Raw genomic sequence first — 102,582 nt, forward strand, 5'->3', positions numbered from 1 at the left:
TTTTTGGTTGCGGGGGCAGGACTTGAACCTACGACCTTCGGGTTATGAGCCCGACGAGCTGCCAACTGCTCCACCCCGCGATATTATAAGCTAAATTCAACTTGGTGCTGAAGACCGGAATCGAACCGGTACGGTATCGCTACCGCAGGATTTTAAGTCCTGTGCGTCTGCCTGTTCCGCCACTTCAGCGTATATGGTAGCGGAAATAGGACTTGAACCTACGACACCTCGGGTATGAACCGAGTGCTCTAGCCAGCTGAGCTATTCCGCCATTTTTGGTTGCGGGGGCAGGACTTGAACCTACGACCTTCGGGTTATGAGCCCGACGAGCTGCCAACTGCTCCACCCCGCGATAATTAAGTTGAATTTAGCTTGGTGCTGAAGACCGGAATCGAACCGGTACGGTATCGCTACCGCAGGATTTTAAGTCCTGTGCGTCTGCCTGTTCCGCCACTTCAGCATATTTTCTGTCGCCCCTCAGCGACAAAATTAATTATATATTATGTTTTATTTAGTGTCAACATATTTTTTATATTTTTTTATTTAACAATATTCAATTATGAAAATAAATCTTTTAAAGTTAAATTATAAAAGGCTAACTTCATAGGTGAAATTAGCCTTTTATATAGATTTATATATTAAATTTATATGATGTCGATTATTACTTATTAATAGTTTCTTCTGGAGCCCTTAGATTTAAAATCTTGTTTCTTTTTAACATCTTGCATTCTTTCTTCACTATCTTTTAAGAACCTTGACATTATATCTTCGAAATTTCCTGTATTCATACCAGTTTTCTTACTTTCTGAAGTCCAATCTATTTCTACTGGTTTAACTGATTTTTTTTGTACATTTGCTTGCTTTATTGACAAGCTTATTTTTCCATTATCGTCAATTGATATTACCTTCACCTTAACCTTATCTTGCTCATTAAGATGTTGTCTAATATCCTTAACAAATGAATCTGCCACTTCTGAAATGTGAACCAGTCCTGTCTTTCCTTCTATTTCTACGAAAGCTCCAAAACTAGTTATATTAACTACTGTACCTTCTAATATGTTTCCTGCCATCAAGGTCATGTTACAAAGATTCCTCCTTAAAAATTAAATAATATATGTTATTATAATAATAACCTCTTTTAAATAGTTTTAAAACATATTCTTTAATTTTGCTCTTGGGAATTTACAACTTTCTCTCCGTCTTTTATCATACCTAGTCTTTCTCTTGCAAGTTTCTCAAGATATTCATTAGATTCTGTTGCCTTTTTAAGGTCAGATTCTAATTCACCATTTTTATCCTTAAGCTCTTGTAATTCTTCTTGACTATTAACAATATCTTCTTGAATTCTTCTAATTGTAATTTCCTGTTTAATATAATTAACAACAAAAACCGCAAAAATAAAAACTATAATCAATCTTTTAAGAGTTAATTGCTTTTTAATTGCTCTCACCCTCTTTAAATATACTATATAATATATTTTAAACACTATATATATTTTATTCAAGATATTTTTTTATGTTCCTAATTTTTACATCATTTTTTACCAGAAATACCGTAATATATTATTCTTATAGGATAAATTAAATTCTTTATTAATATCCTAATAAACTTTCCTAATTTGCTAATTATATATGTCTCTATTTTCAAAACCGTAGGGCTTATAAGCTTTAAATAAAGAATTAGAGTTAATATCATAAAAATATATACATAGGGGCCCAAAAAAGCGTAGTTCATATATAGTAAAAAAGTAAATACTATAATGGCAGTAAGAATCCAAAATAATATATCCTCTAGAATAATTATTATTTTAGGTATTTTTACTCCCCTCATTATGTTATATAGGTCAAATAATATACCCGCTAATATCCCTGAAAGAATAGAATATATTACTATGTCAAATTGAACATCTAAAGATAATGGCATATAAACCTACTTAAATAACTTAGAAATTATACTTTCTTTTTCTTTTTTCACTTCTTTACTACTATATATTATTGAAGATATGTTTCCGACTATTATAACGTCACCATTTTGAACGTCTAGCTTATTCATTTTTAATTCTGAACCCTTAATAGTCAAAAATCCTAACTTTGTATTTAATAAAATTTTCTCATCATCAAAACTTATAACTTCTTCTACCCCAGTAAGAATTAGTTTTTTTCTATTTTCTAAAATTATATTACCCCTCGGCTCTTCGAGCCTATTCTCAATTTTCTTTTCCATCTTATCTCCTCCACATATTCTTTATAAAAATATATGAAAGAGAAATTATATTTATTCTTTATCTTCTTCTCCTTCTAGTATCTCATACATTTCTTTTGCATTTTCTTTTTTAACATGTTCAGCTATATTTATAATTCTAGCTTTTAAAGATCTGTTTGCAAATTGAATTTCAATTATGTCTCCTTCTTTTATAACAGTTGAAGGCTTAGCTACTTTTCCATTTATAGAAACCCTTTGTCCCTCACAAACCTCTTTAGCTACTGTCCTTCTCTTAATAATTCTAGAAACCTTAAGATATTTGTCTAACCTCATCTTTACTCTCCTTAAAACTAATTTTTATTAAAAGAACCCGAGTAAACTCGGGTTCTTAATATGCTACTTATTAACTTTTTCTTTAAATTCTTTTCCTGCCTTGAATACTGGAACAGTTGAAGCTGGAATGTTTATTGTTTCTTTAGTTCTTGGATTTCTTCCTTCTCTTGCAGCTCTTTCTCTAGTCTCGAAAGTACCGAATCCAACTAATTGAACTTTTTCACCTTTTTCTAAAGCTTCTTCAACGCTTTCAATGAATGCTTTTAATGCTAATTCAGCATCCTTCTTAGTTAATTTACTTTTTTCTGACATGCTAGTGATTAATTCTGCTTTATTCACAATTACATCCTCCTTAAATAACCCGTATATATTTTAGTAGTTAACTATTTCTGTTAATATGTACTATAACTACATTCTCTTATTATATATCGTCTTTTTCTACTAGTCTACAACATTATGAATTTTTTGTTATAAACGCTATTTATTACAATAAGTATTTATAGTATAGTATAAACCAATATATATTATTCTTCAAAAAATTTATAAATCCTTCTTGTTTTTATCAAATTCTTTATTTTTTGCTTTATCCCATATTTCATCCATCTCTTCTAATGTCATTTCAGTTAAATTCTTATTATTTTTTATAGCCTCTTCTTCGATAAAAGAGAACCTATTTATAAATTTTTTGATAGTAGAATTTAACGCCTCTTCTTCATCTATACCTAACAGCCTTGCTACATTGACACAAGCAAAGATTAAGTCACCTACTTCATCTTTTATTTTTTCCTTATTATTGGATTTATATACATCTAATACCTCTTTTAATTCTTCTTCCACCTTTAAAGCAGCTTCTTCTACCTTATCCCAATCAAATCCAACTTTAGCCGCCTTCTTTTGAACCTTATGAGCCCTAATTAATGCTGGTAAAGCCTTTGCTACAGCATTCATTTCATCTGTTATAGTTTCAAAGTGTTTTTCTTTCTTTTTAAGTTCTTCCCAGTTATCAATAACTTCATCACTATTTGAAACATCTATATTTCCAAACACATGTGGATGTCTATAAATCATTTTATTGCATATAGAACCTATTACATCATAGATATTAAAGTATCCATCATCTTTACCTATTGATGCATGAAATATTATATGTAATAATACATCTCCAAGTTCTTCAATCATTCCGTCTATATCATCATTATTTATGCTATCAACTACCTCATAAGCCTCTTCTAAAAGTTGATTTTTTATACTTTCATGACTTTGCTCCATATCCCAAGGACATCCATCTTCCCCTCTTAGCCTATCTATTATCTCAACTAAATCATTAAAGTCTTTTTTATTATTCATGTCTTTAGGAATATAAATAGAGGTTAGATAATCTATATCTTCTTGCATGTCAAGTTCATATATAGGTATTTTTCTAATCGATTCTTCCCCTGCTATACCAGCAGCTCTTACAAAATATATTTCAGTATCATCATTATAATAATCAAGTAATCTAAGCTTAACTTCCGAAGCTATTAATGGATTATATACTTGAGTTATTATAGTTCCTATTCTCTTATCTAAAACTTGATTATTTATATCAAATGCATCTATAACCTTCAATCCTTCAATAGGATCTATCTTTAGTACATCCATCATAGCATCTATAAAGCTTACAGCTGGAACTATTTCATATTTAATTCCCTCATTATCGCATAAATTAATAAGATTAAATACTGATTTTTCCGCCACCAAAGGATGTCCTGGAACTGCATATACTATTTCATTACAAGTTTTATAACTACTTACTACATCTCTAGCTATGCTATCATAAACTTCATCAAAATTTTCAGAAACCTCGTAATAATGATCATATGTTTTAAACTCTTTTATTTTTTCTCTTAAATAATCTACAGTAGGGTGCTTTTCAGTTCTAAAATATATATTTTTACCTTCTTCTAAAGCCCTAACAGCTCCAATAGTTAAAGATTCTGGAGCCCCTGGTCCTAAACCTATTATTTTTATCATTAGGTTCTCTCCTCACTTATTAATTTTTCACTATTTTATTTTTAATTTCATCTATACTGAATATTCTAAGTATTAATATTAACATTACATATATAATAATACCCAAAAATATAGCTATTAAGCAAGAAGAAGTGTTGCTACCTGTATTATTAAATACGAAAATATAAGAAATTAATACACCAATAATCATAATTATTGCTGCAATACTAGGTTTGATAAAAGATTTATATACATTTAATTTTAAATTAAGCTTACTTTTTAAGGAAATTAAGTTTAATATAGTTGCAACTAAATAAGCTGAAATACTAGCTATAACTGCACCATAAATATTGATATCAGGCATTGGTACCAGAATAAAAGTTAATATAATCTTTACTATGCAACCTATAAATAAATTAATAATTGGCCTTATGTAGTGACCAATTCCTTGCATAATTGATGTTGTTGTTTGAGTTATTATAATAAAAGGAATAGATATTGATAAATATTTTAAAATTAATATTCCTTCATATTTCCCGGGAAATATTACTTTCATTATAGGCCCTGCAAGAAAATATAGTCCTAATGTGCAAGGCATAGCTATAAGCATGGACATTTTCATAGATAACTGAACTTTTGACTCAAGTTCTCCTCTTTTTCTCATAATATAATTTTCTGCTATTATTGGTATTAAAGAGGTGCAAAGAGCCATAGACAAAGTTAATGGTATATTTGTAATTACATTTGCCTTTCCTGTTAATTGAGCATACAAAATAGTTGCACCTTCTGAGGATAAACCAGCTTGCAATAACTTTTGTGGCACTAATATAGAATCTATTAAACTCATTATAGTTCCTACTGTCGTTCCTAAGGAAATTGGTAAGGCAATTTTTAATATGGCCGATAATACTTCTGGATTACTTTTTACTTTCTTATTCCACATTTCCTTTTTAACTTTTTTATATTTTTCATGTAAGTAACTTGCTCCTATTACACCTCCCGCTGCTGCTCCAAAGGCCGCTCCTCCTGCTGCATACTCTATACCCTTTGGCAATAGCAATATAGCAAGTCCAACTCCTATTATCACTCTTCCTATTTGTTCTAAAATCTGCGAAATTCCTGAAGGAGTCATATTCTGAAGTCCTTGGAAGAATCCTCTATATATAGTCATAATAGATATTATAAAAGGCGCAAAGGATATACCCAATAAGGCATAATAAGATTTCATATCCCATTGAACAAACTGTATTATAGGCTTTGCAAATATAAATAATATAATGCTTGTACCGACTCCTAAAAACATCATTAATATTGTAGATTCCTTTAGTATAACAAATATGCCTTCTATATCACCCTTTGCCTTCTTCTCTGAAATCATCTTTGAAATAGCTACAGGAACTCCTGAAGCCATGGCAACGAAAAACATATATAAAGGATATGACATTTGATAATATCCTACTCCTTCATCTCCTATAAGCATAATCAATGGCCATCTAAAGAATAACCCTAAAAATCTTGCTACTATTCCCGCTATTCCAAGTATCAAGCTTGCTTTTATTAGTGACTGTTTCTTCATAAAATACCTCCAAACTTTAAATTGCTTTTAATAATTTTTATTTTTAGTTTAGAGGTATTATTACTTTTTATTGATAACTTTATATTTATTTAATTATTTCTTTTTATTGTTCCATTTGTTTACCTAAGAAAGCTGAAGCTGTTTCAGATAACTTTAATTCTAGTTCTCCTAATTTTTCTCCTGATTCTTTAGATAAGATTATAACTGCTCCTATGGCATCTCCTTCAGCAATAATTGGAGATATTACTTGACTAGCATATTTTCCTGCTTCCTCGTCATTATGTAATGGAATAGTTTTACTTTGATCAGTTATTAATACTGCTTTTCTTTCTTCCATTATTCTCTCCAACTCTTGGCTAACCTTTCTTTCGATATAATCCTTTTTAGGTCCACCACTTACTGATATAAAAGCATCTTTATCTGCTATCAAAATAATATGTCCAATTGCTTGTTGTAAACTTTCAGCATATTCCTTTGAAAAATCAGTTAATTCTCCAATTGGGGAGTATTTCTTTAAAATAACTCCTCCTTCTCTATCAGTGAAAATCTCTAATGGATCCCCTTCTCTAATCCTTAAAGTTCTTCTTATTTCTTTTGGTATTACAACTCTTCCTAAGTCATCAATGCGTCTAACAATTCCTGTTGCTTTCATTATTATGAGCTACCTCCTTTATTAATAATTAGTTGCAATATTATTATTTGACTTCTTAGAAATTTTATACCCATATAACCAAATTTTATAACAAATTACACTAATAACTTTTTTAATTCAAAATCTAATAACTCATTTACTAAGATAAAATTGTAAAAAAAAGAAATCCAGAACTATCTGAATTTCTTTAATAATATTTTATCTTAACTTTTGACTAAAGTCTATTTTCGTATGTTTTAACATTATAATCAGTCTTCCATTGTTCTATAGAAGATGTATAAATTTCATTTTTCTTTTCATTTTCTAATGTAGTCTTTATTGTATCTTTTACTTCATCTAAAGTCTGTTCTTTATAATCAGTAACTTTTATTATGTGATATCCATAATCACTCTTTACAGGCTCTGATATTTCTCCATCCTTTAATTGCTTAAATGCATCTGTAAATTCTTGAACGTATTGAGTAGTATTATAAGTAACTGTTCCTAAACTACCACCATTTTCCTTAGTTCCAGTATCTTCTGAATATTCCTTTGCTAATTCAGCAAAATCTTCTCCATTTGCAGCTCTTTCTCTTATTTCTTTAGCAGTATCCTCATCACTAATTAAAATATGAGAAACTGTTGCTGACTTATAATTATCTATATTTTCATCATAATATGCTTGTATTTCATCATCAGAAACACTTACATCCTTAAATATTTCATTAGTAACATTAGTACTAATTAAATTACTTCTCATACTCTCAGTTAATTGTGTAGTATAATCTTCTAAAGTTAAATTTGCATTTTCTAAAGCTGTGTTGAAGGCATCTTCTCCACCTAAACTTTCTTTCAAGTTATCTATATACTCTTGTGTTGCAGACTGTACTTCTTCATCTGTTGGAAGTACTCCAAGCTCCTCTGCTTTCTTATACATAACCTTTTCTTCTACTAATACGTCGATAGCCTGAGTTCTTAATTCTTTTACTTGATCTGCTACATCTTCATTTGTATCATAATCCTCACCATAATATGATTGCAAATACGGATCTGCTATTTCATCTACATCTCCTCTTGTAATCTTAACATCCCCTACCTTTGCTAGAACTGTGTTCTTTATAGCTTCTGGTGTCTTTTGTATCATTTCACATCCAACTGCTGAAAGAGCAAAAATACTTAAGGCACTTGCAGCTATTAATCTTTTAATTTTAACCAATGATGTTCCCTCATTTCTATTTAATTTGTTAAACCCATTTAATTATACACAAATAGTATATCAATATTGTGTCAGTTATTCAATTTTTTAAATTAACTTTTAATATTTTTTGCTAATTTATCCATAATTTCCTTAAACAACTCTAAAATTCCTTCTTTTTTAATTTCAGAAAGCCTAACAGCAAAATATGGCTTCTCTCCAAACATTAAGAATACCTTATCTTTATAGTTTTCTAATAGATACTTGTAAATATGATTTAAATTTTTAACTCCATCCGCAAATATGAACTTAATTTCCTTTGGAGTTTCCTTAATTTCTTCAATTGAAATCATCTTAGCTCTACTTTTAATATAAGCTATGTCCATCAAATTGTATACAGGTTCTGGAATTTCTGAATATCTATCTTCAAGTTCAGCCTTAATATCCATATAGTCATCTAAGTTTTCTATTGCAGCAATTTTTTTATAAACTTCAATCTTTTGAATTTCATCTTCTATATACGTACCTGAGATATATGCATCTACCTTGATGTCTACTGTAGTTTCTATAGGTTCATTCTCTATTTCACCTTTAATTATCTTAATTGTATCTTCAAGCATTCTACAGTACAGATCATATCCTATTGCAGCCATATGTCCATGTTGAGCTGACCCCATCATATTCCCTGCTCCCCTAATTTCTAAATCCCTCATAGCTATCTTGAATCCTGATCCAAGTTCTGTGAAGTCTTTTAAAGCCTTTAATCTCTTTTCTGCTACCTCGGTTAAAACTTTATCTTTAGTATACATAAAATATGCATAAGCAATTCTATTAGATCTACCAACTCTACCTCTTAATTGATAAAGCTGAGATAATCCCATTTTATCTGAATCATGAATAATCATTGTATTAACATTAGGAATATCTATTCCAGTTTCTATTATGGTAGTACATACTAGAATATCAAATTCCTTATTCATGAAACTTACCATTTCTTTTTCTAATTGTCTTTCAGTCATTTGTCCATGAATAATTCCAACCTTACATTCCGGAACTAAATCAGCTAAGTATTTTGCCATAGCCTCTATACTTTCTACTCTGTTATATACGTAGTAAACCTGACCACCTCTATTTACTTCCCTTAATATAGAGTCTCTGACCAATTGATCATTTTGCTCAACTACATAAGTTTGAATAGGATACCTTTCTTCCGGTGGAGTTTCTATTACAGAAATGTCTCTAGCTCCTGTTAAGGACATATGAAGAGTTCTAGGTATCGGAGTAGCACTTAACGTTAATACATCAACATTCTTCTTTAAATTTTTAATTTTTTCCTTTTGGGCAACTCCAAATCTTTGCTCTTCATCTATAATTAATAAGCCTAAATCTTTAAACACTATATCTTTAGAAACTAATCTATGAGTCCCTATTAATATATCTACATTTCCTTCTTTAACTGCTTGTAATGTTGCTTTTTGCTCTTTAGCACTTCTAAATCTACTAATCATGTCTATTTTCACTGGAAAATCTGAAAATCTTTTAAGCATATTTTTATAATGCTGCTCTGCAAGTATAGTAGTTGGTACTAAGAAAGCTACTTGCTTTCCATCCATAACTGCTTTAAAAGCTGCTCTAATTGCTACTTCTGTTTTTCCATAACCGACATCTCCACACAGAAGTCTGTCCATAGGTTTATCCGACTCCATATCACTTTTTATTTCTTCAAGAGATGTTAATTGGTCAGGTGTTTCCTCAAATGGAAATTCATCTTCAAATTGCATTTGCCACTCAGTATCTTTATTAAATCTATATCCCTTTAAAGTAGCTCTAGTTGCATAAAGTTTAACTAGATCTTCTGCAATTTCATTTATTGATTTCTTAACTTTAGCCTTAGCCTTATTCCATTCATTGCTTCCTAATTTATTTACTTTAGGAGTTTTCCCTTCAGAGCCGATATATTTTTGTACTAAATCCAATTGATCAACAGGAACATATAACTTATCACCTTTATCATAAACTATATCTAGGTAATCCCTTTTATGTCCACCTACTTCAATTTGCTTTATTCCTTTATATACACCAACTCCATGATTAGCATGAACTACATAATCTCCAAGTTTAAGCTCTGCAAAGCTCTTTATTTTTCCTATACCCTTTTTATTTGTTTTTCTCTTAGATATTTTTCTCTTAGCCTCACCAAAAACATCTTTATCTGAAATTACACAAATCTTCAAATCTGGATATTCAAATCCCTTTAGTAAGTTACCAAAAGTAATTACAACTTCTCCAAATTCTATAGAACTTATATCATCTCTATAAGTACTTTCAATTCCTCTATCTCTTAAAGTATTAACTAATCTTTCACCTCTAGGTCTTGTACCTGATAAAATTATAGTCTTATATCCTTTGGACTTCTTTTCTTGAATATCTTCTATCAAAAGATCCAACTGCCCTTGATAACTATTTAAAGTAATTGCGTTTAATGAAAACTTATTTAGTGGATTTAATATTTTACTATTTGTAGCAAATACATCTAAAGTAATAACCTTCTGAATTTCCAACTTTTCTATTAAGTCTTCTTTTTCTAATAAAAGTTTACTTTGTGATGGTAGAATTCCACCTCTTTGTAGAAAAGATTCATAATTCTCACCAAATTCAAAATAGCAACTTTCAAGCTTACCTTCGCACTTCTTAACATCATCAACTATATAAATATAATTTTTTACATAGTCAAAAAAGCTATCTGGCTTTTCATAAAAGTAAGACAAATAACTATCTACTGTTTCAAATGTTGAAGTTTCTGTTAGAGATTCAATATTAGATTTTACTATCGCCTCTAATTTTTCTATTCTTTCTTCATCAGATTTTCCCTTAGCTTTAACTTCTTCAAGTTCCTTTAAAATATTCTCTTTTCCTCTATTTAATGCCTCTTCATCTAAGATAACTTCCTTAGCAGGGAATATCTCCACGCTGTCAACCTTTTCAATACTTCTTTGTGACTCAGTATTAAAGGTTCTTATAGAATCTATACTATCTCCAAAAAGTTCTATTCTATATGGATACGTTGATATAGGTGGAAATACATCTAATATTCCTCCTCTTAATGAGAATTCACCTTTTCCTTCAACTGACTCAACCCTCTCATATCCACACTCTAATAACATTTTAGATAAGTCTTTAAAATCTACTTCATCATCAACGCTTAATGTTATGTTATATTTCATAAATAGCTCTTTAGGAGTATAAATTGAAGTTAAAGAATCCATTGAAGTAACTATAATTTTATTATTATTACTTAAAATCTCCCTTATTACCTTTAACCTTGCCCATCTCAAATCTCCTGAAATAGCATCTATGTTATAAAAAACTACTTCCTTTGCTGGAAAGTAGTGAATATCATTAGTATAAAAGCTTAAGTCTTCATATATATTCTTAGCTTCCATATCGCTATAAGTAACTATAATCATAGGAGAATTTAAATTCTCATAAATTCCAAATATACCGTAACTTTTACCAGAGTCTGATAATCCATTTATATTAATTGGATATTTATCACTATTGATGCTAGCTATTATTTCATTAAAAGTAGAGTTATCCCTTAAGGGCTGCAATACCCCCTTTAATCTCATTAAAATACACCGTCCTTATTATTATTCAATTCTGGATAGCTTAAATCCATTTAATTCATTCATAGCCTCTTTTGTTCCATCTTTTATTATTATTTCTACAGCTTTAGCAGAAGCATCTATAACTTCATTTAAATCTTGTACCTCTTCTTTGCTAAATTTACCCAAAACATGAGATACTAAATCTCCTTTAGGTTGTCCTACCCCAATTTTAATCCTTGGAAAAACATCCGTGCTCATATTAGCTATTATGCTTTTAATACCATTATGTCCACCAGCACTTCCTTTTTCTCTAATTCTAAGCTTTCCAACTTCTAGACTTATATCATCATATATTACTATAACTTCTTCTTTTTCTAATTTATAAAAATTAATGGCTTCTCTAATACTTTCCCCACTTAAATTCATATAAGTAGTAGGCTTTAACAATACAACTTTACATCCATTTATAAAACCTTCCCCAAATACACCTTTAAATTTTGCCCTATTTACATCTATATTATACTTTTTCGAAATACAGTCTATAGCTTCAAATCCTATATTATGTCTAGTTCCATCATATTCTTTTCCCGGATTACCTAGACCTACAACTAAAAACATAGTTTCTCGCCCTCCTAATGAATGTTTGCATATTTATTATTATACTAGTTTTTTACAATAAGAAAAGGGTTTTAAAAAAAATAGCCCCTTCATATAAGGTTGCTATTTTTTAGTACTATCTAATTTTATTTGAATTTCTTTTACTTCACCATCCCTCATAACCTTACAAGTAATAGTATCTCCATTTTTCTTATTTTTAAGCATTTCAAGAATTTCACTAATGTCATTTATTTTTTGCCCATCAATTTCAAATATTATATCTGTTGGCCTTAATCCAGATCTATAAGCACTTCCATTTTGATTTATTCTAGAAACATATAATCCAACTACATTTGCTGTATTTTCACCTCTTATAAATCCACCCTCTAGCACTCCTAGAATATCTTTTATTTCATTTGTAGAATTCACCACTTTTTCTAAAGAGCTAAAATTCACTGCATAATAAACCCCGTTATTTCCTATATCATCAGTTACTTTTTTACTAGCAACCCCAATAAGTTCACCATTTAAGTTACTTATTATGCCTCCTGTATTAATTGTATTAATAGGAGTATTAACCTCTATTAAATCATAATTTTTCCCTTCAACATTGAGCTGTCTATTTGTAGATGTTATAATTCCTGGTATTATATTATCTATATAATCATCTCCTGTTGAATTACTAATAAGTACTATACTCTCTCCTTCTTTTTTTTCAGAGTCTTGAGCAAACTTTATCGGTATCAACTCTTCTTCATACATTATTTGAATTATGGCCATATCTATATCATCATTAAAAGCTACAATCTCTCCCTTTATTGTCTCTGAATCTATAATTGGTAATTTAACATAAATATCCTTCATATTTTTAATTTTTGAATAGCTAGTTAATATCTTACCATCACTTTCAATAATTATACCTGTAACATTTCCATCTATATATTTCTCTTGATTCAATGCCTCTTCACTATCACCTATAGTTACAATAGACTCTCTAACCTTATCAATTAAATTAGAATACTGTATGCTTAAATCTCCACTATTTGTCTTATTATTAATCTTATCTGCTAATTTCTTATATTTAATATTCATAATTATGCTAGACACTAATGTTCCAATTATAATAGCAATAGAGAGAAGAATCATGTATCTTATAAAACTCTTAAGAATAGACCTTATCTTCTTTTGCTTAAACTGTATTGAAGGAAGATTAATGTCTTGAAACTCATCTTTTTTATTCAACTTCTCTTTTCTTCCATTCATATTTTACACTCCTTCAATACGAAATTTACTTACTCTGTCTTTTTAATGTAAATGTAAATTTTACTCCTTTTTCAGGAATATTATTAACCCAAATATCTTGGTCATGTTGTGTTAATATTAATCTAACTATTGATAATCCCAATCCTGTACTAACTTTATTTGTTCTAGACTTATCTACTTTGTAGAATCTTTCCCAAATCTTATTTATATCTTCCTTAGATATAGTTGGTCCACTATTAAATATACTTACATAAACAAGTTCTCCCTTAGCATAGGTCTCTATCTGTATTCTTCCATCTTCTTCTCCATATTTAATAGCATTTTCCATAAGATTAGTAACAACTTGTATTATTCTATCTCTATCTCCAAGACAATACTCATGGTTATTACTAAAAATAACTTCTACATTTATATTTTTTTCTTTTATTTTGCCCTGTAAATTTAATATACACAGAGTTATTATTTCATTAATATCAATCCTCAAAATGCTTAGTTTAAACTTTCCTGATTCCATAGATGATATATCAAGAAGATCTGCTACCAATCTTGAAAGTCTTCCTACTTCATCATTAACTATATTTAAATAGTAATTTTCTTTATCCCTTGGAATTACTCCATCTATAATACCTGTTATAAATCCCTTTATTGACGTTATAGGTGATCTCAATTCATGAGAAACATTTGAAATAAACTCTCTTCTTACAGTATCAACTTTTTCTAAAGATTCTGCCATTATATTAAAAGAGTCTGCAAGTTCACCAATTTCATCTTCAGAATCTATATGTACTCTTTTTTCTACTTCACCCTTTGCTAATTTCTTAGCTGCATTATTAATTTCAGATAAAGGTTTCAATAATATTTTTTCAGCAAAATAATAAGCAATTATACTAGATAATACTACAGCACTTAATACAGCCAACCAAATTATAGTGAATAACTTTGATGCCCCAGATTCCTTTGAATTTTCTATTAAAATAGTAATTCCATTAAAATTATTGTTATCTATTAAAGGCCTATAATAAGATTTAAGCTTTTTATTTGACTTAGTAACAAAATCCTTTTCTATCACATTACCTGATTTTAATAAATCCATCTCAGAGCTAGAGATATCTATTTTTGTGTATTTTAAATAAGATAAGCTATCGTCAGAAACTACATATACATAACCTTGAGTATCTAATATTATTGAATCCATATCTACTGAAACCTTAATTATCTTCATAGCATTTTTTAATTCTTCATAACCCAATTCATTATTTTCATTTAAAAATTCAGTTGTAGCTTCTTCTATTATTTCTATATATTTGCTTGCACGTTCATACTCTTGATTTGAATACTCTCTATATATCATGGTTGTTAAAAACATTCCCACTAATATTAAGACTGCTGAGGTAATAGACGAAAAGGTAATTAAAAGTTTATATATTACACTTTTCTTTCTCATTTATTTCACCTCAAATTTATATCCAACTCCCCAAACAGTTTCTATTTGCCAATTTTCTCCACCATTTATTTTTTCTCTTAACCTCTTAATATGAACATCTACGGTTCTTGAATCTCCAGGATAATCATATCCCCATACCTCACAAAGCAATTGTTCTCTTGTGAACACTTTATTTTTATTACTAGCTAAATAATAAAGTAATTCAAATTCCTTAGGTGGCATCTTTATCTCTATACCCCTATATAAAACATTATATGAATTTGCATCTACAACTAAATCAGAATAATTTATAATTTCTGTGCTTGTTTCATCATAATTGTATCTTCTCATAACAGCCTTAACTCTTGCTAATAATTCCTTTGGCTCAAAAGGCTTAACAACATAATCATCAGCACCTAACTCTAATGCTAGCACCTTATCAAATGTATCTCCCTTTGCAGTTAACATTATAACTGGAATTTCATTATTTTTTCTAATCCACTTTAGCACTTCTATTCCATCTATCCCTGGAAGCATAATATCTAAAAGGACTATATCCGGTTTAAAATCTGTAAATAAGTTGCATGCTTCTTTTCCATTATGACATCGTCTAGTCTCATATCCAGCACTTAGTAAGTACATATTTATAACTTCACATATATTTTCATCATCATCAACAATTAATACTCTTCCTAATCTATTATCCATAAAAATAACACCATCCTTAATATTATTATAATTGATTTAAATACCCTTTGATTACTTTTATAGCAATTATAAAACATAATTAATAATTGTAACAAATTATTAATTAAATTTTATTGTGATAAAAATAAAAAGCCTCTAAAAAGTTTTTGCTTCTTAGAGGCTTTTTATCCTACTATGTATTAAGATTCGAATAATTTGCTTATTGGCTCATCATCATAAATTCTCTTTATTGCTTCTGCAAATAAAGGTGCTACTGATAAAGCTTTAAATTTAATTAAATCATCTTTTTCTGGTAGCTTTATAGTATTTAACATAACTAATTCTTCTATTGCAGAATTATTTATTCTTTCAAAAGCTGGTCCTGATAAAACTCCATGAGTACAGCAAGCATATACATTCTTAGCTCCTAAATCCTTTAATGCATTAGCAGCATTTGCTATAGTTCCTGCTGTATCAATCATATCGTCTATAAGGATACATCTCTTACCTTTTATATCACCTATAATATTCATAATTTCTGATACGTTTGCCTTTGGTCTTCTTTTATCAATTATTGCTATTGGTGCATGCAATTTATCAGCAAACTTTCTAGCTCTTGTAACACTTCCTAAGTCTGGTGATACAACTACTACATCCTCTTGATCATCAAATCCCTTTTCAATAAAATATTTAGCTAATATTGGTGATCCTAATAAATGATCAACTGGTATATTGAAATATCCTTGGATTTGAGCTGCATGTAAATCCATAGTTAATACTCTGTGTGCTCCAGCAGCAGTTAAAAGATCTGCAACTAATTTTGCTGTAATTGGATCTCTTGATTTTGCTTTTCTATCTTGTCTAGCATATCCATAATAAGGCATAACAACTGTTATTCTACCAGCTGAAGCTCTTTTAAATGCATCTATCATAATTAAAAGTTCCATTAGGTTATTATTAACTGGTGAACTAGTTGATTGAACTAAGAAAACATCAGCTCCTCTTACAGTTTCTCCTATATCAACTGATATTTCTCCATCACTAAATGTTGATACCTTTGATTTACCAAGTGGTAATCCTAAAATGTCTGCAATTTCTTTTGCTAGTTCTGGATGTGAATTTCCAGTAAATATTTTTATATTTTTTCCATGGGTTATCATTATATGAAGACCTCCTTAAATTTTTTGGCACTTTTGTTTATCTAAATAACTATTTGTTAGTAAGCCCACTTCTAGCTACCCAACCTTCAATATTCCTTTGTTTAGCTCTAGCAACTGCAAGTTCACCTTCTTTAACATCATTAACTATAGTTGAACCTGCTGCTATATAAGTGTTGTCTTCCACTGTAACTGGTGATACTAAATTTGTATTACATCCTATAAAGCTATTATTTCCTATTATAGTTGTATTCTTTTTCTTACCATCGTAGTTTACTACTACTGTTCCACATCCAAAATTACAGTTTTCCCCTACTTTAGCATCTCCTATATATGTTAAATGAGATACCTTTGTATTATTTCCTATATTTGATTTTTTAATTTCAACAAAATCCCCTATTCTAGCATGACTTCCAATTACTGATTCTGGTCTTATATATGCAAATGGACCAACAGTAGTTCCTTCACCAACTTGGCTATCAATAATAACAGAAGATTGAATTTCTACATTATTAAAAATTATACTATTTGAAATTCTTGAATTTGGATAAAGTAATACTCCTTCACCAATTTTAGTATTTCCTTCTATCACATTTCCTGGATATATTACAGTATCTCTACCAATTTCTACATCATCACCTATATAAGTAGAATTAGGATCAATTAATGTAACTCCATTTTCCATATGCTTTCTATTTATTCTTCTTCTTAATATCTCTTCAGCTTCAGCAAGTTGAACTCTTGAATTTACTCCAATAGTTTCTTCATAATCTATTGATAATGCTCCAACTTTCTTTCCTTCAGCCTTTAGTATTCCTATAACATCTGTTAAGTAATACTCTCCTTGTTTGTTATCATTAGATAACTTTTCTAGTGAGTTTAATAAACTTTCAATATCAAAGCAATATATTGCGGCATTCATTTCATTTATTTTTAATTCTTCTTCATTACAATCCTTATGTTCAACTATCTTTAATACTTCATCTCCATCCCTAACTATTCTTCCATATCCAGTTGGATCTTCGACAATTGAAGATAATAAAGTAGCAGAGTTTTTGTTTTTTATATGAGTTTCAAATAAATTTTCTATAGTTTCAGGCTTAATTAAAGGCGCATCTCCCGCAAATACCCCTACTACACCTGTTTTATTTTTCAAGAAATCAATAGCACATTTTACTGCATGACCAGTACCTAATTGTTCTTCTTGCAATGAATAAATAATATTTCTTGAAGCAGTTTTTTCTTTAACTAAATCTGCTCCCTTTCCTATTATCACATCTATATCATCTATTTTAGCTTTTCTCATAGTGTCTATAACATGATTAACCATTTCTTTACCACAAACTTTATGTAAAACTTTTGGTAAATCAGATTTAATTCTAGTTCCTTGACCAGCTGCTAAAATTAATGCACATTTATACATATAATCCACCTCACTATAAAAATTTAAGGACAAATTTATCATTTTCTCAAAAAACGTTCGTAAACATCTCATTCTATTATATTGTATTGATGGTACTATTTCAACCTTATATAAGGCTATATTAATCACTTTTTAAGTCTATAACATATATATTCTAAAGTAGGGCAAAAAAATAAAAGGGATATCCCTTTTATTTTTGATTAGTTCATATTAGCCAACCACTACTTCTGATTCATCCTCTAATTTAGCTTTTTCATAAGCTTCTAAGATTGATGCCTGAATTTTTTCTCTAGTGTCAGTGTTTATTGGATGTGCTATATCCTTAAACTCTCCATCTGGAGTCTTTCTACTTGGCATGGCTATAAATAATCCATTTTGTCCTTCTATTACCTTAATGTCATGAACTACAAATTCATTGTCAAATGTAACTGAAACTATAGCCTTCATTTTTCCATCAGAAGCTATTTTTCTAATTCTTACATCAGTTATTGTCATTGCACTACACCTCCGTCGCTATGATATAGATATAAAATTCTATAAAAATTGTAAAAATCCTCTTTTTATTTTGAATTTTTTTAAATTTTTTAAAAATTTAAAATTTTAGCAACTTCTTGTAGCTTTATTTTAATCTGATATTAAGCTCGAAGGTCTAACTTCTAACCCTTGTTCATCTTCTAAATTTTTAAGTTCAACTATAGAAATATATTCATCTACTCTTTTTTGAGTAACTCCTATATTATCAATTAATACTCCAATTCCTATTAATTCACTTTCAAATTCATTTAAAAGATCCTTTATTCCCTGAGCTGTTCCGCCACCTCTTAAGAAATCATCTATAAATATACATTTGCTTTTTGGTTTCATAGATCTCTTTGATAATGACATTTGTTGAATTCTGCCACTAGTTCCTGATACATAATTAATTGTAACTGTTGAACCTTCTGTAACCTTATTATCTCTTCTAATAATAACCAAAGGGATACCAAGATTCCTAGCAACTTCATATGCCAGAGGAATACCCTTAGTTTCAACTGTCACTACATAATCTACATTATTATCATAAAATACTGATGATAATATAACCCCAGCTTTACTAACAATTTGTGGATTGTACATTAAATCTGTCACATAAATAAAATTTCCCGGAACTATTCTACTTTTATCTTTTAACATTTCACAAAGATTTTCCGCAAATTTCTTCATACTTTCATTTTCTATTCCTGGAATATACTTTATTCCCCCAGCTGCCCCAGAAATAGTTTCAACTTTTCCCATTTCAAGTTTTTCTAATATTTCTCTCACTATAACTATATCTTCACTAATAGTTGATTTAGCTGCATTTAATAAATCCGAAAATTTATTAAGTCCTATAACCTTATTAGGATTTTCAGTTAAAATTTTCGTAATAGCAACTACTCTACTATTTCTGCTTAATTTTTCCAAAATATATCACCTACATTTTTATTATTTTCCGAATTATTTGTTAGTTTCAAGCATCTAATATTCATATTTTATTCTATATTTTTCTCAATATCAATAGATTTTAATCACTAATACTGTAAAATACTTATAATTATAAAATTTTTAATAAAAATTCACCAATTTATATAATATATAACTTTTTTATGTGTTCATTTTCTTAAATTTGTATATAATTATAAGGTGAAAACTATTTAAGATTAAATTTGTAAATTTTTCTTAATATAAAAGGAGTTGGTATTTTGTCATTCGATCTAAATAAAGATATAAATAAAAAAATACATTTTATAGGCATTGGCGGAATTAGTATGAGCGGTCTTGCTGCCCTTTTATTAACTAAAGGCTATAAAGTATCTGGATCTGACTCAAAAGAGTCCGAAATTACAAATAAATTAAAAGATGAAGGTGCAGAAATTTACATAGGTCATAATAAAGATAATATAAAAAATGTTGACTTAGTAGTTTACACAGCTGCGATACCATCAGACAACCCTGAAATAATAGAAGCTAAAAATCAAAATATAGAACTTTTAGATAGAGCTGAATTCTTAGGATTCATTATGAAAGGTCATAAATATAATGTTGCCGTAGCTGGTACTCACGGAAAAACTACTTCTACATCAATGCTATCTCACGTAACTCTAAAAGCTAATTTAGATCCTACAATATTAGTTGGGGGAGAATTAGATGTTATAGATGGTAATTTTAAGATTGGTGATAGTGAATACTTTGTAACAGAAGCTTGTGAATATAAAGAATCATTCTTAAAGTTCTACCCTTATATAGGAATTATTTTAAATATAGATGCTGACCACTTAGATTATTATAGAGATCTAAATCATATAAAGGAAACCTTTGAGAAATTCTCTAATATAATTCCTGAAGATGGTTACTTAATTGGATATTGTGAAGATGAAAATGTAAATGAAATATTAAAGAAAGCTAAATGTAATACAATTAGCTACGGAATAAATGCTGGTGATGTAAGAGCTACTAACATCTCCTTTAATAATAAGGGATGTGCAACTTTCACTGTTTGTAAGGATGAAAAAGAATTATTTGATGTAACTTTAAGTACTACTGGAAAGCATAATATTTTAAATGCTTTATCAACTATTTGTGTAAGCTTAATATTTGATATTCCTTATAATGTAATTGTAGAAGGTTTAAAGGAATGTAAGGGTGCTCATAAGAGATTTGAATATAAAGGCGAGTTTAATGGAGCAACTATAATAGACGATTATGCTCATCATCCAGTTGAAATAAAAGCTACATTAGATACTGCTGAGATAATTCCTCATAAAAATATATATGCAGTATTCCAACCACATACTTATACTAGAACTAAAACTTTGTTCAATGAATTCACTACTTGTTTTGATGATGTAGATGAACTTTTACTGATGGATATCTATGCAGCAAGAGAAAAAGATACCGGGCTTGTATCATCAAATCAACTTGGTGATGCATTAAGAGCTAAAGGTATAAACTGTACTAATGTTCACAGTCATGAAGAAGCTGCTAAATACTTAAAAACTAAAGCTTCAGACAATGACCTAATTTTAACTATAGGTGCAGGGGATGTTGTTAAGGTAGCAGATATTATACTAAAAAAATAATATTATTTTTTACTAACAGCTAGTTAATCTTAATAATTAGCTGTTAATTTTTTTATAGAGTTCTGGATATCTTTTTACTACTCTACTAATAATATTGATATTGTTTGCTTTATGTGTTTCTTTTTATCTAATTTTAATTTATAATTTACAATACAATACTAATTTGATAAAAATAAATTTATTTATAGAGGTGATTTTATGAACTTATCAATGAAGATTAAAAATGCTGCAGATTTTATTATAAAAAAATCTAAGTATAAGCCTGAAATTGGGTTGATACTTGGCTCTGGTCTTGGTTCATTAGCTGACTCAATCGAAAATCCAGAATTTTATCCTTATGAAGAACTTCCTCATTTCCCTATATCAACAGTTGAAGGCCATGCAGGAAGATTAGTTATAGGTATGTTAAACGGAAAATGTGTTGTAGCTATGCAAGGAAGATTCCACTACTATGAAGGATATGAGTTAAGTGAAGTCACTTTTCCTGTTAGAGTTATGAAACTTCTAGGTGTTGAAAAACTTATCGTTACTAATGCAGCTGGTTCAGTAAACACAAACTATAGACCTGGAGACTTAATGATTATAACAGACCAAATTAATTTCTCTGGAGCTAATCCATTAATAGGTGCTAATCTTAAGGAATTTGGACCAAGATTCCCTGATATGTCTAGTGCATATACTCCAGAATTAATAAAAAAGGCAGAAGAAATTGCTAGTGGATTAAAAATAGATACTAAGAAAGGTGTTTACATGATGTTTAGTGGTCCTACTTATGAAACTCCTGCTGAAATAAGAATGGCTAGAGTTATAGGGGCAGATGCAGTTGGTATGTCAACTGTTCCAGAAGTAATTGTTGCCGCACATTCTGGTATGAAAGTTCTTGGAATATCATGCTTAACTAACATGGCTGCAGGTATCTTAGATCAACCTCTAAACCATGAAGAAGTTATGGAAACTTCAGCTAAAGTAAAAGAAACATTTACTAAGCTTATGAATAAAATAATAGAAGAAATATAGAAATGTGCTTTCACACAATGTAGAATGAATAATGTAAAATTAAAGAAGAAACTTCCTTACGACGTTTCTAAAGTAGATATATTTCTAGTAATTCATCATTTTACATTTTTAAAAAGGAGCTTTTTACAGCTCCTTTTTATCATTTAATTATTGTTATATCTTTAGTTACTGAATTTAAAACTTCACATCCATCTTTAGTAACTAAAACTAAATCCTCTATTCTAACTCCAATATCATCTTTTAAATATATACCAGGTTCAATAGAAAATATCATTCCCTCTTTAACTTCTTCATGATTAGTTGAACTTACATCTCCAAAATCATGATCTTCTATTCCTATGCTATGTCCTGTTCTATGAGTAAAATACTCTCCATATCCTGCATTTTCAATATAATCTCTTGCAGCTTTATCTATTTCTGAGAACTTAACTCCTTCTTTAACCTTTCTTATAGCGCTTAAATTAGCTTCTTTAACTATATTATATATTTCTGCATGTCTTTCACTTGGCTCTTCACCAAGGAAGATAGTTCTAGTCATATCAGAACAATAAGAATTATAAACTCCTCCAATATCTATAACTATGCTATGCCCTTTCTTTATAGTGGTATTATCTGAATGATGATGAGGATCTGCCCCATTAGGACTAACTGCAACTATAGGTGAAAAGGAAAATTCGTTAACTTCATGTTTTTCATATATATCAGCTAAAAGACTAGCATAGTACTTTTCAGTTTTTCCTTCCTTTAAGTTATCCCAAAGTTCAAGCATAACCTTATCATTTATTTCTGAGGATTTTTTCATTAGATCTATTTCTTCAGCATCCTTTATCATTCTTAATCTATCTATAATCGAAGACCCATTAACAAAAGCCTTTGCTCCATTATTGTTCATTAATTTAATTAAAAAATGTGCTGGCCAATTTTTATCCACAGCTAATACGCTTTCCTTATCCACAACTGTGCATAATATTTGTATTGGATCTTCAATATCTGTATACCAAATTAAATCAACACCCAAATCCTCATAAACCGGGAATAACTTATTAACAATAAGTTTATGATTTCCGTTAGTATTTAAATATAAAGCCACCATTCTTTCTCCTGGGGAAAACCACTTTCCTGTTAAATAAAATATAGCAGGTGGTGATGATACTAGCATTTGATTTAAGCCTTGATTTGACATCTCTCTTAATACATTATTTACTCTATTTGTCTTCATAATTAATTCACCTCTATTTATATCTATACCTATAATATAACTCATGAACAAAATAATATCTATTTATATCAATAATTTATAGTGATATAATTAAATATATTTATTTAGGAGGATTGATTATGAAAATAGCTGCAATTTCAGATATACACGGAAATATATATTCACTAATGAAGGTTTTAGAGGATATAGATGAACAAAAAGTAGATTTGGTAGTTTGCCTTGGTGACTTAGTAGGATATGGTCCTCATCCAAACGAAGTTGTATCTTTAATAAAAAGAAGAGAAATGCCTTGCATAAAAGGAAATTACGATGCCTCTGTAGTAGATGGAGCTTTTACATTTATAAGAGATACTTCAATTAACTCCTTTGCACTCCCTTGGGCCGCTGAAGAAGTTAGAGCCTCAAATAAATTCTATTTATCTCAACTTCCTACTGAATTAAATTATGATATTAATGGAGTAAAAATTAAGTTTACCCACGGTAGCCCAAATAAAATAAATGAATATTTATTTGAAGCTGGGGAAAATACTAATAAAATTATGGAATCATTAGAGGAAGATGTTTTAGTTTGCGCTCACACTCATATTCCTTCTTATAAGAAATTTGGTGATAAAGTATTTATAAATACAGGAAGTGTCGGCAAACCTAAGATTGGTCGTCCAAATGCTACTTATGTTTTAATAGAAATAAAAGAAGATAAAACTGTTGCTGTTAAGTTTAGAGAATTAGAATATGAATATAAAAGAATAGTTAAAGATGCTCAAATGCTTAGCTTTCCTGCACAATTAATAGCATCTTATGAAAGCGGAAAAGAGTAAAAAAGTAGATAGATATTATATTCCTTGCTCCGTCGCATTCGCTCCAAGTCGCCAGAATATAATATCTATCTACTACTATACTAAAGGATAAAATTCAGCTTAGCTGAATTTTTTATTTTTTCATCATACTTTTCTATACAAAAAATACTTTCAATAAAGTTATCATTATAATATAAATCATATGAAGCTTTATCTACTTCATCTCTTTAAACTAACCTAGTGCCTCCACATAAAATATTTATCTCTTTTTTGCTTTCCATTATCTCTAAGATATGCATCTATTTGATTACATACTCTCTCCATAACTTCCATTAAACTATTTTTATACTCTTCTGGATATGTTATTAACATGCTTTTTAGCTTATTTAATTCGATAAATTTTTCCTCTAAATAATCTTTATCACTCATTTAACTCCCCCTAATTTATTTCCTAAAATTATCTTATGATTTAAAGTTGCAAATGTTAGTAAATTGATGTAAAATCTTAATAAACTGTATATACTATTATTACTATGACGAGAAGAGTAGCTATATGGAAGTAGTCTTAGCGAGTAAGGAATGGTGAAAGCCTTATACGAAGCCTTTAGTGAAGAACATCTCTGAGTTTCTAACCGAACAAGTAAAAAATTATTATATTTATAAAATAATTTTTATTTAAGTAGACTTAGACGGATTCAAACCGTTATATCTTGAATGACATTATTTAGTGTCAGATGAGTGGCTATTTATAGCAACCTGGGTGGTACCGCGAAATTATCCTTTCGTCCCTTGTTTTGGGATGAAAGGTTTTTTTATTATACAAATTTAACTAGGAGGAAATGAAATGAGTAAAGTTGTTTATGTAAAATCACTTTATAGAAATCAAGAAGAATATTTATCTAAAGAAATTACAATTTCTGGTTGGATAAGAACATTAAGAGCATCTAATGCTTTTGGATTTATTGAAGTAAATGATGGTACTTTCTTTAAGAATGTGCAAGTTGTTTTTGATAACAAAATTGAAAACTTTAAAGAAGTTTCAAAATTACCTATTAGCTCATCAATTACTGTTATAGGTACTTTAGTAGCTACTCCAGAAGCTAAGCAACCTTTTGAAATTCAAGCTAAGGAAGTTATAATAGAAGGAATGTCTAGTTCCGATTATCCACTTCAAAAGAAGAGACACACTTTTGAATATTTAAGAACTATAGCTCACTTAAGACCAAGGAGTAATGCATTTTCAGCAGTATTTAGAGTTCGTTCAGTAGCTGCATATGCTATACACAAATTCTTCCAAGAAAGAGGATTTGTTTACACTCATACTCCATTAATAACTGGAAGTGATGCTGAGGGTGCTGGAGAAATGTTTAGAGTAACTACTTTAGATCTACACAATGTTCCAAAGACTGAAGGTGGAGAAATTGACTTCAAAGAAGATTTCTTTGGAAAAGAAAGTAACCTTACAGTATCTGGACAATTAAACGCTGAATGTTATGCTTTAGCATTTAGAAATGTTTATACTTTTGGACCTACTTTTAGAGCTGAAAACTCAAACACGGCAAGACATGCAGCTGAATTCTGGATGATAGAACCTGAAATTGCTTTTGCTGATCTACAAGATGATATGGAATTAGCTGAAGATATGCTTAAATATGTTTTAGAATATGTTTTAGCTGAATGTCCAGAGGAAATGGCATTCTTTAATCAATTTGTTGATAAAGGAATCTTAGATAGATTAAACCATGTAGTATCATCTGACTTTGGAAAGGTAACTTATACTGAAGCAGTTGAAATATTAAAGAAAGCTGATAAGAAGTTTGAGTATCCAGTTGAATGGGGTATCGATCTTCAAACAGAACATGAAAGATATCTTACTGAAGAACACTTTAAGAAACCAGTGTTTGTAACTGATTATCCAAAAGATATAAAAGCTTTCTATATGAGATTAAATGATGATGGAAAGACAGTTGCTGCAACTGATCTACTAGTTCCAGGAATCGGAGAGCTTATAGGTGGAAGCCAAAGAGAAGAAAGAATCGATATCTTAACTAAGAGAATGGCTGAACTTGGTCTTAAAGAAGAGGATTACTGGTGGTATTTAGAGCTTAGAAAATACGGCGAAACTAAGCATGCTGGATTTGGATTAGGTTTTGAAAGACTTATCATGTACATTACAGGTATGTCAAATATCAGAGACGTAATCCCATTCCCAAGAACTACAGGACAATCTGAATTCTAATACAAAAGGAAGTGATTATTTCACTTCCTTTTCTGCATTTTCTAAAGATATCCCTTTATGTTTTTCAAATCTTTTTAGCTTAGGTGTCTTAATAACTTGCGCTCCATAAATTCCATTATGACCTATTATATGGTAACTAATAAATGCCCCAATTATATAATACGGAACAGCTTCTGATCCAAATAAATTAATTCCCAACATAATAGTAGTAATTGGAGTATTAGTGGCACTTCCAAAAACACAAATCATTCCAATAGCTGCTAGTAATGAAGGTTCTAGATTAGTTAAGTTACCTATAGCACCACCTAATGAAGCACCTATATCAAATAATGGAGTAACTTCTCCCCCTTGGAATCCAGCTCCTAAAGTTAGTATAGTTAATATTAGTTTCTTTATTGGATCTAAAATAGTTACATCTCCTGAAAAACCGCTATCAATAAGCCAAGTACTTAATCCCTCAAACTTATATAACCTAAATATTATAATTACTAATAAAACTACTGTTGATGATATTATTGCTCTAGATATATTATTTTTTATATTTTTACTATAAAAGCCTTTAACTAAATGAATTCCTTTGGCAAATAGTCTTCCAAAAACTCCAAATAAAATTGAAGATACTATTACTATTAATAATGTATATAAAGAAATATTAGGAACTGCTTTTATTATATGTCCTGAATGATTTATACCTAATGATTCTGTAACAAAATTAGCTGTATAAGACCCAATAAAACAATATATCATTGCTTCATAACTTAGCTTTCCTATAAAGCATACCTCCATACCAAAAAATGTTCCTGCAAGTGGAGTCCCAAATACTGAACCAAAGGCAGCGCTTATTCCAGACATAATTAAAACTCTTTTTGCCTTATGCTCCATTTTAAAAGTATTAGCTATCTTATTAGTTAAAGTTCCTCCTATTTGAACTGCTGTACCTTCTCTTCCTGCTGATCCACCAGCTAAGTGAGTTAACACAGTAAATATAAATGTTAAAATTGCCATTCTGAAAGGAACTTTTACATCCTTTTGAACACTTTCAATAATTAAATTATTCCCTCTATTAGAGCCTTTTCCATACTTTGAATATGTATATGCTGTTAGTACTCCTATTACTGGAATTAAAAAAATTAAATAAGGAAAACTTCCTCTTAGTGTTGTAACTAATTCTAATGATTTTAAAAATATTGCTGATATAACCCCCATTATAATTGAAACTATAATAGTACAAATAGCTAGTTTAAAACTTCTCATCTTATGTCACCTTTCTAATAATTAATTCTAAAAAATAAAAAAAGACTATGGCTCTACGATTAAAATCATAGAAGTCATTAGTCTTACTTGACGGTTTAGATTTCTCATGGGAGAACTTCATTCCCAATAATTATTCGTATTTTACTTAAATATTATAATACTAAAATTTATAAAAATCAATCTATCTATATAATTATCATACATCCAAATACTTATTTAAAATTTCTATACTAAACTATTTTTTTTACTCATATAAATTATAAATGCTATTATTGATAATAATATTTGGACAATGCTAAGAATAATAAATTCACCTGTTGCTAAATATATATCTCCTAATACTCTTATTGATATTAGTAAGCTTACAAGAAATATTAATCCCATAATAAATGAAATTATTATCCCCATATTCTCTTTAGATAAATTAAAAATTCCTGCTATTAAATTACCTAATCCATAAAAAGCTATTGCAATAATTCCTGGAATAATCCAATTTGTAAAAGGAACCCTAGATAACCATTCTTGTGGGTATTCACCAAACCTTCCTGATATCATTATAATACCACAATAAATTGCTCCTAATGCTAAAAACAAATCATAAATTGCTAAAATTAATTTCATTTTATTATTTTTCATAATTATCACCCCTTAATGAAATAATATCATCTGTTTTTATATTTATCAATATATTTTTATTGATAAACAATATTATTTTATTTCAAAAAAAGCTGAGTTTCCTCAGCTTTTTATATATTTTTTATATTTTCATATACTCTTTTATAATGAGTATAAACTTCTTTATATGCTTGTACTGACTCTTTATTTGGATAATAACATTCCTTTTCCTTTACTATTACCTTTACAGCTTTCTCAAATGAATCAAACCACTTTAAAGAAACAGCTGCAATAATTGATGCTCCAAGGGATGGACCCTCTTCTATTTTTAAAGATATTATCTTTTTATTAAATATATTTGCTTGTATTTGAAGCCAATCCTTAGACTTAGCCCCTCCCCCTACTGAAATTATATCTCTATCACTATCATCTTCATAAATACTAAAGCAATCTTTTAATGAGAATGTTATTCCTTCAATAACTGCTCTTGCAAAATGATTTAAATCATGACTTTTATCTATTCCTATAAATGTTCCTCTAATTTTACTATCTGTATATGGAGTTCTTTCACCTACTATATATGGAGCAAATAATAATCCATTAGATCCTTCTTTAACATTAGAAATACCACTTAATAATTCCTCGAAGCTTTTATCCTTTGCAAATGTATCCCTAAACCAAGTTAGTGAATCTCCAGCAGAAAGAGTTACCCCCATAGAATAATAGCTATTTGGTATCACATTATTAAACATATGAAGTTTTCCACCATAATTCTTATATCCTTCTTCATATTTTAAATATACTCCTGATGTACCTATACTCAATAAATCTCTATTTTTATTTATTATTCCTGACCCTAAAGCTGAACATGGGTTATCAGAACCAGCTGGGAATATTTTTACACTTCCTTTAACATTTAATTTTTTCTTTAACTCATCATTCAATTCTCCTACACATTCAATTGAATTATATATCTTAGGATACTTCTCTAAATCTAAATTCAAAAAATTTGCTATTTCTTCTGACCACTTTCCCTCTTTTACATCTAACATTTGAGTTCCTGCTGCATCAGAGATATCTGTACATATATTCCCTGTGTATTTAAATACTAAGTAATCTTTAGGTAAACAGAATTTTTTAGTTTTGTCCCAATTTTCAGGTTCATTTTCCTTTACCCATAATACCTTTGGAAGTGTGAATCCTTCTAGACTTTTATTCCCTGTAATTTCAATTATTTTGTCTGAAAAATTATCCATGATATATTGGCATTGCTTAGTAGTTCTTGTATCATTCCATAGAATACTTCTTCTTATAGGTTTATTTTCATTATCTAATAATACTAAGCTATGCATTTGCCCAGATATACTTATAGCTCTTAAATCATGTCCCTCTAAATTTCTAGTTATTTTCTCTAAAACTTTAACTGAAGCATTATACCAATCCTCTGGCTCCTGCTCTGAGTACCCTTCCCTACTGTTATATAAAGAATAGCTTTCTGAATACTTTAATATAACTTCTCCTTCTCTACTTAAAGCTATTCCCTTAATAGATCCTGTTCCTAAATCTAAACCTATAACATATTCCATAAAACATCCCCCTTATTTTAATAAATGAGGGAGACTCTTGCCTCCCCCATTTACTTCTATATTAATATATTAGATCATTTAATTTAGATTTTACATATTCTATATGTGACGATTTATTCTTAACTTCTTTTACTGATAGTGCATATTCAGTTAAATCTTCTAAATTAGTTTCACCATTCAATAATTTCTTGCCTACTTCATTTTCATAAGATGAATATCTATCCTTTTTAAGATTATCTAAATATCCACTTTCTATTATTCTTGCTGCTGCCTTTAAGCCTCTTGCATAAGTGTCCATTCCAGCTATATGTGCTAAGAACAAATCTTCTTGTTCAAAGGAACTTCTTCTAACCTTAGCATCAAAGTTTATACCACCATCATGTAATCCACCATTTTTTAAGATCTCTATCATTACTAAAGTAGTATCATATATATTTGTTGGGAATTCATCTGTATCCCATCCTAATAATGAATCGCCTTGGTTAGCATCAATTGAACCTAAAGCATTATAATTTCTAGCTATATTTAATTCATGCTCAAAAGTATGACCTGCAAGCATTGCATGGTTTGCTTCAATATTTAGTTTAAAGTCTTCCATTAAATCATATCTTTGAAGGAAGGCTAATGTAGTTGCAGCATCAAAATCATATTGATGTGCCATTGGTTCCTTTGGTTTTGGCTCAATTAAGAAAGTTAATTTATGATTAATTTTCTTTGTATACGCTACTGCCATTTTATATAATCTTGCTATATTTTCTTCTTCAAACTTAATATCTGTATTTAAGAAACATTCATATCCTTCTCTTCCACCCCAGAATACAAAGTTTTTACCACCTAATTTTTTACTTATATCAATTCCCTTTTTAACTTGAGCTGCTGAAATCGCATAAACATCTACATTAGGACTTGAAGCAGCCCCATTAACGTATATTGGATTAGAGTGTCTATCTGCTGTATTCCACAAAAGTTTAATTCCAGTCTTGTCCATCTTTTCTTTCATATAGTCTGTGATAGCATCTAAGTTATTGAAGAATTCCTCTAAGTTATTTCCAAAAGGAGCTACGTCCATATCATGGAAGCAAAAATATTCGACTCCCAACTTTTCAAAGAATTCAAAAGCAGCATCAACCTTATTCTTTGCTGTTTCCATTAGATCTTTTGTATTCCAATTTCTTATATTAGTAGCCTTTCCAAATGGATCTGATCCATCTTGATTAAATGTATGCCAGTAAGCAACTGCAAATTTTAAATGCTCTTTCATTGGCTTTCCTAAAACTACCTCTTCTGGATTGTAGTGATGAAATGCAAATATGTTATCTGTTTTTGGTCCTTCATATTTAATTTTTTCAATATTATTAAAGAATTCCATATAATCACCCCATAAATTTTAATTAGTTAGTTTTCCTATCTAACCTAATGGTACACCCTTTCTTTTTCAATGTCAATGTTTACATAGAGGTTTTTTCAATTTTTATCCAACTATTGATTTTGAACTTTTTAATTTGCTATGCTATATTATTTATAAACACTCAATAAGGATGGTATACTATGGAAAACAAATTTAACATTCGGAAGTCCAATATAGTTGAAATATTAAATTTACTTTATAATAAACCAAATATATCTAGAATTGAGATTTCAAAGCTTATAAATCTAAATAAAGCTAGCGTTTCGGAAATTATTAGCTTATTAATAGAAAAAGAAATAGTTTCAGAAATTGGAACAGGTAATGGTAGTTCTAGCGGTGGAAGAAAACCTATTCTTCTCAAATTAAATGATAAGGCTGGTTTAAGCTTAGGAATAGACTTAGGAATAGATTACGTAAGTTTTTTACTAACTGACCTAAATAAAAATATATTGGCTTATAATAGATTTGAAAAAACAGTTAATAAAAATAATGTTGTTAATATTATTATTGATATTATTAGGTCTTTAGATAATTATATAGATGGATATATTTATGGCTTAATTGGTGTTAGCCTTGCAATTCATGGTAGAGTGTTCAATGATAATATCAAATTTACTCCATATTATGACCTAGATAAGATAAATCTAAAAGAAGAGTTGTCTAATATTATTCCAAGCATTAGCTTCCACTTAGAAAATGAATCTAATTTAGCAGCTATTGGAGAATTTGAAAACTCTATAGATCAACTAAAAAACTCAATTATTATAAATGTTCATTCTGGTATTGGTGCTGGAATTATAATTAATGAAAAGCTTTATACAGGATTTGAAGGACGTGCAGGTGAAGTAGGACATATGATTCTTATTCCAAATGGGAAAAAATGTCCATGCGGAAATAATGGATGTTTTGAGCAATACTGCTCTATTCCAGCTTTATTAGAAGATTTTAATGAGAAATCAAACTTAAAAATTCAAACAGTGAAAGCTCTTTGTGATTTATATAATTCTAATAATAAAGAGGCTGTTGAGACTATTTCAAATAACATAGAGCTTATGGCCATAGGAATTACAAATATATTCAACTATTTTGCCCCAGATAATATATTTATACATAGTGAATTAATAGACTATATACCTGAATACTTGAATTTAATTAATCATAAAATTAAATCCACTTTTTCTAAGGATGTTACCCTACTACAAAATAAATTAGATGGTAAATCAAATTTATTTGGAGGCGTAACTCGTTGTGTTTATGATTTTTTAAATGAATTTCCAGATATAATATAGTATATTCTTTAAATTAATAATCTCCTCTTATCCATTAACTTCTTATATATTATAATTTAAAAGAAGCTCAGCGTATACTGAGCTTCTTCATTAGTTTTATTTACTTCTTCTCTTAGCTAATTCATATAATGTATGAACTGGAGCTCCAGTACCACCTTTAACCCCTAAGTCGCTATTACTTGAAGTCCAAGCTGTTCCAGCTATATCTAAGTGTAACCATGGTTTATCTTGAACAAATGCTTCTATGAATAATCCTGCAGTTATTGTTCCTGCAAATCTTCCTCCACTATTCTTTAAGTCTGCTATATCAGATTTAATTAATTCTTTATAATCATCAAAAGCAGGTAGTTGCCACATTTTATCTCCAGTATATTCTGAAGCTAATTTTAATTCATTATAGAATTCATCATTATTTGTAACTACTGCTGTAGTAGTTTCTCCTAATGCAACTAAAGCTGCTCCTGTTAATGTTGCTAAATCTATAACTTCATTAACCTTTTCTTCAGTAATAATATAATGAACAGCATCTACTAAAGTTAATCTACCTTCAGCATCTGTATTAACAACTTCTATAGTCTTTCCAGCCATAGATCCGATTACTTCACCCGGCTTATAAGCTTCACCAGAAATTAAGTTTTCACAAGATGCTACAACTGCAATTACATTAAGCTTTAATTTTCTCTTAGCAATTATAGACATTGCACCTATAACTGAAGCTGCTCCACCCATATCTGATTTCATATCTACCATGCCACTAGTTGGCTTTATTGAATATCCACCTGAATCGTAAGTTAAACCCTTACCTACTAATCCAAGAACATTTTCTTTATTATCCTTATCTCCAAAATATCTCATAACTATAAGTTTAGGTTCCTTTGCAGATCCCTTTGCTACATTATAGAAAGCTTCCATCTTTAAAGCTTTTATTTTATCCACTCCATTAACTTCTACTTCAAATCCACTCTCTTTACCAACCTTAACTGCTTCTTCTGCTAAAGTTTCAGGATAAATAACATTTGATGGTTCATTAACTAAATTTCTCGCAATTATTATTCCATTAGCTACTTCAACACCTTCGTTAATTGCATCTTCTATTTCCTTAGTAGCTTCTTTTATTCCACATCTAGAAATTGAAACATTTAATTCACTTTCTTCTTTAACATCAGTTTTATATTTATTAAATGTATAACTTGATAATTTTGCTGAAGTTGCCATAGCTTTTATCAATTCTTCAAGTTTTATAGTTTCAGTATGAGGCACTCTTAAGAATATGTTTGTAAGTCCTAAAGACTTAAGTTTCTTAATTCCCTTTCCTGTTGCTTCTCTAACCTTATCTAGATTTAAATTTTCTTCCTTTCCTAAACCAACTAAAATTACTGTTTGAATAGTATCATTAAGTTGTCTTGTGAAAGTATAAACTTCTCCATTCTTTCCATTGAATAATTCTTTTGCTTCTGCAAATTTTATATTTTTATTTAACTCTTCATTTGATACTTGTAAATTACCTTCTAATAAATATATAACTAAAGCATCCGCTGTTGAACAAGTTAAATTTCTATAATTTATACTCATTTAATCACCTCGTTTTAACTTTCTTTTACTCATAATACCACTATTAGGAAATCTATTCAATGGATAATCATTATTATTTAAATTTTTTTAATTTTTATTGTATAAAAATTTATATATGGTCAATACTACTAATGTAGATACAAAACCTGTTTATACAGGTCCCATCCCCCATTTATTTATAAAGCGCTTCGGCGCTTTTTTATTTTACAAAAATTCAAGATAACCTTTCCTTTTTTATTATGTAGAGCTATCACTTTAATGGTATAATTTAGAATATAAATTATATTTTAAGGAGATAGATAAATTCATGAAATTAAAAACATATTTAAAATTAACTGTATTATCTACGTTTCTCATAGCATACATGCTAATATCTACCAGTTGTACAGGATTAAGTAAAGCTGAACAGGCTTATAACAACTTTACTGAAAAATGGGCTACAGCTGATTATTCATCTATGTATGAAATGTTAACTAATGAATCTAAAGAATATATATCAGAAGATGATTTTATTTCAAGATACACTAATATTTTTTCTGCCATAAATGCTAATAATTTAACTTTTGAAATTGATGGTGAAAAAATAAAAGAAGATGGAATAATTACTATTCCATTTAAATTAACTATGAATACTTTAACTGGTGATCTTAGTCTTACTGACTATAAATTAACTTTAGTTAAAGAAGATAAAGATTACAAGATAAAATGGAATGAAAGTTTAATATTCCCTAATATGGTTAAAGACGATAAAGTAAGAGTTTCTACTACACAAGCTAAAAGAGGCAGTATACTTGATAGAAATGGTACTGTCCTTGCAGAAGATGGAACCTTAGTTACAGTAGGTATTTACCCATCAAACTTTAATAAATCAAATGTAGAAGCTAAAATTACTGAAATTGCAAATGCATTGGATATAAGTGAAGATAATATTACTTCTAAGCTAAATGCAAATACTAATCCTGAACATTTTATTCCTTTAGTAGATGTATTACCAAATGACTCAAAACTATCTACTCTTAAAAATAGGGATGAAGAGGGAATTCTTTTAAATGAAAAAGTTGGTAGAGTTTATTATGGTGGAGAATCCTTTGGAAGATTAATTGGATATATTGGAAGTATTACTGCAGAAGAACTAGAGTCAAATATTGAAAAAGGATATAGTGATACAAGCCTTATTGGGAAAGCAGGATTAGAACAAGTTTATGAAGATACCTTAAGAGGCAATGATGCTGCTGAAATTTATATAGAACGTGGCATGGATAGGATAACTATTGCTAGCACAGAAGTAAAGGATGGAAATGATATTAAATTATCTATAGATACTGATTTACAAAATAAAATTTATAGTGAAATGACTGGAGAAAAGGGGGCTGCTACTGCTGTTGACCCTAAAACTGGCGAAGTCCTTGCAATGGTAAGTGCTCCTTCCTATGACTCAAACACATTTACTACCTATATAAGTAAAACACAAGAAGCTAAATGGGAAGAAAATGACCATACAGATGAAATAAACAGATTTAATAAAACTTATTCACCTGGCTCTACTATGAAATTTTTAACATCAGTTATTGGTTTAGAAAATGGTGTTATAGATCCTAATGAAGAAAAAGATATAGAAGGTTTAACTTGGCAAGAAGATAGTTCTTGGGGTGATTACAAAATAACAAGGGTAATAGACCCAGGAAAATCAGTAAACTTAAAAGATGCTGCCAATTACTCAGATAATATTTATTATGCCCAAGTAGCCTTAGAACTTGGAAGTGAAAAATTTATTAATGGACTTAAGAACTTTGGCGTAGGTGAAGAATTAACATTTGAGTATCCAATGGAAACAACTCAAATATCAAATGATGGAGAATTAAGTAGAGATATACTTCTTGCAGATACAGGATATGGACAAGGTGAAATCATGGTTACTCCACTTCATATGGCTTTATTTTATAGCACTTTAGCAAATGAAGGTAATATTATGCAGCCTAGATTAGTTATAAGTCAAAATTCTGAATCAAAAGTTTGGAAAGAAGGATTAATTTCAAAAGATAACTTAAAAACTTTAGTAGATACATTTACAGCATTAATTAATGATTCAGGAGCAACCCTTGCAGATGGAGCTGTTCCAGGACACAGAGTTGCTGGTAAATCCGGTTCTGCTGAGATAAAAGAATCTCAAGATGACACTAATGGAACTGAGAATGGATGGTTTGTTTCTGTAGATCCTGATTCATCTAAAATATCAATTGCTATGATAATTGAAGATGTGAAAGGAAGAGGAGGTAGCCACGTTACTATCCCTAAAGTAAGAAACGTTATGGACTATTATCTAAATAAATAATAAAAAGGAATTCAGCTATATGCTGAATTCCAAACTAAATTTTTAATTCTTAATTTTTTATAAAAAAACTTACTTTATTACAACTTTTCCGTCTTCAAACTTTTCTATAATTGCTAAAGACTCAACTCTAACACCCATTTCTTCAAGCACACTTCTACCTTCTTGGAAACCTTTTTCTATTACTATTCCAATTCCAACTAAGTTTGATTTCGCTTGAGTTACTAAATCAATTAGCCCTTTAGTTGCACATCCTTTAGCTAAAAAATCATCTATTATTAATATGTTTTCGCCTTCATTTAAAAATTGTTTTCCAACTCTAACTTTATATGTCTTATTTTTAGTAAAAGAATGAACTTCTGATTCATATACTTCTTTATCTAAATTTAAACTTTCTGTCTTTTTAGCAAATAGAACTGGTACATAATCAAAATATTGAGAAACAATAGCAGCTATTCCAATACCTGAAGCCTCTATTGTTAGTATCTTATCTATTTTTTCTCCTTCAAACCTCTTTTTGAATTCTTTACCAACTTCATTTAAAAACTTTATATCCATTTGGTGGTTTAAGAAAGAATCAACTTTTAATATATTTCCCTCTCTTACTTTTCCTTTGTTCATTATCATTTCTTTTAATAATTCCATGTATTTTTCCCCTTTACTACTTAATAATATAGTATTCTAGAAGCCTGTCCTCTTTATATCTTCAGTAATAAAGCCAAGAAATTTTTATGGCAATATTTTTTTTCGTAGTTAGGATATTTACGGTTTCCTAGTAGAAACACTTGAACCATATTTTCAAGCATATACGAATACTATAATGTTCTTTTTTTTGATAATTATAATATTTTAAATTAAATAAAGCAAGTTTAATAATTTAAAGTAACTATATTACCAGTTCTAAGACTCTCTTTCACGTCTATAATTCTTTGATTAGTTGAACCTCTAAACCTTAACCCTTCAACAGCTTTATCTTGTTCAAATTTTCCATCAACTAATACATCTAAATTATTAATTAAAGCTTTCCATCCTTTTCTATTATCTAAATTATTAAGTATATACTCAAATTTATATCCTGTATAACTCCAGATGTTTAAATTTTTTTCTTTAAAAGCTCTTGCCATATATGAAAACTCTTCTGCCCTTTCAAATGGATCTCCACCACTAAATGTAATACCCTTAATCATTGGATTTTTATATACATCGTCTATAAGTTCTTTAATATCTTTCTCTTCTCCCCCTGAAAAGTCATGTGTTTCTGGATTAAAACACCCTTTACAATTGTGATTGCATCCTTGAGAAAAGAATACTCGTCTAATACCCGGACCATTTACTAAGCTTTCATAAGCAATTCCTGATAGTCTAATAGTATTCTTCAATGATTACATCCCCTTTGATATAATTTAATCTTTTATTTTTATTTTATCACTATATGCTTCAATTATACCTTTACTCCTATTAAAAGACTCTACCACCCTGCTTTTTCTTGAATCAATTAAATATGAAGCATCATTTATAGTTGCTGGTACAACCTCATAAAATAACTTATTGTCCTTACCATACCAATTTACCCAAGTTGGTATATATGTTGGATATTCTACTTTTATTTCTCCAGTATCTTCATTTTTATTTATTTTAACAAAAACTATAACTCCATCTTCTGTATAAGGATTTTCTATCCTCTCAGTTCTTTGACTAGATAAAAAGTTTCCCATAGAATAAATAACTGAGGTTTCATGAAGTCCATCATCCGACTTAATAACATCTATTGGTTGTAATGAATGAGGATGAGTTGCAAAAATAACATCCACTCCGTTATTTGCTAAAAATTGAGCTATTTCTATTTGAGTTTCATTTGGCTCTAATTCATATTCATCTCCCCAATGCATATAAAATATTATAACCTCAGCTCCATTAGACTTCATTTTATTTATTTCTTCCTTCATATTCTGAAAATCCTCTTCTAAAGAATCTTCTCTAAATGTATTCATTAATGGATAAATTTCACTTGATATAGGGATCCCATTTAATCCCCTGACTCCTCCTTCAGCTGTCATAGTATAACTATAAGATATTATTCCAACTTTTATCCCTTTAACATCTTTTATTATATATCTATCATTATCTTCACTTGACCTAGTTCCTATTATGTCAAATCCACTATTTTGTAAAACTTCTCTAGTTCTGTGAAACCCTCTAATATCCCTATCTAATGAATGATTATTCATATTATTAACTACATCTATTCCTGCCCACTTCATTGCATCTGCCAATTCATCTGGAGCATTAAAGCTTGGATATCCTGAAAATCCGTAATTTTCTATGCCAGATAAAGTCCCTTCTAAGTTTGATATAGTTAAGTCAGCATTGCTTAGATATTCTTTTACATATTGAAGGGTATTTTTAAAGTCATAGCTATCGCTTTCTGAGTCATATTGAGTTTCTAGTATTTCCTTATGTATTAGTATATCTCCAGTAGCAGCTATTTCTATTGTATTTATACTATCTTTTTCTTCTTCTGCTTCACTAATTATTTCCCCAACACTTTCTATGGAATTTTCTTCACTCATCTTATTTGATAATGTTTTCATTTTTGGAATATAAAATAATCCTACCAAAAACAAAGCAAAAACAAATAATAAAATAAATACTCTTTTCTTCATAATTCCTCCTTATAATATTGTTCAGTTTCAATTATATACCAATTAATAAAATAAAAACAGCATACAGAACAATATTGCTTTGTATGCTGTTTATATAAAATTTACCCTTTTATCTTAACATAATTAAGCCTTCCGCCAGTCTTAATAACTTCAATTTCTTTTTCTGTCAAATTAATATATACGTTAAATAAGCTTCCTTTAGTAACATTCTTAATTATAGTCTTACCATTAACTAAAGCAGACTTAATATCAGTTATTACAAGCTCATCTAAAAGCCCCACATTATCATAATCTACCTCTGCTTCAAATTCCATTGGTATTATACCATTATTAATAAGATTCGCTTTATGAATTCTTGCAAAAGACTTGGCTATTACAGCTTTAACACCTAAATATAAGGGAACAAGAGCTGCATGCTCTCTACTAGAACCTTGTCCATAATTATTCCCTGCTACTATTATACCACCATTATTTTCTTTTGCACGTTTAGGGAAGTCTTCATCAACTGTGTTAAAGCAATATTCAGCTAAATACGGTATATTAGATCTAAATGGCAATAATTTAGAATTTGAAGGCATAATATGGTCAGTAGTAATATTATCCTCAACTTTTATTAACACTTTTCCAGATAAATCTTCCCCCAATGGTTTATTCACTGGGAATGGTTTTATATTAGGTCCTCTAAGAACTTCTACATCTTTTCCATTTTCAGCTGGAGTTATTATCATAGAATCATCTATTAAGAATCTTTCTGGCATTTCTATATTTATATCTACATCACATTCTCTTGGATCTGTTAATACTCCATTTATAGCTGAAACAGCTGCTGTCTCTGGACTTACTAAATAGACCTTAGCTGTTAATGTACCACTTCTTCCATAAAAATTTCTATTAAATGTTCTTAAAGATATACCATCTGTTCCAGGAGCCTGACCCATCCCAATGCATGGTCCACAAGAATTTTCTAATATTCTTGCTCCTGCACTAATAATATCGCCTAAGGCTCCATTTCTTGCAATCATCTCCATAACTTGTCTAGATCCAGGTGCTATTACTAAACTAACATCCTTATGAACCTTATTTCCTTTTAATATTTTTGCAACCTTCATTAAATCTTCATAAGAAGAGTTTGTACAACTTCCTATAGCAACTTGATCAACTTTTATTTTACCTATACTTACTACTTCTTCAACATTATCTGGACTATGCGGTTTAGCTGCTAAAGGTCTAAGGTCATTTAAATCAATAGTTATTTCTTCATCATAAACTGCATCTTCATCAGGTTTAAATTCTATCCAATCTTTCTCTCTTCCTTGAGCCTTAAAATATTCTAATGTTTTTTCATCACTTGGAAATATTGATGTAGTTGCGCCAAGCTCTGCTCCCATATTAGTAATTGTGGCTCTTTGTGGAACTGAAAGAGTCTTAACACCTTCTCCTGAATACTCAAATACCCTTGAAACACCACCCTTAACTGTTAATCTTCTTAAAACTTCAAGAATAATATCTTTTGCTGCTACCATGGGTTGTAATTTACCAATTAAATTAATTTTACAAACCTTTGGAGTAGTTATATAATAGGCTCCTCCCCCCATTGCTAATGCAACATCAAGTCCACCTGCCCCCATAGCAAGCATACCAACACCTCCTGAAGTTGGAGTGTGACTATCTGATCCTATAAGAGTATCTCCAGGAACTGAAAATCTTTCTAAGAATACCTGGTGACAAATTCCATTACCAGGCTTAGAGAAATAGACTCCATATTTTGATGCTACAGTTTGTATAAACTTATGATCATCAGCATTTTCAAAGCCTTGCTGTAACATATTATGATCAATAAATGCTACTGATTTTTTAGTCTTAACCTTATCTATTCCCATAGCCTCTAATTGTAAATATGCCATAGTACCCGTTGAATCTTGAGTTAAAGTTCTATCTATTTTGATTCCTATTTCCTTACCTATTTTAATTTTCCCTTCAACTAAATGACTTTTTAGGATCTTATAAACTAAATTGTCCCCCATTATTTATTGCCTCCTTTAAGTTAATTAATATTTTTTTCTTTTATTCTTAAGTACTCCTTATATATTTGAACTAATTCCTTATCAAATAAACTTCTCTTAAGTCTTACAGAAGTTGCTCTCACCATTTGAAGAACTCCTTGAGCTGAAATATCGTCTAAATCTACTCCATACTCCTTAAACTTATTTATAATTCCAGCTTTTCCAGAATGCTTTCCTATAACTATTTGTCTTTCAAGTCCAACAATATCAGGATCAAAAGCTTCATAATTCTTTGGATTTTTTATAGCTCCATCTGCATGAATACCCGATTCATGTGCAAACATATTATCCCCAACTATTGCCTTCCAAGCTGGAAGTATTCTCCCTGATGCTCTTGATACATATTCAGAAACTTCCCTAAACATAGTTGTATCCATATTTCCCTCATAGTTATATACAAACATTAGTCCCATTAAAACTTCCTCCAAAGCAGCATTACCAGCTCTTTCCCCAAGTCCGTTAACTGTAACCCCAACATGAGAAGCTCCCCCTATAATACCTGCTATAGCATTTGCTGTTGCCATACCAAAGTCATTATGAGTATGCATTTCTATATCAAAATTAGTCTTTGAGTAAAGATATTTTATATTATCACAAATTTTAAATGGTTCCATTATTCCAACAGTATCACAATATCTAAATCTATCAGCACCAGCTTGTTTAGCAGTTTCAATAAATTCAATTAAAAACTCCCTATCCGCTCTTGAAGCATCTTCACCATTTACTGAAACGTATAATCCATTTTTCTTCGCAAATTCTACCGATTTAACCATATTTTCTAATACCCATTCTCTGGATGTTCTAAGTTTGTGTTGTATATGAATATCAGAAACTGATATAGAAATTGCCACAGCATCTACTCCACAATCTATTGATTCTTCAATATCTTTTATTACAGCTCTATTCCAAGCCATAATACTAGATTTTAAATTTCTCTTTGCAATTCTTTTTATGGCTTCTTTTTCATCTCCACCCATAGTAGGAATTCCTACTTCAAGTTGATCTACTCCAAGGTCACTTAACATACTAGCTATTGCTATCTTTTCTTCATTAGCAAAAACAACGCCAGCTGTTTGTTCTCCATCTCTTAATGTAGTATCTACAATAAAAATTTCTTTGCCATCTTTCACATTCTTTACTGACATAAACTTCCCCCTTTAAATTATTTATTAATTACTACTAAATAAATTACCCCAACTAAAAAATACATAATTTCCAAAAATTATTAATAATAATTTTACCATATATAGTTAATTCAAACAAGCAAAATCGCCTTTGACTTATATGAAAATTGCAAGTTTTTATAAAATTATTTCACTTTTCCTTTGTAAAATAATTTTATAGGTGGTTTTTTTACAAATTTCTGCAATGAAAATATAATTTCTTGCATCTAAAAAAAGTAATAAGGCAAGCTTATCTTTAAAATTAGATCATCTTGCCTTTTATATTAATACATTAAATTACACTATAATTTTTTTTATTTCCAGAATGAGAAATTCTATCTGCCCTTTCTTCATATTTTCCAGGGCCAAACCTTTCATCTAAACTTAAATATCCAGTTACTCTAGATACTCCTTGAATATCTTCGCTTCCACATTTATTACACTTTCTTTCACTACTATCTAAGAACCCTCCACAATTTTTACAATATCTTATATGAAAATTAACTCCTAAATAGCTTATATTGGTACTCTTATATGCATAATTCAATATATCCATTATAATTTCTCCAGAAGGTCTATCATCTACCTCTATATAACTAATATGTCCTGCATTACAAAGTTTGTGATAAGGTGCTTCAATATCTATTTTATCTTTTATTGATATAGGATAATTTACAGGTATATGAAAGCTATTTGTATAGTAATCTTTATCTGTAATACCTTTGATTATTCCAAAAATTTTCTTATCTTGTTTTATAAATTTACCGGATAACCCCTCTGCTGGAGTAGCATAACAACTCCAATTTAATTTAGTTTCCTCAGTTATTCTGTCTACAAATTTTCTAATGTAACTAATTATTTTAATTCCTAACTCTCTTGACTCTTTATTTTCACCATGATGATGTCCTACTAAAGATACTAATGTTTCTGCAAGTCCTATAAATCCTATTCCCCATGTACCTTGCTTTAATATTGGCTCAATAGAATCTTCTTCTGATAAACCTTCAGACCCTTTTATTAATCCTTGACCAGCTACAAAAGGTAAATCTTTAACTCTTAGCTTCTTTAAAACATCATATCTATTTAACAAAGCTTCTTTTGCCAGTTCCAGTCTTGTATCTAATATGTTAAAAAACTCTTCTAAATCACCTTTAGCTTGCATTCCGATTCTAGGTAAATTAATTGTTACAGGAGCAATATTCCCCCTACCTTTACATCCAGGTTCACCATTAATATTTTTCATTAAATAAGTTCTACATCCCATAGTTGCTGGCATATATCCTTTATCATAATATTCCTTATTAAAATCTGCATCTATATTCATAAATGTAGGATTCATTCTTTTGGCTGCAACTTCACAAGCTAATTTATACAAATAATAATATTTATCTTCTGGCTCTCTATTTATTCCCTCTTTAACTCTAAATATTATGTTAGGAAAAATAGGCTGCTCTCCTTTTCCTAATCCCTTTTCATATTCTTTTAAAAATATTTCACAAATTAATGCAGCATCATCAGAATTAGGTATTCCTAAATTAATTGAACTAAATGGTACCTGAGAACCAGCTCTTGAATGCATTGTATTTAAATTATATACAATGCCTTGCATAGCCTGATGTACTCTTTTTTTTAATCTTTTTTCAGCTAAAACTTCAATTTTATCATTATCAACACCTAACTCCTCAAGTTCATCTATTATTTCTTGCCTAGTAGGCTCAACAAATATAGATAAATCATTATCAAAATCTGGATGTGATTGTCCGCCAAACATATCGTTTTGCGATGATTGAAGTAATATGCATGAAAGCTCAGCAGCTGTTTCTATTCTTTTTGGGCATTTAATAGTTCCATAACCTGTATTAAACCCTTTTTCAAGCATCTCTCTTGTTGGTATATGAAGACAATTTATAGTTAAATTATAACTATCTAAATCATGAAAATATAAATCTCCAATTTCATGAGCTCTTGCTAATCTTTTAGGCATAATGGCTAAGTTGTGCCACTTGTTGGACTCTGATGCTATTCTTAATAGCTTTGAGCTGAAATTATTTCCTACATTTGCATTATCCCTATCAGTTTCTACCCCTATTTTTTCAATAGCTTTCATCAAATCTGATTTTATTTCTCTAACTTTAGTTCTTTCTCTTCTATAATTAGAATAAACAACTTTAACATTTTTATATCCTTCATGAATTAAAGATTTTTCTACTATATTTTGAATTTCCTCAACAGTTATTTTACTTTTCTTTTCTTCCTCAATATAGCTTGTAGCTTTTTGCACTACTCTTAATACTTCACTTTCTCTTAGTTTTTCCCCAATTTCCTCTCCAGATTTTTTAATTGCATTTGCTATTTTAACTGAATCAAAAGGAACTTCTCTTCCATCCCTTTTCACTACATATAGCATATAATCAACCTCCCAAATACTATATATTGTATAACATTAGTATTCATTATATTACTTTAAATTATTCTTTTCAATTTAGAAAAATCTAGTATTTTCTAGTATTTACATTATAAACTATTATAAATTTATAATTACGTCCTTTTTATTATTATTTAAATTTGACAATTCTTTTCTTATATTATTTAAAACTATATCAATAGTGATAAGATTTAATATTATCACTATTGATATAGTTTTTAGTTATGATATAATTAATTTATAATTATGGAATGTTTATTAGGAGGATTTTATGCAAAAAATAGCATTATTAGTTGATAGCGCATGTGACCTATCTCTTGAAACAATAAGAGAAAACAATATAAAACTACTTCCACTTAGAATATCTTATTCTCATGGAGAATATAAAGATATGTTAGATATATCTGCAGATGAAATTTATAGCAATTTAGAAAAAGAAATTCCAAAGACTTCTCTTCCTAGTGCAGAAGATTTAGAAGAAATATTATGTTCATTAGAAAACGAAGGATATACTCATGTTATTGCTGTTACTATTTCTAGTGGCTTATCTGGTACATTTAACTCTATAAGATTAGCATTAGAGGATCATCCTAAGTTACTATCTCATGTTTTTGATACAAAGATTTTAGCTATGCCTGAAGGAATAGTAGCTTTTGAAGTAGCAAAACTAATTGAAGCAGGTAAAAGCTTTGAATATATAGTAGATAATTTACCAAATATAAGGGGAAATATCACAGGATATTTTACTGTTAATACTTTAGAATACCTAAAAAAAGGTGGAAGAATTGGCAAGATTGCTGGAACAATAGGAGAAATGCTAAACTTAAAACCAATTGTTACTGTTGATGATGATGGAATTTACTATACAGTTTGTAAGGCTAGAGGTAGAAAGCAATCTATTCTTAGACTTACTGATCTTTTAGAAGAATCCCTTTCTAAAAGTCCTTGTAAGGTTTGGGTTCTTCACGGTGGTGCTTTAGATGAAGCTAAAAGATTTTTAGAATCTCTAAAAGGATTAACTAATATAGTAAGCCTTGATATTTCTCAAATAAGCCCTGCTTTAGGAGTTCATGGAGGTCCTGGTTTACTTGGTCTTGCAATTCAAAAGGTAGATTAGTATGGATGACTTAAACCTTCACTTAAGTAGTATAGAAGATATAAAAGAAGAAGAGAAAAGACTTCATCAGGAATATAAAGAAAAACTTGCTGAACTAAAAAAGATTCAAAAAGAAAAGGAATCTGTGGGGCAAGTTTTCACTAAAGGTTTATTGCCCATATATGTTCTCCATATACTTAGTATTAGTCCTTCAAACGGTAATGATATTGCCAATAAAATAGGTGAAAAGACAGCTGGGCTTTGGTTACCAAGCACCGGAGGAATATATCCATTATTAAAGAAACTTGAAAAAGATGAGTATATATTTGGTGAATGGGATGATCCTAAGAAAAAGTTTCAAAAAGTCTATTCTCTAACTCCTAAAGGCATTAAGGAGTATGAATCTAGGAAAAATCTCCTAAAGCCTAAAATAGAAGAATCTCTAAAGGTTTTTAAAATTATTTATAGAGATTTATATAAATAATCATTATTTGTATTAAAATTTTAATTTATGAGCAGAATAACATTAACAACTTATAGGTGGTGTTATTTTGAAAGGAAAAATAATTGATTATAATTTTTTTGAAGCGTTTGTTGCATTAGAAGATGATACTATAATGAAAATGCCTTTAAGCCAAATACCAGGATATCTAAATTTAGGAGATACTATTAATATAGATTCAACTAATGTTAGTTGCAACCCAAGCAACAAACCTAAGATTACTCAAGATAAAATAGTTGATTTCTTTTAAAAATTATAGATTAATCTAAATATTAATTCCTAAGTATAAAAAAAGATGCTTGAATCAAGCATCTTTTTTATTATGATACGCTAATTGCACTTACTGGGCAACTTGCTTCTGCATCCTTAGCTTCATCTTCATGCTCGCTAGGAACTTCAGGGGTTTTTGCAATGGCCTTGCCATCATCATCCATTTCAAATACTACCTCACAAATAGATGGACATAAACCACATCCAATACATATATCTTTATCTACATGAGCTTCCATAATATTCGCTTCCCTTCATAATTAATTCAATTATATTGTTCCCGCAAGATTAATTTTTATGTGCTATATTAATACAGCCCTTCAAAAATTAATGAATATAAATCATTATTAACTACATATTCTTCTGCCTTTCCTTCTTCTAAGGCCTCTGTTAAATCAACATTAATAGGCAATTCACCAATTAGTGGTATTCCTAAATATTCTGCATGCTCTTCTGCTGATTTTTTACTAAATACTTTTATCTTAGTATCACATCCTGGGCAAGTGATATAAGACATATTTTCCACTACTCCTCTTATAGGTAATGGCATCTTATTAGCCATTGCTATAACTTTCTTAACTATCATAGACACCATATCTTGTGGAGTTGATACTATGATAAGTTCAGTAATAGGAAAACTTTGCATAACAGTTAGAGTTATATCCGAAGTTCCAGGTGGCATATCTATTAATAAGTAATCTAAATCCTCCCAAACCGTATCAGTAAATAATTGAGTTAATACACTAGTTACTATAGGTCCTCTCCATACTACTGGATCATCTTCTTTTGGAATTAATAAGTTCATTGAAAGAACCTTAACCCCTCCTTTTGATAATACAGGATAATACTTAAAATTATTTTCATCAATAGGCTCTATTTTGGCTCTCTTATCATTTATACCAAAAAACCTAGGCATTGATGGTCCTGTAATATCTGCATCTAAGACCCCAACCTTGTATCCTTTTTTCCTTAATGTACTAGCTAATATTCCAGTAACAGTAGATTTACCAACTCCACCTTTACCACTTATTATACCTATAACATTCTTTATTGCACCATATTTAGGTTTTATTTTTCCATTCCCACTTTGGCCAAAATTTAAAACTTTTCCAGTCTTTTTCTGATTTTGATTCATTGAACTATTTGACATAAAAAACACCTCCTACCAGTTTCTCTCAACATCTTTTGGAAGATTATCCTTCGTATAAATGTTAGTATCCCATTCATTATATTCATTTTCCCCAACTATATAATAGTAATATTGATTTTTTTCTTGCTTATCCTCAACTGTTATATTACTTTTATATTTAGTTGTACTATACCCTCTATTTTTAATCCTTATTATAATATCAAAATCACTTTCGTTATTATCTATTATATCTATATTAGGCGTAATTTTTCGTGCTTTCTTTAAAAAGCTTTCCAAATCTGTAGAAAATATATATTTTAAACAATCTACATCTCCTTTAATATCTACACCTACTTTTCTATTTTCATAACCTAAAGTACTACTTAAATTGTTTATTATCTCTAAAATAGGTTCATAGTATATGTACTCAAAGTCTCTAGGCTTACTTATTATAGATAGATTTTGAAGAATTCCTTCATCAAGTCTTTTAGATACAGTGAAACTCATTTCATCATTATAAAAGTTTCCTTCATATTCACCTACAACATAATTAAATTGTTCAACTTCATTCCCCATAGTAATTTCAACTTTATAATCTGGTTGTAAATCTGATTTAGTTTCACTAACCTTTGCCTTTGCTAAAAGTTCATACATATTTAAAATTGCTTTTTCATCAGTTACTAAGAACTTAAAAGACTCATCTCTTACACTTTGAATACTTATTTGGTCTACTTGATTACTTCCTACGTAGTCAAAATATTCATTATTACTTCTAAACTTATTTTTTATACTATCTATAACACCACAAGATGTTAAATTAACAGATAATATCATCAATAATACAGCAATTAAATACCTTGTTGTTTTTTTCAATAATATCCTTCCCCTCTAAAAAAGGTTATCCCTACAATTCTTAATAGTTAATTAGGAGAAGTAATAACTTCTCCTAATTATAAATAAATTATAATACTTTAATTCTTTAATAGCAAATCTTATTAAAGAATTACTTAAAACTCATTGCTATATAATCAAAAACAACTTTAATGCTGTTTTTCTCCTTACCTTTATTGTAAGAAAACTTTAATATAAGAACCTTCCCATCTGAGTAATTTCTAAGATAATACTTATTAGTCTCATTATTCTCGCTTAGAGTTATTACATTCCATTTATAATCTCCATCTGTGACTTTAGTATTATCATTGTCCTTAGCGATATTTTTAGTCAGATTATTTAAATCTCCATCTACAATAGATATATTTCCATAAATATTATTTTTATTACTAAAGCTAATGTTAATATCACTATTTAATTCACTTTCACTATCTATATCCCATCCTTCTGGTAATGAAAAACTATACTTTCCCTCTCTCAATACATGTTCATTAAATTTTTCAGTATTATTATTAGATAATGCTACTTCTTTAATATCTTTTATAAATATATTTCTCATTAAGGTTATAGAAAACATAAGGATTACCAGTAAGGTGATGGTATAGATTTTCTTATTCATTTAATATACTCATTAGGATTTATAAGTACATTTTATTATCATACCTATTATTGCATAGGTACAACAACAGTTGAATTTTTAAAATCATAGAACATTAACCAACATCCCATTCCATCCCTAGACTCATCACTAACCCAAGTTACAAAACCAGTTTTTCCTTCGTAAGGTTGATCATCTTTATCTTTCATACCTGGAATTCCATATACTATATATCTTAAATTTCCATCCTTATCACACTTATACCCTAACATGAAGTTTTTATGCTTTCGTATATATGGATAATAGTTAAGCATTGGATAATATGCTACTGCATATCGATTATAATTAGACATGTTACACATTTCATGTAGGTCATTTACAGGTATCTTATACCACTTACAGAATTTTATTTCATCATATTTATTCCTACAGTGTTCAAACCCATTAACTAATCCTTCAAAATACTCTCCTACACTTCCCCTAATCTTAAATTCGCTTGTCTTTTCTTCTAACTTTTCTTCATATTCATCAAATTTATTTTTTATATATCCTCTGTTTAATTCTTCCACGCCATATAGGTTATCATTTATATTAGAGCTAAATGGATTGTTTTTATAATCATTAATTATAAATGGATTATTTTCATCAACTACTTCTTCTTCTACTTCTTCTTCATATTCATTTCTAGTTTCGTCTTCATTAATCTCTATATCTTCTCTATTAACCTCTTCCAAATCTTCAGATTCATCTAATACTTCTGATTCATCTAATACTTCTGATTCATCCCCTCTAATCTCTTCATCGTTAACCTCTATTTCTCTTTCTGAGTTTCCATCATCTATTTTTTCATCAACTTCTTCTTCTACTCTTGACTCTTCTTCATTACCCTTTTCTTCTATTTCTCTTTCTACTACTTCATTAATTTCTTCTTCTGCTAATTCTACCTCTTTTATCTCTTCAGACCTATGTTTATCTTTCTTTTTCTTATCTTCTTTCTTAACATATCCCATTTTATCCTTAACTTTATCATGAGCAGACTTAACGACCTTATAATTTTTCCAATTATCGCTTGGTTGTTCTCCATTAACGAAACCACACATAACTATTATTGGAATACTATTTTTCATCTTTCCTATAGCCGCTCCAGATATTTTATCATAAGATATTCCTAATCCAGCTATATTATCTAAAGGATATTCTTTAGTTGCTTCCGCCTTACCACCATCAGATACATGTATCTTACCTAAGTTTATGATTTTCTTAGTATCTTTTTTGTTGCATATAGCTAAGATACAATACTCTTCTTCATCATTTCTTAGATTTTGAGCATAGAAGGAAATTTTACATACATTCCCTTTCGCTTCTACCTTTGAATATCCTGATAAGGTTTTGTCGCTAGAGTTAGAATAGCCTCTTTCATCTTCTTGTAAAATAATAAAATTTCTATACAACTTATTTAATTGTGACAAACCTTTAAAACCTCCATTTTACATTAATTCAATACATTATATGCTAACCATATCTAAATATGTTAAAAATAAAACTCGTAAGATTTTTGTATTTTAATTCAAAATTCTCACGAGTTTATTAATTAGTTTTTCTTTAAATATTTATTTATTTTATCAGATAGAATAGCAAATTCTTCTATAGTTAATGTTTCTCCTCTTCTCTTTGGATCTATACCAGCCTCTTCAAAAGCTAATTCTAATTCTTCTTTAGGTAATCCTATATTTTTAACTCCATTCCAAAGAGTTTTTCTTCTCATATTAAAAGAACTTCTTATTATTTCAAAAAATAATTTTTCATTCTCAACTTTAACCTTAGGTTCATCTAATCTATCTAATCTAATTACTATAGAGTCAACCTTAGGTCTTGGAATAAAGCATTGAGGTGGTACCTTTCTTATAATCCTTGTATTACAATAATATTGTACTAATAATGAAAGTGATCCATAATCTTTATTTCCTGGCTCTGCATCCATTCTTTCTGCAACTTCTTTTTGAATCATTATAGTTAATGATTTAAATTTATATTTTTCTTTTAATAACTTAACTATAATTGGAGTCGTTACATAATAAGGTAGGTTAGCTACTAGTTTTACACTTTTTTCTTCACCAATTATTTCATTAAAATTAACTTTTAAAGCATCATTATGTATTAAAGTGAACTTAGGATTACTTCCAATCTCTTCTGTTAAAATAGGAATTAAATCATTATCTAACTCTATAGCTACTACTTTTTTAGCCTTATTTAAAAGTTGAGCTGTTAAGGTTCCAACTCCAGGACCGATTTCTATAACTAAATCATTTTCATCCACTTCTGCTCCTAATACTATATCCTTAGGAACTGAATCATCTACTAAGAAATTTTGACCTAAGCTTTTTGAGAATTTAAAATTATATTTCTTAACTAATTCAGCAGTTTTTACATCTTTAATTTCCACCAATATTCACCCCTAGTTTTTTCTCTATTTTTTCTATTGCAGTAATGAATTCTTCCCTAGTTATGGAATATTTATTTAATCTAATTAACATTTGATTTGCATTTCCATATCCAATTCCAAGCTCCTTACCTAACATCATTCTTCTCTTCTTTGAATTAATATCCCCTGTAAGTTTAAAATAAAACATATCTTCTGAATTATATATTTCTTCAATTATTTCTTCAGATACCTTTGCTCTATTTAATGCTTCAATTATAACCTCTGGTGATGCATTTTCAACTCCTATGTCATCTCCCTTGATTCCATCCTCTTGAGCAATGTAAGCATGTTTAATCCCTTTAACTCTTTTAGATATAATACTTCTAATTTTTTCTCCCGCAAAATCTGGATCTGTTAATACTATTACACCTTTCCTCTTTTGAGCTTCTTTTATTCTTTCAATGACTTTAGCATTTATTCCAAAACCACCAACAGCAATAACCTCAGCATCAACTGCTTGTTTAACCGCTGTTATATCATCTCTTCCCTCAACTACAATAACTTCCCTTATCAAAATATTAACTTCCTTTCTCAAATATACCTAAATAATAATTTATCCTTATATATTTATTATGTCAAATCTCCAAAAAAATTTTATACTTAATTTTATAATATGTATCTTTATTTAGGAAAAAATAAAAGGATGCTCATTAGAGCATCCTCCCATTTTACCATTCTCCAGGATAAGCTAAAATATAAACAGGAACATTATATTTTCTTCCCCAGCTATTATATGCTTCTTCCTCAGAATTCACATATACATCAATGATATTACCTTTTATAGCTCCACCAGTATCTGATGCTACTGCTTTACCATATCCCTCAACGTAAACTAATGATCCTAGTGGGATAACTCTTGGATCTACCGCTATAGTACTAATACCATTTGGATCCCTTACAGGTACAGTTCCTGTTGCTGTAACCCCGCCACCACTATATGCAGTAGATTCACAGTATAAAACGCTCTTATAATCTAATAACTGCCCATCTCTGCTGGCAAAAGTTCTTCTAGTGCCTTGAGCAACTATTTTATTTACTGGCTCTGCTACTACTTTTGAGCTTTTAACAGTTTTAGAAACTTCTACGCCGTTTTTATAAACTACTTCGTAAACGACTTCCTTTTCCCCTGCTGCTCCTTCTTGCCTCGTTTCTTCAAGACCACTTTCAAGATCTGAATCTTCTTCTAACACTACATCAAAGTTAATAGCTTCTTTAGCTAATTCACTTTTTACTTCAACTTTAACTAAATTGATTTGTAGGTTGTCTTCAATCTCGGTATCTAATGCAGGAGATATTTCATCTACTCCATCAGTATACTCAATGCCTTGCTCCTTTAGTTCTTCTTTTTCTACTTCTAGCATGTCTCCAATAGTATCTTCAGCTGTTTCTAGGCTTATCTTATTTTCACCTACAACCAACTCTACTGAAACAGCTCTTTTAATAGATATTGTATCACCTTCAGATACATTACTATTTAAAGCTGGTTGAACTTTATCCTTAGAGTTAAGTGTAACTCCTTGAATATCCAACACATCTTTAACAGTCCTCTTATATGTGACAAATGTTTCTTCTTTTCCGTCTATGTTTATTATTAATGTCTTTCTCATGTTTACCAACGTCACTGATAGTATAATTGCTAGCATTATAACTCCTATCAGTATTTTTGCCTTCGGACCGTTAGAAAAGTTATTTTTCAGGTATTTTTTAAAATTTTCTACCATCTCTACTTCCTCCCTTTGGCAAGAGCGTCTTTTGCATTATAATTGAATTGATCGCTTTTGTCAAATCTGACCTCCTGCATTTAAAAACTGTAGATAAAATGCAAACCTATGCATATTAAAATATAAATTATAAATATAATAGCAGTTTTTACAGTTATTATTGAAAGTAGATTGTTTTTTCTTACTTAGTCCTTCGTTTAAACTATGTTAAATTTTCCCAATATGGGTACCTATTAATTTTACTTTATATAGCTTTTCCTATCAACCTCTTAAAATTATCATTTACTGCCAAATTAACTTCTTTTGGGTTCAAATCTTTAATTTGAGCAATTTGTTCTATTATATAAGCTATATAATCTGATTTATTCCTTTTTCCTCTATTTGGTGTAGGTGCCATATATGGAGCATCTGTTTCAACTAATATATTTTCTAATGGAATTTGCTTTACTACTTCTACTACCTTCTTAGCATTCTTAAATGTTACAACCCCTCCAATGCCTATATAGTAGCCAAGTTTTATACATTCAATTGCAAATTCTGTACTACCTGAAAAGCAATGAACAATCCCTTTAACATTTGGAAATTGCTTCATTATTTCTAAAGTATCTCTATGGGCATCCCTATCATGGATTACAACTGGAAGATTTAAGTCCTCTGCTAGTTTCATTTGTTCTCTAAAAACCTTTTTTTGAACCTCTTTCGATGGATTTTCTTCCCAGTAATAATCTAATCCAATTTCTCCTATGGCTATTATTTTCTCATTTTTTTTAATTAACTCCTTAATTTCGCTTTCTACATCACCATTAAATTCATTTGCATTTTCAGGATGTATTCCTAAAGCGCCATATATAAAATCATTATTTATTGTTAATTTATTTGTTTTATCTATACTTTCATAACTTGATGCACAATTTAATATACCTATAACATTATTTTCTTTAAGCTCATTTAGAAGTGATTCTCTATCTTCATCAAAAGCTTCATCATCATAATGGGCATGTGTATCAAATATTATATACTTATTTTCCATTTTTTATTCCTCCAAAATCACTTTTTTATTTATATTTATCATTATAGTACAAAAATCTAAATATTAAACATATTAAAAAGAAATTAGCTTTATATCTAAATAAAATAGGTGAAAAGCTTATCTACTCCAAATTAAGTAATAATAATCTTTTCACCTTTATAATATCAATGTTTAAGCTTTTTTACCAGCATGCCCAATGTTATTTGCATGGTCTCCTATTCTTTCTAAATTACTTATTAGATCTAGGAATATTACACTTGAGGCTGCTGCACAAGCTCTTTCATTTAATCTCTTTATATTATTTTCTCTAAGTTTTTTCTCCAAATTATCTATTTCTTCTTCTATAACTTCTATTTCCTTAGGAACAGTTAAACTCTTGTTACTATAACTTTCTATAGCAACTTCTATCGCCCTAATGGTTTTATCAAACATTTCATTTAATTCCATATTTGCATTCTCTCCAAGATTCAAACCCTTATTAATCTTTTCAAGTGCTAAATCTGCTATATTTTCTGCATGATCTCCTATTCTTTCTATATCATTTATAACATGATAAGTAGAACTAAATAGTTTTATATCAGCTTCTGGTAATTCTAATTGAGATAATTCAACTAAATAATCTGTAATATCTTTTTCTAAAGCATTTATAATCTTTTCATTTTTATAAACCTTCTCTGCAGCTTCCTCATTATCTTCATTAAAAGCCTTCATTGCTAAAAGAACATTTTCTTTAGCCTTATTAGCCATTCTTAAGGTTTCCTTTAAAACTTGTCCATTTGCAACTATCGGTGTATCAAGAAGACTATTATCTAAATATATTGCGCCTTCCTTTTCTATTTCAGAATCACCTGGAAGTATTTTATTTACCAATTTAACCATATATGTTGATAGTGGTAATAATATAACTGTTACAGTGATATTAAAAATAGTATGAGCATTAGCAACTTGTCTAGCCACATTAGGATCAGTAGATTCTATAAATCTTATAAAAGGTCCTATAAATGGGAAGAATATAACTGCTCCAATTGTATTGAAAAATAAATGTAATAAGGCAGCCTTTTTTGCAGTTCTATTAGTTCCTAACGATGCTAAAATTGCTGTTACACACGTACCAATATTACATCCTAATATTACTGGAAAGGCTAAACGCATATCTATTGCACCTGTTGTTGCTAGCGCTACTAAAATACCTGTTGTTGCTGATGAACTTTGTACAATAGCTGTCATACCAAGGCCTGCAAGTAAACCTAATATACTCTTATCTGCAACTATAACTACAAATTCTTTAAACCAACTTGCTTCTGCAATAGGTTTCATAGCTGTTGACATAGCACTCATTCCTAAAAATAAAATACCGAATCCCAATATTATGTTTGCTAAATCTCTGACCTTTTTCTTTTTTGCCATAAGTAATATTATGGCACCCACACCTACAAATATAGGTGCAATTGCATCTAAATCAAAAGATACCATTTGTGCAGTTATTGTAGTTCCAATATTTGCTCCCATTATTACTCCAACTGCTTGAACTAATGACATTAATCCAGCATTTACAAAGCTTACTACCATAACTGTTGTAGCACTTGAGCTTTGAATTATTGCCGTAACAGCTGCTCCAACTAATACTGCTATGTATTTATTACTTGTTAATTTTTCAAGTATTGATTTTAGTTTTTCTCCTGCGGCATTTTCTAATCCATCTCCCATTAACTTCATGCCGTATAAAAACATACCTAGACCACCAATAAGGCCCGTTAAAATAGAAAAGCTATCCATCAATTATTCTCCTTCATAATTTTATTATTCATATAGTATTAACCTTTAGTTAACAAGCTTAATATACAACGTTTACCTTAACTTGTAAATATCATTTTTATATTTACTACATATTAATAAATTTTATGTTCATTTTTTCTTTATTTTTTTGTCACAATACTGTCATATTAATTCTGTATTATAATACTTGTAAAGTAGTTAAAGCATTATTATTTACCCCTAAAACCATCTAATGGTCCCTAGATTAAATTATTCCCCAAAGTGATTTAATCTAGGGTTTTTCCCTTTTTATATTAATTTTTTTCTTCTTTTAATCTTTTCACTTCTTCTGAGGCTCTTTTTCTATCTATCTTATCAAATAAGATTTCTAAATCTGAAATTCTTCCTGATTTTTTTTCTATATAGCTCCATATAGGTTCATCCAAATCTAAAGCAAATCTGATTTTTTCACAAGTTTTTGGAATAAAGGGCTCTAATAAATTAGATAGATTTATTACAATTTGTAGTGACTCGTAAATATCTACTTCTCCATTTTCATATTCCTTATGCGCTTTTTTAACAAATCCCATAATATCTAAAAGAGCATTTTTAAATTTTCCTTCTTCAATATAATCTCCTACATCAAAATATAAATTTAAAATTTCACTTTTTAACTCTTTAGATACAACTCCCTTTGGAACATTAGAATTATGCTTATCTTTTATATTATTAAAAACCTTATTTACAAAACTCCCAAAATTATTAGCTAAATCTCTATTTACTACATTTATAAAATCTCTCCAAGTAAAATCTGTATCTTTAGTTTCTGGAGAATTTAAAGATAAATAATATCTAAACCCATCTACATTATAATTTTCAACAATATAATCTGCCCATATTGCCCAATTCTTTACAGACGAAAAGTTCTTTCCTTCTAGTTTTAAATATTCACTAGATATAACTCGTAAATTAGGATTTTTTATTCCAAGTCCTGCCAAAATAGCTGGAAATATAACTGTATGGAAAGGAATATTATCTTTTCCATGAACAAAATAAACTCTTGAATCTTCTCCTTGCCAATACTCTTTCCAGTCCTCATCACTTTCTTCTAATGTCTTCATAGTATCTGTCAAATATCCCATCACAGCTTCTATCCAAACATATATCTTCTTATCCTCATATCCATTTAATGGAACATCTACTCCCCAATTAAAGTCTCTAGTAACAGCCTTATCCCTTAATCCCTCATCTAGGTATCTTTTTACTATTTTTTTTGCATTTTCTCTCCAGCCCTTTTGTCTTATTAAAAGCCTTCTGACATCATTTTCAAAATTCGAAAGAGCAAAAAATAGATGTTTAGTTTCTTTTACAACAGTTTCTTTACCACAAATCTTACATCTTTTATCTAGAAGCTCCTCATACTCTACTATTTCAGAGCAATTTTCACATTGTTCCTCATTAACTATTTCACCACAATGTGGACATTTACCTTCTACATACCTATCGGATAAAAACTCATTACAAGTTTCACAATAAGTTTGCTCAATTTCTTTTTCATATATATAACCTTTGTTATATAAACTTAGGATAAACTCTTTTACCTTAGATTCATGATATTCTGAATGTGTCTTTTCAAATATATCAAAAGAAAAACCAAGGCTATCAAAACACTTCTTAAACTCATCATGATATTTAACTGCCGCTTCTAGTGGAGTTATTCCCTCCTCTTTAGCCTTCATAGTTACAGGAGTACCATGGCAGTCAGTTCCCGATAAAAATATAACTTTATCCCCCATAAGTCTATGATACCTTGCAATTATATCACCTGGAAGTAATACCGCTATTCTTCCTAAATGTAACGGTCCATTTGCATAAGGCCATGCATTTCCAACTATTATATTCATAAAAAACCCCCTTTTTTTAATTAATAATGTGAAATTAAAAATGTAGAATTAAGGAGAAAACTCAGCTTAAGCTGAGTTTTATATTTTTTTAATTTAGCTATAGCTAAATTATTTCCTTAATTTTTCATTCTTCATTATTAATTTTTAACTTATCTAACAACGCTTCCTGTTGGTAGATCTCCTGGATTTACTAGTTTTAATAAACTATCGTCATCTGTAGCTGCTGCTAATATCATACCTTGTGATAATTCGCCTCTTAGAGTAACTGGTTTTAAGTTTGCTACTAATACTACGTATTTTCCAACTAATTCTTCTGGTTTATAGTATTGTGCTATACCTGAAACCACTTGTCTTTCTTCTCCATTTAAATCTACTTTTAACTTTAATAATTTCTTAGCTTTCTTTATAGGTTCGCATGCTAATACTTTTACTACTCTTAAATCTATTTTTTCGAAATCTTCTATAGTTATTTCTTCTTTAATTGGAGTTATTTCTCTCTTTTCTTCTTTTTTATTAGCAGCCAATTGAGCCTCTCTTAAAGCTTCTAATTCTGCTAATCTCTTATCTACATCTATTCTTGGGAATAATGCTTCTCCCTTTTGAACCTTAGTTCCAACTACTGTTCCATCAAAGCTATTTAATGATTCAAATGTAATATTACTTGAATTTATTTGCTCATTTATCTTCTTACTTGTATCTGGTAAGAAAGCAGATAATAATACTGAAGCAAATCTTAAACTTTCAACTAAGTTATATAGAACTGTTCCAAGTCTTTCTTTCTTTTCTTCATCTTTAGCTAATATCCATGGTGTAGTTTCATCTATATACTTATTAGCTCTTCCTATTAAATCAAATATACATTCTAGAGCCTCAGGTATTCTTAGATGATCTATTGCATCATTTACCTTTTTTGGAGTTTCTAAAGCTAGATTTATTAATTCATCGTCTATAGCTTCTTTAACATTATTATTTGGAATTACTCCATCAAAATATTTCTCTATCATAGCTACAGTTCTAGATAATAAGTTTCCTAAGTCATTACAAAGATCTGAATTTATCTTCTTTATAAATATTTCATTATTAAATAATCCATCTGCTCCAAATGGAATTTCTCTTAATAGATAGTATCTAACTGCATCTACTCCAAAGTTTTCAACTAATGTTACTGGATCAACTACATTTCCCTTAGATTTAGACATTTTTCCTCCATCAACAAGTAACCATCCATGTCCGAATACTTGCTTTGGTAATGGTAAATCTAAAGCCATTAACATAATTGGCCAATAAATAGTATGGAACCTTAATATATCCTTACCAATTAAATGTACATCTGCTGGCCAGTATTTTTCATAAAGCTCTTTATTGTCACTTCCATATCCTAAAGCTGTTATATAGTTTGAAAGGGCATCTACCCAAACATAAACAACGTGTCCTTCATCAAAAGTAACTGGAACACCCCAGTTAAAGCTTGTTCTTGAAACACAAAGATCTTGTAATCCTGGTTTTAAGAAGTTATTAACCATTTCATTTTTTCTTGATTCTGGTTGAATAAAATGAGGATTGTCTTCAATATACTTCATTAACTTATCAGCATACTTACTCATTTTAAAGAAATAAGCTTCTTCCTTTGATTTCTCTACTGGTCTGCCACAGTCTGGACAATTTCCATTAACTAATTGAGTTTCTGTCCAGAAAGATTCACACGGAGTACAATATAAACCTTCATAAGAAGATTTATAAATATCTCCATTATCATAAAGTTTCTTAAATATATCTTGAACAGCTTTAATATGATAATCATCAGTAGTTCTTATGAATTTATCATAGCTGATATTCATCATCTTCCATAAATCCTTAATTCCTGCTACTATTTCATCTACATGAGCCTTAGGTGTTATTCCTTTTTCTTCAGCAATTCTTTGTATTTTTTGTCCATGCTCATCTGTTCCTGTTAGAAACATTACATCATATCCAGTTAATCTTTTATACCTAGCTAAAGCATCAGCTGCTACAGTAGTATAGGTATTACCAATATGAAGTTTAGTTGATGGATAATAAATTGGTGTCGTAATATAATATGTCTTCTTACACATACCATTTTCCTCCCTATAATTGTTCTTTTTTCTAAAAATAAAAAGCCTCTATATAGGTATATTAAAACCTACATAGAGACGTATTATACGTGTTACCACTCTAATTTATATTTATTTCGCAATAAATATCTTAATAGGTGACATTCCATCACCTTGCAATATAACGGTTGCTACCGTATTCCCCTAACTAAACTCGCTCAGAGAATATGCTCCAAGACCATCTTCATAAAGCTTTATGCCGCTAGCTTTCACCTACCCTAGCTCTCTTTAGACACTCCTTCTTTACTACTCTTCTTTTCTTAGCATTTTATTTATTATTAATCTTATGATATTCCATATTAAATTTGCTGTCAATTATTTAAAATTATTATTTGTTATTAAATTTCTTTTTTATAAGATTATCTATCATCATTCTAGAAAAAATCACCATGAACAAATTAAATAATAATATGAAAGTAAAAGTACCTTCCCCTAATATAAATAATATTATAGCATTAATTATAAACAGAAAAGTCCCTATTGCGCCAAAGATTTTTGCAGCAACTTTATTTGAATACTCCCAAGAATACTTATCCTTTATAGAAAATTGATTCTTAAATCCAAACTTCATTTCACTAAATTTAGTTGAATTAGTTTCATATAATCCTCCTAATACAAATAATCCTATGGGTATTATCTCTACAATTAATAAATAAATCCAAAATTCCATATTAACCTTCCTTCTAAAACCTAATTACATCCTAATATTATTATAATTTTATACTACTGATTCATAATGCTGCAATAAGATTCAAATTATTTTTATAATAAAAAATTTATACTTTATATGGTATAATTGTATCAAAAAGATTGGGGTTGATACTGTGAAAACTTTCGAATTGCCTCATATGGGATCTAGAAATATTAAAACAGCTCTATCTGTTTTAGTCTGTCTTGTATTTTGGCCAAATTCTCTTTTTGCAGCAATTGCAGCTGTAATCTGTGTGCAAGGCACCGTGGAAAATTCCCTTGTTATTGGAATAAACAGGCTTATAGGAACACTTCTTGGAGGTATATTAGGAATAGTATTTTTATATATTTCTAAGGGACTTAATTTACAAAATTTCCTACCATTAATTGTTTCTATTGGAGTTTTATTAATTATATATATATGCAATATAATAAAAAAACCCTCAGCTTGTTCAATTTCATCTATTACATTAATTAGTATTTTAGTATCTCAAAGCTATAATAACCCTCTAATGTATTCTATACGAAGAATTATTGAAACTGCTTTTGGAGTAATTGTTGCAATATTAATTAATAAGTATATACATCCACCAAAAGAGAAAAATACTATCGATTAAGCTAACTAAAGATAAGGAGTTATAACATGAATTTTACTTTTCCGAAAATTGGTCTAAGAACCATGAAAACTGCTCTTGCAGTATTTTTATGTTTGTTATTTTTTCCAAGTGAGCCCTTTTTCGCTTGTTTGACTGCTGTTTTTTGTGTTCAAGATACAGTTTCTAATTCTATCAATATGGCAATAAATAGGGGCTTAGGCACAATTCTAGGTGCTACAATTGGTCTTTTATTTCTAATAGTATGTAGATTCTTTACATATAATATTCACATTTATATTATTAGAAAACTATTAGTTTATATAACTATTGCATTAGGAGTAATTGTAGTTATTTATATATGTAATTTAATAAAAAAAACCGGTGCTATAAATATATCTTGCATAGCTTTTCTGGCTGTTACTACAGTTCATGCATTTGGACACCCAATTTACTATGCAATTAATAGAACTATAGAAACTCTTTTTGGAATCTTCATAGCTCTATTAGTTAATAAATTTATTGCACCACCAAAGTCAAATTAAAAATTAAGAATGAAGAATGAAAAATTATTGTGAAAAGAAATTCAGCAAAATCTGAATTTCTTTTCACAATTTTTAATTTTACATTTTCCACTCTTCATTCCCTATATTGTTCTTGTTTCATGCTTTAAGAATTCTTTTTCTTCTTCATTTAAATATGGACTAAGCTTTTCAAATACCATCTTGTGATAATTATTTAGCCAATCCTTTTCTTCAGATGATAACATCTCTACATTAACACCCTCTAAGTCTATTGGACAATAAGAAATTGTTCTAAACTTATAGAATTCGCCAAACTCTTCAGATATAACGTCCTTTTCTACTATAAGAGTATTTTCTGTTCTTATACCATGCTTACCTTCCTTGTAAACGCCCGGTTCATTAGTTAAAATCATTCCAGGCTCTAAAACTACAGAATTTCCTTCTGGCCTTATTCCTTGTGGTCCTTCATGAACATTTAAGAAAAATCCTACCCCATGACCTGTTCCACATTTATAATCTATTCCATAATTCCAAAGAGGTCTTCTTGCAAGTATATCTAAATTAACTCCAGTAGCTCCTCTTAAAAATTTAGCTGATGCCAATGCAATATGTCCCTTTAAAACTAAAGTATAATCTCTTTTTTCTTCTTCTTTTATAGCCCCTAAGATAAATGTTCTTGTTATGTCAGTAGTTCCATCTAAATATTGTGCACCTGAATCTACTAGGAACATTCCTTCTGGCTTTAACTTATATTCACTATCTTCTGTTGCAGAATAGTGCATCATAGCAGCATGATCTTTATAACCTGCTATAGTTCCAAAGCTATCACCTTTATAGTTTTCTCCCATAGCCCTAAAAGCTGTTAATTTATCACTAGCTGATATTTCAGTTATTTCTTGCTTTCCTATACTTTCTTTAAGCCATTTTATGAATTTAACCATAGCAACTCCATCTCTCACTTGAGACACTTCCCAGTTAGCTATCTCTACATCATTTTTTATAGCCTTTAAATTAGTAGTTACATTAACTTCTCTTATTATCTTTACTTCTTTATTTAAAGCAGTAAAGATCTTCGAATTTAATTTATTTGGATCAAGTATTACTGTTCCAGTTAATACTTTTACATCATCTTCAATATCATCATACCCTTTAAGTGTAAATCCTTCAGCTTTTAGCTTAAATTCAGTTATATCATCAACTTTATCGCTATCTATATAAAGAGTTGAATAGTTATTTCCAACTATCACATAAGAAAGAACTACTGGATTAAACTCAATATCATTACCCCTTGTATTGCATAACCATGCTATGTCATCTAAAGAAGATAATATGAAGTAATCAGCAGATTTTTTAGTCATATTTTTTCTAACTTCATTTAGCTTTTCACTAGCTGATTTTCCTGCATACTTTTCATCATGTAAAAAAATCTTATTCTTAGGTAATTCACTTCTTGTATTCCATATATCTTCTAATAAATCTTTTTCCATGTTGATACTAAAGTTTTTTTCCTTAGCTATATTTAAATATCCTTCATATTGATTTACTGAAAATAATCTTCCATCAAAACCTAAGATATCACCTGATTTTAAGTTATCATTTATCCATTCTTCTATAGTTGGATAACCTGGAGTTCTCATTTTCATAAGAGAAATTCCACTTCCCTCAAGTTGCTTATCAGCTTGAATGAAATATCTTCCATCTGTCCAAAGATAAGCTTCTTTTAATCCAACTAAAAGAGTCCCTGCAGAACCTGTAAAACCAGATATAAACTCTCTTCCCTTAAAATATTCTGCTACATATTCACTTTGATGAGAATCGCTACTTGGAATAATATAATAATCTATATTTTCTTTTTTCATAACTTCTCTAAGTTTTTCTAAATTATTCATAACTTTTGCCCCCTATGTTAAATTTCTAATTACTATTATACCTATATAAATTACCATAATCCATAGTATACCAATTTTCAATTTACATTATTTTCTGAATGTTTATCAAAAAATACAGTTCTCTATACTTATAATTCTACCTCTTCATCCAAGACTTAAATATACATATAAAAGTATTAGCTTAATTTAATTTTCCTTATTATTAGACATAAATTCTTCAATTTCTTCTACAGTTTTAATCATTTCTTTTGTTAAAATTTCATAACCATTATCTGTTATTAATACATCATCTTCAATTCTTATGCCTATTCCCTCTTCTTCTATATAAATACCTGGTTCAACTGTGTAAATCATACCTGACTCAAAAATAACATCTCTATTTTCAAGCTCTATATCATGAGTATCCATTCCCAAACTATGACCTATACTATGGTAATAATATTTAGATACCTCTTCCTTACTAGTTATAAGTCCTAATGAAATACATTCTTCTGCTATCCATTCTTTAGCCTTTTTATTTAGCTCTAAAAAGCTTACTCCTGGTTTCATTTCTTCTATTACTTTTTCATTCACTCTTAAAACTGCATTATAAACTTCTTTTTGTCTATCAGTAAACCTACCGTTTATAGGAAATGTTCTTGAAATATCACCATTATAATATTTATATTGAGCTCCTAAGTCAAATAAGATTAAATCTCCATCCATTAATTCAGAGTCATTAGTTACGTAATGTAAAACTGTTGCATTTTTCCCTGCTGCAGCAATAGTTTTAAATGCTAAATCCTTAGTGCCATTTTTCTTACATACAAAGTCAAAATAAGCTTCAAGTTCATATTCCTTAATTCCTGGTTTAGAGTTTTTCATAAGTTCATTTACTCCATCTATAGTTATAGCTATTGCTTTTCTTATTCTATTTACTTCCTCTTCAGTTTTTATAAGCCTTAATGATCCAATTAAATTAAATACATTCTTAATATTTATATTATAATATTTATTCTTAATTTCATTTAAAAAATCATAAGATGTATTTCCCTTTTCTAAGTCTAGATAAATATTTATATCCTCTTTATTAAGAATAATTTTATCTGTAAAAGAATTAAAATCTCCTAGGTATTTCACATCTTCAACTCCACAAATATCAAAGACTTCATCTTTTCTAATAGTCTTTCCTTCCCACTTTTCCATAATAGGATCAACCTCTTTTATAAACAGGTATTCCTTAGCTATACCGTTTAGCTTAGATAAAACTAGTATATGGTCTTCTTCATCTATTCCTGTTAAATAATAAAAATTTCTATTAGGTGTAAAAGGATAATTTTCATCTGCTGTTTTCTTAGGAGCCTTTCCAGCAAATAATATTAATAAAGAATTATCCTTAATCTTATTTAATACCTTTTCTCTATTATTTTTATAAAATTCTCTTTTCATTATTAAAACCCTCCTTATTCCATAGCTAATACCTTGACGCTTACAACGTTTGATAAACTTCTCAATGTATTAACTAAATGCTTCAAATCTTTCTTCAAATTTGATATATCTAAGGTTATAGTTACATTAGCAGCCATATTTATAGGTATATCCTGATTAATTGTTAATATGTTTCCCTTATTAAATGCAATGCAGTCTAGTACCTTAGATAATGTTCCTGTTTCATGTGATAATAGTACAATTAAGGTTATCTTTTTAGTATTTAATCCCTCAGACATAGGAAAAACATAATCTTTATATTTATAAAAAGTACTCCTACTTATTCCTGCTTGTTTTACAGCTTCACTTATATCTTTTGCCTTTCCTGTTAAAAGATTCTCTTTTACTTCTAATACCTTTTTAAAAATTTCTGGTATAACCTTACTACTTACTATGTAATATTTTTCTGAAGCCATCCCATCACCACCCTTAATAAAATAAAAAAGCTATATAATTTAATATTATATAGCTTATTAACTGTAAAATACATATTATTCCTAAAGTTTATTTATATTAATTCTATTAGACTTTTTAGTTCTTTCTATATAACTCTTAAAAAGCGAAACAACAATAGAAATAACTCCACCTAATGCAAATCCCATCTCAACATTATTAAAAAATAAACCTACTAATATTCCTAAGCCAACTCCATATGCTAAGAATATAGCCAATCTCTTAATTTCATCCTCACTTAAAAATAAGCTATCAAGCCATTTCATATCTCAATCACTTCCCTCTTTTATTTATATCTTTATTATATATTATTTCTATAATAAACTAGTTACAAAATTATTACGTATTGATTAAAAAATATTATTTTTTACATTAATTTGAATATTTTATATTAGAAGTTTTGAAACTAATAAAATTGATACTATAATAGCTGTTAAATCTGCCAACATAGCTGCCCATACCGTATGTCTTATTTTCTTTATTTGAACAGCTCCAAAATATACTGTTACAGTATAAAAAATAGTTTCTGTAGTCCCCATAATTACCGAAGCTATTAACCCTATGTAGCTATCTGGTCCATAAGTCTTTACTATGTCTGTTAATATACCTAGAGCCCCACTTCCTGATAAAGGTTTTACTAATACTAAAGGAACTATTTCTTTAGGAAGCCCAATAAGGCTACTCACAGGTGATATTATATTATTTAACATATCTAAAAGTTTTGCTTCCCTAAATATGTTTACTGCAATTATCATAGCTAAAAGATACGGGAAAATATTAAGACATACTTTTAATCCTTCCTTGGCCCCCTCTATAAACCATTCATAAACCTTTTTACCCTTTATCATTCCATAAGTTATTATAATAACTACTATTATAGGGATTATACTTTTTGTTATATATTGAAACATATACTCTTCCTCCTAAAAATATCTTTGTAAAATCTTACAAAGAATTACCCCTGTAATAGCTGCAACTGTACTTGCTAATACAGCAGGTAAAATTATTGCTCCAGGATTATTTGATCCTACAGCTGCTCTTATAGAAATAACTGTTGAAGGTACTAACTGGATACAAGCAGCATTTAAAACCAAAAATAATGACATATCATTAGATGCAACTCCCTTTTCCTTATTAAGCCTATCCATTTCTTGCATAGCTTTTATTCCAAAAGGAGTAGCTGCATTTCCGAGTCCCATCATATTAGCAGTTATATTCATAACAATAGCACCTAAAGCTTTCTCATCTTTAGCTGCCTCTTTAAAAATAATTTTCAAAATTGGCCTTAATAGCTTAGCAAGCTTATTTGTAAATCCACTCTTTTCAGCTACTTTCATAACTCCACACCAAAAACACATAAGTCCCACTAATCCTATTATCATTGTAACTGTTGAATCTGCTGAATTAATTATAGCCTTAGAAATAGCCTCTCCATTTCCAGTAAATAATCCAAATAATATTCCTAAAAATATCATTACAAACCAAATATAATTTATCAAACTCTCACCTCTTAAAATTACTTATATAAATATATGACTTGAATCTAAGATTTATTAGTGATAGGATGAATATATATAATATTAATTATGTTTAAATGCATAAAGGAGATAGTTTATGAAGGAAGCAAACTTAAAAATAGCTCAAAAAGATATAGATGAGGCACTAAAAACAGTAGAAGATATGGTGAAATTCATTGATGATGTTGATCTTTCTAAAGATGTTTTAAAAGAAAAATTTCTTACCTTAACTGAAAAGGTTCAAGAGCTAGAAAACATATTAAAACTTGAAGGTATTATATAACTATACATAAAAAAAACAACTTCATATAGAAGTTGTTTTTTTTTGACCTTAACTCACATTTTTTCTCAATGATTAGCTACCCATTCTAATCAACATACAACACACAGTCGAATTTGAAAACGTTTAATAATTTATTAATGTAATAATACCATATTTTTTATTTTTTAACAATATATAATTTCAAAAAATTTGTATATTTTAAATTATTATTTGTATATATAATTAAAAGGAGTGCAAAGATATTTTACACTCCTAATATAATTCTTATTTACAACTGTCTCTTTCTATTAACTCATAGTTAAGAACGAATTGAGATTCATCTAATTCTCTCTTACTTAAAAGCTTAATAAGCATTCTCATTGCTACTGATCCCATATCATAACTCGGTTGTTTTATTGTTGTTATTTTAGGATAGAATACAGATGCCATTATATTATCGTTGAATCCTACAACGCTTACATCTTCTGGAACTTTTTTACCCTTTTCTCTTAAAGCATTTATAACTCCCATAGCAATTTCATCAGATGCACAAACTACTGCATCATATTCTTTATTACTATTTTCAAAGTATTCTACAGCCTCATATCCACTTTTAACTTTTAAGCCCCCAGCATATACTAAGCCTTCCTCTACTTTTAGCCCTTTATCTTTTAATGCCTCTTCATAACCTATGTATCTATCTCCCCAAGCATTCATACTGTCTCTTCTTGCACCTGCAAAAGCTATTTTAGATAATCCTTTGCCTATTAGGTAGCTTGTAACTTCCTTCGTAGCCTTTGTATTATCAATTGTTACGCTAGGTAGACTTTCTTCTTTATCTTTGGTTTCAACTAATACAGTCGTTAGATTTAATTCATTTATTATATCTAAAGTTTCTTCTTGTAGTGATGAACTCATATAAATAACTCCATCAACCATCTTTTCTTTTAATACTCTTAAGTATTCTTTCTCTTTTTCACTGTCAAAGTCTGAATTACATAATATAACGTTATAATCATAAATATTAGCAACATCTTCAGCTCCTCTAACTATCTCAGGATAAAATCCACTTGATATATCTGGAACTAAAATTCCTACTGTCTTTGTTCTTTGAGTTTTTAGACTTCTCGCTACAATATTAGGTCTATATCCTAACTTACTAATAGCATCTAAAACCTTCTTTTTCGTGTCCTCGTTTACAACATCTATGTCATTCAAAACCCTAGAAACAGTTGCAATTGATACCCCAGCTTCTCTAGCAACATCTTTTATAGAAGTAGCCATATAACACATCACTCCATTTTTAAATTTATACTTTTATCTCATTTTAACAATAATTATACTATTTGCAAATAGTTTATACAATATTCAAGATTATTCTTTATAAGAACTCACTATAAAATAAGTAAAAAGTTAGAAATTTCATAGAAACTTCTAACTTTTTACTTTAAGATTTCTCTACTTTACTACTCTAACTGTCATATTTAATTTTTCACCATTAATAACAGTTTCAGTATAATCAGCTTCTTCATTTACAGCAATTTCTTGAGTTAATGTTTCTCTCTTTATTACATCTGAATACTTATTAATAACTTTAATTAAAGTATCGTTACCTGAAACGAATAATTCTATCTTATCAGCAACTTCAAATCCTTTTTCTTTTCTCATGTTTTGAATTTTTGAAATTACTTCTCTTAATTGTCCTTCTTCTTTTAATTCTTCTGTAATAGTAGTATCAAGAACAACTCCAATTTCACCTTCACCGGCAAAAGCATATCCTTCTAACCCTTGCATAGTTATAAGTACACTTTCACTATTTAATAATATTTCAATTCCATCTACAGTAATAGTTTCAGTTCCACCACCTTGTAGCTTTTGAGCTAATTCCATTTGGTTTCTTGAAGCTATTTCTTTTCTTATTCCTGGAATTAACTTACCGTATTGTCTTCCAAGTACAGGTAGATTAGGCTTAATTTCAAAATTAACATGTTCTGATAAATCAGCACCAAATTCTACTGACTTAATATTAAGCTCATCTTTTATAATATCTCCATAGTAAGCTGGAATAGCATCTGTTGATAATAACATCTTTGAAAGCGGCTGTCTATTCTTAATGTTAGCAGCATTTCTTGCACTTCTTCCAAGCTTAACTATTGTATAAGCTAAATCCATTTCTTTTTCTAATTTTTCATCTATAGCACTTTCATCTACTAATGGCCATTTACATAAATGAACACTTTCTTCTGCAGTTTTATCTAATCCTATTACTAGGTTTTGATAAATTTCTTCTGTTACAAAAGGTACAAATGGAGCTGCTACCTTAACTAAAGTAGTTAATACTCTATATAATGTAACATAAGCGCCTATCTTATCTTCTGTTAATTCCTCAGACCAATATCTTGCTCTATTTCTTCTTACATACCAGTTAGATAACTCATCTGTAAAGTCTTCAATACTTAATGCAGCTTGAGTTATTTGATATGAAGCCAAGTTTTCATCTACTTCTTTTATTAAAGTATTAAGCTTAGACATTATCCATTTATCCATTACATTTTCTGATTTAAAATCTTTATAGTCTAATGGATTGAAATTATCTAATTCTGCATATAACACATAGAATGAGTACACGTTCCACAAAGTGCTTAAGAACTTTCTTTGTGCTTCTTGAACATCATCAATAGAGAATCTTGTTGGAAGCCATGGTGCACTTGCAGTATAGAAATGCCATCTTGTAGCATCAGCACCTTGTGAATCTAACACATCAAATGGATCTACAACATTTCCCTTTGATTTTGACATTTTTAAACCTTTTTTATCTAAAACGTGACCTAAAACTATACAGTTTTCAAATGGATTTGTATCAAATATAGCTGTTGAAATAGCTAGTAATGTATAGAACCATCCTCTTGTTTGGTCAACTGCTTCTGAAATAAATTGAGCTGGGAAGTTCTTTTCAAATAGCTCTTTATTTTCAAATGGATAGTGTAGCTGAGCAAAAGGCATTGATCCTGAATCGAACCAACAGTCAATAACTTCAGCAGTTCTAGTCATTTCCTTTCCGCACTTAGAACATCTTAACTTAACTCCATCTATATATGGCTTGTGAAGTTCTATATCTTCTGGAACATCAATTCCTTTATCCTTTAATTCAGCTATGCTTCCAACACATTCTTTATGGCCACATTCACATTCCCAAATAGGAAGTGGAGTACCCCAATATCTATCTCTTGATATACCCCAGTCAATAACATTTTCTAAGAACTTACCAAATCTTCCTGTTCTTATGTTATCTGGATACCAATTAATTTTATTATTATTTTCTAATAGCTTATCTCTAAGCTTAGTCATTGCAACAAACCAGCTTTCTCTTGGATAATAAAGAAGCGGTGTATCACATCTCCAACAATGTGGATATGAGTGAGTGTGTTTTTCAGCCTTAAATAGTTTATTTTCTTCCTCTAAATATTTAACTATACTTTCATCACACTTCTTAACGAATTTTCCAGCCCATGGAGTTACTTCTTCAACGAAATTACCACTAGCATCAACTAGATTTATAAATCCTATTCCATTTTGCTTAGCAACTAAATTATCGTCTTCTCCATATGCAGGGGCTATATGAACTATACCAGTACCATCTGATAATGTTACATAGTCACCATGTATAACTTCAAAAGCTTTTCCATCAACTTTACCGAATGGAAGTAATCTTTCATACTTAGTTCCTAGTAATTCTGTTCCCTTAAATTCTTTAACTACTTCGTAATCTTCTCCTAATACCTTTGGTGCTAAATCTTTAGCAAGTATTAATATTTCATCTCCAACTTTAGCTTCAATATAATCATAAGCTTTGTTTACACATAAAGCTAAGTTTGATGGCAATGTCCAAGGAGTTGTCGTCCATGCTAATATATATTTATTTTCTTCTCCTTGAATCTTGAACTTAGCTATAGCAGTTAAATCTTTAACATCTTTATAACCTTGTGAAACTTCATGAGAAGAAAGTCCTGTTCCACATCTTGGGCAATATGGCATAACTTTGTGACCTTTGTATAAAAGTCCCTTTTCCCACATTTGATTTAATGCCCACCAAACAGATTCTATATATGAGTTATGATATGTAACATAAGGCTCCTCCATATCTACCCAATAACCTATTTGATTAGTCATTTTTTCCCACATGTTTACATAAGTAAATACTGATTCCTTACACTCTTTAACAAACTTTTCTACACCATAATCTTCAATTTGCTCTTTACCTGAAATGCCAAGTTTCTTTTCTATTTCAAGTTCAACTGGAAGTCCGTGAGTATCCCAACCAGCTTTTCTTATTACTTTATATCCCTTCATAACCTTATATCTTGGGATAATATCCTTCATAACTCTAGTTAATACGTGTCCTACATGCGGTCTTCCATTTGCTGTTGGAGGTCCATCGTAGAATGTAAAATACTCACCATCTTGGTTCATATCAAAATTCTTTTTAATTACGTTATTTTCCTTCCAAAGGTCTGCTACTTCTTTTTCCATACCCACAAAACCTTTTGGTAATTCAACCTTTTTGTACATATCTAAACTCCCTTCCGTATATTAATTTATATTTACGAGCTGTTTGCTTTAAGGTTATACCGACTTTGACTTAAATAATACTAAATATATCTTAAATTATTAGCTATAAATAACTAATTATTCAGAAATACACTAAAGCATTATAAAACAAAAAAAACTCCGCCCAATAGGACGAAGATATTCGCTATACCACCTAAGGTTATAAGTTTTCTATAAATTATAGAAAACTACTATTTTCGAGTACAAACATACTCTATCCCTTAACGCAGGCTAACGTGAAAAACTTAATAAGCTAAATAACCTTTCAGCCTCAAACTCCTAGGTGATTTTCCTTAATTTTCTCTATAGCTTTACACCAACCAGCTACTCTCTTAAAGTATCCAATTAAGTACTTTTCCTAATCTTAGTTTTTAATTTTATAAATTATATAATTATTTTACTACAAACTAATATAATATAAAAGTCTCTATTTGAGAATATTTTAATAATTTTAAGAAAAATAGTAATATACTTAATAAATTGAATAAAACCAATACTGGAAATTAATTAATAATTTTTATCAATTAGTATTGACTTTCTTTTTTAGCAACTATATAATATAAGCATAAAGAATAAATATTAAAAATTTATTTTTTATCCCCTTTATTTTCCTTAATCTATTTCTTTATATTAGGAGGAAAGATAAATGGAAAATAACTTAAACGAACAAGTCCTTGATAAGATTACTAAAGTTTGTACTTGCAAGGCAATACCAAGATCCAAAATTAAAGATGCAATCAAAGCCGGAGCTCATACTGTAGAAGAAGTTTCTAAGGCAACAGGAGCTTGTACAGGTGGGTGCAGAGGCTACAGATGTACCCCTACAATCCAAAATTTGATTGATAAACATCTGGAAAATAACTAATATAGTTCCCCCAAACTATATTAGCATATAGATTATATCTCCCCTAAAACCACCTGTAATAAAAACAGGTGGTTTTTTACTCTTTAAGAAATTATAAAGATGTTACCCTGCGAATAACTTTTTTATAATTTCCTTTCTTTAGCTTTGAAGTACTTCTATTAATTTTGCGATGACTTAGAGCTTACGACGGAATAAGCAAAATTATATAGAAGTACTTTTTTATTAAAATATTCTAATTGATAATCCAAAGTTTTTAAAAGAATCTTTTGTAGCATTAATATGTTCTATTTCTTTATCCTCATTAATTTCTTTAGTTATACTTTTGCAAGCTAATTCGTCTATTTTATCTTCCACAAACTTTCTAATTCTTCGTGGAGTTGGTATAACAATAGCATTAAATATCATATAATATCCTCCAAATTAATTGCTTTATACTATAATTTTATTGTTATTTATATTTTATATTCCCTGAAAATAAATAAAATCCCAAACTCTTAAAGAATGGGATTTATAGTCAAACCTCAATATAAAATTAATTAGTTTATTATTTAAAACTAATTATAAACCAATCTATAGCTCCTCCATATAAAACAATAATTAAACTAACTACTATCAAAACAATTTTATACGAAAATACATTGTACTTTTTTTTCCATTGATCAATAAATAATAATTCTTTTTCATCTCTTTTCTTTAGTATTAAAAGAGCCCCTAAAATCATTCCTAGTGGTCCAATTATAAGCAATGCGCTTCTTACAACTTGTAATTCTTGTTGCCAATTAAACTTTGATACTAATAATGAAATTATCCCAACCACTAAAATAATTATTAATGATATAAGGCTTCCAATAATAATGCACTTAATAAAATCTTTCAATGCTCCAATTAATTTCTTCATATGTTTATCTCCCAAGATCTAATTAATATAAATGACAAGCGACAAAATGCCCCTTTTTAATTTCTTTAAACTCTGGAATTTCTTTTTTACATATATCCATACATTTACTGCATCTACCTTGGAATTTACATCCATTAGGTGTATTAATTGGGCTTGGAACATCCCCCTCTAACATAATCCTTTGTCTACTTTCTTCTACATCAGGATCTGCTATTGGAATAGCTGACATCAATGCTTCTGTATATGGATGTTTAGGATTATTGAATAATTCATCTGATTCAGCTAATTCAGCCATACTTCCTAAATACATAACTGCAACTCTATCTGAAATATGCTTAACCATAGATAAATCATGTGCGATAAATAAATATGTTAATCCTAATTCCTTTTGTAACTTAATTAATAAATTAGCTATTTGTGCTTGAATTGATACATCTAATGCAGAAATAGGCTCATCACATAAAATGAATTTTGGTTCAACAGCTAAAGCTCTAGCTATACCTATTCTCTGTCTTTGTCCACCTGAAAATTCATGAACAAATCTATTTGCATGCTCCTTGTTTAATCCTACTTGATCTAATAACTCATAAATTCTTTTATTCTTGTCCTCTTTTGATTTAGCTAATCCATGAATCTCTATTCCTTCTGAAATTATATCAGCAACAGTCATTCTAGGATTTAATGATGCATAAGGGTCTTGAAATATTATTTGTACCTCTTTATTAAATTGCTTTTTTTCTTTTCCCTTAATTCCATGTATTGATTTGCCTTTATAATAAATTTCCCCATCTGTTTTATCATACATTCCAATAACAGTTCTTCCACATGTTGTCTTACCACATCCTGATTCTCCAACTAATCCTAAGGTCTCTCCTTCTTTTATGGCAAACGAAACATCATCTACTGCTTTTAGAATATCTTTATTTCCAATTTTAAAATACTTTTTCAAGTTTTTTACTTCTAAAATTATATTTTCTTCATTAGCCATTTTTTCTTTCCTCCTTAATATTAGCTAAGATTTCCTCAGGAAGCTCTTCACTATATAACCAACACTTAGCCTTATGTATATCTCCGAATGAATATTCCTTTGGTTCCTCTTCTAAACATATATTCATACAATATTTACAACGAGCTGCAAATGCACATCCTTTTGGTGGAGCAATTAAATCTGGAGGTGTTCCTTTTATTGTATCTAGTAATTGCTTTCCCTTCCATCCTAACCTAGGAACAGAATTTAAAAGTGCCCAAGTATATGGATGTTTAGGGTCATAGAATATTTCTCTCTTTTCACCTTTTTCTATAATTTGTCCTGCATACATTACTGCAATTTTATCTGCCATCCCTGCAACTACTCCAAAATCGTGCGTAATTAATATTACTGCTGTATTCAACCTATCCTTTAATTCATTGATAAGCTCAAGTATCTGTGCTTGAATTGTAACATCAAGTGCTGTAGTAGGCTCATCCGCAATTAAAATTTTAGGATCACAAGCAACTGCTATAGCAATCATAGCTCTTTGTCTCATCCCACCTGAAAATTCATGTGGATATTGATCTACTCTCTTTTCAGCATTTGGAATTCCTACAGATTCTAATATTTTTATAGCTTCTTCCCTTGCAGACTTTTTATCCATATTTCTATGAGCGACTAAATTCTCAACTATTTGATTACCTACCTTCATAGTTGGATTAAGAGATGTTAATGCATCTTGGAATATCATTGCACATTCCCCACCTCTAAATTCTCTAATTCGCTTCTTATCATAAGATAATATATCTTCTCCGTTATAAAGTATCTTACTTTCCTTTTTAATCTCGCCTTGTGGTGCTTGTATTAATGCCATGATGGCTCTAGCTGTAACACTTTTTCCGCATCCTGATTCTCCAACTATAGCTAGTACTTCGCCTCTATCAACATCAAAAGATACTCCTCTAACAGATTGAACTTCCCCTGCATAAGTATGATAAGATACTTTCAGATCTTTTACATCTAGAATTGATTCATTTTTATTTACTAACTTCTCCATACCTTATATACCTCCTATTGTCTTAATTTTGGATCTAGAGCATCTCTTAAGCCATCACCTAAAATGTTGAATGATAATATTAATAAACATAAAATTATAGTAGGGAATAATAATTGATAAGGATAAAATGCCATAGCTTGTTGTCCAGCTGATAATAATGATCCTAAACTAAATGCTGGAATATTTAATCCTAATCCTAAAAATGATAATGTTGTTTCTGAAACTATTACACTTGGAATTGTTGATGCAACATCTAATATTATTAATCCAATTGTATTTGGTAATAAATGCTTCACTATTATTCTCATTGGAGATGCCCCTAGAGCTTCAGCTGCTAAGACATATTCACTTTCTCTTAATTGAAGAATTTGTCCTCTTATCATTCTTGCTGTACCTGTCCATGCAGTTAAACATAAAGCTAACATTAATTGAAAATATCCGTTTCCTAAAACAACTAAAATTAATAAAGTTATTATTAAATATGGAATACTATTTAATACTTCAACAATTCTCATCATAACTTCATCTACTATTCCGCCCATATAAGCAGCTATACCACCGTATAAACAGCCAACCACTATATCTATTACAGTTGCAATAAGTGCTATGCTTATTGATATTCTTGTCCCTATCCAAACTCTAGTAAATAAGTCTCTTCCCATAGCGTCAGTTCCCCACCAAAATTCACTATTTGGCGATAGATTTTTCTTTGTTGTTACAACTGTTTCATAATCCATATTTCTAATAATCGGTGCAAATATTGCCATAAGTATAAGTGCAATTAATACAAATAATGCTCCCATAGCAACAGGATTCTTTTTAAGTCTTCTCCAAGCATCTTGCCAATAACTAATATTAGGCCTAACTACTAAATCACTCTCTAATGTAGATGAATCTACAAATTCAAATCTTTTATCTTTTACCTTTAAATTTTTCATAAAGTCCACCTCTAACTACTTAACTAATCTTATACGCGGATCTACAACTGTATAAAGTATGTCTGTTATAAATATTGCTATAAGATAAATTAATGCATACAGTAATGTTAATCCCATAAGTATTGGAATATCTCTATCGTTTGCTGCTTGAATAAAATATTGTCCTGCTCCTGGAATAGCAAAAACTCTCTCTATAAAGAAAGAACCAGAAATTACCCCTGATATTGCTACTGGTAATACTGTAATTATTGGAATAAATGAATTCCTAAGAACATGTTTTCTAACTATAGCTGATTCTGATAATCCCTTTGATCTTGCTGTAAGTGTATAATCTTGATTTATACTATCCAACATACTAGTTTTCATTAATCTTGCATAATATGATAAATATGCACCTGCTCCTGCTATTGTTGGTAGAATGGTATACTTCCATCCACCAAACCAAAGATCAGCTCCCTTTGGCCAGCCTATTATAGGAAGATTTAATATGGCTCCCTTTGCTAAATATTTTTGTAGTAATAGGGATAATACTAAAGATGGAACTGAAGCAAGTAGCATTACTCCCACCAGAATCACATAATCAATAGTCTTTCCTCTATTCATTGCGGCAACAATACCTAAAATAATACCTAATGATACACCTACTACTATTTGTTGTATTCCAAGTCTTGATGATACTGGCATCTTATTTTTAACTATACTTGAGACTGTATCCCCTGCATGTACTAAAGACTCACCAAATTCACCCTTTATAATATAATTCTTTAAAGTAATAAAATATCTTTCAACAACAGGCTTATCATAACCATATTTAGCTATAACAATTTGTTTTGTTTGTTCTGGAAGCTTTTGAATTTTTTTATCAATCGCAGTTCCTGGAATTGCAGCTAAAAGAAAAAATGTTGCTGTTCCAATTAAATAAAGTGTAATAATCATTTCAACAAATCTTCTCACAATGTACTTTGCCATATACTTCTCTCCTTTATATTTAATTAATGCACATCAACATTAGTCGATGTGCATTAAAATACAAATAATTAGCTTAATTAATTTTTCCCTTGTATATATGCATGTTTAAATTCATAAACTGAACCAAATGAAGGGAATTGCATATCTTTAACATAGTTTTGATAGAATGAGTATTTATCAGTATAATAAATTGGTGAAATAACAGCATCTTCTTCTAATAATTTATTTTCTAATTCTTTATAAATTTCTGTTACCTTATCTTCATCTGTTTCTTTTGCTACAGATGCTAATAATGCATCATATTCAGAACTAGCATATCCAGTATGGTTATTTCCACCATTTGATGTCCATATATCTAAGAAAGTCATTGGATCATTATAATCTGCTGACCAACCAGTCATTGTAAAGTCATATTCTTGCTTGTCCATTAGATTTAAATAAACCCCCCAGTCACCTTGGGTTTCAACATTAATTTTTATTCCTAAGTTTCCATTGATTTGTTGAGCTAACCATTCTGCTCTTTGTTTTGCTAACTCTGAATCTCCTTGAGCTAAATATGTTAATTCATATTGACTTAAGTCATCTGTTTGAAGTCCTAATTCATTTAAACCTTCTTTAAATAATTCTTGAAGTTTTTCTTTATTATTTACATAAGTTTTAGCATCAGCTGCTAATGGTCCTTCTACTTTATCTCTATATTTTTCATCCCCTGAATTTATAGCAGTTGGTATTAATCCATAAGCTGATTCATATCTACCAACTAAATCCTTTGTATAAACATCTCTATCTAGTGCTAAACCAATTGCTTTTCTTATTTTAGCATTCTTTAATATTCCATTTGATGTTTCACTATCTTGATTAAAGTATAAATAGAATACTCCTGGATCTTCACCTGTAAGTTCTTGGAATTCACCAGCTTTTGCTTGTTCTGTCCATTTTTCAAGATAATCTGTTTGAGCTCCTGATATATCTAATTCTTGAGATTCAAATAATTGAGCTTGAGTTGCGAACTCTTTAATATTTGTCATATTAATTGTTTGAAGGTGAACATTATCTGCATCCCAATAAGTATCATTTTTTACTAATACCATTGAGTTACCATTGTCCCAACTTTCTATCTTAAATGGTCCATTATATACTCTATCTGTAATATTACTAGCGTATTGATCACCTAATTTTTTTACAATATCTAATCTAATTGGGTGGAATACTGTATAAGATACTTTTGACACGAAGTAAGGTACTGGATTCTTTAATGTAAATTCTAAAGTATAATCGTCAGTAGCTTTTACTCCTACAGCATCAGCAGAACCTGAACCTGTGTTGTATTCTTCTGCACCTGCAATATCATAAGCCAAGAAAGAATATGCAAATCCATTTTCTGGATTTAATATTCTCATAAATGAATCAACATAATTTTGTGCCACTACTGGCTCCCCATCTGACCAATTCATTTTTCTTAAATGGAATGTCCATGTTAATCCATCATCTGATGTTTCCCAACTTTCTGCACCAGCTGGTACTATCTCATCACCACTTCCATCATTTTCAATTCTTACTAATCCTTCTTCTACTGCATTAAGAATAGTAGAACTTTGGTTATCTGTAGTATCATTTGCATCTAAAGTAGCTACATTAAAATAAATAGTGTTTAATACTTGCTCACTATCCATTTCTACAGTGCTAGATCCTCCATTGCCAGAATCTTCATTTCCCTTACTTCCGCAACCTACAAGTAGCATCATGCAACTTAAGCCCATTGCTAGTAACGATATAAATTTCTTTTTCATAATTTTCCCCCTTTTTATTATTCGTAACAATAATGTAGCTAATATATTCACCCCTTATTTTCCCAAAACATATATATACTCTAATATAATCTAATAGCATAAATGGTTAAATATATACATCATTACATTTTATTACATTTGCTTTATTGATAACATTATATCACTTATTTTATTAAAGTCAATTTATTTATAGGTTATTTTTTAACAATTTATTTAAATTTTATATTTTATTTTTTATTTTTATATATGACATATAATTTATATACTTATTATTTTATATTGATTAACTTTAATATTGATTTTCTTATAGGTATGATATAATTTTATAAGATTAGTTTTGGAAGGAGATAAAGCATGACAAGTAAATTTTATTTACATAAAGGTAAAAATAAAAAAGCAGAACAAGGTAGACCTTGGATATATATTGATGAAATAAATGAATATGATGGAGAATATGAAAATGGTGATATAGTTGAAGTCTATAATCATAAAAATTACTTTCTAGGAAAAGGATATATAAATGATAGAAGTAAAATAACTATTAGAATTATGACCAGGGATATAGATGAAAAAATTGATTATAATTTCTTTAAAAGAAGATTTGAAGCAGCTTATGAATATAGAAAAACAGTTATTGATACTTCATCATGTAGACTTATTTTCGGTGAAGCTGACTTTCTACCTGGCCTTACAGTTGATAAATTTGAAGATTATTATGTAATTCAAATATCAACCTTAGGAATGGATAAATATAGAGATATAATAGTTAAAGTATTAGTTAATGAATTTGATGCTAAGGGTGTTTATGAAAGAAGTGATATTAAGACTAGAGAAATTGAAGGTCTTGAACAAACTAAAGGATTCTTAACTGAACCTTTTGATACTAATATAGAAATAATTGAAAATGGAGTTAAGTACATAGTTGATTTAGAAAATGGTCAAAAAACAGGATTCTTCTTAGACCAAAAAGAAAATAGAGCCGCAATGCATAGAATTTGTAAAGATAAAGATGTATTAGATTGCTTTACTCATACAGGATCCTTTGCTTTAAATGCAGGAATTGCAGGAGCAAAATCTGTTTTAGGTATTGATGTATCTCAACATGCTATCGATTGCGCTAAAAGAAATGCAGAACTTAATAACCTACAAGACACAGTTAAATTTGAATGTCATAACGCCTTTGATGTTCTTGGAGATTGGTCCAGAGAAGGAAAACAATTTGACGTCGTAATTCTAGATCCACCTGCATTTACTAAATCAAAAAATACAATAAAATCTGCCATTAGAGGATATAAAGAAATCAATCTTAGAGGTTTAAAAATGGTTAAGCCAGGTGGTTACTTTGCAACCTGCTCTTGCTCTCACTATATGAGTGAAGAACAATTAAAAAGAACAGTTCAGGAAGCAGCTCATGATGCTAGAAGGACTTTAAGGCAAGTAGAAATAAGAACTCAAAGTGCTGACCATCCAATCTTATGGAACTCTGATGAATCTTACTACTTAAAATTCTTTATATTCCAAGTTGTTTAAAAAATGGTTGGAATTAAGCAAAGCTTAATTCCTTTTTTTCTTATTACATATCTTTGCTTCAAGTCATAATAAACTTATATATATCCACATCATCATTAATGTTAGTAATCTATATTTATTCTAAATATTCTTTAGCAAGGATTCCGTACATAGAGTAATCACATATTCCTTGGTTATTTGTATCAGCCTGTCTCATAGTTCCTTCATATTTCATTCCACATTTCATCATTACTTTTCCTGAGTTTGGATTATTTGGATCGTGCCTTGCTTCTACTCTATTTACGCCAACTTCCTTAATAAGGTAATTAATTAATGCCTTTAAGGCTTCAGATGTTACTCCTGTGTTCCACCACTTTCTCCCTATACAGTATCCTATATGAACCATATTAGCTTTTTCATTTTTATCTACAACACTAATACTTCCTATCGGTTCATCACCATTTTCTTTTAATATAATAGCCCATTGATAAAAATCATCTTCTTTATAATTATCAACCCAATCTTTTAAAATTGTTTTCGTTACTTCAACACTACTATGTGGAGGCCATGTTAAAAATTTTGTAACCTCTTCATCAGATACCCAATTTTTATACATAGCTTCAGCATCTTCTATCTTAAACTTCCTTAATATTAATCTTTCAGTTTCTATTGTTTTAGTTCCTAAATTTTTCATATATTACACCCCAATTTTAATTATTTTCTATTCTTTTCAATCCATTTAACAGCAAAATCTACAATATCGTGTTGTCTCATAAATCTTACATTTGCATTTCCGATTTTTATCTTTTTAACCTCATAATTTTTTTCAAATTCATTACCTATATCTATAAAATCTTCACCATCAACATATAATGTTGAATAAGTAATCCACTCTCGCTTTCCATCTTTTAATATTGCACAACTATTTTCTTCTATCTGCTTTGATGGATAATTTGCTCTTGCATCTGCAAGATGTATAGAAGTGTTTTTATCATATCCAGTTCCTAATAATAATACATATCCATCCAGATCATATAGCTTTGCAACTGGAGAAGTTTCACCAAAAATATCACTTAAATTATGGTTATTTACTAAATAATTTGCATTTTTTCCCCATGAGGCAAAGGATCTTACTGGATGATCACTTCTTATAGTCCCTGGCCATCTTCTAAACATTTCTGCTACAGCTCCCATTGAATTCGTTGGAGTAATATCTTTATCATAGGCTGGCCAGTTACTTCTAATAATATCCCACCATTCTTTCGGCTCTTCCCAATGAACTCCATAAGACGGATCTAGATTCTTCCATGTCTGTGTTGGCATCATAATTGTTCCATCCTCTCCTACAGACTCTATTAATGCTTCAATTATAATCTGAGGTCCACCGCAAACAAATCCAAAATTCTTCATTGAAGTATGCACAATTATACTCTGTCCATTTTTAATGCCTATTTTTTCTAAGGCATCTAATATATCTTGTTTTATTACTATCTTCCTATTGTCCATATACCTACCCCCATAAATTACACATTTAAATTTTTCTCATATATCCCTATAACTACTTAAACCACTTTTCAATATGTTATCACTAAGTTAGCCTATTGTAAATAATTGTATATAAAAAGAAATCCAGCCAAAAGACTGGATTTCAATCAAAAGTTTAAATTTTATTATCTATAGAATTCTTGTGTTGCATAATAGGTATTTCCTATCTTGTACACACCTATTCCTATACTACTAAAGTTTGTTGATAATATGTTTGCTCTATGTCCTGATGAGTTCATCCAATTATCCATAAATTTAGTTGCTAAGGCACTATTATCATTCATTCCTTGAATATATGCAATATTTTCTCCCCACGCTCTATAGGAAACCCCATCAGCCTTCATTTGAACTGTTATTAAGTTTCCTTGTTGGTCTTCATGTGAAAAATATCCATTGTCTCCCATATCCTTAGACTTAATCCTAGCATAGTTCTCCATAGTGGTGTTGTAACTTAAAGCTGGAAGCCCTGCTGCTGTTCTTTCTTGATTAACTCTTTGGAATATAGCTTGTTCAATTTCTGCTATATAATTACTATCTGAAACTGTAGGTGTATCACTTGGAGTTTCAGATGGTGTATTTGTATCTTGTGATGGTGTATCACTAGGAGTATTATTATCAGTTGAAGGCTTATTGTATGACGGCCTATTGCATGAAGGCTTATTGTATGACGGCCTATTTGACGGTCTATATTTTGATACTCCTTCAACTCCGCTTTCTACTTCTTCAGCAGAATTATCTGATTCACTATTTGAACTAACAACATTATCATTATTTAAACTTATATTATCATCATTACTTACAGATTCATTATTTGCAACTTCTTTACTTGAATCAACTTCCTTATTGATTACGTCATTATCAGTGTTGGCATCATTGCCTTCTACTATGCCTGCTTCATTTGATGCTACTTCTTTATTTTCAGTCTTTACTATATTATCCTTAGGAATTTCTCCATTAGAACTTAGAAAAACACCTCCCGCACCTAATGTAGCCACCAATCCTATCGATGATATTACCATAATTAATTTTGATTTAATCATTTGTAAATCCCCCTTCAGATTTAATGTTTTCGTGTCCCACTTATAGTAACATAAGAACTGCATGTCCCAAATATGAGTTAGTTTCTAATTATTGAAAATATTCTAACTATAGTTATTTATTATGTTTTTACCCATTTTTTTCAATAAAAATCAATATTATTTTTTTGATAAAATCTTTATAAATTAAAATTTACTCCTAATTAGCACCATTATTAAAATAAGATGGTTTTATTTTAAATAATAAAATCATCTTATTTTACATAATATATTCAAACATTTTATATTTTTACCATGGTAATACTACCAAATATTTTCTGATATATTTTATTGTTCTATTATAAAATTCTAACTTTCTTTTTAAATACATATATCTTATATATTAATTCTTATATTTATATAAAAAGAAAAAAATGGCTAAAATATCTATTAGCCATCTTTTTCTGAAATAAATTCTATAATATAGGAGTTTAATTATATATATTTATATAGTATATTATTAGAAGTGTGGAGCTTTTAATAATATATTTAGTTACTTAATTGATATTGATTATCAATCTATTATTATAATATATCTTTTCCATTTCATTGTCAACAAAAAATTTCAAATAATTGAAATTAATTATCAACTATATATATTTAATACTTTTTGTACTCCTTTCTACCTTAGGTACTATATCTATAATATCTTTTTCACAACAGTATTCTAAATCATTCATTAAATTCAAGCTTTTTAAAATACTAAAATGTCTAGCATCTTTTATATAGTCAATTAAGTTTGTATTATTTTCATAAATATATTTTGCTGTCTTCGCTATATCAGAAAGCTCAATATTATCTTTTTCACATAAAAGACTTATCATGTAACCTGAACAAATGAAGTCATCCATAGAAAATTCTCCATTTGTTCCTGCATTAATAAAAACTACATCCTTATTAAGCCTCTTTAACTCTTCTGTAACTGCTTTAGCATTTATTATAGCTCCTATTAGTATTTCCTTTGCTTTTAAACTTAAATTAATCGCTCTTGTTCCATTTGTGGTACTTAAAATTATAGTTTTTCCTTTAACCTTTTCTGAGGTATATTCTAAAGGTGAATTTGAAAAATCAAAGCCTTCTATTTTTACGGCCTGTCTTTCTCCACCAAGTAAAACTTCTTTCTCATCTCTTAATAATTCTTCCTTCTTATTAAAGGCTTCTTCTACAGTAAGTATAGGAAATACTTCTTTTGCCTTATTTGCTATTGCAGTTATTATTACAGATGTAGCTCTTAACATATCTATAACAACTACTACCTTATCTTCTAAATACTCTTCTTTTATGTTATCAGCAGATATAATTACATCTAATTTCATATAAATTCCCCCAATGTTATAAATTTATATCTATTTAAAATCTTTTCCTTGCCATATATCATTATCTTCTAATGCTTTGTCTATGGCATTTAATACTTCCCACTTCTTCAAACTCCACATTGGACCTATTAATAAGTCTCTAGGGGCATCTCCTGTAAGCCTATGAACTACCATATCTTCTGGTATTCTAGCTACTCCCTTACATACCAAATCTATATATTGTTCCTGAGTTAATAATTTTAGTTCTCCACTTTCATATTGTTCTACCATCTTTGTTCCCTCCATTAAATGAAGCAAATGGAACTTAATCCCCTTAGCACCTGAATGGGCTATGTAATCAACAGTCTTCAACATATCTTCTTCAGTTTCTCCTGGTAATCCAAAGATAGTGTGAGCAACTACCTCAATGTTTCTTTCTAATAGTCTTTTTAATGTATTATCAAAAACTTTAAAATCATATCCCCTATTAAAATTTCTTGCAGTTTCATCATTTATGGTTTGTAATCCAAGTTCCACTATTAAATATGTCTTTTCATTTAATTCAGTTAAGAAATCTAAAACATCATCATCTATGCAATCTGGTCTTGTTGCTATAGATATGGCAACTACATTTTCTTGTTTTAATGCTTCTTCATATTTGCTTCTAAGCTCCTCTACTGGAGCGTAAGTATTTGTATAAGCTTGAAAATAAGCAATTAGCTTTCCATTCTTCCACTTTTTCTCCATCATATCTTTTCTATCTTCGAATTGCTTAGTTATTGATAAGATTCTACTACCTGCAAAGTCCCCTGATCCTCTTGCACTACAAAAGGTGCAGCCTCCCTTAGCGACCTTTCCATCCCTATTTGGACAAGTAAATCCTCCATCTAAAGATATTTTATACACCTTTTCATTAAACTTATTTCTAAGATAATAATTTAAACTATGATATCTTTTATCATTCCATCTTTTCATAAATTCCTCCAAAAAATAAAAGTACCACTTTCTTTTATTTAAGTTGTACTTTTATTCTACTACAATAATTTTATATGTTAAGAGTTTTCTATATTTTTTTAATCTCCTCTTTTTCTACATCTATGTTATACTCTCCAATAATTTCATTATCTATTTCCTTCATTCCATCTTTAGCTGAAACATTAATCTTAAATTCATCCTTTTTAAACTCAAGTAATTCTATATTATATTTATTATCAGAAAATATTTCATCAAAATTTAAAGCTACTAGGTCACCAGTTGCACCATTATAAACCTTCATTCTTTTAACATCACTTGAATTCATATATTCAACAATTAAATATCTTTCTTCTTGAGTAAAAACTAAATTATCTAATTTAACTTCATTAAGCATATCTAAAGGAATAATTTTCTTTGCTATTGGTTTATCAGTTAATTCTTCTAATCCAGTTTCAACATTTCCTTCTTGTTGTTGAGTATTACTGCTACCTTCTCCTTGAGTCTCTTTACTTTCCTCTATAAATGCAATAGATATAAATGCTTTATTCCCGCTAATAGTTGATATGGCTATTTTTTTACCCTTATACCCTAAAGAAACTGGTCCAAAAGTTTCAGCTGGTACCTTTTCCTTATATAACATAAGTTCATTTTCCTTTAAATAAACATCCTTTGGTATATTATTTAAAGAAATAATTAAATCACTTTTTCCTCCATCCTCATTAATCATCCTTAAAGATTTATTTCTAACAAAAACTTGTTTTAAATTTGTTGCTTTTATTTCATCTATTTTATATTCATCACCTTCTTTTATAACCTTAATTGCATAGTTATCTAAATCACACTTAGGTTCTGATGATGAATTTCTTATAACATTAAAAGTTATAAATGCTGACTTCGAAGATTCTATTAAATTATCAGGAGCATAGGCTATAATTCTTGAGGTTCCTGTTGATATTTCTTTGTTATTACTTATTAAATTTTCTGTACATAAATTATTTGCTTCTTCAATATTATTATTTTTAATCAATTCTAAATATTTATCTGCAACTTCATAGGATTTTTTAGGATTAAATATTTCTATATTTTCCGACTTATCCATTGACTTAGTGCATGATGAAAATAGCATTAGAATAAATAATAGTAGTGAAGTTAATGATAAAATCCTTTTCTTCAATTTCATTCCTCCTTAAAGCTTCCTTAAGGTTATTTTTCCTAAGATTAGATAGCTTATTCATTTTTAAGAATAAAACACTAATAACTTATATATATTGTTAGTAGAGATAAATTAGGGGGATTTTAAAATGAAGGATGAACTTTCAAAGATTTTTCAAATAGCTGTAGTTTTTATAGGAACTATAGTAGGTGCAGGACTAGCTTCCGGACAAGAAATTAAAGAATTTTTTACATCATATGGTATAGTTAGCTTTTTAGGAATTATAGTTTGTGGAATCTTCTATATTGCCTTAGGAACAATAGTTTCCAAAATAAGTATTAAGTATAAGCTAAACTCCTATGGAGACGTTATAAATGTTGTTAGCCCAAATCTTCTTGGAAAAATTACAGGAGTCATAACTACACTTTATTTAATTTCAAGTGCTTCTATAATTTTAGCTGGTAGTGGAGCTTTAATTAATCAATTTTTTGGAATACCTAAAATTGCAGGGTCTTTGATTATGGTAGGGCTAGCTATCTTCTTTTTACTAAGAGATACAGATGGGTTAATAGAAGTAAATTCCTTTATAGTTCCAACTCTAGTTGTAACTATAACAACCATTACCGTTTTATATTTTATGTTTTGTAAAGACTTAGTTTCTTTTGAACAAATGACTAAATTTCAACCTCAAAAAACTGGAATAGCATTATCTACAATTCTATATGCTGGATATAATACACTTTGCTCTTTAGGAGTTTTAGTTCCTTTAAGTAATCAAATAAGAAAACCTAAAACTATGTTCTATGGTATTGTTGTTGGATCAATAGGATTAGTTATTTTAATATTTGCTATTAATTTCTTACTAATGATAAACCAACCATATATACATAAATATGAAATACCATTACTATTAATAGCTCAACCTTTTGGTAATATAATTCAAGCTCTATTATTAGTTGTAATCTGGCTTGAAATGTTCTCTACTGAAGTTTCAGACGTATATTCAATAAGCAAAACCTTAGATAATACCTTTCATATAGACTTTAAAAAGGGAATATTTATAGTTATTTTAATTGCATTACCCATATCTAGAATAGGATTTTCAAATCTTATAGGCGCCTTATATCCATTGTTTGGATTACTTAGTTTAGCATTTATAAGCCAGACAGTATATTTTTATTTTAAACATAGAAAAGATTTACAGTAAATATGTTATATTAGTTGCTCCGTCACAAGCTCCAAGTCGCCCTAACATAACATATTTACTTATACAAATTAAGGTAATAATTCCTCATTCTTCGGAATTATGAATTTTTATGCCCTCACTTGGCTTTTATTTAGAAACTCAAAGCTTTAGTTTTTGAGTTTCTAAATTCAGCTATATGATAATCTAATATAAAAAATTTTATGCCATATCATCGAAATAATTAAATCTTGGTACTGTCTTATCATAATAATTATCAAAAGATCTTGGAGGTATAAATATCCTTTCTACAGATCGTACACTTCCTCTAAGTTCAGCAATTCTAGTTACCCCAACATAAACATCTGATATTTTATACCAAGTAGCATAATTTACTATCCCTGTTTGTGGCAAATTAAATACTTGTTGAAATACCTTAACTGCTTCAGCTGTATTAGATCCAAATACCCCATCTTGAGATACCTTTGGAATTAATGGATAGTTCTGTGATATTCTATTTAGATATTCCTGTATTGATTGAACTTCCGGCCCAGTAGAACCTACTATTAAATCATATCCTGGAAATGATTTAGGAATACCCTTAACTTGTTCTGCAGTTACTAATTCTATATCATTACCATAAAAACTAGTTAATATTTCATAAGGAGTCTTGCCTTGATCTCCTAAATACTTGCTTCCCCATTGAGTCATCCATCCTGGACAAGTTACATTTTTACCATCACAATACTGTGTCAATAATGGTTGTTTTCTTCCTATTCTCCTTATATAAGTTGAAAATATATCATCTACTACTTCACTTATACTTTCAAATATGTTTCTTCCATAAGTAAATGCATGATCATAAGCAGTTGAATTAGTTATATCAAAATTTTTTCCCTTTCCTCTATACCATTCTGTATATATTCTATTTAAGGTAAATGAAATTATAGCATATACATTTGATCTTATAGTATTTTCTGACCAAGTTGAATAAATTTCACAAGATGCAACATTTTTTATATAGTCTTTATAAAGCACCTTATAATTGGGTGCTGATGTATTATTAGGTCCACCTGCATGTACAACTATAAATTCAGGAACTACAGGCTTTGGTAAAACTACTCCACTTGTTGGTGGAGGTAATGGCTTTTCTTCTTCTTCAGGAATTTTCTCGGGATAATTTCCATTTAATGTATTAGGACCAATGTTTATTATTTCATCTACATTCCCACCTTGTTGATTTTCTGATACATTTGGAGGTATATTTATATTTTCCATTCTAGTTAATATTCCTGAAGATTCTATAAGATTACACTGTTGTATCGCTAATTCATCCGGAAAAACTTGGCACCTATTTATTAGAATACTTTGAAATCCCTCTCTTTCAACTCTTATATCATACATACTATAGGGGACTTGTCCTGTAGGCTGCTCTGAATATTCTAATGGTGGTGCTTCTAAATCAATAATTTGAGATTCTCCCATAGAATTAGTAGATAATGTTATTACCTGTGTATCTGGACCACCCGTTGACGGCCTTATAGTTATTTTTGTATTATCAACAGGTATATAAGTTTCATTAACAAAACATTGAACCTTTAATCTGCCTTGAGCCATATATTACTCCTTAATTATTTCTCTTCTAATTAATATATGTGTCATCTATTATTTTGTTCTTTTATTTTTGTTATATATCTTTAGGTCTTCTTATGAATAGTCCTCCTACCCTATATTCATTGTACCCTCTAGTCTTCTCAACTCCCCCTAATAGATTTTCTCTTAACGCATCAAATACTCCCTTAATATTTAAAATTCCATATCCCCATTGTTCATTAGGATAAATATCCCCAGCTCTCATAGTTGTTCCTCTTATAAAATAGCTTCTAACTTCTGTAGCATATAAATTAGCATCATTTCCATCTATAATTCCCCACTGAAATAAAAGTGCACAACATCCTGCTGTAACTGCTGTTGCTACAGAAGAACCACTTATAGTTTTAGTTCCACCTCCTGGAGTAGTTACCATAGCATTGATACCACCTGCTGCTAAATCAGGCTTTATTCTACCATCTCTAGTAAATCCTCTTCCTGATTGCCCAACAGTTGCATTATTATTCTGGTCATAAAAAGCTGCCACAACAGCTCTTTTTGATGTCCCAGGCATAGTTAATGTAATATATGGACTAGGACTTAAAAACTTAGTATCTGCATCTAGAAGACTTCTTTGTGGTAACCAACTCCAATACCTTCCATCAACTATATAATCCCCATATAATCTAAACTGCCAAATACCTTCTCTTAATCCTCTTGCTTCAATGCTTATTACCTCTGAACCTGTAACAGGATCTGGATATATATAGGAAATTTTCATCTTAGTTCCTTCGTAAATAAAACTTACATTTTCTACTCTATTTAATTTTGCCGGTATTTTTTCTACAATTTCTCCTGATGGAGATACTATTCCAATAGATACCCTATCTGGCTCTTGTACATATATTTGAAAATTTAAATCCTTTTGAAATTTTCCTACCCTAACTTCTAACTCTCTAATTTCTCCAGCATTTGTAAATTTACCTTCTGTATGAGTATCACTATCTCCTTCATTTCCTGTTCCAGTTACACAAACGACTCCAACTTGATTACTTATAGTATCAATAGAAGTTTCAACCTCATTTGTACCATCATGCGCTCCAGTATTAGTTCCTAGTGGAATACAAATCACTATTGGCCTTTTAATATCACTTGCTAACCTTGATAAATATATAATTGCCAATATAATCTCTACGCTTGTATATCTACCTATTCCCACAGTAGTAATTCCAGCTTGCTTTTGCACTACCTCTGATGCCTCTTTTAATTTTACAATAGCAAAATCGCAATTAGGAGCTGCTCCTATAACATCAGGATTATATCCTCTAGCTCCTGCTAAGCTTGCAACAGAAGTTCCATGCCCTATATCATCTTTGCTATTTACTATTGAATATGGATCTCCTCCACTTTTACTTGCCTGAATAGCCCTATTTATATCTTCTTCCTTATACTCTACACCAAATTTCATACCATATATATCCTGATTATCTTGTAAATTTTGATCCCATATTCTCAAAATTCTTGTAGTATCATCCTCATTCATAAATTCTTTATTTAAATAATCTATTCCTGTATCTATAATACCTATAATAACTCCTCTTCCATTTAGTTGAAGTAATGGGTTGTTATGAAATAAAGTGGCTCCACTAGCCTCAACTGGAGATGATTGTTCCAAGGTATAAATCGATGGAACTTCTATAGAAGCTATATCCTTTATATATGGTTCTATTTCAGAAATCCTATTAAAAGGTATATATACAACCGCATAATTCTTATCTATTACAAAAACTGAAGCCCCAGGAATATCATTTATTTTCATTAACTCCTCTAAGGAATTATACTCAACAAAAAGTCCTATAACATCTCCATTACTATCTTGCCTAGTTCTATTAATAAAATTATCAAAGTTAGGTTTCTTACTATTTATTTTATATTGCTGAAATTTATTTCTTAATGCATTATAACTTTTAAAGTCTTTTATCATTTCATATTCACCCTTCCTAGAGCTCGCAGTAACACCTATATTCTCAATTATTCTTCCAATAGCAGAGTATAGACAAACCTCCCCATATCCCCAGCTTGGATCTGGATATGTTATATCTGTTCTACTTCTCCTTGCAGAAACTACCAAATAATATTTAAGTCTTTCCCCAAAAAGATAGGGATCATTTGTCCTTAATATTCCCCACTCCATCATTAAAGCCGCTATCCCAGTTACATGAGGTGTCGCCATAGATGTACCACTTTTAGAATCAAAACTTCTATTAGGAATAGTTGACATTATTCTTTCACCTGGTGCCACTAAATCTGGACGAATAGGTTGATATATAGTTTTCCTTCCTCTTCCACTAAAAGAAGATATAGTATTAGTTAAATAATTATAGCTTCCAACTGCAATAACATTAGTAACTGTTGCTGGTATCCCTAAAGTATTTAAAACTGTTGGCTGTAAAAATTTGGTATTGATATTAAGTCCTTCAGATATAGGCAACCACATATCATATACTCCACTGTAATTATTTAATAATTTTATTGTTATTTCCCATTGACCTGATGAAATGTATTGTCTGTTTGTTAATATAGCAATAGTTATTTCTCCTATTATATCAAAGGGTTTTGGTCCTGAATAATAAATTTGGTACCTATCTAACCCTATTATTCCTTCATAATATCCTTCCCTTACAATTACCTCTCCACTAATAGCTGCTGTAGGACTTTTAATTGTAATAGAAATATCCGATAATACTGGTTTATATAAATTAAATAAAATTCCAGGCTCATCTCCAGCTACATTTATAGCTATCCTATTTTCTCTCTCTAAACTTCCACCAATATGATGCGCTGCATCCCCTTCATTGCCTGCTGCAATTACTATGGTAATTCTCTCTAAAGTTGATATTGTTGATATATATTGTTCTAGAAGGCTAGTTCCATTGTGCGCTCCATCATTAGTACTCATACTAATATTAACTACTAAAGGTTTATTTAATTCTTTTCCTGCATCTATCAAGAACTTTAAGCCTTTCATAATATTGCTACTCAATGCAAAATTACCCCTAGTAGATTTAACCATAGCAATTGAACTTTTAGGTGCAACACCATAATACTTTGGGTTTATTGGACCTCCAGCACAAGCTATTCCTACTACATGAGTTCCATGCTCAACAGTATCATAAGATGGCACTATAGAATATGGGTCAGAATTTTTTAGTGCATTATCTATATCACTTCTATTGTATATATTACCTCCAGTGCTTAAATCATATATATAATCTATCCTTGTAGTTCCATCTTCTTTTCTAAATGCTGGATGAGTATAATCTATTCCAGTATCTATAAAACCAACTAAAATTCCTTCTCCTTGTATTCCATAAGTATCTCTAGCTGTATTTACACAAGCTGCCCTATTACTTGTAGAATCAGTAGTAAATAATTGCTTAGGTAATTCTATATATTGTATAGATGAACTATTAGCAAGGTTTACTATATTTTCAACAGAAATTGTAACTATTCCAAAGCCATACCCTAGGTCTTCATATTTTCCATCAAGGCTTTCTACTAACCTTCTTACATTTTCTGGTGTATCTGCTGATATAATTGTTACTTCTATTGTATTTCCAAGTTCATTATTAACTGCAAAATTAACACCTAGCTTACTTAATAATCCCTTAGGCATATTTTGTATTAAACCTAATGTTGAATTTATCTTGCTTGAACTAAAATTTTCTATATATATCACCTCTTTCAATTCATTTATACCAATATATGTTATTTAAAAATAAAGTGAGATATTTCTCCAAAAAAATAAGAGACATACTATTTGTTAAAATAATATATCTCTTATAATCTTATAATCTTATTTCTAATCTTTCTAATTTAGCTACTACAGAAATTTCATTTAAGTTCATAGTTTCAGTTAAAAGACTTCCACCATTACTTACTAATAAAGCCTTCGAGTTTTCTAATAACTTTATTTGCCTTATTGCTCTTTTTCCTTTATAATCAACCAAGAAAATTCCATTATTACTTGGTTCTTTTGCTAAACTTGCAAAGGCTAAATCACCTTTTAACATTCTGAATCCAGACATTTCATCATCTTGAATTTCTAAATATAAAACCTTATCTTGAGCAAATCCTTCTACCTTATTTGAATGAATAGGTAGTTCTTTAAAGCCTTTATTATTTTTCAAAGTATAATCAAATATTGGAACATTTTTTAATACTGATGAAAAGGCACTAGTCCAAACTTCCTCTTGATTCCCTTTATTATTTTTATTAAAATTGCCTTTAGCCTCTTTAATAGATTTTTTCTCCTCTAATAAAGCCTCATCTGTTACTACCATGCTAACATCATTAAAATCAGACTTTAATATTTTTGATACCTTATCTATAAAAGACTCCTGAGCTATTCTTCTTCCCAGCTCAACTTCATTAATGAACTTTTCTGCAACTCCTAATTTCTTTGCTAAAGCCTTTTGGCTCATTCCACTTTGAAGCCTAGCTTCCTTTATCTTTTCGCCAACTCTACTCACTTAAGCTCTTCCCTTCTGACTTTTTAAATACCATTCCCTCTCTTCAATTAAATGTTCTACTAAATAACTAACCTTCCAATTAATTGAATTTGGTGTAACTGCTGCAAAAATTCCATCCTTAAACCTTTGTCTAATACTCCTTACAGCATCTTTAATTTCTTCATCTGAAAAATCATTAAATAAAATAACTGTTTCATTTGGCAAATTAGCATTAAAAGTTTCGAATCTTAATCCATCTAATATATTTGAAATAGTCATTTCTGCCATTTCTGCCGAAATCTCTATTACCTTAAACCCATCTTCTTTTAAAGAATTAAGCTCTTCTTCTGGCAAACAATATGCTAATATACATTTATTATTACTAAGCATAAACCTCTCTCTTCCCCCTATCTACTATCTTCCTACTTTTTCAGGTTCATCGTATGTTTCACCAAAAGTATCCACAGTAACTTTAACCATTTTTTGATCTTCAAATGGTTTATCATTATAATCTCTCTTAGATTTTACTATTGCATCAGCTACTTCCATTCCTTCAATAACTTTACCAAAAGCAGCATATTGATTATCTAAATGTGGTGCATCTTCTACCATTACAAAGAATTGGCTTCCTGCTGAATCATGAACCATAGTTCTAGCCATAGAAAGAACTCCTCTTGTATGTTTTAAATCATTTTTAAAACCATTTCTAGAGAACTCCCCTTTTATGCTATATCCTGGGCCACCCATTCCATTTCCATCTGGGCATCCCCCTTGAATCATAAAACCAGGTATTACTCTATGGAATATAACTCCATCATAAAATCCTTTATTAATTAAACTTACAAAATTCTTAACTGTATTTGGAGCTACTTCTGGATATAATTCAGCCTTAATAACTCCTCCATTTTCCATATTTATAGTTACTATTGGGTTTTTCATATTAAATCTCCTTCCAATCTAAATTCTTTCTTATTATTAACAAGTTTTTAATTATAAATCCCTATAAATCAAATCCTTTAACTAAGAAAGTTATTTATCTCTTATAGTAATTATATATTATTTGGTAACAAAAACAACAGATAATTACAGTTACAAATCTAATACATATAAAATTAATAGTTTTACTTAAGTGCTGAATAATTAAATCAATAAATAATTATTAATTTTATGAATTTTTATGCTTTACTTTATATAAAAAAGGGCTATCGTACAGACAGCCCAAATCAAACATTCCCAGTATTTCCTATCAATATAATCTTGTCATTATTTAAATGTAGTTCCTAGTACCACTCTTGAATAATCAGTATAATTTGATAAATTTTTAACATTAACTTGTTTAAAAATCAGGTTTCTTCCAAAACTATTTATTAAATCACTTAATAAAACATTTAAAAATGTTGTTGGAATCCTGTTAAATCCTTCAAAATCTAAGGATACCCCAACATTTAAATTATTTCTAATCATTTCTCTTAATAATATAGCATCCTCTATAGTTATATCTTCGCCTAATATATCTCTTACCTTAATTTCCATAAAATCTCCCCCTAGAATTTATTTAAATTTTCTGAATATTCTCTTTACTATAATATATCAACTTCTCCTCATTTTGTCAACATTTTAACAAATATTTTTTAAAGCTTATAAAATTTTTTTTCAATCTTATAAGCTTTTATTCTATCCTTTTAATAATCTATAACTTAATTCTATAATTTCATCTTTATTAGATGAATTAATTACATTAATCTTTCCTTCATTAGTTGAATCTGTTAGTAGATTCTTTTCATTTAATCTTCTTCTAAGTTCCTTAGCTGTTCCTAAGCCACCATCTATAATTTCTACATCTTTTCCAACAATATTAACTAAAGTTTCCTTTATAAACGGATAATGTGTACACCCTAAAACTATAGATGCTATCTCACCTTTTTTGTATGTATTTATTTTATCTAAAAGATATTCCTCTACCTCTTTACCTTCAAATTTTCCTGCTTCTATAAACTCCATAAGTCCTGGACATGGAACTGGAATTATTGAGGCTCTATCCTTATACTTTTCCATTAATCTTTTGAATTTTGCTTCCTTTAATGTCATAGCAGTAGCCATAATTAATATATCACCCTTATTATTAAGTTCTACTGCCGGTTTTAAAGCTGGCTCTATTCCTACTAATGGCAAGTTTGGATATACCTTTCTTAAATCTGCAACAGCTGCACTAGTTGCAGTGTTACAAGCTATAGCTATTCCCTTAACTCCCTTACTTAATAGAAATTCTACTGCCTTAAATGTTAATTCTCTTACCTCTTCCACACTCTTCATTCCATATGGTGCATTTTTAGAGTCACCAAAGTATATATAATCCTCATTTGGCATTATCTTTATTGCTTCTTTTAATACGCTTAATCCACCTACTCCTGAATCAAAAAAACCTATTGGCCTATTCTTATTGTCCAATCGTATCACTCCATTTTCTTTAATTCTATCTATTATTTTATACCTTTATTAATCATAAATCCATAGCTTTATTATCAGTAGTATAAGTTCTGATTTACATGATATAATTAAATATGTAATTTTACCCAATAAATTCTAATGGAGGTTTTTATGAAAAATAAATTACTCTTTTATAAATTAACAACATATGCATCTATAATTACATCTGGGATAATACTTTACTTAACATTTAAAATAGGGCCTTCTATAGGCGGTAGAGCCTATCAAATAGGAATTGCATTATTTATCTTATTTGTTATAATATCCTCTAACTTTTTTGATAAAACTAAAAAATTTGAAGAAGTTCAATACTTAATTAAATCTTGGCCAGAAGCTTATGATAATAAATTTGACTTTGATAAAATTCATAAATTTTACAAAGAATATGGGCCTAGCTCACTAAAAGAAAAAGATTTTTATAATATAGATGATCAAACTGCTTATGATATAAATATAGACGATTTATTAAATGAAATAAGTATATGTTCATCTACTCCTGGAGAGCAAATGCTATATTATCTTTTGAGAACTCCTAAATTAAATGCAAATGACATAGAGAAAAGAAATAAAATAATAGAAAAATTACTTGAAGATAAAGAGTTAAGGGGAAATATCCAACAAAGCCTATCTAATCTGGGAAGACAAAGAAAAGGTGAAGTTTTTGACTTATTTAATACAAATACAGTTATCAAGAAGTGGAAGGTAATACTATTTAATCTTATAGCTATTTCTTCATTAATACTGTTAATTTTCTTCTTATTTATTGGAGCTAATTATTTTCTAAGATTTATAGGAATTTTTGTTATTTATATGTTTATTTCAATGAGAGCTTCAGCAGAAGTGGAAAATGAACTTTCTTCACTTAACTATTTAGGTAAACTTATAAGAACAGCTAAAGAAATATCTAAAATTGAAGATGATGCATTGAAAGAATATATTGAAGAAATAAATAAAAGAGTTACACCTGTTTCTAAAATAGATAATAAAACTAAATATATTTATTCTTCTAGTGAATTAGATATATTTACAGAAACCCTAAATGGATTCTTCTTAACAAAAATTCGTTCTTATTATTCAATTATAAATATTGTTAAAAACAATAAGCAAAACCTAATTGAATTATATGCATTAGTAGGAAAACTAGAAGCTTATATATCAGTTGCTTCCTATAGATGTAGAGTATCTAATTATTGTATTCCTAAATTTTTAAATAATAAGGATAAAACATTAATAGTTAAAAATGCTGTTCATCCATTATTAGAAGATGGGGTTCCTAATAGCATTACTTTAAATAATAAAGGTGTAATATTAACTGGATCAAATATGGCTGGTAAATCTACTTTCATGAGAACATTAGCTACTAATATATTATTATCTCAATCAATTTCTATGAGCCTTTGTGATGAATATTCTGCTTCCTTCTTTAGAATTATATCTTCATTAAGTTTATCTGATGATGTTTTATCTGGTACTAGCTATTATTTAGAAGAATGTAATTCTGTTCTTAGAATATTAAATTCTCTAGATGATGAAATTCCTGCTTTTTGTATAATAGATGAAATATTTAAAGGAACTAATCCAATAGAAAGAATAGCGGCATCTAAGGAAATATTAAAATATATTATGAATAAAAATGCTATTTCAATTGTTGCAACTCATGACTTAGAATTAGCCGAAAGCTGTGACGATAAATATTTAAGATTTTATTTCTGTGAAGATATAGATGAAAATGAAGGCTTAACCTTTGATTTCAAATTAAAACCAGGAATATGTAATACAGGAAATGCATTAAAACTATTAAACTTTTTAGGCTATCCTAAAGAAATAATAATAAACTCACAAAAACATATTGAAAAATAGTTATTATTATTTTCCAATTAATAAATTTTATTATTGACAGTATAACTTCTATATAATAGAATTTCTTTATAAATTATTTAATTTTACGAATGTTATGATGTCTATACCACCTAATCATTCGAATAAATACAGAAAGGAAGTGACTTTTCCTTGTTATTTTTCGGCAAGGAAAAATTTTATGAAAGATTTAATTTACACAATTCCCAAATCAAAACATAATAAAGAAGACCTATTTAAAATCTTTAAAGAACATCCTGAAATAAAGTTCGTATCTATCGTTGGAATAGATTTATCTGGTAATGATACTGATGAGAAAATACCAGCTAAGCTTTTCTTAAATGATATAGATTCATTTTTAAACGGAGTTGCTATCCAAACAGATGGTTCTTCGGTTGTACTTCCTGGAATCGCCACTTTAAATGATGCAAAAGTAGATATGGTAGCAGACATTAATGCGAATTGGTTTGTTGACTATAATTACGATCATATTGACTATTCTACTGACAAGCCTGTTGGTACTCTTAGAATCCCTTCATTTTTAATCCATAATAATAAGCCTGTTTGTTCAAGAAATATTTTAAATTCAGCAATAAATACCTTTAAATCAAATCTTTTAGATATATTCAAAAATAAGCCTGAAACATTAAAGCCTTTCGGCATTTCATTTAATGATATTGATGAAATAATTATTACATCTGCAACAGAATTAGAGTTTTGGGTTAAAACTCCAAATGAACAAGCTCATATTGAAGAACTATCTACTTCACAAGTTCTACAAGAACAATATTGGACAAGAACTAAAGGCGCTGTAAGAACTGCTCTTGAAGAAACTCTATTACTTATGGAAGAGTACGGCTTTGAACCAGAAATGGGTCACAAAGAAGTTGGAGGAGTTAAATCTAAGTTAGATAGTAATGGTCAATTTAATCACATTATGGAACAACTTGAAATTGACTGGAAATATTCAGATGCAGTTCAAGCTGCTGATAACGAAATTTTTGTAAAAATTCTAACTCAAGAAACTTTTAGAAGACATGGTTTAGATGTTACCTTTAAAGCAAAACCTATCGATGATGTTGCTGGGTCAGGAATGCACGTTCATTTAGGTGTTAGCTTAAAATTAAAAGATAAGAAGAGAATAAACTTATTCCATGCTACAAAAGAAGATTTCCTAAGTACTATAGGTTATGGAGCTATAATGGGTGTCTTAAAGAACTATGAAGTAATGAATCCATTTATTTCTTCAACTAACGGAGCCTTCAAGAGATTAAAACCAGGATTTGAAGCACCAATATGTGTTGTTACTTCATTAGGTATATCTCCTGATAATCCATCTAGAAACAGAACTATACTAATAGGATTAATAAGAGATTTAGCAAATCCTCTTGCAACTAGATTTGAGCTTAGATCGCCAAACCCACATAGTAATATATATCTAACTCTTGCAGTTTCTTATATGTCTATGCTTGATGGAATTCTTTATGCTCTTGAAAATAATAAAACTGAAGAAGAACTTCTAGCAGAACTTTCTAAAAAGCCAGGAGAAGATGCAGCTTACTTAGAAAAAGAAAGAGCTTATAGAAGTGAAGAAGATGTATTTGAATACTACACTGATGAAGAGAGAGATGCATACTTTGGAAAAGCTCCTGCGACAGTTTATGAAAACTTAATTCAATTAGATAAATATACTGATAAGTTAAACGTGTTAAAGAGAAATGATGTTCTTGGTGATAAGCTAATAAATAGCTTTAAACTTGCAATAATCCAAAGATGGACAACTGATATTATCCATAGAACTATTGTAAATCACGCAAATGAAGTTAGAAGCTTTAAAAAGTTACATTCTCATAACGCATTAGATTTAGATATATCTAACTGGATGACAATAAATAATTTAAGACATTATATAATGAAGGATACTTATACTGACAAGAGCTTATTCACACGTATTAAGAACGCCATTGCAGTTGAAGACTATTCTTTAGCATCTAATCTTCTTCTTGAATTAGAAGATAGCATGAAAAAACTAAGAGATCTTTATTCTGATTACACTAAGAATTTATTAGACATTTAATAAAATTTAGAGTTTTACCCAGCAATAATTGCTGGGTTTTTCTATTTATAACTAATATAATATGGAATTTTATGTATATATAACTTATAATTGTATTATAAACAATTATTGATTATATTCTTTGAGAGGTATTATATGAAATTAATTTTTATAAGACATGGACAAACAGATTGGAATGTGCAAGGTAAAATACAAGGAAGCTATGATAGTGAACTTAATTCTACAGGAATAAATCAAGCGATGAAGTTAAGTGAAAAATTATTAAGCCTCAATTATAAATTTTCAAAAATTTACTCAAGTCCACAAAAAAGGGCGCTTAAGACTGCTGAAATTTTAAGTAAATCAAGCAATGTAGACTATGTCTTAATGAAAGATTTACAAGAAATGAATATGGGTAAATGGGAAGGACTATCATGGAAAGAGGTAGAAGAAAAATATACAGCTGAGTATAAAAAATGGTATTTAAATAGAAGGTATACTAAAACTCCTGATGGAGAATCCTATGAAGATATGCTTGAAAGAGTTTTAAAATCTATAGATAAAATTATAAATGAAAATACTGATGATGTTGTAATTGTAAGTCATAGTGCTGTAATAATGTGTTTACAATGTTATGTGACTAATACTCCATTTAATGAGATGCTTAAGTTTAAAACTAAGAATGCTAATATTACAGAAATAGATAGTAGTTTATTTAATATACGTAATTAATTTTATTAAAAGGATGAATGGGGATATATATGAAGAATATTAAAGAAGGTTTTTTTGATATCTGGTATTATGATGGATTATCAGATACAAATTTAAAAGACATTATTATAGAATATAAAAAATCTTATAAGTTTTTTGAGGATTTTTTTCATAGAAAAATTGATTTCGAATTAAAATTATTTGTATATGAAAAACCAGAGGATGTAGGAGTTGCTTATGGAGACAATGAACCCTGCAACGGTTTCGCTAGAGAACCTAACGAACTACATTTTGTCTACAATGAAAAAATTAAATGTACTGGAAACCATGAGCTTGCTCATATATTGTCTTATCTATATATGGGAAAACCTTACTCAACATTTATAAGAGAAGGATTTGCAGAATTTACAGAAGACTATTGGGCAAATATTATTGATGGAGAACTTGTTCGTAAATCTCATTATGAATGGGCAAAGTTATATTTTGAATCAAATAAAGAATTTTATATAAATGATGTATTATTTAATTCAGAAAGATTCTATCAAGAAGTAGATAAAGATAGCTGCTTCTATACTTATCCTTTGGCAGGTGCATTTACAAAATTTTTAGTAGATAAATATGGTAAATCAAGATATTTAGAATTTTATAAAGATGGAAGCACGGAAAAATTCACTTTGTTATATGGTAATTATGAAAAGTTATTAACTGAATTTGAAAATTTTATAGTTAAAGCGAGTCTGTCAATATTTTTGTGTAAACTTTAGAAAATTTAGTTTTATTTTATAGGTTGGAGAGTTTAATATAACATCC

At 29.3% G+C, this 102,582-nt stretch carries 92 protein-coding genes, 5 tRNA genes, 2 riboswitches and 3 other annotated features; of the genes, 19 read left to right on the plus strand and 78 right to left on the minus strand.

Going from position 1 to position 102,582, the window contains the following annotated elements:
• Positions 1-4 precede the first annotated feature (4 nt).
• From ACQPVP_RS11075 to purR, 24 genes are all read right to left on the minus strand, one after another.
• Positions 5-80, minus strand: a tRNA-Met gene (locus ACQPVP_RS11075).
• A gap of 22 nt (positions 81-102) precedes the next feature.
• Positions 103-189: transfer RNA gene (locus ACQPVP_RS11080), tRNA-Leu, on the minus strand.
• Between the two features lie 5 nt (positions 190-194).
• Positions 195-271, minus strand: a tRNA-Met gene (locus ACQPVP_RS11085).
• Between the two features lie 5 nt (positions 272-276).
• Positions 277-352: transfer RNA gene (locus ACQPVP_RS11090), tRNA-Met, on the minus strand.
• Between the two features lie 21 nt (positions 353-373).
• Positions 374-460: transfer RNA gene (locus ACQPVP_RS11095), tRNA-Leu, on the minus strand.
• A gap of 208 nt (positions 461-668) precedes the next feature.
• Positions 669-1,079, minus strand: coding sequence for a S1 domain-containing RNA-binding protein (locus ACQPVP_RS11100; RefSeq protein WP_430849923.1), 411 nt, complete (start codon positions 1,077-1,079; stop codon positions 669-671).
• A gap of 83 nt (positions 1,080-1,162) precedes the next feature.
• The gene (locus ACQPVP_RS11105) at positions 1,163-1,450 is read right to left on the minus strand and encodes an FtsB family cell division protein (protein WP_430849925.1); all 288 of its coding nucleotides are present in this window, start codon (positions 1,448-1,450) and stop codon (positions 1,163-1,165) included.
• Positions 1,451-1,533: 83 nt separating this feature from the next.
• Positions 1,534-1,923 carry a spore cortex biosynthesis protein YabQ gene (gene yabQ, locus ACQPVP_RS11110; protein ID WP_430849927.1) on the minus strand — a complete coding sequence of 130 codons (390 nt, stop codon included), beginning with the start codon at positions 1,921-1,923 and terminating at the stop codon, positions 1,534-1,536.
• Between the two features lie 6 nt (positions 1,924-1,929).
• Positions 1,930-2,223 carry a sporulation protein YabP gene (gene yabP / locus ACQPVP_RS11115; protein WP_430849929.1) on the minus strand — a complete coding sequence of 98 codons (294 nt, stop codon included), beginning with the start codon at positions 2,221-2,223 and terminating at the stop codon, positions 1,930-1,932.
• Positions 2,224-2,274: 51 nt separating this feature from the next.
• Positions 2,275-2,535, minus strand: a complete 261-nt coding sequence (locus ACQPVP_RS11120; protein WP_430849931.1) for an RNA-binding S4 domain-containing protein — start codon at positions 2,533-2,535, stop codon at positions 2,275-2,277.
• 63 nt (positions 2,536-2,598) lie between these two features.
• On the minus strand, positions 2,599-2,874 hold the full coding sequence (locus ACQPVP_RS11125) for an HU family DNA-binding protein (RefSeq protein ID WP_016206851.1): 276 nt from the start codon (positions 2,872-2,874) through the stop codon (positions 2,599-2,601).
• Between the two features lie 201 nt (positions 2,875-3,075).
• Positions 3,076-4,548 carry a nucleoside triphosphate pyrophosphohydrolase gene (gene mazG, locus ACQPVP_RS11130; protein WP_430849933.1) on the minus strand — a complete coding sequence of 491 codons (1,473 nt, stop codon included), beginning with the start codon at positions 4,546-4,548 and terminating at the stop codon, positions 3,076-3,078.
• A gap of 19 nt (positions 4,549-4,567) precedes the next feature.
• Positions 4,568-6,103 (minus strand): putative polysaccharide biosynthesis protein, encoded by a 1,536-nt coding sequence (locus ACQPVP_RS11135; protein ID WP_430849935.1) that lies wholly within the window; start codon positions 6,101-6,103, stop codon positions 4,568-4,570.
• 103 nt (positions 6,104-6,206) lie between these two features.
• Complete coding sequence (gene spoVT / locus ACQPVP_RS11140) at positions 6,207-6,755, minus strand: stage V sporulation protein T (RefSeq protein ID WP_430849937.1); 549 nt, start codon at positions 6,753-6,755, stop codon at positions 6,207-6,209.
• Positions 6,756-6,969: 214 nt separating this feature from the next.
• A complete protein-coding gene (locus tag ACQPVP_RS11145; RefSeq protein WP_430849939.1) occupies positions 6,970-7,950 on the minus strand; it encodes a peptidylprolyl isomerase in 981 nt (326 codons plus the stop codon).
• Positions 7,951-8,042: 92 nt separating this feature from the next.
• Positions 8,043-11,558: a transcription-repair coupling factor gene (gene mfd / locus ACQPVP_RS11150; RefSeq protein WP_430849941.1), complete on the minus strand. Its 3,516-nt coding sequence runs from the start codon at positions 11,556-11,558 to the stop codon at positions 8,043-8,045.
• A 21-nt stretch (positions 11,559-11,579) separates the two neighbouring features.
• Positions 11,580-12,155: an aminoacyl-tRNA hydrolase gene (gene pth, locus ACQPVP_RS11155; RefSeq protein ID WP_430849943.1), complete on the minus strand. Its 576-nt coding sequence runs from the start codon at positions 12,153-12,155 to the stop codon at positions 11,580-11,582.
• 102 nt (positions 12,156-12,257) lie between these two features.
• Positions 12,258-13,397, minus strand: coding sequence for a S1C family serine protease (locus ACQPVP_RS11160; protein WP_430849945.1), 1,140 nt, complete (start codon positions 13,395-13,397; stop codon positions 12,258-12,260).
• A 25-nt stretch (positions 13,398-13,422) separates the two neighbouring features.
• Positions 13,423-14,841 carry a HAMP domain-containing sensor histidine kinase gene (locus tag ACQPVP_RS11165; protein WP_430849947.1) on the minus strand — a complete coding sequence of 473 codons (1,419 nt, stop codon included), beginning with the start codon at positions 14,839-14,841 and terminating at the stop codon, positions 13,423-13,425.
• A complete protein-coding gene (locus ACQPVP_RS11170) occupies positions 14,842-15,528 on the minus strand; it encodes a response regulator (protein ID WP_430849949.1) in 687 nt (228 codons plus the stop codon).
• A 179-nt stretch (positions 15,529-15,707) separates the two neighbouring features.
• Positions 15,708-16,667, minus strand: a complete 960-nt coding sequence (locus tag ACQPVP_RS11175) for a ribose-phosphate diphosphokinase (RefSeq protein WP_430849951.1) — start codon at positions 16,665-16,667, stop codon at positions 15,708-15,710.
• 49 nt (positions 16,668-16,716) lie between these two features.
• A complete protein-coding gene (glmU, locus tag ACQPVP_RS11180) occupies positions 16,717-18,087 on the minus strand; it encodes a bifunctional UDP-N-acetylglucosamine diphosphorylase/glucosamine-1-phosphate N-acetyltransferase GlmU (protein WP_430849953.1) in 1,371 nt (456 codons plus the stop codon).
• A gap of 210 nt (positions 18,088-18,297) precedes the next feature.
• Positions 18,298-18,582, minus strand: coding sequence for a septation regulator SpoVG (gene spoVG, locus ACQPVP_RS11185; RefSeq protein WP_430841539.1), 285 nt, complete (start codon positions 18,580-18,582; stop codon positions 18,298-18,300).
• 129 nt (positions 18,583-18,711) lie between these two features.
• Positions 18,712-19,530, minus strand: coding sequence for a pur operon repressor (gene purR / locus ACQPVP_RS11190; protein ID WP_430849955.1), 819 nt, complete (start codon positions 19,528-19,530; stop codon positions 18,712-18,714).
• A gap of 278 nt (positions 19,531-19,808) precedes the next feature.
• Between purR and murC the strand changes: the two genes are divergently transcribed.
• Positions 19,809-21,185 carry a UDP-N-acetylmuramate--L-alanine ligase gene (gene murC / locus ACQPVP_RS11195; protein ID WP_430849957.1) on the plus strand — a complete coding sequence of 459 codons (1,377 nt, stop codon included), beginning with the start codon at positions 19,809-19,811 and terminating at the stop codon, positions 21,183-21,185.
• 198 nt (positions 21,186-21,383) lie between these two features.
• Entirely contained in the window at positions 21,384-22,202 is an 819-nt protein-coding gene (locus ACQPVP_RS11200; protein ID WP_430849959.1) for a purine-nucleoside phosphorylase, read from the plus strand.
• 139 nt (positions 22,203-22,341) lie between these two features.
• Here the strand turns inward: ACQPVP_RS11200 and ACQPVP_RS11205 are convergent, their stop codons facing one another.
• Positions 22,342-23,421: a M24 family metallopeptidase gene (locus ACQPVP_RS11205; RefSeq protein ID WP_430849961.1), complete on the minus strand. Its 1,080-nt coding sequence runs from the start codon at positions 23,419-23,421 to the stop codon at positions 22,342-22,344.
• Between the two features lie 119 nt (positions 23,422-23,540).
• On the opposite strand from ACQPVP_RS11205, the gene ACQPVP_RS11210 reads away from it, so the two are divergent.
• Positions 23,541-24,239: a metallophosphoesterase family protein gene (locus ACQPVP_RS11210; RefSeq protein ID WP_430849963.1), complete on the plus strand. Its 699-nt coding sequence runs from the start codon at positions 23,541-23,543 to the stop codon at positions 24,237-24,239.
• A gap of 216 nt (positions 24,240-24,455) precedes the next feature.
• On the opposite strand, the gene ACQPVP_RS11215 is transcribed toward ACQPVP_RS11210, so the two are convergent.
• A complete protein-coding gene (locus ACQPVP_RS11215; protein ID WP_430849965.1) occupies positions 24,456-24,647 on the minus strand; it encodes a hypothetical protein in 192 nt (63 codons plus the stop codon).
• A gap of 95 nt (positions 24,648-24,742) precedes the next feature.
• Positions 24,743-25,011: a binding site (T-box leader), on the plus strand.
• Positions 25,012-25,062: 51 nt separating this feature from the next.
• Here ACQPVP_RS11215 and asnS point away from each other — a divergent pair.
• Positions 25,063-26,457, plus strand: a complete 1,395-nt coding sequence (asnS, locus tag ACQPVP_RS11220; protein ID WP_430849966.1) for an asparagine--tRNA ligase — start codon at positions 25,063-25,065, stop codon at positions 26,455-26,457.
• A 15-nt stretch (positions 26,458-26,472) separates the two neighbouring features.
• Here the strand turns inward: asnS and ACQPVP_RS11225 are convergent, their stop codons facing one another.
• The 4 genes from ACQPVP_RS11225 to xylA form a co-directional block, all read right to left on the minus strand.
• Positions 26,473-27,711: a chloride channel protein gene (locus tag ACQPVP_RS11225; protein ID WP_430849968.1), complete on the minus strand. Its 1,239-nt coding sequence runs from the start codon at positions 27,709-27,711 to the stop codon at positions 26,473-26,475.
• 61 nt (positions 27,712-27,772) lie between these two features.
• A riboswitch (Fluoride riboswitch) is annotated at positions 27,773-27,845 on the minus strand.
• A gap of 91 nt (positions 27,846-27,936) precedes the next feature.
• Positions 27,937-28,347 carry a hypothetical protein gene (locus tag ACQPVP_RS11230; RefSeq protein ID WP_430849970.1) on the minus strand — a complete coding sequence of 137 codons (411 nt, stop codon included), beginning with the start codon at positions 28,345-28,347 and terminating at the stop codon, positions 27,937-27,939.
• Between the two features lie 110 nt (positions 28,348-28,457).
• On the minus strand, positions 28,458-29,912 hold the full coding sequence (gene xylB / locus ACQPVP_RS11235; protein WP_430849971.1) for a xylulokinase: 1,455 nt from the start codon (positions 29,910-29,912) through the stop codon (positions 28,458-28,460).
• Positions 29,913-29,973: 61 nt separating this feature from the next.
• Entirely contained in the window at positions 29,974-31,281 is a 1,308-nt protein-coding gene (gene xylA / locus ACQPVP_RS11240) for a xylose isomerase (RefSeq protein WP_430849973.1), read from the minus strand.
• 179 nt (positions 31,282-31,460) lie between these two features.
• On the opposite strand from xylA, the gene ACQPVP_RS11245 reads away from it, so the two are divergent.
• Positions 31,461-32,609 (plus strand): ROK family transcriptional regulator, encoded by a 1,149-nt coding sequence (locus ACQPVP_RS11245; RefSeq protein ID WP_430849974.1) that lies wholly within the window; start codon positions 31,461-31,463, stop codon positions 32,607-32,609.
• Positions 32,610-32,705: 96 nt separating this feature from the next.
• Here ACQPVP_RS11245 and ACQPVP_RS11250 read toward each other — a convergent pair whose 3' ends face one another.
• Entirely contained in the window at positions 32,706-34,181 is a 1,476-nt protein-coding gene (locus ACQPVP_RS11250) for a leucyl aminopeptidase (protein WP_430849975.1), read from the minus strand.
• Positions 34,182-34,488: 307 nt separating this feature from the next.
• On the opposite strand from ACQPVP_RS11250, the gene ACQPVP_RS11255 reads away from it, so the two are divergent.
• A complete protein-coding gene (locus tag ACQPVP_RS11255; protein WP_430849977.1) occupies positions 34,489-36,513 on the plus strand; it encodes a penicillin-binding transpeptidase domain-containing protein in 2,025 nt (674 codons plus the stop codon).
• Between the two features lie 69 nt (positions 36,514-36,582).
• Here ACQPVP_RS11255 and ACQPVP_RS11260 read toward each other — a convergent pair whose 3' ends face one another.
• The 6 genes from ACQPVP_RS11260 to ACQPVP_RS11285 form a co-directional block, all read right to left on the minus strand.
• Positions 36,583-37,155 carry a xanthine phosphoribosyltransferase gene (locus ACQPVP_RS11260; protein ID WP_430849979.1) on the minus strand — a complete coding sequence of 191 codons (573 nt, stop codon included), beginning with the start codon at positions 37,153-37,155 and terminating at the stop codon, positions 36,583-36,585.
• An 85-nt stretch (positions 37,156-37,240) separates the two neighbouring features.
• A riboswitch (purine riboswitch) is annotated at positions 37,241-37,342 on the minus strand.
• 37 nt (positions 37,343-37,379) lie between these two features.
• The gene (gene nrdG, locus ACQPVP_RS11265) at positions 37,380-37,889 is read right to left on the minus strand and encodes an anaerobic ribonucleoside-triphosphate reductase activating protein (RefSeq protein ID WP_430849981.1); all 510 of its coding nucleotides are present in this window, start codon (positions 37,887-37,889) and stop codon (positions 37,380-37,382) included.
• 24 nt (positions 37,890-37,913) lie between these two features.
• A complete protein-coding gene (locus tag ACQPVP_RS11270) occupies positions 37,914-39,173 on the minus strand; it encodes a CapA family protein (RefSeq protein ID WP_430849983.1) in 1,260 nt (419 codons plus the stop codon).
• Positions 39,174-39,274: 101 nt separating this feature from the next.
• Positions 39,275-41,197 carry an aconitate hydratase gene (locus ACQPVP_RS11275; protein ID WP_430849985.1) on the minus strand — a complete coding sequence of 641 codons (1,923 nt, stop codon included), beginning with the start codon at positions 41,195-41,197 and terminating at the stop codon, positions 39,275-39,277.
• A 20-nt stretch (positions 41,198-41,217) separates the two neighbouring features.
• Complete coding sequence (gene nifV / locus ACQPVP_RS11280; protein ID WP_430849987.1) at positions 41,218-42,381, minus strand: homocitrate synthase; 1,164 nt, start codon at positions 42,379-42,381, stop codon at positions 41,218-41,220.
• A gap of 310 nt (positions 42,382-42,691) precedes the next feature.
• Positions 42,692-44,806: an anaerobic ribonucleoside triphosphate reductase gene (locus ACQPVP_RS11285; protein WP_430849989.1), complete on the minus strand. Its 2,115-nt coding sequence runs from the start codon at positions 44,804-44,806 to the stop codon at positions 42,692-42,694.
• 289 nt (positions 44,807-45,095) lie between these two features.
• Here ACQPVP_RS11285 and ACQPVP_RS11290 point away from each other — a divergent pair, with 289 nt between their 5' ends.
• The 3 genes from ACQPVP_RS11290 to ACQPVP_RS11300 all read left to right on the plus strand — a co-directional run bounded on the left by ACQPVP_RS11290 (position 45,096) and on the right by ACQPVP_RS11300 (position 46,672).
• Positions 45,096-45,941, plus strand: a complete 846-nt coding sequence (locus ACQPVP_RS11290) for a DegV family protein (protein WP_430849991.1) — start codon at positions 45,096-45,098, stop codon at positions 45,939-45,941.
• Between the two features lies 1 nt (position 45,942).
• Positions 45,943-46,404 (plus strand): PadR family transcriptional regulator, encoded by a 462-nt coding sequence (locus ACQPVP_RS11295; protein WP_430849993.1) that lies wholly within the window; start codon positions 45,943-45,945, stop codon positions 46,402-46,404.
• Between the two features lie 67 nt (positions 46,405-46,471).
• Positions 46,472-46,672, plus strand: a complete 201-nt coding sequence (locus ACQPVP_RS11300; RefSeq protein WP_430849995.1) for a hypothetical protein — start codon at positions 46,472-46,474, stop codon at positions 46,670-46,672.
• A 70-nt stretch (positions 46,673-46,742) separates the two neighbouring features.
• Here ACQPVP_RS11300 and ACQPVP_RS11305 read toward each other — a convergent pair whose 3' ends face one another.
• From ACQPVP_RS11305 to ACQPVP_RS11365, 13 genes are all read right to left on the minus strand, one after another.
• Complete coding sequence (locus tag ACQPVP_RS11305) at positions 46,743-46,931, minus strand: ferredoxin (protein ID WP_430849997.1); 189 nt, start codon at positions 46,929-46,931, stop codon at positions 46,743-46,745.
• 68 nt (positions 46,932-46,999) lie between these two features.
• The gene (locus tag ACQPVP_RS11310; protein WP_430850084.1) at positions 47,000-47,827 is read right to left on the minus strand and encodes an Mrp/NBP35 family ATP-binding protein; all 828 of its coding nucleotides are present in this window, start codon (positions 47,825-47,827) and stop codon (positions 47,000-47,002) included.
• A 27-nt stretch (positions 47,828-47,854) separates the two neighbouring features.
• Positions 47,855-48,694, minus strand: a complete 840-nt coding sequence (locus tag ACQPVP_RS11315) for a hypothetical protein (RefSeq protein ID WP_430849999.1) — start codon at positions 48,692-48,694, stop codon at positions 47,855-47,857.
• Positions 48,695-48,824: 130 nt separating this feature from the next.
• The gene (locus tag ACQPVP_RS11320) at positions 48,825-49,331 is read right to left on the minus strand and encodes a hypothetical protein (RefSeq protein WP_430850001.1); all 507 of its coding nucleotides are present in this window, start codon (positions 49,329-49,331) and stop codon (positions 48,825-48,827) included.
• Positions 49,332-49,378: 47 nt separating this feature from the next.
• Positions 49,379-50,779, minus strand: coding sequence for a hypothetical protein (locus ACQPVP_RS11325; RefSeq protein ID WP_430850003.1), 1,401 nt, complete (start codon positions 50,777-50,779; stop codon positions 49,379-49,381).
• Between the two features lie 122 nt (positions 50,780-50,901).
• Positions 50,902-51,753 carry a 16S rRNA (adenine(1518)-N(6)/adenine(1519)-N(6))-dimethyltransferase RsmA gene (gene rsmA / locus ACQPVP_RS11330; RefSeq protein WP_430850005.1) on the minus strand — a complete coding sequence of 284 codons (852 nt, stop codon included), beginning with the start codon at positions 51,751-51,753 and terminating at the stop codon, positions 50,902-50,904.
• The gene (gene rnmV, locus ACQPVP_RS11335) at positions 51,743-52,306 is read right to left on the minus strand and encodes a ribonuclease M5 (RefSeq protein ID WP_430850007.1); all 564 of its coding nucleotides are present in this window, start codon (positions 52,304-52,306) and stop codon (positions 51,743-51,745) included. Before rnmV ends, rsmA begins: the two co-directional genes overlap by 11 nt.
• A 154-nt stretch (positions 52,307-52,460) precedes the next feature.
• Entirely contained in the window at positions 52,461-53,513 is a 1,053-nt protein-coding gene (locus ACQPVP_RS11340) for a 3D domain-containing protein (RefSeq protein WP_430850009.1), read from the minus strand.
• Positions 53,514-53,757: 244 nt separating this feature from the next.
• Positions 53,758-54,543, minus strand: coding sequence for a TatD family hydrolase (locus ACQPVP_RS11345; protein ID WP_430850010.1), 786 nt, complete (start codon positions 54,541-54,543; stop codon positions 53,758-53,760).
• 171 nt (positions 54,544-54,714) lie between these two features.
• On the minus strand, positions 54,715-56,319 hold the full coding sequence (locus ACQPVP_RS11350) for a Na/Pi cotransporter family protein (RefSeq protein WP_430850012.1): 1,605 nt from the start codon (positions 56,317-56,319) through the stop codon (positions 54,715-54,717).
• A gap of 293 nt (positions 56,320-56,612) precedes the next feature.
• Positions 56,613-58,202, minus strand: a complete 1,590-nt coding sequence (gene metG, locus ACQPVP_RS11355) for a methionine--tRNA ligase (protein WP_430850014.1) — start codon at positions 58,200-58,202, stop codon at positions 56,613-56,615.
• Positions 58,203-58,351: 149 nt separating this feature from the next.
• Positions 58,352-60,334, minus strand: coding sequence for a methionine--tRNA ligase (gene metG, locus ACQPVP_RS11360; protein ID WP_430850086.1), 1,983 nt, complete (start codon positions 60,332-60,334; stop codon positions 58,352-58,354).
• Positions 60,335-60,366: 32 nt separating this feature from the next.
• Positions 60,367-60,605, minus strand: a binding site (T-box leader).
• Positions 60,606-60,662: 57 nt separating this feature from the next.
• Positions 60,663-61,004: an SdpI family protein gene (locus tag ACQPVP_RS11365; protein WP_430850016.1), complete on the minus strand. Its 342-nt coding sequence runs from the start codon at positions 61,002-61,004 to the stop codon at positions 60,663-60,665.
• 154 nt (positions 61,005-61,158) lie between these two features.
• Here ACQPVP_RS11365 and ACQPVP_RS11370 point away from each other — a divergent pair, with 154 nt between their 5' ends.
• Positions 61,159-61,641 carry an FUSC family protein gene (locus ACQPVP_RS11370; RefSeq protein ID WP_430850018.1) on the plus strand — a complete coding sequence of 161 codons (483 nt, stop codon included), beginning with the start codon at positions 61,159-61,161 and terminating at the stop codon, positions 61,639-61,641.
• A 26-nt stretch (positions 61,642-61,667) separates the two neighbouring features.
• A complete protein-coding gene (locus tag ACQPVP_RS11375; RefSeq protein WP_430850020.1) occupies positions 61,668-62,162 on the plus strand; it encodes an FUSC family protein in 495 nt (164 codons plus the stop codon).
• 101 nt (positions 62,163-62,263) lie between these two features.
• Here ACQPVP_RS11375 and ACQPVP_RS11380 read toward each other — a convergent pair whose 3' ends face one another.
• The 6 genes from ACQPVP_RS11380 to ACQPVP_RS11405 all read right to left on the minus strand — a co-directional run bounded on the left by ACQPVP_RS11380 (position 62,264) and on the right by ACQPVP_RS11405 (position 67,449).
• The gene (locus tag ACQPVP_RS11380; RefSeq protein ID WP_430850022.1) at positions 62,264-64,030 is read right to left on the minus strand and encodes an aminopeptidase P family protein; all 1,767 of its coding nucleotides are present in this window, start codon (positions 64,028-64,030) and stop codon (positions 62,264-62,266) included.
• 186 nt (positions 64,031-64,216) lie between these two features.
• Complete coding sequence (locus tag ACQPVP_RS11385) at positions 64,217-65,458, minus strand: aminopeptidase P family protein (protein ID WP_430850024.1); 1,242 nt, start codon at positions 65,456-65,458, stop codon at positions 64,217-64,219.
• A 14-nt stretch (positions 65,459-65,472) separates the two neighbouring features.
• On the minus strand, positions 65,473-65,913 hold the full coding sequence (locus ACQPVP_RS11390; protein WP_430850026.1) for an ACT domain-containing protein: 441 nt from the start codon (positions 65,911-65,913) through the stop codon (positions 65,473-65,475).
• 81 nt (positions 65,914-65,994) lie between these two features.
• Entirely contained in the window at positions 65,995-66,216 is a 222-nt protein-coding gene (locus ACQPVP_RS11395; RefSeq protein ID WP_430850028.1) for a hypothetical protein, read from the minus strand.
• Positions 66,217-66,336: 120 nt separating this feature from the next.
• Positions 66,337-66,861, minus strand: coding sequence for a spore maturation protein (locus tag ACQPVP_RS11400; RefSeq protein WP_430850030.1), 525 nt, complete (start codon positions 66,859-66,861; stop codon positions 66,337-66,339).
• Between the two features lie 12 nt (positions 66,862-66,873).
• Positions 66,874-67,449 (minus strand): nucleoside recognition domain-containing protein, encoded by a 576-nt coding sequence (locus tag ACQPVP_RS11405; RefSeq protein ID WP_430841491.1) that lies wholly within the window; start codon positions 67,447-67,449, stop codon positions 66,874-66,876.
• A 115-nt stretch (positions 67,450-67,564) separates the two neighbouring features.
• Here ACQPVP_RS11405 and ACQPVP_RS11410 point away from each other — a divergent pair, with 115 nt between their 5' ends.
• A complete protein-coding gene (locus ACQPVP_RS11410; RefSeq protein ID WP_430850032.1) occupies positions 67,565-67,750 on the plus strand; it encodes a hypothetical protein in 186 nt (61 codons plus the stop codon).
• Between the two features lie 264 nt (positions 67,751-68,014).
• Here the strand turns inward: ACQPVP_RS11410 and ACQPVP_RS11415 are convergent, their stop codons facing one another.
• Together ACQPVP_RS11415 and ileS are read right to left on the minus strand one after the other, a co-directional pair.
• Positions 68,015-69,013: a LacI family DNA-binding transcriptional regulator gene (locus ACQPVP_RS11415; protein ID WP_430850034.1), complete on the minus strand. Its 999-nt coding sequence runs from the start codon at positions 69,011-69,013 to the stop codon at positions 68,015-68,017.
• A 174-nt stretch (positions 69,014-69,187) separates the two neighbouring features.
• Positions 69,188-72,298: an isoleucine--tRNA ligase gene (gene ileS, locus ACQPVP_RS11420; RefSeq protein ID WP_430850036.1), complete on the minus strand. Its 3,111-nt coding sequence runs from the start codon at positions 72,296-72,298 to the stop codon at positions 69,188-69,190.
• A 164-nt stretch (positions 72,299-72,462) separates the two neighbouring features.
• Positions 72,463-72,712 (minus strand) — a binding site (T-box leader).
• A gap of 271 nt (positions 72,713-72,983) precedes the next feature.
• Between ileS and ACQPVP_RS11425 the strand changes: the two genes are divergently transcribed.
• Positions 72,984-73,202, plus strand: a complete 219-nt coding sequence (locus ACQPVP_RS11425) for a (2Fe-2S)-binding protein (RefSeq protein WP_430850038.1) — start codon at positions 72,984-72,986, stop codon at positions 73,200-73,202.
• A 222-nt stretch (positions 73,203-73,424) separates the two neighbouring features.
• Here the strand turns inward: ACQPVP_RS11425 and ACQPVP_RS11430 are convergent, their stop codons facing one another.
• The 7 genes from ACQPVP_RS11430 to ACQPVP_RS11460 all read right to left on the minus strand — a co-directional run bounded on the left by ACQPVP_RS11430 (position 73,425) and on the right by ACQPVP_RS11460 (position 79,824).
• Entirely contained in the window at positions 73,425-73,607 is a 183-nt protein-coding gene (locus tag ACQPVP_RS11430; protein WP_430850040.1) for a hypothetical protein, read from the minus strand.
• A gap of 139 nt (positions 73,608-73,746) precedes the next feature.
• Positions 73,747-74,100, minus strand: a complete 354-nt coding sequence (locus ACQPVP_RS11435; RefSeq protein ID WP_430850041.1) for a hypothetical protein — start codon at positions 74,098-74,100, stop codon at positions 73,747-73,749.
• Positions 74,101-74,122: 22 nt separating this feature from the next.
• Positions 74,123-75,088 carry an ABC transporter ATP-binding protein gene (locus tag ACQPVP_RS11440; RefSeq protein WP_430850043.1) on the minus strand — a complete coding sequence of 322 codons (966 nt, stop codon included), beginning with the start codon at positions 75,086-75,088 and terminating at the stop codon, positions 74,123-74,125.
• Positions 75,081-76,127, minus strand: a complete 1,047-nt coding sequence (locus tag ACQPVP_RS11445) for an ABC transporter ATP-binding protein (RefSeq protein ID WP_430850045.1) — start codon at positions 76,125-76,127, stop codon at positions 75,081-75,083. The genes ACQPVP_RS11440 and ACQPVP_RS11445 overlap by 8 nt, the downstream gene beginning before the upstream one ends.
• A gap of 14 nt (positions 76,128-76,141) precedes the next feature.
• Positions 76,142-77,065 carry an ABC transporter permease gene (locus ACQPVP_RS11450; protein ID WP_430850047.1) on the minus strand — a complete coding sequence of 308 codons (924 nt, stop codon included), beginning with the start codon at positions 77,063-77,065 and terminating at the stop codon, positions 76,142-76,144.
• A 15-nt stretch (positions 77,066-77,080) separates the two neighbouring features.
• The gene (locus ACQPVP_RS11455) at positions 77,081-78,034 is read right to left on the minus strand and encodes an ABC transporter permease (protein ID WP_430850048.1); all 954 of its coding nucleotides are present in this window, start codon (positions 78,032-78,034) and stop codon (positions 77,081-77,083) included.
• Between the two features lie 77 nt (positions 78,035-78,111).
• Positions 78,112-79,824, minus strand: a complete 1,713-nt coding sequence (locus ACQPVP_RS11460; protein ID WP_430850050.1) for a peptide ABC transporter substrate-binding protein — start codon at positions 79,822-79,824, stop codon at positions 78,112-78,114.
• 354 nt (positions 79,825-80,178) lie between these two features.
• Here ACQPVP_RS11460 and ACQPVP_RS11465 point away from each other — a divergent pair, with 354 nt between their 5' ends.
• A complete protein-coding gene (locus ACQPVP_RS11465) occupies positions 80,179-81,354 on the plus strand; it encodes a class I SAM-dependent rRNA methyltransferase (protein WP_430850052.1) in 1,176 nt (391 codons plus the stop codon).
• Positions 81,355-81,469: 115 nt separating this feature from the next.
• Here ACQPVP_RS11465 and ACQPVP_RS11470 read toward each other — a convergent pair whose 3' ends face one another.
• The 6 genes from ACQPVP_RS11470 to ACQPVP_RS11495 all read right to left on the minus strand — a co-directional run bounded on the left by ACQPVP_RS11470 (position 81,470) and on the right by ACQPVP_RS11495 (position 87,404).
• Entirely contained in the window at positions 81,470-82,027 is a 558-nt protein-coding gene (locus ACQPVP_RS11470; protein WP_430850054.1) for a GNAT family N-acetyltransferase, read from the minus strand.
• Positions 82,028-82,047: 20 nt separating this feature from the next.
• Positions 82,048-82,839, minus strand: coding sequence for an aminoglycoside N(3)-acetyltransferase (locus ACQPVP_RS11475; protein ID WP_430850056.1), 792 nt, complete (start codon positions 82,837-82,839; stop codon positions 82,048-82,050).
• A gap of 164 nt (positions 82,840-83,003) precedes the next feature.
• Positions 83,004-83,918 carry a CAP domain-containing protein gene (locus tag ACQPVP_RS11480; protein WP_430850058.1) on the minus strand — a complete coding sequence of 305 codons (915 nt, stop codon included), beginning with the start codon at positions 83,916-83,918 and terminating at the stop codon, positions 83,004-83,006.
• Between the two features lie 626 nt (positions 83,919-84,544).
• Positions 84,545-85,270 (minus strand): 2-phosphosulfolactate phosphatase family protein, encoded by a 726-nt coding sequence (locus ACQPVP_RS11485; RefSeq protein ID WP_430850060.1) that lies wholly within the window; start codon positions 85,268-85,270, stop codon positions 84,545-84,547.
• Positions 85,271-85,300: 30 nt separating this feature from the next.
• Entirely contained in the window at positions 85,301-86,224 is a 924-nt protein-coding gene (locus ACQPVP_RS11490; RefSeq protein ID WP_430850062.1) for a TIGR01212 family radical SAM protein, read from the minus strand.
• An 88-nt stretch (positions 86,225-86,312) separates the two neighbouring features.
• Complete coding sequence (locus ACQPVP_RS11495; RefSeq protein ID WP_430850064.1) at positions 86,313-87,404, minus strand: hypothetical protein; 1,092 nt, start codon at positions 87,402-87,404, stop codon at positions 86,313-86,315.
• A gap of 121 nt (positions 87,405-87,525) precedes the next feature.
• Here ACQPVP_RS11495 and ACQPVP_RS11500 point away from each other — a divergent pair, with 121 nt between their 5' ends.
• Positions 87,526-88,584 (plus strand): YkvI family membrane protein, encoded by a 1,059-nt coding sequence (locus ACQPVP_RS11500; RefSeq protein ID WP_430850066.1) that lies wholly within the window; start codon positions 87,526-87,528, stop codon positions 88,582-88,584.
• Positions 88,585-88,782: 198 nt separating this feature from the next.
• Here the strand turns inward: ACQPVP_RS11500 and ACQPVP_RS11505 are convergent, their stop codons facing one another.
• The 7 genes from ACQPVP_RS11505 to murI all read right to left on the minus strand — a co-directional run bounded on the left by ACQPVP_RS11505 (position 88,783) and on the right by murI (position 97,109).
• Positions 88,783-90,177, minus strand: a complete 1,395-nt coding sequence (locus ACQPVP_RS11505) for a peptidoglycan-binding domain-containing protein (RefSeq protein ID WP_430850068.1) — start codon at positions 90,175-90,177, stop codon at positions 88,783-88,785.
• Between the two features lie 70 nt (positions 90,178-90,247).
• The gene (locus ACQPVP_RS11510) at positions 90,248-93,889 is read right to left on the minus strand and encodes a S8 family serine peptidase (RefSeq protein WP_430850087.1); all 3,642 of its coding nucleotides are present in this window, start codon (positions 93,887-93,889) and stop codon (positions 90,248-90,250) included.
• Positions 93,890-93,998: 109 nt separating this feature from the next.
• Positions 93,999-94,682 carry a helix-turn-helix domain-containing protein gene (locus ACQPVP_RS11515; protein ID WP_430850070.1) on the minus strand — a complete coding sequence of 228 codons (684 nt, stop codon included), beginning with the start codon at positions 94,680-94,682 and terminating at the stop codon, positions 93,999-94,001.
• Positions 94,683-95,051, minus strand: a complete 369-nt coding sequence (locus ACQPVP_RS11520; RefSeq protein ID WP_430850072.1) for a DUF3783 domain-containing protein — start codon at positions 95,049-95,051, stop codon at positions 94,683-94,685.
• A 24-nt stretch (positions 95,052-95,075) separates the two neighbouring features.
• Entirely contained in the window at positions 95,076-95,600 is a 525-nt protein-coding gene (locus ACQPVP_RS11525) for a peptidylprolyl isomerase (RefSeq protein WP_430841462.1), read from the minus strand.
• A 324-nt stretch (positions 95,601-95,924) separates the two neighbouring features.
• On the minus strand, positions 95,925-96,194 hold the full coding sequence (locus ACQPVP_RS11530) for an STAS-like domain-containing protein (protein ID WP_430850074.1): 270 nt from the start codon (positions 96,192-96,194) through the stop codon (positions 95,925-95,927).
• A gap of 141 nt (positions 96,195-96,335) precedes the next feature.
• Complete coding sequence (gene murI, locus ACQPVP_RS11535) at positions 96,336-97,109, minus strand: glutamate racemase (protein WP_430850076.1); 774 nt, start codon at positions 97,107-97,109, stop codon at positions 96,336-96,338.
• 150 nt (positions 97,110-97,259) lie between these two features.
• Here murI and ACQPVP_RS11540 point away from each other — a divergent pair, with 150 nt between their 5' ends.
• From ACQPVP_RS11540 to ACQPVP_RS11555, 4 genes are all read left to right on the plus strand, one after another.
• On the plus strand, positions 97,260-99,008 hold the full coding sequence (locus tag ACQPVP_RS11540) for a MutS-related protein (RefSeq protein ID WP_430850078.1): 1,749 nt from the start codon (positions 97,260-97,262) through the stop codon (positions 99,006-99,008).
• A gap of 178 nt (positions 99,009-99,186) precedes the next feature.
• Positions 99,187-101,082: a glutamine synthetase gene (locus ACQPVP_RS11545; RefSeq protein WP_430850079.1), complete on the plus strand. Its 1,896-nt coding sequence runs from the start codon at positions 99,187-99,189 to the stop codon at positions 101,080-101,082.
• Positions 101,083-101,217: 135 nt separating this feature from the next.
• On the plus strand, positions 101,218-101,793 hold the full coding sequence (locus ACQPVP_RS11550) for a histidine phosphatase family protein (protein WP_430850081.1): 576 nt from the start codon (positions 101,218-101,220) through the stop codon (positions 101,791-101,793).
• A gap of 29 nt (positions 101,794-101,822) precedes the next feature.
• Positions 101,823-102,536, plus strand: a complete 714-nt coding sequence (locus tag ACQPVP_RS11555) for a hypothetical protein (protein ID WP_430850082.1) — start codon at positions 101,823-101,825, stop codon at positions 102,534-102,536.
• The last annotated feature ends 46 nt before the right edge of the window (positions 102,537-102,582 follow it).

This window comes from Clostridium nigeriense (assembly GCF_050585265.1).
Classification (GTDB): Bacteria; Bacillota; Clostridia; order Clostridiales; family Clostridiaceae; genus Clostridium; species Clostridium nigeriense_B.

Bases quoted from the DNA above. Each gene is read 5' to 3' on its own strand.
- glmU (WP_430849953.1), bottom strand. From the start codon at position 18,087: ATGTATAAATGTGCATTAATTTTAGCAGCTGGTCAAGGAACTAGAATT.
- ACQPVP_RS11250 (WP_430849975.1), bottom strand. From the start codon at position 34,181: ATGAGTATAAATTATAGAAATTTAACTTGTTCAACAGCGGATGCTTTA.
- mfd (WP_430849941.1), bottom strand. From the start codon at position 11,558: ATGAGATTAAAGGGGGTATTGCAGCCCTTAAGGGATAACTCTACTTTT.
- ACQPVP_RS11275 (WP_430849985.1), bottom strand. From the start codon at position 41,197: ATGGGGGACAATTTAGTTTATAAGATCCTAAAAAGTCATTTAGTTGAA.
- xylB (WP_430849971.1), bottom strand. From the start codon at position 29,912: ATGGAATATGTTATAGGTTTAGATTTAGGAACAGGATCTATTAAGGGA.
- ACQPVP_RS11245 (WP_430849974.1), top strand. From the start codon at position 31,461: ATGGAAAACAAATTTAACATTCGGAAGTCCAATATAGTTGAAATATTA.
- ACQPVP_RS11430 (WP_430850040.1), bottom strand. From the start codon at position 73,607: ATGATATTTAATGCTATTGTTATACCAACTCCACGAAGAATTAGAAAG.
- spoVG (WP_430841539.1), bottom strand. From the start codon at position 18,582: ATGACAATAACTGATGTAAGAATTAGAAAAATAGCTTCTGATGGAAAA.
- xylA (WP_430849973.1), bottom strand. From the start codon at position 31,281: ATGGAATTCTTTAATAATATTGAAAAAATTAAATATGAAGGACCAAAA.
- ACQPVP_RS11445 (WP_430850045.1), bottom strand. From the start codon at position 76,127: ATGGAGAAGTTAGTAAATAAAAATGAATCAATTCTAGATGTAAAAGAT.
- ACQPVP_RS11490 (WP_430850062.1), bottom strand. From the start codon at position 86,224: ATGAAAAGATGGAATGATAAAAGATATCATAGTTTAAATTATTATCTT.
- ACQPVP_RS11390 (WP_430850026.1), bottom strand. From the start codon at position 65,913: ATGGCTTCAGAAAAATATTACATAGTAAGTAGTAAGGTTATACCAGAA.
- ACQPVP_RS11230 (WP_430849970.1), bottom strand. From the start codon at position 28,347: ATGAAAAATAATAAAATGAAATTAATTTTAGCAATTTATGATTTGTTT.
- ACQPVP_RS11215 (WP_430849965.1), bottom strand. From the start codon at position 24,647: ATGAGTGATAAAGATTATTTAGAGGAAAAATTTATCGAATTAAATAAG.
- ACQPVP_RS11270 (WP_430849983.1), bottom strand. From the start codon at position 39,173: ATGAAGAAAAGAGTATTTATTTTATTATTTGTTTTTGCTTTGTTTTTG.
- ACQPVP_RS11505 (WP_430850068.1), bottom strand. From the start codon at position 90,177: ATGGCTCAAGGCAGATTAAAGGTTCAATGTTTTGTTAATGAAACTTAT.
- ACQPVP_RS11285 (WP_430849989.1), bottom strand. From the start codon at position 44,806: ATGCTATATGTAGTGAAAAGGGATGGAAGAGAAGTTCCTTTTGATTCA.
- ACQPVP_RS11345 (WP_430850010.1), bottom strand. From the start codon at position 54,543: ATGGAAAATAAGTATATAATATTTGATACACATGCCCATTATGATGAT.
- ACQPVP_RS11435 (WP_430850041.1), bottom strand. From the start codon at position 74,100: ATGAAGAAATTAATTGGAGCATTGAAAGATTTTATTAAGTGCATTATT.
- ACQPVP_RS11175 (WP_430849951.1), bottom strand. From the start codon at position 16,667: ATGATAACCCATGGAAAAAATATAAAAATATTTACTGGAAATTCACAT.
- ACQPVP_RS11440 (WP_430850043.1), bottom strand. From the start codon at position 75,088: ATGGCTAATGAAGAAAATATAATTTTAGAAGTAAAAAACTTGAAAAAG.
- ACQPVP_RS11310 (WP_430850084.1), bottom strand. From the start codon at position 47,827: ATGAATCAAAATCAGAAAAAGACTGGAAAAGTTTTAAATTTTGGCCAA.
- ACQPVP_RS11170 (WP_430849949.1), bottom strand. From the start codon at position 15,528: ATGGATAATAGATTAGGAAGAGTATTAATTGTTGATGATGATGAAAAT.
- ACQPVP_RS11120 (WP_430849931.1), bottom strand. From the start codon at position 2,535: ATGAGGTTAGACAAATATCTTAAGGTTTCTAGAATTATTAAGAGAAGG.
- ACQPVP_RS11485 (WP_430850060.1), bottom strand. From the start codon at position 85,270: ATGAAATTAGATGTAATTATATCTGCTGATAACATAAAAGAAGAGTAT.
- ACQPVP_RS11375 (WP_430850020.1), top strand. From the start codon at position 61,668: ATGAATTTTACTTTTCCGAAAATTGGTCTAAGAACCATGAAAACTGCT.
- ACQPVP_RS11475 (WP_430850056.1), bottom strand. From the start codon at position 82,839: ATGGACAATAGGAAGATAGTAATAAAACAAGATATATTAGATGCCTTA.
- ACQPVP_RS11540 (WP_430850078.1), top strand. From the start codon at position 97,260: ATGAAAAATAAATTACTCTTTTATAAATTAACAACATATGCATCTATA.
- ACQPVP_RS11320 (WP_430850001.1), bottom strand. From the start codon at position 49,331: ATGAATAAGAAAATCTATACCATCACCTTACTGGTAATCCTTATGTTT.
- ACQPVP_RS11340 (WP_430850009.1), bottom strand. From the start codon at position 53,513: ATGGTAGAAAATTTTAAAAAATACCTGAAAAATAACTTTTCTAACGGT.
- ACQPVP_RS11460 (WP_430850050.1), bottom strand. From the start codon at position 79,824: ATGAAAAAGAAATTTATATCGTTACTAGCAATGGGCTTAAGTTGCATG.
- ACQPVP_RS11495 (WP_430850064.1), bottom strand. From the start codon at position 87,404: ATGAAATTGAAGAAAAGGATTTTATCATTAACTTCACTACTATTATTT.
- ACQPVP_RS11500 (WP_430850066.1), top strand. From the start codon at position 87,526: ATGAAGGATGAACTTTCAAAGATTTTTCAAATAGCTGTAGTTTTTATA.
- ACQPVP_RS11530 (WP_430850074.1), bottom strand. From the start codon at position 96,194: ATGGAAATTAAGGTAAGAGATATATTAGGCGAAGATATAACTATAGAG.
- ACQPVP_RS11205 (WP_430849961.1), bottom strand. From the start codon at position 23,421: ATGAAGACAAATAGAGTAAATAATGTATTAAGAGAGATGTCAAATCAA.
- ACQPVP_RS11165 (WP_430849947.1), bottom strand. From the start codon at position 14,841: ATGAGAAAGAAAAGTGTAATATATAAACTTTTAATTACCTTTTCGTCT.
- ACQPVP_RS11555 (WP_430850082.1), top strand. From the start codon at position 101,823: ATGAAGAATATTAAAGAAGGTTTTTTTGATATCTGGTATTATGATGGA.
- ileS (WP_430850036.1), bottom strand. From the start codon at position 72,298: ATGTACAAAAAGGTTGAATTACCAAAAGGTTTTGTGGGTATGGAAAAA.
- ACQPVP_RS11425 (WP_430850038.1), top strand. From the start codon at position 72,984: ATGGAAAATAACTTAAACGAACAAGTCCTTGATAAGATTACTAAAGTT.
- ACQPVP_RS11160 (WP_430849945.1), bottom strand. From the start codon at position 13,397: ATGAATGGAAGAAAAGAGAAGTTGAATAAAAAAGATGAGTTTCAAGAC.
- ACQPVP_RS11100 (WP_430849923.1), bottom strand. From the start codon at position 1,079: ATGACCTTGATGGCAGGAAACATATTAGAAGGTACAGTAGTTAATATA.
- ACQPVP_RS11305 (WP_430849997.1), bottom strand. From the start codon at position 46,931: ATGGAAGCTCATGTAGATAAAGATATATGTATTGGATGTGGTTTATGT.
- spoVT (WP_430849937.1), bottom strand. From the start codon at position 6,755: ATGAAAGCAACAGGAATTGTTAGACGCATTGATGACTTAGGAAGAGTT.
- mazG (WP_430849933.1), bottom strand. From the start codon at position 4,548: ATGATAAAAATAATAGGTTTAGGACCAGGGGCTCCAGAATCTTTAACT.
- yabP (WP_430849929.1), bottom strand. From the start codon at position 2,223: ATGGAAAAGAAAATTGAGAATAGGCTCGAAGAGCCGAGGGGTAATATA.
- metG (WP_430850014.1), bottom strand. From the start codon at position 58,202: ATGAATATAATAGTTGGAAATGCATGGCCTTATGCAAATGGACCGTTA.
- ACQPVP_RS11545 (WP_430850079.1), top strand. From the start codon at position 99,187: ATGAAAGATTTAATTTACACAATTCCCAAATCAAAACATAATAAAGAA.
- ACQPVP_RS11450 (WP_430850047.1), bottom strand. From the start codon at position 77,065: ATGAAAAATTTAAAGGTAAAAGATAAAAGATTTGAATTTGTAGATTCA.
- ACQPVP_RS11525 (WP_430841462.1), bottom strand. From the start codon at position 95,600: ATGAAAAACCCAATAGTAACTATAAATATGGAAAATGGAGGAGTTATT.
- ACQPVP_RS11295 (WP_430849993.1), top strand. From the start codon at position 45,943: ATGGATGACTTAAACCTTCACTTAAGTAGTATAGAAGATATAAAAGAA.
- ACQPVP_RS11255 (WP_430849977.1), top strand. From the start codon at position 34,489: ATGAAATTAAAAACATATTTAAAATTAACTGTATTATCTACGTTTCTC.
- ACQPVP_RS11415 (WP_430850034.1), bottom strand. From the start codon at position 69,013: ATGGCTACTTCTATAAAAGATGTTGCTAGAGAAGCTGGGGTATCAATT.
- pth (WP_430849943.1), bottom strand. From the start codon at position 12,155: ATGTTTTTAGTTGTAGGTCTAGGTAATCCGGGAAAAGAATATGATGGA.
- ACQPVP_RS11395 (WP_430850028.1), bottom strand. From the start codon at position 66,216: ATGAAATGGCTTGATAGCTTATTTTTAAGTGAGGATGAAATTAAGAGA.
- ACQPVP_RS11365 (WP_430850016.1), bottom strand. From the start codon at position 61,004: ATGGAATTTTGGATTTATTTATTAATTGTAGAGATAATACCCATAGGA.
- ACQPVP_RS11470 (WP_430850054.1), bottom strand. From the start codon at position 82,027: ATGAAAAATTTAGGAACTAAAACAATAGAAACTGAAAGATTAATATTA.
- ACQPVP_RS11290 (WP_430849991.1), top strand. From the start codon at position 45,096: ATGCAAAAAATAGCATTATTAGTTGATAGCGCATGTGACCTATCTCTT.
- ACQPVP_RS11550 (WP_430850081.1), top strand. From the start codon at position 101,218: ATGAAATTAATTTTTATAAGACATGGACAAACAGATTGGAATGTGCAA.
- ACQPVP_RS11410 (WP_430850032.1), top strand. From the start codon at position 67,565: ATGAAGGAAGCAAACTTAAAAATAGCTCAAAAAGATATAGATGAGGCA.
- ACQPVP_RS11465 (WP_430850052.1), top strand. From the start codon at position 80,179: ATGACAAGTAAATTTTATTTACATAAAGGTAAAAATAAAAAAGCAGAA.
- asnS (WP_430849966.1), top strand. From the start codon at position 25,063: ATGAGTAAAGTTGTTTATGTAAAATCACTTTATAGAAATCAAGAAGAA.
- nifV (WP_430849987.1), bottom strand. From the start codon at position 42,381: ATGTCAGTAAAGAATGTGAAAGATGGCAAAGAAATTTTTATTGTAGAT.
- ACQPVP_RS11520 (WP_430850072.1), bottom strand. From the start codon at position 95,051: ATGCTTAGTAATAATAAATGTATATTAGCATATTGTTTGCCAGAAGAA.
- yabQ (WP_430849927.1), bottom strand. From the start codon at position 1,923: ATGCCATTATCTTTAGATGTTCAATTTGACATAGTAATATATTCTATT.
- ACQPVP_RS11210 (WP_430849963.1), top strand. From the start codon at position 23,541: ATGAAAATAGCTGCAATTTCAGATATACACGGAAATATATATTCACTA.
- ACQPVP_RS11380 (WP_430850022.1), bottom strand. From the start codon at position 64,030: ATGAATAATTTAGAAAAACTTAGAGAAGTTATGAAAAAAGAAAATATA.
- ACQPVP_RS11385 (WP_430850024.1), bottom strand. From the start codon at position 65,458: ATGAAAAGAGAATTTTATAAAAATAATAGAGAAAAGGTATTAAATAAG.
- ACQPVP_RS11225 (WP_430849968.1), bottom strand. From the start codon at position 27,711: ATGAGAAGTTTTAAACTAGCTATTTGTACTATTATAGTTTCAATTATA.
- ACQPVP_RS11480 (WP_430850058.1), bottom strand. From the start codon at position 83,918: ATGATTAAATCAAAATTAATTATGGTAATATCATCGATAGGATTGGTG.
- ACQPVP_RS11200 (WP_430849959.1), top strand. From the start codon at position 21,384: ATGAACTTATCAATGAAGATTAAAAATGCTGCAGATTTTATTATAAAA.
- ACQPVP_RS11400 (WP_430850030.1), bottom strand. From the start codon at position 66,861: ATGTTTCAATATATAACAAAAAGTATAATCCCTATAATAGTAGTTATT.
- ACQPVP_RS11455 (WP_430850048.1), bottom strand. From the start codon at position 78,034: ATGGCAAAGTACATTGTGAGAAGATTTGTTGAAATGATTATTACACTT.
- ACQPVP_RS11260 (WP_430849979.1), bottom strand. From the start codon at position 37,155: ATGGAATTATTAAAAGAAATGATAATGAACAAAGGAAAAGTAAGAGAG.
- ACQPVP_RS11135 (WP_430849935.1), bottom strand. From the start codon at position 6,103: ATGAAGAAACAGTCACTAATAAAAGCAAGCTTGATACTTGGAATAGCG.
- ACQPVP_RS11350 (WP_430850012.1), bottom strand. From the start codon at position 56,319: ATGGATAGCTTTTCTATTTTAACGGGCCTTATTGGTGGTCTAGGTATG.